At 61.8% G+C, this 115,343-nt stretch carries 97 protein-coding genes and 1 pseudogene (1 of these 98 running past the window's edge); 61 read left to right on the top strand and 37 right to left on the bottom strand.

The window, feature by feature from the left end; all coding sequences use genetic code 11:
• Window positions 1–343 carry the start of an omega-aminotransferase AptA gene (aptA, locus tag AC27VU_RS17150; RefSeq protein WP_003221395.1) on the bottom strand. The gene continues 1,007 nt to the left of window position 1, outside the view, so only the first 343 of its 1,350 coding nucleotides appear in the window; it begins with the start codon at window positions 341–343; its stop codon lies off the left edge, out of view.
• Between the two features lie 138 nt (window positions 344–481).
• On the opposite strand from aptA, the gene AC27VU_RS17145 reads away from it, so the two are divergent.
• From AC27VU_RS17145 to AC27VU_RS17115, 7 genes are all read left to right on the top strand, one after another.
• Window positions 482–1,402: a LysR family transcriptional regulator gene (locus AC27VU_RS17145; protein ID WP_007968115.1), complete on the top strand. Its 921-nt coding sequence runs from the start codon at window positions 482–484 to the stop codon at window positions 1,400–1,402.
• Window positions 1,403–1,532: 130 nt separating this feature from the next.
• Window positions 1,533–2,921, top strand: coding sequence for a uracil-xanthine permease family protein (locus AC27VU_RS17140; protein WP_488724515.1), 1,389 nt, complete (start codon window positions 1,533–1,535; stop codon window positions 2,919–2,921).
• Between the two features lie 87 nt (window positions 2,922–3,008).
• The gene (locus AC27VU_RS17135; protein ID WP_103484553.1) at window positions 3,009–3,659 is read left to right on the top strand and encodes a TetR/AcrR family transcriptional regulator; all 651 of its coding nucleotides are present in this window, start codon (window positions 3,009–3,011) and stop codon (window positions 3,657–3,659) included.
• Between the two features lie 7 nt (window positions 3,660–3,666).
• Window positions 3,667–4,248 (top strand): IMPACT family protein, encoded by a 582-nt coding sequence (locus AC27VU_RS17130; protein ID WP_488724514.1) that lies wholly within the window; start codon window positions 3,667–3,669, stop codon window positions 4,246–4,248.
• A gap of 604 nt (window positions 4,249–4,852) precedes the next feature.
• Complete coding sequence (locus tag AC27VU_RS17125) at window positions 4,853–6,400, top strand: ABC transporter ATP-binding protein (RefSeq protein ID WP_488724513.1); 1,548 nt, start codon at window positions 4,853–4,855, stop codon at window positions 6,398–6,400.
• Between the two features lie 15 nt (window positions 6,401–6,415).
• Window positions 6,416–7,522 (top strand): ABC transporter permease, encoded by a 1,107-nt coding sequence (locus AC27VU_RS17120; protein ID WP_103521878.1) that lies wholly within the window; start codon window positions 6,416–6,418, stop codon window positions 7,520–7,522.
• Window positions 7,522–8,448, top strand: coding sequence for an ABC transporter permease (locus tag AC27VU_RS17115; protein WP_473018740.1), 927 nt, complete (start codon window positions 7,522–7,524; stop codon window positions 8,446–8,448). Before AC27VU_RS17120 ends, AC27VU_RS17115 begins: the two co-directional genes overlap by 1 nt.
• A 78-nt stretch (window positions 8,449–8,526) precedes the next feature.
• Here the strand turns inward: AC27VU_RS17115 and AC27VU_RS17110 are convergent, their stop codons facing one another.
• A complete protein-coding gene (locus tag AC27VU_RS17110; protein WP_488724512.1) occupies window positions 8,527–8,952 on the bottom strand; it encodes a hypothetical protein in 426 nt (141 codons plus the stop codon).
• An 82-nt stretch (window positions 8,953–9,034) separates the two neighbouring features.
• Between AC27VU_RS17110 and AC27VU_RS17105 the strand changes: the two genes are divergently transcribed.
• The 3 genes from AC27VU_RS17105 to AC27VU_RS17095 all read left to right on the top strand — a co-directional run bounded on the left by AC27VU_RS17105 (window position 9,035) and on the right by AC27VU_RS17095 (window position 11,715).
• A complete protein-coding gene (locus AC27VU_RS17105) occupies window positions 9,035–9,385 on the top strand; it encodes a MerR family transcriptional regulator (RefSeq protein WP_103484559.1) in 351 nt (116 codons plus the stop codon).
• A 25-nt stretch (window positions 9,386–9,410) separates the two neighbouring features.
• Window positions 9,411–10,097: an SDR family oxidoreductase gene (locus tag AC27VU_RS17100; protein ID WP_003221379.1), complete on the top strand. Its 687-nt coding sequence runs from the start codon at window positions 9,411–9,413 to the stop codon at window positions 10,095–10,097.
• A 259-nt stretch (window positions 10,098–10,356) separates the two neighbouring features.
• Window positions 10,357–11,715 (top strand): 8-oxoguanine deaminase, encoded by a 1,359-nt coding sequence (locus AC27VU_RS17095; protein WP_488724511.1) that lies wholly within the window; start codon window positions 10,357–10,359, stop codon window positions 11,713–11,715.
• 123 nt (window positions 11,716–11,838) lie between these two features.
• On the opposite strand, the gene AC27VU_RS17090 is transcribed toward AC27VU_RS17095, so the two are convergent.
• Window positions 11,839–12,930, bottom strand: coding sequence for a calcium:cation antiporter (locus AC27VU_RS17090; protein WP_401065767.1), 1,092 nt, complete (start codon window positions 12,928–12,930; stop codon window positions 11,839–11,841).
• Between the two features lie 289 nt (window positions 12,931–13,219).
• Here AC27VU_RS17090 and AC27VU_RS17085 point away from each other — a divergent pair, with 289 nt between their 5' ends.
• From AC27VU_RS17085 to AC27VU_RS17075, 3 genes are all read left to right on the top strand, one after another.
• Window positions 13,220–14,293: a BMP family ABC transporter substrate-binding protein gene (locus AC27VU_RS17085; RefSeq protein WP_488724510.1), complete on the top strand. Its 1,074-nt coding sequence runs from the start codon at window positions 13,220–13,222 to the stop codon at window positions 14,291–14,293.
• A gap of 143 nt (window positions 14,294–14,436) precedes the next feature.
• The gene (locus tag AC27VU_RS17080; RefSeq protein ID WP_488724509.1) at window positions 14,437–15,402 is read left to right on the top strand and encodes a 2-oxoglutarate and iron-dependent oxygenase domain-containing protein; all 966 of its coding nucleotides are present in this window, start codon (window positions 14,437–14,439) and stop codon (window positions 15,400–15,402) included.
• Between the two features lie 82 nt (window positions 15,403–15,484).
• Window positions 15,485–16,438 (top strand): adenosine deaminase, encoded by a 954-nt coding sequence (locus AC27VU_RS17075; protein WP_488724508.1) that lies wholly within the window; start codon window positions 15,485–15,487, stop codon window positions 16,436–16,438.
• 119 nt (window positions 16,439–16,557) lie between these two features.
• Here AC27VU_RS17075 and AC27VU_RS17070 read toward each other — a convergent pair whose 3' ends face one another.
• The 3 genes from AC27VU_RS17070 to AC27VU_RS17060 form a co-directional block, all read right to left on the bottom strand.
• A complete protein-coding gene (locus AC27VU_RS17070) occupies window positions 16,558–17,940 on the bottom strand; it encodes an MFS transporter (protein WP_488724507.1) in 1,383 nt (460 codons plus the stop codon).
• Window positions 17,941–18,069: 129 nt separating this feature from the next.
• On the bottom strand, window positions 18,070–18,801 hold the full coding sequence (locus AC27VU_RS17065) for an ArsR/SmtB family transcription factor (RefSeq protein ID WP_003221367.1): 732 nt from the start codon (window positions 18,799–18,801) through the stop codon (window positions 18,070–18,072).
• Window positions 18,802–19,117: 316 nt separating this feature from the next.
• The gene (locus AC27VU_RS17060; protein ID WP_488724506.1) at window positions 19,118–20,047 is read right to left on the bottom strand and encodes a LysR family transcriptional regulator; all 930 of its coding nucleotides are present in this window, start codon (window positions 20,045–20,047) and stop codon (window positions 19,118–19,120) included.
• A 118-nt stretch (window positions 20,048–20,165) separates the two neighbouring features.
• Here AC27VU_RS17060 and AC27VU_RS17055 point away from each other — a divergent pair, with 118 nt between their 5' ends.
• From AC27VU_RS17055 to AC27VU_RS17045, 3 genes are all read left to right on the top strand, one after another.
• On the top strand, window positions 20,166–20,459 hold the full coding sequence (locus tag AC27VU_RS17055) for a putative quinol monooxygenase (RefSeq protein ID WP_103484567.1): 294 nt from the start codon (window positions 20,166–20,168) through the stop codon (window positions 20,457–20,459).
• A 32-nt stretch (window positions 20,460–20,491) separates the two neighbouring features.
• Window positions 20,492–21,505 (top strand): zinc-binding alcohol dehydrogenase family protein, encoded by a 1,014-nt coding sequence (locus AC27VU_RS17050; protein ID WP_226499963.1) that lies wholly within the window; start codon window positions 20,492–20,494, stop codon window positions 21,503–21,505.
• Window positions 21,506–21,658: 153 nt separating this feature from the next.
• Entirely contained in the window at window positions 21,659–21,832 is a 174-nt protein-coding gene (locus AC27VU_RS17045) for a hypothetical protein (RefSeq protein WP_003221361.1), read from the top strand.
• Window positions 21,833–21,836: 4 nt separating this feature from the next.
• Here the strand turns inward: AC27VU_RS17045 and AC27VU_RS17040 are convergent, their stop codons facing one another.
• Window positions 21,837–23,039: a multidrug effflux MFS transporter gene (locus AC27VU_RS17040; RefSeq protein ID WP_262142921.1), complete on the bottom strand. Its 1,203-nt coding sequence runs from the start codon at window positions 23,037–23,039 to the stop codon at window positions 21,837–21,839.
• Between the two features lie 205 nt (window positions 23,040–23,244).
• Window positions 23,245–23,445, bottom strand: coding sequence for a heavy-metal-associated domain-containing protein (locus tag AC27VU_RS17035; protein ID WP_262142922.1), 201 nt, complete (start codon window positions 23,443–23,445; stop codon window positions 23,245–23,247).
• Between the two features lie 148 nt (window positions 23,446–23,593).
• On the opposite strand from AC27VU_RS17035, the gene AC27VU_RS17030 reads away from it, so the two are divergent.
• The 3 genes from AC27VU_RS17030 (at window position 23,594) to cueR (ending at window position 26,975) form a co-directional block, all read left to right on the top strand.
• Complete coding sequence (locus AC27VU_RS17030) at window positions 23,594–23,977, top strand: hypothetical protein (protein ID WP_210556610.1); 384 nt, start codon at window positions 23,594–23,596, stop codon at window positions 23,975–23,977.
• Between the two features lie 194 nt (window positions 23,978–24,171).
• On the top strand, window positions 24,172–26,565 hold the full coding sequence (locus tag AC27VU_RS17025) for a heavy metal translocating P-type ATPase (protein WP_488724505.1): 2,394 nt from the start codon (window positions 24,172–24,174) through the stop codon (window positions 26,563–26,565).
• A complete protein-coding gene (cueR, locus tag AC27VU_RS17020; RefSeq protein WP_007962968.1) occupies window positions 26,562–26,975 on the top strand; it encodes a Cu(I)-responsive transcriptional regulator in 414 nt (137 codons plus the stop codon). The genes AC27VU_RS17025 and cueR overlap by 4 nt, the downstream gene beginning before the upstream one ends.
• Here cueR and AC27VU_RS17015 read toward each other — a convergent pair.
• The 3 genes from AC27VU_RS17015 to AC27VU_RS17005 form a co-directional block, all read right to left on the bottom strand.
• Window positions 26,929–28,131 (bottom strand): MFS transporter, encoded by a 1,203-nt coding sequence (locus AC27VU_RS17015; RefSeq protein ID WP_488724504.1) that lies wholly within the window; start codon window positions 28,129–28,131, stop codon window positions 26,929–26,931. The genes cueR and AC27VU_RS17015 overlap by 47 nt on opposite strands.
• A 231-nt stretch (window positions 28,132–28,362) precedes the next feature.
• The gene (locus tag AC27VU_RS17010) at window positions 28,363–29,259 is read right to left on the bottom strand and encodes a PA4780 family RIO1-like protein kinase (protein ID WP_003221347.1); all 897 of its coding nucleotides are present in this window, start codon (window positions 29,257–29,259) and stop codon (window positions 28,363–28,365) included.
• 323 nt (window positions 29,260–29,582) lie between these two features.
• Window positions 29,583–30,860: an acetyl-CoA C-acetyltransferase gene (locus AC27VU_RS17005; protein ID WP_045122277.1), complete on the bottom strand. Its 1,278-nt coding sequence runs from the start codon at window positions 30,858–30,860 to the stop codon at window positions 29,583–29,585.
• A 236-nt stretch (window positions 30,861–31,096) separates the two neighbouring features.
• Between AC27VU_RS17005 and AC27VU_RS17000 the strand changes: the two genes are divergently transcribed.
• From AC27VU_RS17000 to AC27VU_RS16985, 4 genes are all read left to right on the top strand, one after another.
• Window positions 31,097–32,449 carry a 3-oxoacyl-ACP reductase gene (locus AC27VU_RS17000; RefSeq protein ID WP_488724503.1) on the top strand — a complete coding sequence of 451 codons (1,353 nt, stop codon included), beginning with the start codon at window positions 31,097–31,099 and terminating at the stop codon, window positions 32,447–32,449.
• 2 nt (window positions 32,450–32,451) lie between these two features.
• Window positions 32,452–33,306 (top strand): MaoC family dehydratase, encoded by an 855-nt coding sequence (locus tag AC27VU_RS16995; RefSeq protein WP_488724502.1) that lies wholly within the window; start codon window positions 32,452–32,454, stop codon window positions 33,304–33,306.
• A gap of 331 nt (window positions 33,307–33,637) precedes the next feature.
• Complete coding sequence (locus AC27VU_RS16990; protein WP_488724501.1) at window positions 33,638–35,275, top strand: collagen-like triple helix repeat-containing protein; 1,638 nt, start codon at window positions 33,638–33,640, stop codon at window positions 35,273–35,275.
• A gap of 134 nt (window positions 35,276–35,409) precedes the next feature.
• Window positions 35,410–37,080, top strand: coding sequence for a ShlB/FhaC/HecB family hemolysin secretion/activation protein (locus tag AC27VU_RS16985; RefSeq protein WP_488724500.1), 1,671 nt, complete (start codon window positions 35,410–35,412; stop codon window positions 37,078–37,080).
• 168 nt (window positions 37,081–37,248) lie between these two features.
• Here the strand turns inward: AC27VU_RS16985 and AC27VU_RS16980 are convergent, their stop codons facing one another.
• The 4 genes from AC27VU_RS16980 to AC27VU_RS16965 form a co-directional block, all read right to left on the bottom strand.
• Entirely contained in the window at window positions 37,249–39,648 is a 2,400-nt protein-coding gene (locus tag AC27VU_RS16980; protein ID WP_488724499.1) for an autotransporter family protein, read from the bottom strand.
• 186 nt (window positions 39,649–39,834) lie between these two features.
• Window positions 39,835–40,242 carry a response regulator gene (locus tag AC27VU_RS16975; RefSeq protein ID WP_488724498.1) on the bottom strand — a complete coding sequence of 136 codons (408 nt, stop codon included), beginning with the start codon at window positions 40,240–40,242 and terminating at the stop codon, window positions 39,835–39,837.
• 71 nt (window positions 40,243–40,313) lie between these two features.
• Window positions 40,314–40,520: a Flp family type IVb pilin gene (locus tag AC27VU_RS16970; RefSeq protein ID WP_003221332.1), complete on the bottom strand. Its 207-nt coding sequence runs from the start codon at window positions 40,518–40,520 to the stop codon at window positions 40,314–40,316.
• Between the two features lie 30 nt (window positions 40,521–40,550).
• A complete protein-coding gene (locus tag AC27VU_RS16965; RefSeq protein ID WP_003221330.1) occupies window positions 40,551–40,766 on the bottom strand; it encodes a Flp family type IVb pilin in 216 nt (71 codons plus the stop codon).
• Window positions 40,767–41,097: 331 nt separating this feature from the next.
• Here AC27VU_RS16965 and cpaB point away from each other — a divergent pair, with 331 nt between their 5' ends.
• The 8 genes from cpaB to AC27VU_RS16925 are packed head-to-tail and all read left to right on the top strand — an operon-like array spanning window position 41,098 to window position 48,550.
• Window positions 41,098–42,036: a Flp pilus assembly protein CpaB gene (gene cpaB / locus AC27VU_RS16960; protein ID WP_488724497.1), complete on the top strand. Its 939-nt coding sequence runs from the start codon at window positions 41,098–41,100 to the stop codon at window positions 42,034–42,036.
• 20 nt (window positions 42,037–42,056) lie between these two features.
• A complete protein-coding gene (locus AC27VU_RS16955; protein ID WP_045122276.1) occupies window positions 42,057–43,280 on the top strand; it encodes a type II and III secretion system protein family protein in 1,224 nt (407 codons plus the stop codon).
• Complete coding sequence (locus AC27VU_RS16950) at window positions 43,277–44,467, top strand: CpaE/TadZ family protein (protein ID WP_488724496.1); 1,191 nt, start codon at window positions 43,277–43,279, stop codon at window positions 44,465–44,467. Before AC27VU_RS16955 ends, AC27VU_RS16950 begins: the two co-directional genes overlap by 4 nt.
• A complete protein-coding gene (locus AC27VU_RS16945; protein ID WP_488724495.1) occupies window positions 44,464–45,732 on the top strand; it encodes a TadA family conjugal transfer-associated ATPase in 1,269 nt (422 codons plus the stop codon). Before AC27VU_RS16950 ends, AC27VU_RS16945 begins: the two co-directional genes overlap by 4 nt.
• Before the next feature lie 18 nt (window positions 45,733–45,750).
• Window positions 45,751–46,635, top strand: coding sequence for a type II secretion system F family protein (locus AC27VU_RS16940; protein WP_262143627.1), 885 nt, complete (start codon window positions 45,751–45,753; stop codon window positions 46,633–46,635).
• A 1-nt stretch (window position 46,636) separates the two neighbouring features.
• Complete coding sequence (locus tag AC27VU_RS16935) at window positions 46,637–47,521, top strand: type II secretion system F family protein (protein WP_400508228.1); 885 nt, start codon at window positions 46,637–46,639, stop codon at window positions 47,519–47,521.
• A gap of 23 nt (window positions 47,522–47,544) precedes the next feature.
• Window positions 47,545–48,267, top strand: a complete 723-nt coding sequence (locus AC27VU_RS16930; protein ID WP_003221313.1) for a tetratricopeptide repeat protein — start codon at window positions 47,545–47,547, stop codon at window positions 48,265–48,267.
• Between the two features lie 10 nt (window positions 48,268–48,277).
• Window positions 48,278–48,550 carry a DUF3613 domain-containing protein gene (locus tag AC27VU_RS16925; protein ID WP_003221311.1) on the top strand — a complete coding sequence of 91 codons (273 nt, stop codon included), beginning with the start codon at window positions 48,278–48,280 and terminating at the stop codon, window positions 48,548–48,550.
• A gap of 805 nt (window positions 48,551–49,355) precedes the next feature.
• On the opposite strand, the gene AC27VU_RS16920 is transcribed toward AC27VU_RS16925, so the two are convergent.
• The gene (locus tag AC27VU_RS16920; RefSeq protein WP_045122702.1) at window positions 49,356–50,144 is read right to left on the bottom strand and encodes a response regulator transcription factor; all 789 of its coding nucleotides are present in this window, start codon (window positions 50,142–50,144) and stop codon (window positions 49,356–49,358) included.
• A 126-nt stretch (window positions 50,145–50,270) separates the two neighbouring features.
• Window positions 50,271–50,741 (bottom strand): A24 family peptidase, encoded by a 471-nt coding sequence (locus AC27VU_RS16915; RefSeq protein ID WP_488724494.1) that lies wholly within the window; start codon window positions 50,739–50,741, stop codon window positions 50,271–50,273.
• Window positions 50,742–50,816: 75 nt separating this feature from the next.
• Here AC27VU_RS16915 and AC27VU_RS16910 point away from each other — a divergent pair, with 75 nt between their 5' ends.
• Complete coding sequence (locus AC27VU_RS16910; protein ID WP_488724493.1) at window positions 50,817–51,278, top strand: TadE/TadG family type IV pilus assembly protein; 462 nt, start codon at window positions 50,817–50,819, stop codon at window positions 51,276–51,278.
• Window positions 51,275–54,028, top strand: coding sequence for a PAS domain-containing sensor histidine kinase (locus AC27VU_RS16905; protein ID WP_488724492.1), 2,754 nt, complete (start codon window positions 51,275–51,277; stop codon window positions 54,026–54,028). The genes AC27VU_RS16910 and AC27VU_RS16905 overlap by 4 nt, the downstream gene beginning before the upstream one ends.
• Here AC27VU_RS16905 and AC27VU_RS16900 read toward each other — a convergent pair.
• The 5 genes from AC27VU_RS16900 to AC27VU_RS16880 all read right to left on the bottom strand — a co-directional run bounded on the left by AC27VU_RS16900 (window position 54,025) and on the right by AC27VU_RS16880 (window position 58,434).
• Window positions 54,025–56,022 carry a pilus assembly protein TadG-related protein gene (locus tag AC27VU_RS16900; protein ID WP_488724491.1) on the bottom strand — a complete coding sequence of 666 codons (1,998 nt, stop codon included), beginning with the start codon at window positions 56,020–56,022 and terminating at the stop codon, window positions 54,025–54,027. The genes AC27VU_RS16905 and AC27VU_RS16900 overlap by 4 nt on opposite strands.
• A gap of 130 nt (window positions 56,023–56,152) precedes the next feature.
• Window positions 56,153–56,710, bottom strand: a complete 558-nt coding sequence (locus tag AC27VU_RS16895; RefSeq protein WP_003221298.1) for a DUF4136 domain-containing protein — start codon at window positions 56,708–56,710, stop codon at window positions 56,153–56,155.
• A 51-nt stretch (window positions 56,711–56,761) separates the two neighbouring features.
• A complete protein-coding gene (locus tag AC27VU_RS16890) occupies window positions 56,762–57,370 on the bottom strand; it encodes a DUF4136 domain-containing protein (protein WP_488724490.1) in 609 nt (202 codons plus the stop codon).
• A 12-nt stretch (window positions 57,371–57,382) separates the two neighbouring features.
• A complete protein-coding gene (locus AC27VU_RS16885; protein WP_338800703.1) occupies window positions 57,383–58,132 on the bottom strand; it encodes a methyltransferase in 750 nt (249 codons plus the stop codon).
• The gene (locus AC27VU_RS16880) at window positions 58,132–58,434 is read right to left on the bottom strand and encodes a MazG-like family protein (protein ID WP_007951009.1); all 303 of its coding nucleotides are present in this window, start codon (window positions 58,432–58,434) and stop codon (window positions 58,132–58,134) included. Before AC27VU_RS16880 ends, AC27VU_RS16885 begins: the two co-directional genes overlap by 1 nt.
• 159 nt (window positions 58,435–58,593) lie before the next feature.
• Here AC27VU_RS16880 and AC27VU_RS16875 point away from each other — a divergent pair, with 159 nt between their 5' ends.
• Both AC27VU_RS16875 and AC27VU_RS16870 read left to right on the top strand, forming a co-directional pair.
• Window positions 58,594–58,887: a hypothetical protein gene (locus tag AC27VU_RS16875; RefSeq protein WP_003221294.1), complete on the top strand. Its 294-nt coding sequence runs from the start codon at window positions 58,594–58,596 to the stop codon at window positions 58,885–58,887.
• Window positions 58,888–59,037: 150 nt separating this feature from the next.
• Window positions 59,038–60,387, top strand: a complete 1,350-nt coding sequence (locus AC27VU_RS16870) for an MATE family efflux transporter (RefSeq protein WP_488724489.1) — start codon at window positions 59,038–59,040, stop codon at window positions 60,385–60,387.
• Here AC27VU_RS16870 and AC27VU_RS16865 read toward each other — a convergent pair.
• The 7 genes from AC27VU_RS16865 to AC27VU_RS16835 form a co-directional block, all read right to left on the bottom strand.
• Window positions 60,381–61,256: an alpha/beta hydrolase gene (locus tag AC27VU_RS16865; protein ID WP_488724488.1), complete on the bottom strand. Its 876-nt coding sequence runs from the start codon at window positions 61,254–61,256 to the stop codon at window positions 60,381–60,383. The genes AC27VU_RS16870 and AC27VU_RS16865 overlap by 7 nt on opposite strands.
• Window positions 61,257–61,268: 12 nt before the next feature.
• Window positions 61,269–62,063 carry a DUF4123 domain-containing protein gene (locus AC27VU_RS16860; protein ID WP_003221291.1) on the bottom strand — a complete coding sequence of 265 codons (795 nt, stop codon included), beginning with the start codon at window positions 62,061–62,063 and terminating at the stop codon, window positions 61,269–61,271.
• A complete protein-coding gene (locus AC27VU_RS16855) occupies window positions 62,060–63,397 on the bottom strand; it encodes a type VI secretion system Vgr family protein (RefSeq protein ID WP_488724487.1) in 1,338 nt (445 codons plus the stop codon). The genes AC27VU_RS16860 and AC27VU_RS16855 overlap by 4 nt, the downstream gene beginning before the upstream one ends.
• 230 nt (window positions 63,398–63,627) lie before the next feature.
• Window positions 63,628–65,541 carry an arginine decarboxylase gene (gene speA, locus AC27VU_RS16850; protein WP_003221289.1) on the bottom strand — a complete coding sequence of 638 codons (1,914 nt, stop codon included), beginning with the start codon at window positions 65,539–65,541 and terminating at the stop codon, window positions 63,628–63,630.
• Window positions 65,542–65,758: 217 nt separating this feature from the next.
• Window positions 65,759–66,130, bottom strand: a complete 372-nt coding sequence (locus AC27VU_RS16845) for a translation initiation factor Sui1 (RefSeq protein WP_003221288.1) — start codon at window positions 66,128–66,130, stop codon at window positions 65,759–65,761.
• A 188-nt stretch (window positions 66,131–66,318) separates the two neighbouring features.
• Window positions 66,319–66,876: an NUDIX hydrolase gene (locus tag AC27VU_RS16840; protein WP_003221287.1), complete on the bottom strand. Its 558-nt coding sequence runs from the start codon at window positions 66,874–66,876 to the stop codon at window positions 66,319–66,321.
• 3 nt (window positions 66,877–66,879) lie between these two features.
• Window positions 66,880–67,947, bottom strand: a complete 1,068-nt coding sequence (locus tag AC27VU_RS16835) for a DUF2333 family protein (protein WP_003221286.1) — start codon at window positions 67,945–67,947, stop codon at window positions 66,880–66,882.
• Between the two features lie 435 nt (window positions 67,948–68,382).
• On the opposite strand from AC27VU_RS16835, the gene gcbA reads away from it, so the two are divergent.
• The 12 genes and pseudogenes from gcbA (at window position 68,383) to AC27VU_RS16775 (ending at window position 84,623) form a co-directional block, all read left to right on the top strand.
• Window positions 68,383–70,026 (top strand): diguanylate cyclase GcbA, encoded by a 1,644-nt coding sequence (gene gcbA, locus AC27VU_RS16830; protein ID WP_488724486.1) that lies wholly within the window; start codon window positions 68,383–68,385, stop codon window positions 70,024–70,026.
• 1,518 nt (window positions 70,027–71,544) lie between these two features.
• Window positions 71,545–72,051 (top strand): annotated as a pseudogene (locus AC27VU_RS16825) (methyl-accepting chemotaxis protein); the annotation flags it as partial.
• A 241-nt stretch (window positions 72,052–72,292) separates the two neighbouring features.
• Window positions 72,293–72,745 carry a type II 3-dehydroquinate dehydratase gene (aroQ, locus tag AC27VU_RS16820; protein ID WP_003221283.1) on the top strand — a complete coding sequence of 151 codons (453 nt, stop codon included), beginning with the start codon at window positions 72,293–72,295 and terminating at the stop codon, window positions 72,743–72,745.
• A 48-nt stretch (window positions 72,746–72,793) separates the two neighbouring features.
• Window positions 72,794–73,258: an acetyl-CoA carboxylase biotin carboxyl carrier protein gene (gene accB, locus AC27VU_RS16815; protein WP_024164417.1), complete on the top strand. Its 465-nt coding sequence runs from the start codon at window positions 72,794–72,796 to the stop codon at window positions 73,256–73,258.
• A 17-nt stretch (window positions 73,259–73,275) separates the two neighbouring features.
• Window positions 73,276–74,634: an acetyl-CoA carboxylase biotin carboxylase subunit gene (gene accC, locus AC27VU_RS16810; RefSeq protein ID WP_045122275.1), complete on the top strand. Its 1,359-nt coding sequence runs from the start codon at window positions 73,276–73,278 to the stop codon at window positions 74,632–74,634.
• A gap of 257 nt (window positions 74,635–74,891) precedes the next feature.
• Window positions 74,892–75,770, top strand: coding sequence for a 50S ribosomal protein L11 methyltransferase (gene prmA / locus AC27VU_RS16805; protein WP_027613592.1), 879 nt, complete (start codon window positions 74,892–74,894; stop codon window positions 75,768–75,770).
• Between the two features lie 30 nt (window positions 75,771–75,800).
• Window positions 75,801–77,093 (top strand): DUF3426 domain-containing protein, encoded by a 1,293-nt coding sequence (locus tag AC27VU_RS16800; protein ID WP_488724485.1) that lies wholly within the window; start codon window positions 75,801–75,803, stop codon window positions 77,091–77,093.
• A 185-nt stretch (window positions 77,094–77,278) separates the two neighbouring features.
• Window positions 77,279–78,289, top strand: coding sequence for a tRNA dihydrouridine synthase DusB (dusB, locus tag AC27VU_RS16795; protein WP_003221277.1), 1,011 nt, complete (start codon window positions 77,279–77,281; stop codon window positions 78,287–78,289).
• The gene (gene fis / locus AC27VU_RS16790; protein WP_003221275.1) at window positions 78,286–78,606 is read left to right on the top strand and encodes a DNA-binding transcriptional regulator Fis; all 321 of its coding nucleotides are present in this window, start codon (window positions 78,286–78,288) and stop codon (window positions 78,604–78,606) included. The genes dusB and fis overlap by 4 nt, the downstream gene beginning before the upstream one ends.
• An 82-nt stretch (window positions 78,607–78,688) precedes the next feature.
• On the top strand, window positions 78,689–80,296 hold the full coding sequence (purH, locus tag AC27VU_RS16785) for a bifunctional phosphoribosylaminoimidazolecarboxamide formyltransferase/IMP cyclohydrolase (RefSeq protein ID WP_103520952.1): 1,608 nt from the start codon (window positions 78,689–78,691) through the stop codon (window positions 80,294–80,296).
• A 157-nt stretch (window positions 80,297–80,453) separates the two neighbouring features.
• A complete protein-coding gene (gene purD / locus AC27VU_RS16780; protein WP_103485973.1) occupies window positions 80,454–81,749 on the top strand; it encodes a phosphoribosylamine--glycine ligase in 1,296 nt (431 codons plus the stop codon).
• A 99-nt stretch (window positions 81,750–81,848) separates the two neighbouring features.
• Complete coding sequence (locus AC27VU_RS16775; RefSeq protein ID WP_045122274.1) at window positions 81,849–84,623, top strand: hybrid sensor histidine kinase/response regulator; 2,775 nt, start codon at window positions 81,849–81,851, stop codon at window positions 84,621–84,623.
• Between the two features lie 21 nt (window positions 84,624–84,644).
• Here AC27VU_RS16775 and AC27VU_RS16770 read toward each other — a convergent pair whose 3' ends face one another.
• Together AC27VU_RS16770 and AC27VU_RS16765 are read right to left on the bottom strand one after the other, a co-directional pair.
• A complete protein-coding gene (locus tag AC27VU_RS16770) occupies window positions 84,645–85,370 on the bottom strand; it encodes a hypothetical protein (RefSeq protein WP_488724484.1) in 726 nt (241 codons plus the stop codon).
• 57 nt (window positions 85,371–85,427) lie between these two features.
• A complete protein-coding gene (locus AC27VU_RS16765) occupies window positions 85,428–86,219 on the bottom strand; it encodes a hypothetical protein (protein WP_488724483.1) in 792 nt (263 codons plus the stop codon).
• 256 nt (window positions 86,220–86,475) lie between these two features.
• Here AC27VU_RS16765 and AC27VU_RS16760 point away from each other — a divergent pair, with 256 nt between their 5' ends.
• Complete coding sequence (locus AC27VU_RS16760; RefSeq protein ID WP_488724482.1) at window positions 86,476–87,072, top strand: MarC family protein; 597 nt, start codon at window positions 86,476–86,478, stop codon at window positions 87,070–87,072.
• 59 nt (window positions 87,073–87,131) lie between these two features.
• Here AC27VU_RS16760 and AC27VU_RS16755 read toward each other — a convergent pair whose 3' ends face one another.
• The 6 genes from AC27VU_RS16755 to AC27VU_RS16730 form a co-directional block, all read right to left on the bottom strand.
• A complete protein-coding gene (locus AC27VU_RS16755; protein ID WP_488724481.1) occupies window positions 87,132–94,190 on the bottom strand; it encodes a TcdA/TcdB pore-forming domain-containing protein in 7,059 nt (2,352 codons plus the stop codon).
• Between the two features lie 406 nt (window positions 94,191–94,596).
• Window positions 94,597–96,297 (bottom strand): precorrin-3B C(17)-methyltransferase, encoded by a 1,701-nt coding sequence (cobJ, locus tag AC27VU_RS16750; RefSeq protein ID WP_488724480.1) that lies wholly within the window; start codon window positions 96,295–96,297, stop codon window positions 94,597–94,599.
• Complete coding sequence (locus AC27VU_RS16745; RefSeq protein WP_408980417.1) at window positions 96,297–97,031, bottom strand: precorrin-2 C(20)-methyltransferase; 735 nt, start codon at window positions 97,029–97,031, stop codon at window positions 96,297–96,299. The genes cobJ and AC27VU_RS16745 overlap by 1 nt, the downstream gene beginning before the upstream one ends.
• On the bottom strand, window positions 97,028–97,654 hold the full coding sequence (locus AC27VU_RS16740) for a precorrin-8X methylmutase (RefSeq protein WP_103520958.1): 627 nt from the start codon (window positions 97,652–97,654) through the stop codon (window positions 97,028–97,030). The genes AC27VU_RS16745 and AC27VU_RS16740 overlap by 4 nt, the downstream gene beginning before the upstream one ends.
• Complete coding sequence (cobG, locus tag AC27VU_RS16735) at window positions 97,647–98,945, bottom strand: precorrin-3B synthase (protein WP_488724479.1); 1,299 nt, start codon at window positions 98,943–98,945, stop codon at window positions 97,647–97,649. The genes AC27VU_RS16740 and cobG overlap by 8 nt, the downstream gene beginning before the upstream one ends.
• Before the next feature lie 147 nt (window positions 98,946–99,092).
• The gene (locus AC27VU_RS16730; protein ID WP_003221253.1) at window positions 99,093–99,749 is read right to left on the bottom strand and encodes a hypothetical protein; all 657 of its coding nucleotides are present in this window, start codon (window positions 99,747–99,749) and stop codon (window positions 99,093–99,095) included.
• A 234-nt stretch (window positions 99,750–99,983) separates the two neighbouring features.
• Here AC27VU_RS16730 and cbiE point away from each other — a divergent pair, with 234 nt between their 5' ends.
• The 13 genes from cbiE (at window position 99,984) to urtA (ending at window position 115,214) form a co-directional block, all read left to right on the top strand.
• The gene (gene cbiE / locus AC27VU_RS16725; protein ID WP_488724478.1) at window positions 99,984–101,195 is read left to right on the top strand and encodes a precorrin-6y C5,15-methyltransferase (decarboxylating) subunit CbiE; all 1,212 of its coding nucleotides are present in this window, start codon (window positions 99,984–99,986) and stop codon (window positions 101,193–101,195) included.
• Window positions 101,188–102,285, top strand: a complete 1,098-nt coding sequence (locus AC27VU_RS16720) for a cobalt-precorrin-5B (C(1))-methyltransferase (protein ID WP_488724477.1) — start codon at window positions 101,188–101,190, stop codon at window positions 102,283–102,285. Before cbiE ends, AC27VU_RS16720 begins: the two co-directional genes overlap by 8 nt.
• Window positions 102,282–103,010 carry a cobalt-precorrin-6A reductase gene (locus AC27VU_RS16715; RefSeq protein ID WP_488724476.1) on the top strand — a complete coding sequence of 243 codons (729 nt, stop codon included), beginning with the start codon at window positions 102,282–102,284 and terminating at the stop codon, window positions 103,008–103,010. The genes AC27VU_RS16720 and AC27VU_RS16715 overlap by 4 nt, the downstream gene beginning before the upstream one ends.
• A gap of 349 nt (window positions 103,011–103,359) precedes the next feature.
• The gene (locus tag AC27VU_RS16710) at window positions 103,360–103,758 is read left to right on the top strand and encodes a DUF2946 domain-containing protein (RefSeq protein WP_488724475.1); all 399 of its coding nucleotides are present in this window, start codon (window positions 103,360–103,362) and stop codon (window positions 103,756–103,758) included.
• A 47-nt stretch (window positions 103,759–103,805) separates the two neighbouring features.
• Window positions 103,806–104,285, top strand: a complete 480-nt coding sequence (locus AC27VU_RS16705) for a copper chaperone PCu(A)C (protein ID WP_103485965.1) — start codon at window positions 103,806–103,808, stop codon at window positions 104,283–104,285.
• Between the two features lie 21 nt (window positions 104,286–104,306).
• On the top strand, window positions 104,307–104,753 hold the full coding sequence (locus tag AC27VU_RS16700) for a DUF2946 domain-containing protein (protein WP_400496169.1): 447 nt from the start codon (window positions 104,307–104,309) through the stop codon (window positions 104,751–104,753).
• 85 nt (window positions 104,754–104,838) lie between these two features.
• Window positions 104,839–106,959 (top strand): TonB-dependent copper receptor, encoded by a 2,121-nt coding sequence (locus AC27VU_RS16695; RefSeq protein WP_488724474.1) that lies wholly within the window; start codon window positions 104,839–104,841, stop codon window positions 106,957–106,959.
• A gap of 153 nt (window positions 106,960–107,112) precedes the next feature.
• Complete coding sequence (locus AC27VU_RS16690) at window positions 107,113–108,492, top strand: PepSY-associated TM helix domain-containing protein (protein WP_488724473.1); 1,380 nt, start codon at window positions 107,113–107,115, stop codon at window positions 108,490–108,492.
• A 150-nt stretch (window positions 108,493–108,642) separates the two neighbouring features.
• Entirely contained in the window at window positions 108,643–110,766 is a 2,124-nt protein-coding gene (locus AC27VU_RS16685; protein WP_488724472.1) for a TonB-dependent receptor, read from the top strand.
• A 114-nt stretch (window positions 110,767–110,880) separates the two neighbouring features.
• Window positions 110,881–111,669, top strand: coding sequence for an ABC transporter ATP-binding protein (locus tag AC27VU_RS16680; protein ID WP_488724471.1), 789 nt, complete (start codon window positions 110,881–110,883; stop codon window positions 111,667–111,669).
• On the top strand, window positions 111,666–112,613 hold the full coding sequence (locus AC27VU_RS16675) for an ABC transporter substrate-binding protein (RefSeq protein WP_400496162.1): 948 nt from the start codon (window positions 111,666–111,668) through the stop codon (window positions 112,611–112,613). Before AC27VU_RS16680 ends, AC27VU_RS16675 begins: the two co-directional genes overlap by 4 nt.
• Complete coding sequence (locus tag AC27VU_RS16670; RefSeq protein WP_488724470.1) at window positions 112,610–113,620, top strand: FecCD family ABC transporter permease; 1,011 nt, start codon at window positions 112,610–112,612, stop codon at window positions 113,618–113,620. The genes AC27VU_RS16675 and AC27VU_RS16670 overlap by 4 nt, the downstream gene beginning before the upstream one ends.
• 328 nt (window positions 113,621–113,948) lie before the next feature.
• Window positions 113,949–115,214, top strand: coding sequence for an urea ABC transporter substrate-binding protein (gene urtA, locus AC27VU_RS16665; RefSeq protein WP_003221226.1), 1,266 nt, complete (start codon window positions 113,949–113,951; stop codon window positions 115,212–115,214).
• Window positions 115,215–115,343: the final 129 nt, after the last annotated feature.

Below are 115,343 nucleotides of genomic sequence, written 5' to 3'. Positions count from 1 at the left end.
ACACGTGGTTCAGGTTGCCCGGAGTCAGGTCAGTGATTTTCTCGGCCAACTGGAACGACAACGGGTGGCCGTACTGGAAGCCTGGCGAGTAATCGAGGGTGCCCAGTTGCTTGGATACCGCTTCCTGGATTTCCTTGCGGGTGTGCCCGGCGCCGCAGGTCCACAGACCGGACAGCGAATCGTAGATCTTGCGGCCCTTGTCATCGAACAGCCAGCTGCCCTCGGCACCGACGATCAGACGCGGATCGCGCTGGAAGTTGCGGTTGGCGGTGTACGGCATCCAGTGCGCGTCCAGCTTCAGTTGGCTGGCCAGTGGCGACGGCGCGTTTTCAGGCATGTTCATCGGGCAAAACCTCGCAGGGCATAAGCATCAGGGAGATAAAAAGCGTTGTTGCAGCTAAATTGCCACGCGGATAAAGTCGGTGAAATCCAACTTTTCTAACCTTCAGTTAGAAGCCTGCTAAACAATGAGAACAACAGCATGAGCAGTCGCCGCCCCGATCCACTGGCCCAGGTCAGTGATTTTGATATTCGCCTGCTGCGGATTTTCCGCAGTGTCGTGGAGTGCGGCGGCTTCTCGGCGGCGGAAACCGTGCTCGGCATCGGGCGCTCGGCGATCAGCCAGCAGATGAGCGATCTCGAACAGCGCCTTGGCCTGCGCTTGTGCCAGCGCGGCCGCGCCGGGTTTTCGCTGACTGAAGAGGGGCGTGAGGTTTACCAATCGGCGCTGCAACTATTGAGTGCGCTGGAAAGTTTCCGCACCGAGGTCAACGGTCTGCACCAGCACCTGCGCGGCGAACTGATCATCGGCCTGACCGACAACCTCGTCACCCTGCCCCACATGCGCATCACCCATGCCCTCGCCCAGCTGAAGGAGCGCGGGCCGGACGTGCAGATCCAGATCCGCATGATCGCGCCCAACGAAGTCGAACAAGGCGTACTCGACGGTCGCCTGCATGTCGGCGTGGTGCCACAGGCCAGCGCACTGTCGGGGCTGGAATATCAGCCGTTGTACAGCGAGCGCTCGCTGCTTTATTGCGCGGTCGGCCACCCGCTGTTCTATGTCGATGACAAGCAACTGGATGACGAACGTCTTAATAGTCAGGATGCGATTGCGCCGACGTTTCGTTTGCCGGCGGAGATTCAGGCGCATTATCAGGCGCTCAATTGCACCGCCAGTGCGTCCGACCGCGAGGGCATGGCGTTTTTGATTCTGACCGGGCGTTATATCGGTTACCTGCCGGATCACTACGCCAGCCTGTGGGTGCAGCAAGGTCGCTTGCGTGCGCTGAAATCGACAACGCGGTTTTATGATTTGAGTCTCGCATCGGTCACGCGCAAGGGACGGCGCCCTCATTTGGTGCTGGAGAGCTTTCTCGAAAGCCTCGCTGCGACGCGTTGAAAGCAAGATCAAAAGATCGCAGCCTTCGGCAGCTCCTACATTTGGCGATCGCAACCCCTGAAAGCTGAGCAATTGGACAGGTTTTTGCAGTGAAGGCTGAACTCGATCCCTGAACAAGAAGCCCTCAGCCATGCAGCCAGATTCTGAAACGTCCAGCGACCTGATCTACGGCCTCGACGATCGTCCCAAACCACCCGCCGCGATCCTCGCTGCTCTGCAACACGTGCTCGCCAGTTTCGTCGGCATCATCACCCCGCCGTTGGTAATCGGCTCGGCCCTCGGCCTGACCGCGCATCTGCCGTACCTGATCAGCATGGCGCTGATGGTTTCCGGGGTCGGCACCTTTATTCAGGCGCGGAGGCCGTTCGGCATCGGCGCCGGGATGATCTGCTTGCAAGGCACCAGTTTTGCCTTTCTCGGCGCGGTGCTGTCGGCCGGGTTTCTGGTCAAGCAGCGTGGCGGCAGCCCGGAAGACATTCTGGCGATGATCTTCGGCGTGTGTTTTTTCGGTGCCGTGGTGCAGATCATTCTCAGCCGTTTCATCGGTCAATTACGCCGGGTCGTTACGCCGCTGGTAACCGGGATTGTTATTACTCTGATCGGCGTCAGTCTGATCAAAGTCGGCATCACCGATCTGGGCGGTGGATTCAATGCGCCGGACTTCGGCGCGCCGGGCAATCTGGCGCTGGGTGTGTTCGTGTTACTGACGATCATCCTGCTCAACCGCTCGAACACGCCGTGGGTGCGGCTGTCGGCAATCATCATCGGATTGCTGCTCGGCAGTCTGGCCGCGTGGTTCAGTGGCAAACTGGTTCCGCAGGCGTTGCCTGACTTGCCCTTGGTCAGTCTTCCCACACCGTTCAAGTTCGGTTTCAGCTTCGACTGGACGGCTTTCCTGCCGGTCGCGCTGATTTATCTGATCAGCACCATCGAAACCGTCGGCGACCTCACGGCCAACTGCATGCTCGCCCGCCAGCCGATCAGCGGCCCCTCTTATATAAGCCGACTGCGCGGCGGCGTGCTCGGTGACGGCGTGAGCTGCATGATCGCCGCCACCTTCAGCGCTTTCCCCAACACCACGTTTGCGCAGAACAACGGCGTGATCCAGTTGACCGGCGTCGCCAGCCGCTATGTCGGGCTGTACATCGGCGCGATCCTGTTTTGTCTCGGCCTGTTCCCCATGATCGGCGCGGTGCTGCAGCAGATCCCGAAACCGGTGCTCGGCGGCGCCACCCTGGTGATGTTCGGCAGCGTGGCGGCAGCCGGGGTGCGGATTCTCGCGCAGTCGCCGCTGGACCGACGCAGCATGCTGATCATTGCCACCTCACTCGGCGTCGGCCTGGGTATTGCCGCGCAACCGAACCTGCTGCACCTGTTGCCGAAACTGGTGCAAAACCTGTTCGATTCGGCGATCACCAGCGGTGGCCTGACCGCGATCTTCCTGTGTCTGTTGCTGCCGGAGGCGAAAACCACCAGCGTCGAATCCGCCGCGCCGCTGAACAAGATCGAACAGGCATAACGGTTTTATTGGATCAGGACTTGTCGGATGCCTGTGGGTGCGTTATCAACGCAACTGGTTGCACCCACAGACAAACCGGAAGTGCCTATGACCTTTGAAGTCCCCGCTCATGGCGGCAAACCCGCCAGCCGCATTCGTCAGAAAAACGAAGAGACCATCCTCAAAGCCGCCGAAGACGAGTTCGCCCGTCACGGTTTCAAAGGCACCAGCATGAACACCATTGCGCAGAATGCCGGGTTGCCCAAGGCGAACCTGCATTACTACTTCACCAACAAGTTGGGGTTGTACGTGGCGGTGCTGAGCAACATCATCGAACTGTGGGACAGCACCTTCAACACCCTGACGGCCGAGGACGATCCGGCCGAAGCGCTGACCCGCTACATTCGCGCCAAGATGGAATTCTCCCGCCGCCAACCGCAAGCCTCGCGGATCTTCGCGATGGAAGTGATCAGTGGCGGCGAATGCCTGACCGAGTATTTCAACCAGGATTACCGCGCCTGGTTCCAGGGCCGCGCGGCCGTGTTCCAGGCGTGGATCGATGCGGGCAAGATGGACCCGGTGGATCCGGTACACCTGATCTTCCTGCTGTGGGGCAGCACCCAGCATTACGCCGACTTCGCCACGCAGATCTGTCGCGTCAGCGGTCGCAGCAAGCTGACCAAGCAGGACATGGAAGACGCCGGCAACAACCTGATCCGCATCATTCTCAAAGGCTGCGGCCTCACCCCGACTATTTAAGACGTTTATGCCTTTCACCCTCAGCGGTTTTTGCGAGTACCGCGAAGAGATTCGCAAGAGCCGCTTCATCACCTTCGCGGCGCCGATCGGCAGCCCCGCCGACGCGCAGGCGTTCTTCGAACAACACAGCGACTTGAACGCCTCGCATAACTGCTGGGCGTGGAAACTCGGTGCGCAATACCGCAGCAACGATGATGGCGAACCCGGCGGCACCGCCGGACGACCGATTCTGGCGGCCATCGAAGCGCAGGATTGCGATCAGGTCGCGGTGCTGGTGATCCGCTGGTATGGCGGCATCCAACTGGGCACCGGCGGTTTGGCCCGGGCCTATGGCGGCGGCGCGAACAAGTGCCTGCAAGCGGCGGCGAAAGTCGAGTTGATCAGCCGTGTGCCGCTCAGTTGCGCCTGCGGCTTTGCCGAATTGGCATTGTTGAAGCTGCGGGTGGCGGATCTGGGTGGGTTAATCGTCGAAGAAAACTTCACCGCCAATGGCGTGGAGTTGCAGTTGGCGCTGGGCGAGGCGCAGATCGAGTTGCTGCAAACGCAGTTGGCGGATTTGAGCCGTGGGCGGATTGTGCTGCAGCGTTAGAAGGGCAAAAGATCGCAGCGTGCCGCAGCTCCTACATTGGGAATGTGTTCTCCCTGTAGGAGCTGCCGAAGGCTGCGATCTTTTAGGGCATCGCCGGATTCCTTTATTCCAATAACTTGCCCACATCTGCTGTGCACCCGACTGTGGATAACCTGAGTACATTCCGCTGTAACCCTTCTGTCACGTGGCTTTGCGGGATTTGTTCACTTTTCGCGCAATTCACATGAAGAAAGTTTAATTACGCGTAAAAACAATCAGTTAGAGCTGTTTATCGCCATTGGGAGATAGCACTCCCGCGCTTATGCCAAGGTTTTCTGATTGCGCACAAATACTGTGGAGCAACCTGTGGATAACCCGTTCATGACTCGCGCAGTCGCAGGTTCTGCATAGCTCCCGACAGTTTGCTCGTTTTTTAACCAAATATCCGCGAGCAAAACTGGAGCCTGATCAACACCTTTGCTCCCAATTGGTGCCGAAGAATTCACCGACTTTCCGCCGAGGCCCTACTCCAGCCGTTCGCACTCAAGGGATGCGAAGGTTCCTGACTCAATGGCCAGGAAATTGCTTTATCCACAGGTACAACTCCAAGCCAGTCGAGCCTGTCATGCCAAGCCCAGATTCAACGCCCCGCCTGCAACTGCGCCAGATCAGCAAACGCTACCCCGGTTGCCTGGCCAATGACGCCATCGACCTGTGCATCGCGCCCGGGGAAATCCACGCGCTGCTCGGTGAGAACGGCGCGGGCAAAAGTACCTTGATGAAGATCATTTACGGCGTGACCCAGGCCGATGCGGGAGAGATGCTCTGGCAGGGGCAGCGCGTAAATATCCGCAACCCGGCGCAGGCCCGACAGTTGGGGATCGGCATGGTGTTCCAGCATTTCTCGCTGTTCGAAACCCTCAGCGTCGCGCAGAACATCGCTCTGGCCATGGGCGCCAAGGCCGGCACGCCGAAACAGCTTGAGCCGAAGATTCGCCAAGTGTCGCGCCGCTACGGCATGGCGCTGGAGCCGGAGCGACTTGTCCACAGCCTGTCGATTGGCGAGCGGCAACGGGTGGAGATCATTCGTTGCCTGATGCAGGACATTCGCCTGCTGATCCTCGACGAGCCGACCTCAGTGCTGACGCCGCAAGAGGCCGACGAACTGTTCATCACCCTGCGCCGCCTCGCCGCCGAGGGCTGCAGCATTCTGTTTATCAGCCACAAGCTCGCTGAAGTGCGCGCCCTGTGCCATAGCGCCACGGTTCTACGCGGCGGGCGCGTCGCCGGGCATTGTGTGCCGGCCGAATGCTCGGATCAGCAGTTGGCGCAGATGATGGTCGGCGCAGCGGCGGCGTTGATCGGCGAGTACCCGAAGGTCAGCGGCGGCGCGGACTTTCTACAGGTCAACGGTTTGCGCTGGCACAACCCCGATCCCTTCGGCTGCTCGTTGAGCGACATCAACCTGCAAGTACGCAGCGGGGAAATCGTCGGTATCGCCGGGGTCGCGGGAAATGGACAGGATGAGTTGCTGGCACTGCTCAGCGGTGAACAAACCCTGCCCCGCGACAGCGCGACAACGATTCGTTTCGCCGGGCAAGCGGTCGCCGATTTGCGCCCGGATGCGCGGCGCCAACTCGGTCTGACATTTGTCCCGGCAGAACGCCTGGGCCACGGCGCGGTGCCGGAATTGAGCCTTGCCGACAACGCCTTGCTCACGGCCTTTCAACAGGGACTGGTGCGCAACGGTTTGATCAAGCGCGGCAACGTCGAAGCCCTCGCACAGCAGATCATTCAGCGTTTCGGGGTGAAAACCCCGGGCACGCACGCTGCCGCACGCAGCCTGTCCGGCGGCAATCTGCAGAAATTCATTCTTGGCCGGGAAATCCTTCAGCAACCGAAACTGCTGATCGCCGCGCACCCGACCTGGGGCGTGGACGTCGGCGCAGCGGCGACCATTCACCGCGCACTGATTGCCCTGCGCGATGCCGGCGCGGCGATCCTGGTGATCTCCGAAGACCTCGACGAACTGTTCCAGATCAGCGACCGCCTCGGCGCCCTGTGCGCGGGGCGTCTGTCGCCGCTGCAGAACACCACCGACACCCTGCTGAGCGATGTCGGCGGCTGGATGGCCGGGCACATCAACCACGCGCATTCATCGGCCACGGCCTGACGGAGTTTTCCCAACATGCTGCTTTCCCTCGAACCCCGTGGCCAGCAATCGCGCCTGATGCTGTGGTGCTCGCCGCTGCTGGCGGCGCTGCTGACCCTCGGCTGCGGCTCGCTGCTGTTCATCGCCCTGGGGCATGACCCGCTGCAAACTTTGCACACGCTGTTGATCGCACCGGTCAGCGATCTGTATGGCGTCTCCGAACTGCTGGTCAAGGCGCTGCCGATTCTGCTCTGCGCACTCGGTCTGGCGGTGGCTTATCAAGCGCGGATCTGGAACATCGGCGCCGAAGGTCAATTGCTCCTCGGCGCACTCGCCGGCAGCGCCTTGGCGGTGAACATTATCGACCTGCAAAGCCGTTGGGCACTGGTGCTGATCCTGCTCACCGGCACTGTCGCCGGCGCCGCTTGGGCCGGGCTGACGGCATGGCTGCGCACGCGCTTCAACGCCAACGAAATCCTCACCAGCATCATGCTCAATTACATTGCGCTGAACCTGTTGCTGTTCTGCGTGCACGGGCCGCTGAAGGATCCGGCCGGCTACAACTTTCCCGAGTCGGCGATGTTCGGCGACGCCAGTCGCCTGCCGCTGCTGATGGAGGATGGCCGGGTGCATGCCGGGGTGTATTTCGCCCTGCTCGCGCTGGTTGCGGTGTGGGTGTTGTTGCAGAAAAGCTTTGTCGGTTTCCAGATCAAGGTGCTCGGTCTGGATAAACGCGCGGCGGGGTTTGTCGGTTTTCGCGAGAAACGTCTGATCTGGCTCGCGCTGTTGATCAGCGGCGGCTTGGCCGGGCTGGCCGGGGTCTGCGAAGTCACCGGGCCGATCGGGCAATTGGTGCCGCAAGTCTCGCCGGGGTACGGCTATGCGGCGATCACCGTAGCGTTTCTCGGCCGGCTGAATCCGATTGGCATTCTGTTCTCGAGCTTGCTGATGGCGCTGCTGTACATCGGCGGCGAGAGCGCGCAGATGACCCTGAATCTGCCGCAAGCGATCACCCAACTATTCCAGGGAATGATGCTGTTTTTCCTGCTGGCCTGCGACGTGCTGATTCTCTATCGGCCACGCCTGAAACTGCGCTGGGCACGGCGCGCGTCGACCACCGCCGTAACCGCCGGAGCGCTGTGATGGATATCGATCTGCTGAGCAATATTTTCTACGCCATGGTGCGCTGCGGCACGCCGCTGTTGTTGGTGGCGCTGGGTGAGTTGATCTGCGAGAAGAGCGGCGTGCTCAACCTCGGGCAGGAAGGGATGATGCTGTTTGGCGCGGTGATCGGTTTTATCGTCGCCCTCAACAGCGGCAACCTGTGGCTCGGCGTGTTGCTGGCGATGCTCGCGGGGATGCTCTTGTCATCGCTGTTTGCCCTGGTGGCGCTGGTGTTCAACGCCAATCAGGTGGCGACCGGTCTGGCGCTGACGATCTTCGGTGTGGGCCTGTCGACCTTTGTCGGCGCGGCGTGGGTCGGCAAGCCGCTGGCCGGATTCGAGCCGTTGGCGATTCCGTACTTGAGCGAAATTCCGCTGATCGGCCGGATGCTGTTTGCCCAGGATTTGCTGGTGTATCTGTCGTTCGCGCTGTTTGCGCTGGTGGCGTGGGTGATCATCAAGAGTCGTGTCGGCTTGATCATTCAGGCCGTTGGCGAGAACCCGGATGCGGCCAGTGCGATGGGCTTGCCGGTGCTGACCGTGCGCACACTGGCGGTACTGTTTGGCGGAGCGATGGCCGGGTTGGCGGGGGCGTATCTGTCGCTGGCGTACACGCCGATGTGGGCCGAAAACATGACCGCCGGGCGCGGCTGGATTGCGCTGGCGCTGGTGGTGTTTGCCAGTTGGCGGGTGTGGCGCTTGTTGCTCGGGGCGTACCTGTTCGGCCTCGCCAGCATCCTGCACCTGGTGGCGCAGGGGTTGGGTCTGGCGATTCCGTCGAGTCTGCTGGCGATGCTGCCGTATGTGGCGACGATTGTGGTGTTGGTGCTGTTGTCGCGGGATGCGGTGCGGACTCGGTTGTATGCGCCGGTTTCGCTAGGGCAGCCTTGGCAGACTGGGCATTAATGGTTGTTTGCAAGGGCCTCTTCGCGAGCAAGCCCGCTCCCACAGGTTCTGCGGCGATCACACATTTCGCGAACGACACTAACCCTGTGGGAGCGGGCTTGCTCGCGAAGGCGTCCGAACGGGCAATACCTGAGCCACGCCCCACGCCAGTTCAAAAACCAGAAAAATCACCAGCAGCGAACTCGCGCCATGGGCCAGGGCATACCCCTGCCAAGCCGCAAACAGCAACCGCGCCACCGCGTCATAGCGCCCATAAAGCGCCTGCGGATCACGAATCCGCAGCACCGCCCACACGCACACCACCGAACCCAACAGATTCGCCATCAGCATATGCGCCGGCGCGAACGCCGGCAGTTCACCGGGCAAATCCAGCGCCTGACTCAGCGCCGTCAACGCCCCATGCAAAGCGGCAAAACTCCACGGCGTGGCAAACGCGGCCGTGACGATCAGGTCATACCAGGCGCTGCCGCGCACCACGTTTCGATACTGGGTCGAAGTCCACATCGTCCTTGCTCCAAAATTTGAGGAGCAACCACGGTAAAGCCTGGAGTATGCTCCAGGGTCAAGACCTCTTTTGAGACCCCGCATGCGCATCGGTGAATTAGCCCAGGCCAGCGCCGTCAGCCGCGATACCTTGCGTTTCTACGAGCAGCGCGGGCTGATCGCGGCGCAACGCAGTGCCAACGGTTACCGCGACTACCCGCCGGAAATGCTGCAACTGGTGCTCTACATCAAAACCGCGCAGCGCCTGGGTTTTACCCTCGGCGAAATCGGCAACAGCGTCGCCGCGTTGTGGAACGCGCCCGACCCGGAAAACGCCGTGGCGCAACTGCTGCGCGACAAACTGCAATTGATCGAAACCCGCATGAGCGAACTCGATGTGTTGCGACGAGAGTTGCAACAACGGCTCGGTCAGGCGTGTCCATTGAATCCATGAACCGTAACTTTCAAGGAATCCCGTCATGTCCCAGGCAAAAAACGCACTGATCATCGGCGCCTCCCGTGGCTTGGGCCTCGGGCTGGTGAAAACCCTGCTGGCCGACGGCTGGCAAGTGACCGCCACCGTGCGCAATCCGCAAAAGGCAGAGGCGCTGCAAGCGCTGGGTAACGTGCGGATCGAGAAACTCGACATGGACGACCAGCAAGCAGTGATCGCCCTGAGCCAACAGCTCAAGGGCGAGACCTTCGACCTGCTGTTCGTCAATGCCGGGGTCAAAGGTCCGGAGGTGCAAACCCCAGGCGGCGCGACACTGGCCGAAGTTGGCCAGCTGTTTTTCACCAACGCCGTGGCGCCGATCAACCTCGCGCAGCGCTTCGTCGGGCAGATCCGCGACGGCAGCGGCGTGCTGGCATTCATGAGTTCCGGCCTGGGCAGCGTCACCGTACCGGACGCACCGGAGCTGGCGCTGTACAAGGCGAGCAAGGCCGCGCTGAATTCGATGACCAACAGTTTCGTCACCCAGTTGGGCGAGCAGAAGCTTACCGTGCTGTCGCTGCATCCGGGCTGGGTGAAGACGGACATGGGCGGCGAAGGGGCTGACCTGGATGTGGAGACCAGCACTCGCGGGCTGATTGATCAGGTGAATGCGTATACCGGCAAGGGCGGCCATCACTTCATCAACTACAAGGGTGAAACCATTCCCTGGTAAGCACCACAGATCTTCCCTGTAGGAGTGAGCCTGCTCGCGATCGCAGTGTGTCCGTCACCGATGATATTGAATGAAAGACCGCTATCGCGAGCAGGCTCACTCCTACAAGGGGATGGTGGTGTCCTGTCGGGTTGGGCTTGCCCGATCCGGCAATTTGTTTGAAACTCCGCACCTCGTCCTTCGCGGCGACCCTGGATCAGCAGACAGGGCAACACTGAGCTGGCAACCCTGAACCCAACTTTCAGAGGAGCCGGCCACAATGCCTGCGACCCGTACCTGGTTAAAAAATCCCCTCGCCATTTTCACGGCCAACGCGCTCGATGCCCGTGGCGGTCTGGTGCTGCAAGACGGCGTGATCGTCGAAGTGCTCGCTGCCGGTCAGCAACCGTCAGCGCCGTGCAATGAAGTGTTCGATGCCCGCGAGCATGTGATCCTGCCGGGCCTGATCAACACCCATCACCATTTCTATCAAACTCTGACTCGCGCCTGGGCGCCGGTGGTCAATCAGCCGTTGTTCCCGTGGCTGAAAACCCTGTACCCGGTGTGGGCGCGGCTGACCCCGGAAAAACTCGCCCTCGCGACGAAAGTGGCTTTGGCTGAATTGCTGCTGTCGGGTTGCACCACCGCCGCCGACCACCATTACCTGTTCCCGGACGGTCTGGAAAACGCCATCGACGTGCAAGTCGACACCGTGCGGGAACTGGGCATGCGCGCCATGCTCACCCGCGGTTCGATGAGCCTCGGCGAGAAGGACGGCGGTCTGCCGCCGCAACAGACGGTGCAGGAAGGTCAGGTGATTCTCGACGACAGTCAGCGCCTGATTCACGAGTACCACGAGCGCGGTGACGGTGCGCAAATCCAGATCGCCCTGGCACCGTGCTCGCCGTTTTCGGTGACCCCGGAAATCATGTCGGCCAGCGCCGAACTGGCGAACAGACTCGACGTGCGCCTGCACACCCATCTGGCCGAAACCCTCGACGAAGAAGATTTCTGCCTGCAGCGCTTCGGCCTGCGCACCGTGGATTATCTGGACAGCGTCGGCTGGCTCGGCCCACGCACCTGGCTGGCTCACGGCATCCACTTCAACCCGGACGAAATCGCTCGCCTCGGCCAGGCCGGCACCGGTATCTGCCATTGCCCGAGTTCGAACATGCGTCTGGCTTCCGGCATCTGCCCGAGCATCGACTTGACCGATGCCGGCGCGTTGTTCGGTCTGGGCGTGGACGGCTCGGCCTCCAACGACGCGTCGAACATGATCCTCGAAGCGCGGCAGGCGTTGTACATCCAGCGTCTGCGTTATGGCGCGGAAAAAATCACCCCGGAGCGCGTGCTCGGCTGGGCGACCAAGGGCTCGGCGAGCCTGTTGGGGCGTACCGACATTGGTGAGCTGGCGGTGGGCAAGCAGGCGGATATGGCGTTGTTCAAGCTGGATGAGCTGCGTTTCTCGGGCAGCCATGATCCGATTTCGGCGCTGCTGTTGTGCGGTGCGGATCGTGCGGATCGGGTGATGATTGGCGGCAAGTGGCGCGTCGTTGATGGCCAGGTTGAAGGGCTGGATCTGAAGGGCCTGATCGCCGATCACAGCCAGGCGGCTCGCCAGTTGATCGCCGGGACCTGATCCCAACACTAAACCCTGTGGGAGCGGGCTTGCTCGCGAAGGCGGTGTGTCATTCAGATTTAGCCTGCCTGACACACCGCCTTCGCGAGCAAGCCCGCTCCCACATTTGGATTTGTGTATGTCCTAAAGGCCGAGCAGGGAGAGCATGATAAACGTCGCAAACAGCACAAAGTGCGTCATGCCCTCGATCGCATTGGTCTCGCCGTCATTCAGGTTGATCGCACTGACAATCAGCGTGATGAAGATCATCACCGTCTGCACCGGGGTCATCGCCATTTGAAACGGCTGACCGGTGTAGAGCGCCATCGCTTCCATCACCGGCACGGTGAGGATCACCGTCGACAGTGACGCGCCCATCGCAATGTTCACCACCGATTGCATGCGGTTGGCCAACGCGGCACGCAACGCCGTCAGAATCTCCGGCGCTGCGGAAATCGCCGCCACCAGAATCGCCGTGATCACTGGCGGTGCGCCCGTGCCTTCCAGGCCCAGATCGAGGGTCTTGGACATCACTTCGGCCAGTGCGCCGATCACCACCACCCCGAACACCAGAATGCCGATCGACCAAGTCAGGCTCAGCGGTTTCGGCTCATCCTCTACCGGTGCTTTCTTGCGGCGCTTGTCCGGGTAGCTGTAGCTGAAAAAGTAACTGTGCGGCCCGACCTGCATGCGCAGGAACAACGCGTAAAGCACCACCATCGCACCAATGGTGAACGCTGAATAAATCTTCCAGTTGGCCGCCGGAATAAACTCCGGCACCACCATCGACACGCCCATCGCGGTGAGGATCATCACGCTGTAGCTGCGCGCCGAATCATCGTTGTACGACTGCTCGCCGTGCTTGAGCCCGCCCATCAGCGCGGCGAGGCCGAGGATGCCGTTGATGTCGAGCATCACCGCCGAATAGATCGTGTCACGCACCAGTGTGGCGGACGCCTCGTTGCTCATCATGATCGCCAGGATCACTACTTCCACCAGCACCGCCGCGAGGGTCAGGATCATCGTGCCGTAGGGGTCGCCGACTTTTTCCGCGAGCAGTTCGGCATGATGGGCAACGCGCATCGAGGCGGCGACGATGAAGGCGATCAGCACCAGGCCAGAAATCAGCGCGACGATCTGCCCGCTGTGCAGCATCCAGTGTTCCAGCGGATAGGCGATGCACGCGGCAATCACCGCCAGCAGCAGAAAGCTTTCTTGCTTGAGGATCGTGAGCATGGCGGGCCTTTTTTGCCGAGAGGTTCGAATGAGCTACTGACTGCGGCGCGGCGCTAACGTTTCGTTACACCTTAGCGCACCAGCCGATGGCAGCTGGTTTCAGCCATGCACTTTTATCGTTCCTGCCGGCCTCTTCGCGAGCAAGCACGCTCCCACATTTGGAATGCATTCCCCTGTGGGAGCGGGCTTGCTCGCGAAGGCCGCGCCTCGGTTTCGGATTGTTTGTTGTCCTGTTGGTCAGCAATTTGCATTGCCCCTGTCCACACACAACAAAATGGAGCTCCAATTCATGCAAATACGTCCGCTGCACAAACTGCTGTGCGCCGCCATCGGTCTGGGGATCAGTCTGAGCGCCAGCGCTGCCGATCCGCTGAAGGTCGGTTTCGTCTACATCGGCCCGATCGGCGACCACGGCTGGACGTATCAGCATGAGCAGGGGCGCAAGGCGCTGGCGGAGAAATTCGGCGCGCAGATCACCACCAATTACGTCGAGAACGTGGCCGAGGGCGCTGACGCCGAGCGGGTGATCCGCAACATGGCCAAGGACAACTACGACCTGATCTTCACCACCTCCTTCGGCTACATGAACCCGACGCTGAAAGTCGCCAAACAGTTCCCCAAGATCACCTTCGAACACGCCACCGGCTACAAGCAGGACAAGAACCTCGGCACCTATCTGGCGCGCACCTACGAGGGTCGTTACGTCGGCGGTTTTCTCGCGGCGAAGATGACCAAGAGCAAGAAGATCGGCTACGTCGCTTCGTTCCCGATTCCGGAAGTGATCCGCGACATCAATGCCATCCAACTGGCGCTGAACAAGTACAACCCTGGCACCGAGATCAAGGTGGTGTGGGTCAACTCGTGGTTCGACCCGGGCAAGGAAGCCGATGCCGCCAACGCACTGATCGATCAGGGTGTGGACGTGGTGTTCCAGCACACCGACAGCCCGGCGCCGATCCAGGCCGCCGAACGGCGTGGCGTGTACGCCGTGGGTTACGCCTCGGACATGGCGCACTTCGGCCCGAAAGCGGTGCTGACCTCGATCGTCAACGACTGGGCGCCGCACTACATTCAAGCCACGCAAAGCGTGATCGACCACAGCTGGAAATCCCAGGATTACTGGGGCGGGTTGAAGGAAGGCACGGTTGAACTGCCGATCAGCGACCTGGTTCCGGCGCCGGTGAAAGCCGAGGCCGAACAGATCATTGCCGACATCAAGAGCGGTGCGCTGCAACCGTTCACCGGGCCGATCAAGGATCAGGCCGGGGTCGAGAAAATCCCGGCCGGAGTGAGCGCGAGCAATGCGGAGCTGGCGTCGATGAACTATTACGTGGAAGGGATGAAGGCCGAGATGCCGAAGTAATCCCGGCCCCACCACCCTTCCCCTGTGGGAGCGGGCTTGCTCGCGAAAGCGGTGTGTCAGGCACCGATGATGCTGAATGACACACCGCTATCGCGAGCAGGCTCACTCCTACAATGGTTCTTCAGCGTTCTTTAGGATTGTGTATGAACAGTCTTCCGATCATCGACATCTCACCGCTTTACACCAACGACCAAAACGCCTGGCCCGCCGTCGCCGCGAAGATCGACCACGCCTGCCGCGAATGGGGCTTTTTCTACATCAAGGGCCACCCGATTTCCGCACAGCGCATCGACTCGCTGCTCGACCACGCCCAGCGTTTTTTTGCGCTACCGGCAGAAGAAAAACTCCGGATCGATATCACCCAGACCCGCCACCATCGCGGCTACGGTGCGATCGCCACCGAACAGCTCGACCCGGACAAACCCAGCGACCTCAAAGAAACCTTCGACATGGGCCTGCACCTGCCGGCGAACCATCCCGACGTGCTCGCCGACAAACCCTTGCGCGGGCCCAATCGTCATCCGCCAATCGCCGGTTGGGAAACGCTAATGGAGCAGCACTACCTCGACATGCAGGCGCTCGCGCAAACCCTGCTGCGGGCGATGACCATCGCGCTGGACATCGAACGCGACTTCTTCGACACCCGCTTCCATCAGCCGGTCAGTGTGCTGCGGATGATCCACTACCCGCCGCGCCACACCGCCAGCAGCGCCGAGCAGCAAGGCGCCGGCGCGCACACCGATTACGGCTGCATCACCCTGCTCTATCAGGACAGCGCTGGCGGCCTGCAGGTCAAGAACGTGCGAGGCGAATGGATCGACGCGCCGCCCATAGACGGCACCTTCGTGGTCAACCTCGGCGACATGATGGCGCGCTGGAGCAACGACCGTTATCGCTCGACGCCGCACCGGGTCATCAGTCCGCTGGGAGTGGATCGCTATTCGATGCCGTTCTTCGCCGAGCCGCACCCGGACACCCGTATCGAATGCCTGCCCGGTTGCCAGGACGCACAGCATCCGGCGAAATATCCGACCACCACCTGCGCCGAATTCCTGCTGTCGCGCTTCGCCGATACCTACGCCTATCGTCGCGAGCCGCAAGCAGTGTGATGGATCGCTTGGTCAGGTTTTGCCAATTGTTTCGGCGCGCATCTGTAGAATGGCCGCCATCTGCACCTGATGAGAAAAGAATATGTACGATTGGCTCAACGCCCTGCCCAAGGCCGAACTACACCTGCATCTGGAAGGCTCGCTGGAGCCTGAGTTGCTGTTCGCCCTGGCCGAACGCAACAAGATCGCCCTGCCGTGGAGCGATGTCGAAACCCTGCGCAAGGCCTACGCCTTCAACAACCTGCAGGAATTCCTCGACCTGTATTACCAGGGCGCCGATGTGCTGCGCACCTCGCAGGACTTCTACGACCTGACCTGGGCCTACCTGCTGCGCTGCAAAGCGCAGAACGTGATTCACACCGAACCGTTCTTCGACCCGCAGACCCACACCGACCGTGGCATCCCGTTCGAAGTGGTGCTCAACGGCATCGCCGCGGCACTCCAGGATGGCGAGCAGCAACTGGGCATCACCAGCGGTTTGATCCTGAGCTTCCTGCGCCACCTGAGCGAAGACGAAGCACAGAAAACCCTCGATCAGGCGCTGCCGTTCCGTGATGCGTTTGTCGCCGTCGGCCTCGACAGTTCCGAGATGGGTCACCCGCCAAGCAAGTTCCAGCGTGTGTTCGACCGCGCCCGTGACGAAGGCTTCCTGACCGTCGCCCATGCCGGTGAAGAAGGCCCGCCGGAGTACATCTGGGAGGCTATCGACCTGCTGAAAATCCAGCGCATCGACCATGGCGTACGCGCCATCGAAGACGAGCGCCTGATGCAGCGGATCATCGACGAGCAGATCCCGCTGACCGTGTGCCCACTGTCGAACACCAAGCTCTGCGTGTTCGATCACATGTCGCAGCACAACATCCTCGACATGCTCGAGCGTGGGGTGAAGGTCACCGTCAACTCGGATGACCCGGCGTACTTCGGCGGCTACGTCACCGAGAACTTCCATGCGCTGCATGAGCACCTGGGCATGACCCAGGATCAGGCCAAGCGCCTGGCGCAGAACAGCCTGGATGCGCGCCTGGTAAAACCATAAGCACTACGCAAATCCCCTGTGGGAGCGGGCTTGCTCGCGAAAGCGGTGTGTCAGTCGACATATTGGTTGAATGACACACCGCTTTCGCGAGCAAGCCCGCTCCCACATTGAGTCCGTGCTCAGCTGGCAGTTTCGGTCTCTGTCAGCTCTTCCAGCGTCCTGCCCCGCGTCTCCATCCCGAACAGCCACACCACCCCCGCCGCAATCGCAAAGCACAGCGCCCCCAGCGCAAACACCCCACCCTGCCCGGTAATCGGGAACACCAAGCCGGTCACAAACGGCCCGAGCAACGAGCCGACGCGACCAATCGCCGAGGCAAAACCCGAGCCGGTGGCGCGCGCCGAGGTCGGGTACAACTCCGGCGTGTAGGTGTAGAGCACCGCCCACATGCCAAACAGGAAAAACTGCATCAGTAGCCCGGAGCTGATCAGCAACGAGACGTTGCCGCCGAACACCGCGCTCTGTCCGTAGAGAAACGCCATCACCCCGCCGCCGAGCAACGTCACGATGCACACCGGCTTGCGCCCCCAGCGTTCCACCAGCCACGCCGCCATCAGGAACCCGGGAATCCCGCCCAGCGATATCAGCACGGTGTAATACACCGACTGGGTCACGGCAAAACCCGACTGTTGCAACAACGCACTGAGCCACGACGTCAGCCCGTAGAAACCGAGCAAGGCGAAAAACCACAGGCTCCAGATCATCGTGGTGCGCTGGCGGTATTGTGGCGACCAGATCTGCTTCAGCGCCGAGAAGAAGTTGCCCGGCGGCGTCACTGTCCTTGGCAGGCGCACCGGCTCCGGCAGCGTCGCGACACCGAGCGATGTACGCACGCGCGCCTCGATGGCGCCGAGGACCTTATCCGCGGCTTCGTGGCGTCCGGCCTGTTCCAGCCAGCGCGGTGATTCGGGAATGAAGAAACGGATCGCCAGCACGAATACCGCCGGCACCGCCAACACCAGAAAGATGTCGCGCCAGCCAATCAACGGCAGCAGGAAGTACGACAGCACCCCGGCAGCAACGAAACCCAGCGGCCAGAAACCATCCATCAATGCAATGTAGCGTCCGCGCCGTTGCGCCGGGATCAGCTCCGAAAGCATCGACTGCGCAATCGGAAACTCCATGCCCATGCCGATTCCGAGCAGGATGCGGAACAGCGTCAGGCTCTCCACCGTTTGCGCGGTCGAACACAGGTAACTGGCCACGCCCCACAGCACGATGCTCCACTGGAACACCGGTTTGCGCCCGAAGCGGTCGGCGAGCATGCCCGACAGCGACGCCCCCAGCACCATGCCGAAGAAACTCGAACTGGCGAGCAGGCCTGCTTGTGCACTGCTCAAGCCAAACTCGGTTTTGATCGAGCCGAGCAGGAACGTCATCATGGCCAGGTCCATGGAATCGAAAAAGAACGCCAGGGCGATGATGATGAAAATGACCCGGTGATAACCGCTGAGCGGTAGCCGTTCCAGGCGTTCTGCCGCGCTGAAGTTTCGCGTATCCATGTCCCATCCCCCCTCCACAATGTGTGCGGATCGAGTGTGCGGGATTACGCCTCAGCGCTTTTTCTGGATACGACCTGTTCGCAGTCACAGGCGACGCCAGCGTCGAAGTGTCGGCCGGCGAACGCTCTACTACGCCAATTCCAGCTCGGTTTCCTTGGCGAAACGGTGGATTTCACGTTGCCCGGCCGGGGTCACCTGCAACGCGCGGGAATCCTTGGGCAGCGCCAGCCAGCCGGACTGCATGAACAGTTGCAGCACCGCCGCGCCGAGTGAGCCGCCCAGGTGCGGGCGCCGTTCGCTCCAGTCTGGGCAGGCGCACGCCACCTGGGCCTTGCGATGGGCGAGGGCCTGAATGAACACCCCGCGGTTGGCCAGTTGCGTCGAGCCTTTGAGCGTCACCACGACCCGCTGCTCGATCTGTTCGAGCCAGCCGGCATCGAGCAGACGCTGATACAGATCGGCGGCCAGCGTGCCCCCCAAATGATCATCGCAAAAGCGCGCACGCAGCAGCGAAGACGGCGCGGTCTGGGGATTGGCGCTCGGCGTCGAGCGTTTGAATACGTGAGGAATGTCCCGCGGTGCGCTGGCGATCGTGGCGCTGGCCAGAGCTTCGATGGCCGCTGCGATTTCCGGGGCAGCCAGGCGGAAAAAGCGCTTGCGCCCGCGAACCTCGACCTTCAACAGGCCCCCGCCGGACAAACGCCCCAGATGCGCACTGGCCGAGGATGGCGACAACCCTGCCAGCAGCGCCAGCTCTTCGGTCTGGCGGGCCGAGCCATCCATCAACGCCCACATCATCGCACTGCGCTTGGGGTCGGCCAGCAGCGTGGCGATCTGGCTGATGCAAGGTGCATGTTCCATGTATTCACTCCCTGTTGAATCGTATCGTCTACTGCTCGAAGACATCTTGACCACTAATGTGTCGTCGGCCAAGACGGGTAAAACGCCATGAACCGGAGCACGCCAGGCCAGTGCTGCTGCCCCCGTCAATGGCGTGTCCGCGGCGTTTGTACAGCGCTCGCCCGGCCCTGCAAAAACCGGCCGGATTCTGTCCTGGCCGGTTATCGGTGCAGGTTTGAGGCGGTGGCTAGTATAAGCGGGATGCACGCCGCTTCCTGCGCCGTGGCTGACACGAATGGTGATAGTTCCTGAGAGAAATTTCGCTAATTGCCTGCGACTAATGATCAACTTTCGGGAAATGGGGAAATTGACTACTCAATTCGGCGCATCGGCTGGCGAGCATTTCCCTCAAAAGGTTCACCGGCTTACTCAATTGTGCGCGATGGGCGCACAACAGATTCAGCGGAGCACGCTCGCAGAGCAGTTCCGGCAGCAACACTTTGAGGCGTCCGGCGAGGACATCCGCGCCGACATCGAGCCACGACTTGTAGGCGATTCCTGCCCCCGCCACCGCCCACAACCGCACGACGTCGGCGTCATCGCTGAAGCGATCGCCACTGACCGTCAGCCCGACTTCACGTTTGCCGTCATGAAAACTCCAATGGTCGTGTACCCGGCTGCCGAGCATGTACAGCAGGCAATTGTGCTGCGCCAGTTGTTCGAGCGGACGCGGCTCACCGTGGCGCGCCAGGTACGCTGGAGATGCGCAAAGCACGCGGCGATTGTCCGGGGCGATGGGTAAGGCGACCAGACTCGAGTCCTCCGGCTCGCCATAGCGCAGGGCGATGTCCACCGGCTGGCGGAACAGGTCGGCGATGCGGTCACCGAGCAGCAGGCGCACGGTCAGCTTCGGATGCTCGCGCTGAAACTCGTCGAGCCATGGCAACAACAGGTTGCGGCCGAAATCCGAAGGCGCCGACAACTGCAGGATGCCGCTGACCTGATCCTGCGCGCTGGAGAGAAAACGCCGGCCTTCGTCCAGCGAACTCAACGCGGCCCGGGCATATTCGAGAAAGCCTTCGCCCTCGGCAGTCAGGCGCAGGCTGCGGGTCGAACGCGCCAGCAGACGCACACCCAGTTGCTGTTCGATACGTTTGAGTGCGGCGCTGGCCACAGCGGCAGACATGTCCATCACCCGCGCCGCCGCAGACAGGCTGCCGAGATCCGCCGCACGAACGAACAACTGCAAATCGTCGAAACGCAGCATTCTCAGCCTCGATTATCAAAAAAATATTGAAAGAGACTGCTCTTTTAGCCGGTTTTATCGCGCCGAGAAATAGCCAATGATCTGCTCAAGCGAATTTATCCCGCGACTGGAGCCAAACATGTCCCAAGCATTCACCGCCATCGCCACCCTGATCGCCAAACCCGGCCAGCAGGACACCCTCGAAAACGCCCTGCGCGCACTGGTTGAACCGAGCCGCGCCGAGGAGGGTTGCAGCCAGTACGACCTGCACCGCGACCTGGCCGATCCGCTGACTTTTTATGTGATCGAACATTGGGCCAGCGAGGAAATCCTCCAGGCGCACAACGCCAGCGCGCATTTTCAGAACTTCCAGGCCACCGCCGGCCACTGCATCGAACACTTCCAATTGAAACGTCTGGGCGCCATCGCCTGAGCCCTTCTTCTATTACCGTTACGGAGCAAGTCATGAAAGCCATCGCCTATTACGCCTCCCTGCCGATCAGCGACGAAAAATCCCTGCAAGACATCGAACTGCCGGAGCCGGTCGCCGGGCCGCGCGACCTGCTGGTGGAAGTCAAAGCCATCTCGGTCAACCCAGTCGACACCAAGGTGCGGCAGAACGTGGCGCCGGAAAACGGCGCAGCAAAAGTGCTGGGCTGGGACGTCGCCGGTGTGGTCAAGGCCGTCGGCAGTGAAGTGACGCTGTTCAAGGCCGGCGACAAAGTGTTTTACGCCGGCTCCATCGCCCGTGCCGGTGGCAACAGCGAGCTGCACGTGGTCGACGAGCGCATTGTTGGCCACATGCCGAAATCCCTCGGCTTCGCCGAAGCTGCTGCGCTGCCGCTGACCGCGATCACCGCGTGGGAGCTGCTGTTCGAACGCCTGCAGATCCGTGAGGGCAAGACCGATGAAGGTCAGAGCCTGCTGATCGTCGGCGCCGCTGGCGGCGTCGGTTCGATCCTCACCCAACTGGCCAGCCAGTTGACCGGCCTGAAGGTCATCGGCACCGCGTCCCGCGCACAGACTCGCGACTGGGTGACGGAGCTGGGCGCCGACCTGGTGATCGACCACAGCCAGCCGCTGAGCGAAGAACTGAAACGCGCCGGCATCGATCACGTGACCCATGTCGCCAGCCTGACCCAGACCGATCTGCACCTGGATCAACTGGTCGAGGCGCTGGCACCGCAAGGCAAACTGGCGTTGATCGACGATCCGAAGTCGCTGGACGTGAGCAAGCTCAAACGCAAGAGCCTGTCGCTGCACTGGGAGTTCATGTACACCCGCTCGCTGTTCGAAACCCCGGACATGATCGAACAACACAAACTGCTCAACCGCGTGGCCGATCTGATTGATGCGGGAACGTTGAAGACTACGGTGGGCGAGCATTTCGGCACGATCAACGCGGCGAACCTGCGCCGCGCGCACGAGTTGCTGGAAAGTGGCAAAGCCAAGGGGAAAATTGTTTTAGAAAGTTTCTAAGAATCCGAAGACCGCAATCAGCGCCAGACCATTCAAGGGCTGGCGCTGATTTTTGCCGTCAGTCAGATGCTTCTCCGTTGTCACAAATGCGATCGTATTCAGGTCTACACTCGAAGCCTCTGCGATACATCTTTTACGCAAGGGAGGTCAGCAATGAAGATCCTGATAAAAGAAGTGGCAAAGTCCCAATGGCAGGTTCGTCTGGACCAGCACGCCGTGACATTTCGCAGTGAAGCCGAGGCTCTCGCCTTCACCCGCACCCTTGAAGCGCGCCTGCACGCGCCGCATCAGATTCCCGACTCCGGACAGCAACGCGCTGCTGGCTGACGTATCAGGCTTCGGCCTGTGCTTGCGCCAACGCCCGAACATTCTGCAAATGCCGGGTGTACATCGCGACACTCACCACCAGTAATCCACACAGGCTGATGACCATGGCCATCGGTATGGCGCTGCCGTCGTGCAGAACGCCCACCAGCGAAGCCGCGCCGGAAGCCACGCTGAACTGCAGGCAACCCATCAGTGCCGAGGCACTGCCGGCGCGCGCGCCCTGACCGTTCATCGCACACGCCGCTGCGTTTGGCAGGATGCAGCCGAGGCTGGCAATACACACGAACAACGGAATCAACAGCGGCCACAAGGCTTCGGTGTGCAACGAGCTGACCGCGAGCAAAGAGACACCGGCCAACAGATACACCCACACCGCCCGCGACAGCAGGAAGGCCGGACCGCGCTTGGCCAACAGCCGCGCGTTGACCTGGGCCACCAGAATGAAACCCGCTGCGTTGGTGCCGAACAGCCAGCCGAAATGCTCGGCCGGTACGCCATAGAGTTTGATGAAGACGAACGGCGAACCGGCGATGTAGGAAAACATCCCGGCAACTGCGATGCCGCCGGTCAGGGCGTGGCCGAGAAACACCCGGTCGCCGAACAACCGGCCGTATTGGCGCAACGCACCGGACAACGGCTGGCGCGGCACGTAGTCCGGCAGACTTTCCGGCAGACCCAGTGCCACAGCGAGGCCGGCCAGTGCACTGAAGCCGGTCAGCACGAGGAAGATCGACTGCCAACCCGTGGTGTTGACCAGCAGACCGCCGAGCAGCGGCGCGAGGATCGGCGCCAGGCCCATCACCAGCATCAACTGCGAAAAGACTTTGGCCGAACCGACCGCATCGCACTTGTCGCTGACCACCGCTCGTGAAATTACCATCCCCGCGCAGCCGCCCAGCGCCTGAACGAAACGCGCGCCGATCAGCCATTCCAGATTCGGTGCATAGGCACAGGCCAGCGAGGCCAGGGTGAACAGCCCGACACCGACCAGCAGTGGCAGGCGCCGCCCAAAACGGTCGGCCACCGGGCCGTATAGCAATTGACCGATCGACAGGCCGGCGAAATACGCCGCCAAGGTCAGTTGCACATGCTTTTCATCAGTGCCAAAGGCCAGCGCCATCGACGGAAACGCCGGCAAATAGAAGTCGATCGCCAGCGGACCGAAGGCGCTCAAGGCACCGAGAATCAGAATGGTACGGAAGTTCATCAGGCATCCAGGTTGGATAGAAGTCGGCAGCCCGACAGTCTAGCCGCGCTGAGACACCTTGAACATTCCGATAGCTCGCTAACTATTAGAAAGTCAGACGAACTGCACTGCAAAGATCAAAAGATCGCAGCCTTCGGCAGCTCCTACAGGAGTCGCACCAATACCCTGTAGGAGCTGCCGCAGGCTGCGATCTTTTGGCTTTTGGTCACCCGGCCAATTTCACCGGATAACCCTCTTCGCTGATAACCTCGATCACCTGCTCCGCGCTGAGCGAACTCTCGACGCCGACTTCTTTGGCCGCCAGATCGACCCGCACGCTGGCCGCCGGATCTTTCGCCTGCACGGCGTGGGTGATGGCATTGACACAATGGCCGCAGGACATGCCTTGAACATTGAACACTTGCATGGATTGACTCCCTTGAGTGAGGTTGCCGGCAGTGTCGAGCTTGCCACCATGGCAAGGTCAAGTTCTGGAAAAAAATGCCGGGCTGGCAATCGGCGCTGCGCTCAGCCAAGCTGCGCACACCAATGACTCAAACTCAGGAGATTCAGCCATGCGCTGGTCAGCTTTCAGCCTGTTTGGCTTGCTCAGCCTCTTTGCCGCCCTGCCCCAGGCCAACGCGACCGGTGAGGACTACGCCGTTCTGATCATCTCGCGCGAGCGTCTGGAAGTGCCGACTCCCTGCGAGATTGGCGTGTACGTTAATGATCAACTCGCTGGGCGCCTGCTGCAGGAACAGACCACTTCGTTCAACCTGCCCCACGGCACGATTTCCATTCGTCTGAAACAGTTGCCTGGCCAGGTGCCGGGTTGCCAGGCAGGCATGCTGGCACCGCCGGCGCAGGAGATCTCGCTCAAGGCCGGCGATGTGCTCAAGTACCGGATCGCGGCAAATGCCAAAGGCTTGTACCTGCGACCTGCCGCCCTCGAATACTAAGCGAAACGCCAAATGTGGGAGCGGGCTTGCTCGCGAATGCGGTGTGTCATTCAGCGATGATGTTGACTGACACAGCGCTTTCGCGAGCAAGCCCGCTCCCACATTGGTTTTGTGCTGAGTCAAATATTGGCGCTTGACCTTGCCCGCGTGGCAAGGTTGATCCTTGTAGGCATCTTCTACAGGGAGTAAGACCGATGTCCGATTCCATCACCTTCGATCTGCCGATTGCCGGCATGACCTGCGCCAGTTGCGCCGGGCGTGTCGAGCGGGCGTTGCGCAAAGTCAGCGGCGCCAGTGGCGTCAGCGTCAATCTCGCCACCGAACAGGCTCGCGTCCAGGCACCGGGTGGCAGCTTGCCGGCGTTGATGGAGGCGGTGCAGCGCGCCGGTTACAGCGTGCCGCAGCAGACCATGGAATTGAGCATCGACGGCATGACCTGCGCCTCGTGCGTCGGTCGCGTCGAACGCGCCCTGAACAAAGTCCCCGGGGTGAAGAGCGTCAGCGTCAACCTCGCCAACGAACGCGCACACCTCGAATTGCTCGGTCAGGTCGACCCGCAATCGCTGCTCGACGCGGTGAGCAAGGCCGGCTACTCGGCCAGCGTCTGGCAAGCCGATCACCCCACTACCGATAACCAGCAACAGCGCCTGCAACATGAACGCTGGGCACTGATCTGCGCCATCGCCCTGGCCTTGCCGCTGGTGCTGCCGATGTTGCTACAACCGTTCGGCATCCACTGGATGCTCCCGGCCTGGGCGCAATTCGCCCTCGCCACCCCGGTGCAATTCATTTTCGGTGCGCGGTTTTACGTGGCCGCGTGGAAAGCCGTGCGCGCCGGGGCCGGTAACATGGACTTGCTGGTCGCCCTCGGCACCAGCGCCGGTTATGGCTTGAGCCTGTACGAATGGGCCACCGCCGCCGGGCGCATGCCGCATCTGTATTTCGAAGCCTCGGCGGTGGTGATCGCCCTGGTGCTCCTCGGCAAATACCTGGAAAGCCGCGCCAAACGCCAGACCGCCAGCGCCATCCGCGCCCTCGAAGCCTTGCGTCCGGAACGGGCGATTCAGGTCATTGACGGTCGCGAGCAAGACGTGGCGATCAGCGCTCTGCGCCTGAATGATCAGGTGCTGGTCAAACCCGGCGAACGTTTCCCGGTCGACGGCGAAGTGCTCGAAGGCCAGAGCCACGCGGACGAAGCGCTGATCAGCGGCGAAAGCCTGCCGGTGCCAAAACAGCCGGGCGACCAGGTCACCGGCGGTGCGATCAACGGTGAAGGTCGACTGCTGGTGCGCACCACCGCCCTCGGTGCGGAAAGTGTGCTGGCGCGGATCATCCGTCTGGTCGAGGACGCTCAAGCGGCGAAAGCGCCGATCCAGAAACTGGTGGATAAAGTCAGTCAGGTGTTCGTGCCCACCGTGTTGCTGATCGCTTTGGCGACACTGATCGGCTGGTGGCTGTACGGCGCGCCCATGGAAACCGCATTGATCAACGCGGTCGCTGTGCTGGTGATTGCCTGTCCGTGCGCCCTCGGCCTCGCCACCCCGACGGCGATCATGGCCGGCACGGGTGTGGCTGCGCGTCACGGCATTCTGATCAAGGACGCCGAAGCGCTGGAACGTGCCCATGAAGTCGACAACGTGGTCTTCGACAAGACCGGCACGCTGACTTCCGGCACCCCGCGCATCGCGCATTTCAGTGCGCTGGATGGCGATGAAAATAACCTGCTGACACTGGCTGGTGCCCTGCAACGCGGCAGTGAGCACCCGCTGGCCAAAGCCGTGCTGGACGCTGCCGCCGAGCGCGGCTTGCAGGTGCCGGATGTCAGCGACAGCCAGTCCCTGACCGGGCGCGGCATCGCCGGCACGCTTGCCGGTCGGCGCCTGGCGCTGGGCAATCGGCGCTTGCTGGAAGAAAGCGGCTTGAGCGCCGGCCACCTCGCCGAGTCCGCCAAGGCCTGGGAAAGCCAAGGCCGGACCTTGTCGTGGCTGATCGAGCAAAGCCCAGAAGCGCGGGTGCTTGGGTTGTTCGCCTTCGGTGACACGCTCAAGCCCGGCGCACTGCAAGCGGTACAGCAATTGGCCGCCCGAGGGATCCACAGTCATCTGCTGACTGGCGACAACAGTGGCAGCGCGCGCGTGGTGGCCGAGGCGCTGGGCATTGAAAATGTTCACGCCGAAGTGCTCCCCGCCGACAAAGCCGCGACCGTCGCCGAACTGAAGAAAACCGGGGTGGTGGCGATGGTCGGCGACGGCATCAACGACGCCCCTGCACTGGCGGCGGCCGACATCGGCATCGCCATGGGCGGCGGCACCGACGTGGCGATGCATGCCGCCGGCATCACCTTGATGCGCGGCGATCCACGGCTGGTGCCGGCGGCGCTGGAGATCAGCCGCAAGACCTACGCGAAGATCCGCCAGAACCTGTTCTGGGCCTTCGTCTACAACCTGATCGGCATTCCGCTGGCGGCGTTCGGCTTCCTCAACCCGGTGCTGGCCGGCGCGGCGATGGCATTGTCGAGCGTCAGCGTGGTGAGCAATGCGCTACTGTTGAAAACCTGGAAACCGAAGGATCTGGAGGAACAGCGATGAACATCGGCCAAGCGGCCCGGCACAGTGGCCTGAGCGCAAAGATGATCCGCTATTACGAGTCGATCGGCCTGCTCAAGGCTGCCCATCGCACCGACAGCGGCTACCGGGTCTACAGCGATGATGACCTGCACACGCTGGCGTTCATCAAGCGCTCGCGGGATCTGGGATTTTCTCTGGAGGAAGTCGGCAAGCTGCTGACCCTGTGGCAGGACCGGCAACGCGCCAGCGCCGATGTGAAGGCCCTGGCGCGTCAGCACATCGACGAGCTGAACCAGAAGATCCGCGAGCTCGGCGAGTTGCGCGACACCCTGCAGGACCTGGTCGAGCACTGCAATGGCGACCATCGCCCCGACTGCCCGATCCTCAAGGAACTGGCGTCGGGCTGCTGCGCGCAACCCGCCCGCGCCTGAGCGCCAGCAGCTTCACGGTCAACAGCGTACCCAGCGGGATGCCGTGGAACAGCATGACCACGGCACCCGGCGTCCACCAGCCGTAAAACGGCGCGGCAACCAGCATGCCGACGCCGAACCCGGTCATTTGCAGCAAGGTCAGAAAACTGAAAATCGGCAGGCGAAAATGCTCCGGTTCACGCTGCAGACGCGACATCAGGCTGACTTCGGAGAAACCGTCCCCCAGCCCCGCCGGCAGCGAAAACAGCAGCAGACCGTAAAGGCTGTGCTGCTGGAACATCAGGATAAAACCGCAGGACATCAACGCCACGCCAAAGAAATACCGTCGCTCCAAATCACGGCTATCCGTGCCTTTGAGGCGACTGGCAATCCGTGCGCCGAGCAGTTTTCCGCTGGCCCACACCGCCAGCATCAGGCCCAGCGTGGTGCTGGCCGAATCAGGGGTCAGCAGTTTGGAGATGATCGGGAATCCGACGTTGTGCGCGGCACTGCCCAAGGTGTCGGCCATGGTCACGGCAAGCATCGCGGCGATCACCGGAGCGCTGCGCAGGCCTTGTTTCAGAGCTGACCATTCGCCGCGTTCGCTGGTTGCTTGCTCGCTGACTTCTGCAGCGGCGAAGCGCAACGGCGCAATCAACAACGCCGCCAGCACATAGGTCAGTGCGTTGAGCGCAAACACCGTTGCGAAACCAAATGCCGCCACCAGCAAGCCGGAGACCAGACTGCCGCCGACCATCGCTGCGGATGACGCCGAGGTGATCCAGGCATTGGTTTTCAGTAGCTGCGCCGGGTCGATCAGCTTCGGCAACTGGCTGTTGAGGCCGATGGCGAACATCGAATTGCCAAAACCCAGGCCGAAGGCGATCACCGGCAACAGCAACGCCTGCTGGCTCAGCGGCAGGATCAACAGCAGGCCAAGCAGCGTCGCGCGCAGCAGATCGAAGGCGATCAGCGGCACCCGGCCACTCCAGCGCCGATAGAAGCGCGTACCGATCAGACTGGCAAAAATCCCCCCGCCAACCCGGCTGGCGAGAAAGATCCCGACGCTCATGGCGCTGTTGCTCAGCAGGTAGACATAGGTCGCCAGCGCGACCATGTTGAGAAAGGCGCCGAAGTCGGAGATCAGCCGGGCGGTGATGATGAGGCGAGCGTTCACATTCAATCCTTGAGTGTGCGAGGGGCGACAAGATTCCCACACACATTCCAGGAACACCACAAAACCCTGTAGGAGCGGGCTTGCTCGCGAAGGGGCCGTATCAGCTGCCATCCTTGTTGGCTGACAGACCGCCTTCGCGAGCAAGCCCGCTCCCACAGGGGATCAGCGGCGGATTTGGTAATGAAAGCAAACACAAAAAACCCGGCCGAAGCCGGGTTTCTGTTCAAGCGCTTATTGCATCCACGGTGGCGGCGGTGGTTCGTCGGACTTGCCCTTGGGCTCGTCATCCGCCGCACGGATCGCCTGCTTGCGCTCTTCGTCGAGACGCGCCGCTTCGATCTCGCGCAACACACCGCCAACGTCGGCCAGATCTTCCGGATCGTCGAACTCACCGGTCAGCACGCTGTTGGGGTGCAAGGTGCCGGCTTCGTACAACGCCCACATTTCCTTCGCGTAGCGGGTCTGCTTCAGCTCCGGGGCAAAGCGCCCGAAGTACGACGCCATGTTGCCCACATCCCGTTCGAGCATGCTGAACGCGTGGTTGTTACCGGCGGCATCCACCGCCTGCGGCAGGTCGATGATCACCGGGCCGGTCGGGGTCAGCAGCACGTTGAACTCCGAGAGGTCACCGTGCACCAGACCGGTACACAACATCAGCACGATCTGCGAGATCAGGAACGCGTGATACTCGCGGGCCTGATCCGGCTCCAGCACCACGTCGTTCAGACGCGGCGCGGCATCACCATACTCGTCGGCCACCAGTTCCATCAGCAGCACGCCATCAAGAAAGTCGTATGGCTTGGGCACTCGCACACCGGCACCGGCCAGACGGAACAGCGCCGCGACTTCGGCGTTCTGCCAGGCGTCTTCGGTCTCTTTGCGACCGAATTTCGAGCCCTTGGCCATCGCCCGGGCCTGCCGGCTGTTACGCACCTTGCGACCTTCCTGATACTCGGCTGCCTGGCGGAAACTGCGTTTGTTCGCCTCCTTGTAGACCTTCGCGCAACGTAACTGGTTACCGCAGCGCACCACATAAACAGCTGCTTCTTTACCACTCATGAGTGGGCGCAGCACTTCGTCGACCAGACCGTCTTCGATCAGGGGTTCAATGCGTTTTGGAGTCTTCATCAGCTTTTATTGTGGGTCCTTTATTACCAAACACGCGAATGTCACTCGTTATACGGCAATCCTCGCGCTACGGGGAGGGGGTGCCGACCTGTGAACCCTATGGATGCACACACTGTGCCGAAATAATCGAGCTTTGCCGATCATAGCTGAGCCGGTTTGAAATGTTGGTAATCGGCGTCGAGGGCATTTGCGACAGAATCTGACATTGGCATTCATTTCCCCTGTGGGAGCGGGCTTACTCGCGAAAGCGGTCTGTCAGACACAATGACGGCGCCTGACACGACCCCTTCGCGAGCAAGCCCGCTCCCACAGGGGGATTGCGCTCAGCGTTCGATAATTGCGGTGACGCCCTGGCCGCCAGCAGCACAGATCGAGACCAGCCCCCTGCCCTTGCCTGCTGCATCCAGCAGTTTCGCCAGGTTCGCGACAATTCGCCCGCCGGTCGCGGCAAATGGATGCCCCGCCGCCAGCGAGCTGCCTTTCACATTCAATCGACTGCGGTCGATCGAGCCCAGCGGCGCGTCCAGCCCCAGGCGCGTCTTGCAGTATTCGGGATCTTCCCAGGCCTTGAGCGTACACAGCACCTGCGCAGCGAATGCTTCATGAATTTCGTAGTAATCGAAATCCTGCAAGGTCAGCCCATTACGCGCCAGCAAGCGCGGCACTGCATACACCGGCGCCATCAACAGACCTTCGGCGCCGTTGACGAAATCCACCGCCGCCGCTTCGCCATCGCGCAGATACGCGAGGATCGGCAAACCACGTTCTTTCGCCCATTCCTCGCTGCCCAGCAGCACCACTGAGGCGCCGTCGGTGAGTGGCGTGGAGTTGCCTGCCGTCAGCGTGCCCTTGGCGCTTTTTTCGAAAGCGGGTTTGAGCGTGGCGAGTTTTTCCAGGGTCAGGTCCGGGCGCAGGTTGTTGTCACGGGTCAGGCCGAGAAACGGCGTCATCAGATCGTTGTGCCAGCCTTCGCTGTAGGACGCGGCGAGTTTGTGATGGCTTTCGAGGGCCAGTTGATCCTGTTCTTCACGGGGAATGTTCCAGGTCTGCGCCATCAGTTCGCAGTGCTGGCCCATCGACAGGCCGGTGCGTGGCTCGCCATTACGCGGAAATTCCGGGATCAGGTGCCGTGGTCGCAGTTGCAGAAAGGTTTTCAGCTTGTCGCCGGTGGTCTTGGCGCGGTTGGCCTGCAGGAGGATTTTGCGCAGGCCTTCGCTGACGCTGATCGGCGCGTCCGAGGTGGTGTCGACGCCACCGGCAATGCCGCAGTCAATCTGGCCGAGGGCGATTTTGTTGGCCACCAGCAGCGCAGCTTCCAGCCCGGTGCCGCAGGCTTGCTGGATGTCATAGGCCGGAGTGGCCGGTGACAGCCGCGAGCCGAGCACGCATTCGCGGGTCAGATTCATATCCCGTGACAATTTAAGCACCGCACCCGCCACCACTTCGCCAATCCGCAGGCCGTGCAGGTTATAGCGTTCGATCAGGCCTTCAAGCGCGGCGGTGAGCATCACCTGATTGCTGGCAGTGGCGTACGGCCCGTTGGAGCGGGCGAAAGGGATACGGTTACCACCGATGATGGCGACGCGGCGCAGCTGACTCATGAAAAGCTCCTTGTTGATCCGAATTCATGGAAATCCCTGTGGGAGCTGGCTTGCCAGCGATAGGGCCGGCACATCCAGCATTTCCAGTGGCTGACACTCCGCCATCGCTGGCAAGCCAGCTCCCACAGGGACGGTGGTCTACTCTGCTGTTCTAGCGTAGGCCTTATTGTGTGGATCGAACGATTGATTGCCGTTGGTAGTCCACACTTTGAACCCCAACTTTTGGAGAGCGTTCCATGTCTGACCGCTATATCGACTTCGCCAACTCATCCATCGGCCACCGTCTGGTCGGGGCTTTGGGCCTGCCGTCGCCGGTGCGGCTGGAACGCTGGCAGGCCGGACGCCTGCGGCCGGTGGACGGTGCGCTGCTGATCGGCGGCGGGCCGCTGGCCGAGCGGGTCAATGCGTTTGCCAACCGCCTGACCGATGCGATCTACAGCTATGGCACCGAACCGTCGCTGGCCACCGTGTGGATTCCCGGGCACGGGCCGAAACTCAAGGCCGTGGTATTCGACGCCAGCGATCTGCAGCACACCGACCAGCTCAAACAGCTGCGCGAGTTCTTCCAGCCGCTGATGAAAAATCTCGACAGCAGCGCACATCTGGTGATTCTCGGCCGCGCCCCGGAAACCCTGCGCGAGCCCTTCGCCTCCAGTGCGCAACGGGCGCTCGAAGGTTTTTCACGCTCGCTGGCCAAGGAGCTGCGCAGTGGCGGCACGCTGCAACTGATCTATGTCGGTGAGGGTGCCGAAGATCAACTGGAAGGCCCGCTGCGGTTTTTCCTTTCGCCGAAAAGTGCCTTTGTCTCCGGGCAGGTGATTCGCCTGAGCCCGTGTGCCACGCCGGTCACCGATTGGACCCGGCCATTGGCCGGACGCAGGGCACTGGTCACCGGCGCGGCACGCGGGATCGGCGCATCAATCGCCGAAACACTCGCCCGCGATGGCGCCGAGGTGATTCTGCTCGACGTCCCCCCCGCCAAGACTGATCTGGAAGCCCTCGCCGCACGTCTTGGCGGCCGGGCGATCACCCTTGATATCTGCGCCGAAGATGCCGCCGCGCAACTGATCGAACAACTGCCGGACGGCCTCGACATTCTGGTGCACAACGCCGGGATCACGCGCGACAAGACCTTGGCCAACATGACCCCGGAATTCTGGGACGCGGTGCTGGCGGTCAACCTCAATGCCCCGCAAGTGCTGACCAAGGCGCTGCTCGACAGCGGCACCCTGCACGACAATGCGCGGGTGATTCTGCTGGCCTCGATCAGCGGCATCGCCGGCAATCGCGGACAGACCAACTACGCCGCGAGCAAGGCCGGCCTCATCGGTCTGGCGCAGGCCTGGGCGCCAACGCTGCACGAACGCGGCATCAGCATCAACGCCGTGGCCCCGGGCTTCATCGAAACCCAGATGACCGCGCACATTCCGTTCGCCTTGCGCGAAGCCGGGCGGCGCATGAGTTCGCTGGGCCAGGGCGGTTTGCCGCAGGACGTCGCCGAAGCGGTCGCGTGGCTGGCGCAACCGGGCACCGGCGCGTTCACCGGGCAGGCGCTGCGGGTCTGTGGACAAAGTGTTCTGGGGGCCTAGGCATGAGCATCGAATGGCACACGCTGGATCGCGAACCGAGTCTGCCCGGCCTGTATGCGCGGGCCGCTACACGACGCAAGATCACCGGCACCACCCTGCCCGACAGCGGTTTACGCTGTTGGATCGACATCGACCGCAAGCGGCTGGCGGACTATCGCAAGGTCTGTGGATTTACCGATGACGGACTGCTGCCGCCGACTTATCCACACATCCTCGCGTTCGCCCTGCAGATGCAATTGCTCACGGCGAAGGAGTTTCCATTCCCGCTGCTGGGGCTGATTCACCTGAGCAACCGCATTCGCGTGCTGCGGCCGATGGGCGGGATCAGTCGCGCGCAAGTCAGTGTGCGGGTGCACAACCTGCAGCCGCATCCCAAAGGCGCGACCTTCGATGTGCTGACCACTCTCGATGATCAACTCGGGCCGCTGTGGGAGGCGGAAAGCCAGATGCTCTGTCGCGGCGTGAAACTCGACGGCGAACCCGTCGAGCAACGTTGGGAACCCACGCAGATCCTGACGCAGGTTGCGCAGTGGAAAGCACCGGCCGATATCGGTCGGCAATACGCCAAAGTCTCGGGCGACTACAACCCGATTCACCTGAGCGCCGCCAGTGCCAAGCTCTTCGGCTTCCCCACGGCTATCGCTCACGGTTTGTGGAACAAGGCCCGTACGCTCGCAGCGCTGAGTGATCACCTGCCCAAGGCCAACCTTGAGGTCAGCGTGTTTTTTCACAAACCGGTGCGTTTACCCAGTGAGGTGACTTTGCTGGCGAGTGCAGCAGGCTCCAGCGGTGAACTGCGTTTGATCGGTGCAGGCGACCTGGAGCACATGGTCGGTCAGTGGCAGCCGATTGCCTGATCGCTGAAGAGGGGGCTTTGTCTCCCTCTTCAAGGCCGGCCAAGCCTGTAAATTGTGTATATATCACTTAAGTTTTCACCCGCACGAGCCCTTTTCCGGCAACGCACCAAGCCTTGATTCTCAAGGCTTTTTTTTGCCCGTTTATACCTTGGGTATTAGTCCTTAGGTCCTGTACACCGCTATGTATATAAAGGCGTTAATACCAACTTGAGAATGGCGAGGATCCAGTCGCGCGATTGATATGAGCACAACGGACGGAGGCATTGCCGGCGCTAGAACCGGCGGGCCATCGAATACAACGAACGTTGTGACAGGTGCAAGGAACTCAATCATGAAAACTCAATTTGCGTGGTCCAAATCAGCAATCGCTTTGGCATTGATCTTCTCCCTCGGCCTCGCTGGTTGCAGCAGTGGCGGTGGCGGGCATCACAGCAGTTCCGGCAGTTCGTCTCCAGCCAGTGGTACGGCAGGAACGTCCGGGTCTTCGGGCAGCTCCGGTACAGATGGCACGAGCGGTACTGGCGGCACGGGCGGTACTTCCGGAACCGGCGGCACCGGTGGAACTGGCGGCACGACAGTGATTACCGGTCCGGTCGGGCCGACCGGGCCGACCGGACCTACAGGGCCAACTGGCCCGACAGGCCCCACCGGCCCCACGGGTCCAACTGGCCCGACTACCCCAACTACCCCGACCACCACTCCGGTAGTGACCAACTCGCTAGTGCAGGATGTCGGCAAAACCGTCGCCGGCGTCGGCGATGGCGTCGGCCAGATCGGCGACTCCCTGGGCACTGTTCCTGTCGTCGGTGGCGTCGTACAAAGCGCAGCCAACACCGCCGGCAACGTAGTCAGCACATTGGGTAATGGCTTGACCAACGGCATCGGCAAGCTGGGAACAGTCGACAATGGGCTCGGTGTGACCGCTTCCTCGGTCGGCGGCGTGGTCACCGATGTCGGCAACGGCGTCTCTGATCTGAGCGGGAAACTCGCCACGGCGACCAGCAGCGTTCCGGTGGTGGGTGGCGTGGTCACCAAAGTCGCACCGGTACTCAACGGCGTTGGCGAAAAAGTCACCATGCTCGGTGACACCCTCAGCACGGCAACAACGACCGGCCCACTCGGTTCAGTGACCAAGAGTGTCGGCAACGGACTGGTGCCGGTGATCGCCATGGTTGAAAGCACCACCGACAAAATCGGTGACACGACCGGGCTGGGCACACCGCTTAACGGTGTCCTGCAACAAGTCGGCGGCGCCGTAAACGGGCTGGGTACACAGGTCACCGGCACTGGCAATGGCAATCCCGTGACCAACACCCTCGGCGGCGCACTGAGCAACGTCGGCACCACGGTCAGCACGGCTGGCGGCCTGGTCAGCAGCGGCACAAGCACCGGTGGAAGCACGGGTGGCGGTCTTGGCGGGGGACTTGGCGGAGGCCTCGGCGGTACCGGCCTGCTGCAAACCGTTGGCGGTGCAGTGGTCAACGTCGGCACAGGCTTGAACGCAGGCAACAACAATGGTCTGGTGAGCGCAGGCGGCGTGGCCGGCGCATCGGCGGGCAACGTAATCGCCTCGCTCAATACCGTTCTGGGTGGTTCCGGTACACCGATAACCAGCACCACAGCGCCACTGGCAGCACTGGGCAGCAACGTCGGCGCCGCACTCAACCCGGTTACCACAGCAGTCTCCGGCCTGACCCAACAAGTCGGCGCCGCGACCGGCCTCGGCAGCCCGGTTGCCGGCCTGACCAATCAGGTAGGTGGCGCGGTCAGTGGTCTGGGCGGTGCAATCGCCGCAACGAATAATCCGGTAGGCACCGCAGTCGGCGGTCTCGTCAGTAACGTCGGCGCTACCGTTGGTGCGGTCGGCGGACTGGTCAGCGGCGGCACCACCACTGGAGGCACCGCAACCGGTGGCCTGGGTGGCGTACTCGGTGGCCTGACCGGCGCTCTTGGAGGCAACAAACGCTAAATTGCACCTGGCCGATTCGACGGCCTCACCTACAGCGCCTACGCTTGGTTGAGGGCGGAAGATTCCCACGAATCTTCCGCTTTTTTCTTAGGAAAAAAACAGCCCTGTGCTGCGACCTGACCACGGAGTGTCCTATGCGCGTAATGGCATCCCTGCTGTTCCTCAGCCTCAGTTCCGCCGCTTTCGCCGACACCCTGCCCAGCTTTCTCAACAGCAACGAAACCATTCGCAATCTGCCCGTGCCGAATCTGCCGGCCGATGCCTATCGCCCGGCCACCACCCCGGTGCAAGTGCCGGAACCCGGCGCGGCCAGTGCCCAGCCGCTGATGATGGAAACCAGAATCACCCTGAAGACGGTGCAGATTGAAGGCGGGACGATCTATCCACTCGGCGAACTGGCCGAAATCTACAAACCCCTGATCGGTCACCAGACCAGCCTTGCCGACCTGATCGAAGCCACCCGCAACATCACCCGCCGCTACCAACAGGACGGTTATCTGCTGTCCTACGCGTTCTTGCCTCAACAAAAGTTCGACGACGGGGTAGCGCGGGTGGTGTTGGTGGAAGGCTACGTCAGGGATATCCAGATGCAGGGCGACGTCGGCCGGGTCAAAGGCCTGCTCGATAAACTGGCGGCGAAGATCCAGGCCGAACGGCCGCTGACCCGCAAGACCTTCGAGCGCTATACCACACTGATGACCCGCATTCCCGGAGTGACGGTACAGGCCCAGGTGCCTCCGCCCGGCACCACCGACGGTGCCACGACCCTGGTCGCCCAGGCCAGTCGCAAACCGTTCACCAGCACCCTGAGCACCACCGAAGACAATCGTAACGGCACTCAGGCATTGCTCGGCGTGAGCAGCAACTCGCAAACGGCCATGGGCGAACAGCTGACCCTCAGCGGCCTGTTTCCGCCAGGGCACGACGCAGAGCATTACTATCGCCTGGACTACAACCAGTTCCTCAATGCAGAGGGCACACAACTGAGCCTGTTCGCTTCGCGCTACCGCGCCGACCCGGGCACCAACGTGCAACTGGATAACGGTCTGGAACTCAAGCCGCATCAGGAAGACGATCGCTACTCTATCGGTTTCAGTCACCCGATCATCGCTTCGCCCAACGAGTTGCTCAGCGCCGGCGCAAGGCTTTATGCGGTCGACGACACCACCCGCTATAACGTCGTCGGCTACCCCTTGAGTGTCGAAGAACGCACCAACATCCGCGCCGTCGCCATCGAAGGTGACTGGCGCAAGTCAGACGCCCGGCAACTGCGGATTCTCAGCGCGGGCCTGTACCAGGGCATCGACGGCATGGGCGCGCACACCAATAACCCGGATCTGGATATCAACTTTTTCCGGATGCGCCTGTCCGGCGTACAGAGCGACAAGTTCTTCGACAACTGGCAGGGCGTGCTGTCGGCGGCGCTGTACTGGAGCGATGACACGCTGCCCGACAGTGAGCGTGCGGTGTTCGGCGGGCAGAATTTCGGCCGTGGCTACCCGGACGATCAGGCGTCGGGGGACAAGGGCTGGGGGGCGGCTTACGAGGTCAACTACAGCTTCAACCGCGACGGCAACTGGGTGCGCATCCTGCAGCCGTACGTGGTGCTGGACCGTTCGAAAACCTGGTTCAACAAACTGGCGGTGCAGAGCAACGACCTGTCATCGGCGGCGGTCGGGCTGCGCTTTGGCGATGCCAAGTACTACAACATTGCGCTGGAAGCGGCCAAGCCGATGGCCGATGAAGCACTGGACACCTACAACCGCCGGATGAGGTACAGCATCAGCTTCAGTTATCAGCTGTAGGAAGTCAGATCAATCAAATGAGCGGACAGACCGCTTGCTCTCACATTGCAGCGCACATCCCTGTGGGAGCGGGCTTGCTCGCGAAAGCGGTGGATCAGCCAGCATTTTTGCCGACTGACACTACGCCTCGCGAGCAGGCTCGCTCCCACAGGTTTTACGCGATGTGGATCAGAACGCGTAACGCACCTTCGCAGTAAAGCTGTCGGAGTCGAAACCGCTCGAAGTCAGATAGTTGTAAGAACCGCCGACGCTCCACGCGCCCATCCGGTAGTTGGCGCCCAGGCCCAGTTCATAACTGTCACGCACCGGTGTGGTACCGCGGCTGACGGACGACTCACCACCTAGCACGAAGGCCGAAGTGGTGCTGACCTTGTCACCGATGAAGTCATGCCAGGCCATCAGCTTGGCTTCCGGTTCCAGGCTGCCGTTGCCGACATCGAATGCCGCCGCCAGACGTGCACCGACGCCCATCTCACCGACTTCGTAACGCTGGCTGCCGACGTTGAGCGCCGCCGAGCTGCCCTTCTCGCGATAGGCATCCATGCCCACATTGGCATAGCGTGCGCCGACCTGGGGTTCCAGCACCACATCAGGCATCAGCCGCAGGCTGTAACCGGCCAATGCACTCACGCCAAATACGTCACTGTCGTAATCAGCCTTGGCCTGAGTGCCAGCGATATAACGTTTGGATTCGTTGTCGTTCCAGCCGTACATCAGCGACGAGTCGACGAACCAGTTGTCATGCACCCAGTTGCTGTACAACGTCAGCGCATGTCCAGTGACCTTGGTCTTGTTGCCGAGATCGGATTTCACGTCAGTATCGAGGTAGCTGTAGGCCAGACCCAGCGTGGTATCGGCATTCAACTGGCCATCGGCACCGACCGCGATCCCGTGGCTGTCAGCGTCATAACCGGCGACACCGCGACGCTCATCCTGATTGGCATCGCTGCTCAGGGCTTGCAGCCACACGCCTTTTTCCGGGGTTCCGGTGGCTGAGCGCGCGCGACTGGAGCGATCACTGATCACGCCCGAGACCAGCGTCTGGCTGTTGGTGGCCGCGTGAAGTACACCGCGGCTGACATCCGGGTTGAGGGATTCACCCAGTCGCGCCAGCTCGACATCGGTGCCGGCATTGGCGAAGGCCTGGAATACCGGATCCTGCTCGTCGAGGCGCGCCAGCAGCGCCGACACATGCCCCACCTTCGTCGCCGCATTACCACTGCCACCGACCGCCAGGGTGTTCTCGGCCAGTTCCTCGCTCGACTTGGTCGTCACCACACTGGTGATGTCGTTGCCGACCACGCCAAAGCTCTTGACGTCCAGCAGCGCGGAGCTCGATGTCACGCTCAGGTTGTTGCCACCCACCAGATTCCCCGAGCTGATCAGGGTGTAACGCGTACCGCCGGGGGTTACGCGAAAATCACTGGAGCGAGCCAGCAGGCGCAATTGCGCGCCCGGGGCAATATCGGTGGTGCCGGTGACTTTCAGCACCGGCAGCGCCGGATTGGTGTCGTTGCCCAGGTACATCTCCAGCACCGAGTTCGACTCTTCCATGTCGAAATCGCCGATGAAGGTGGTGTGAGGCTTCATCAGGGTCAGCGTGCCCTCTTCGATGGTGACGTAGCCGGAGCGGATGGTTGAGCCGTCGAAAATGGCGTCGCCATCGACTTTCACCCCGGACAGCCCCAACAGATCGCCCCGCACGGTACCGCCATAGAAATTGAAGTAGCTATAACCATCATCGACCTGGATCGCCGCCTTGCCCCCCTCGATCAACCCGTTCATTTGATAGATGCCGAAAGGCAGGGCGCCACTGGCCTGGTCGCTGACATGCACACCGATATCCTCGCCGGAGATGGTTCCGCCGTTCCATAGTGCGGTGGCGTTGGCACCTACTGGACCGCTGAACTTGACCCCCTCGAATACCAATGCCTCGGCATTGGCACCGGTTGCACGGATAGTCCCCGTGTTGTTGACCGACAGGCTCAGCGTCGCGCCGTCGAGCAAAACGCCCAATGCGTCGGTACCGCTTGCGCTAATGGTGCCTCGGTTGCTGAGCCCGGTCATGCTGGTATGTACCAGCGACAGGCCGCTGGCAGTCTGGCCGCTGACGTCGATGCTGCCGCTATTGACCAATGAGTTGCCCAGCGTGCTGCCGAGATCGGAAATACCAGTGGAAGTGCCAGCGTCAGGCAACCCGTGAATCGCAATGGAGCCGTTGTTGATCAGTGCGCCGGCGATATGGCTCGCCACCGCACCGGCAGAGTTCAGGCTGATGCCCACGCCGAATTTGGCACCGTCAATCCGGATGTTGCCGTTGTTACGCAACTGGTCTGCATTCAGCCCCGCGAACTGCGCGCCGTAGGTCAGCGTCGCCGGTGAGCCGGGAGCGATCATCCCGTTGCCGCTCAAATCGACAAGACCCAGGTTCTGCAGATTGCTGTTCAGCGATCCGCCGCTCAAGTCGTAATTGAGGTTGGCGCCGGCCGCTGCTGCGAGGGAGACGTGCAACGTGGCGGCGGTGATGGAGAGCGCCAGCAGGGAGCGGCGCAGGCATGCGATATTCAAGTGAGAATCCCTTCCAGAACAAAACAGTTCAGCAGGGTTCACACATTCATGATGGCATCCCTACCGGCCAGCCAGAGAGAACCGGCGAGGCGCGGGGGAATTTACAGGAGCCATCATTTAGACACCATCAAAATGTCATAGGATTGGCGCCAATAATCAAAGAGCTGGTGAAAGGCGCAAGGCGCGTCAGCCGACATCTACCTTGGCAATGGGAAACAGATTGTTCAGCGTCTCAAGCAACCTGACGTGATAGATCGGCTTGCGAAACAGATCCAGCACCTGCAAGCGCAGCATGTCGCTGACATCTTCCATATCCGCATGCCCGGACGTCACGATGACCGGCAAATGCTGACGCGACGTGTGCTCGCGCAAACGCTTGATCAGCGACATGCCGGACTCCTCCGGCATGCGCAGATCCGTAATCACCAGCGCAATATCGGGATGCCGGGTCAGATGGTGCAACGCAAGCTTCACCGATGTCGCGGTAAGGCAGACAAACCCCTCGCCCTCCAGCAACTCCGCCAACTCGAGCAACGCGTCCTCTTCATCGTCAACCAGAAGCAACTGTTGGCGCGGGATCGAGGAAGCAGTCATGGGCAATACCTGAAAACCGAGGGTGGAACAGAGTGTAGTGCGACAGTCGCCAAGTGCGAGTTTTATCCCGCTCAGGGCGTGGGTGCCGTTACCGCCGTACCACCCAGTGCCACCAGCAGATTATTGAACATGATCAGCACTCTGGCACCGACGGGCGTGACAAAGACCACCACCACGACCGCTACCATCGCGACCACGATTGCATACTCGATAGCCGAGGCAGCTTCGGTACTGGAGAAAAAGCCCCGGGCACGCATCTTCAAGTACTCAAAGAACATCACCGTTCTCCTCAGGGATTGGCAGCGCGACTATGGTGTTGCACGGGTTTGCGCGGTGCCACCCAGTCCGACCAGAATATCGTTGAAGTACTGCAGGACGCGGTTGCCCAGTGGTGTCACAAACGCCACGACGACAACGGCAACCATGGCCACCACTATCGCGTACTCAATTGCCGACGCCGCTTCTTCGTTCTTCACGAACAGCCGGGTCCTGGCCACCATATAGTCGATGATCATCTGAAACATACGTCCACTCCTTTGCGCCTCTGGCGCCGCTAACGCTACAGCGGCAAAGCCTCCACCGTGCTATCTGAGCATTGTCAACAAACCCCCGGTCAACAACTGTAAGAACGGATTAATCACAAAGAATTAATCAGTTGGTCGTGACGCTTAGTTCAACTGTTAATTGGCGAATGCTCATACTTTAGTGAGTTATTTTCCGGCCAGTAATGGCGTTTTGGCTTGGATCAGCTAGCTTGGAAATAGCGAAATAGTTGCATGTTCATAGCTGCCTGAATGCGAAATTCCCTTGTCAGGAAATACGGGCTTGTAGTGCAGCAGGAAAGGGAGAGCCGTCATGAACAGTCGCATCACCATGGGCCTTGCAGCATTACTTCTGCTGGGAGCAATTTTTGTCGGCTATTGGGGACTGGTGCTCAGTCGTCAACCGGCGCCTGTTGCCGAAGCGCCCGCCGCCCCGGTCGCCACTGTTGAAAAAACCGTTGCCGTCGCCGAAGACCAGACCCGTCAACCCGTGGTGGTGCTGCTGCACGATGTGCCGCCGTTCACCCCACTCACTGCCGCCGACGTGACCGTGGAAAAGCTGCGCAACGCACCGACCGGCAGCCTTAAAAGTGTCGATCAGGTCGTTGGCCGCAAACCCTGGCGGCCGCTGTCTGCCGGCACCTGGCTGAACGACGAAAGCTTCGACGCCGGCGGTGCTCTGGCCCGCATGATCCACAGCGATGAACGCGCGCTGACCGTGGCAATCGATGAAGTGATCGGCGGCGCCGGGCAACTGATTCCCGGCGACTATGTCGATGTGCTGCTGTACCTGCGTCAGGACAGCAGCAACCTGCAACAGTCGGCGCAGGTTGTCGTGCCCGCCCTGCGCGTGCTCGGCGTCGGCGACCAATACGGCCTGACCAACGACGGCCAACCCGCCACACCGGCCCTGAGCAGCGACGACAAAATCAAACAGGATCAACGCCGGATCGCCGCGCGCACCGTGGTGCTGGCGGTGCCCGAGCAATTGCTGAGCCGGATGATGCTCGCCACCCAGGTCGGCACCTTGCGGCTGGCCGTGCGCAGCAGCGAAGAACAGCGCCTGGCCAAATACTGGGCCGGCGAAACGCAGTCGCCGGCGCACCTGGACAACGCCAACAGCCAACTCTTCCAGTTCACCCAACTGGCGCTGGGCAGCGGCCCGAAAGCGCCATCCAGCGCGGAACACGGCGCTGCGCGCAAAGCGATGGAAGTGATTCGCGGCAATCAGATTTCCCAACAAGCCCCATGACTGAGCAAGGATCCAAGTGCATGCAGAGTCGATTCAGGCCGATATTAAAACCTGTACTCCGGGCCTTGATACTGACGGGACTGTCGATGAACGCGGCCTTCGCGGCCACGGGCAATTGCTCGGCGCTTTCCCGCATGCCCCCGGTGATCGAGATCGGCGAAGGATTCCAACAGGACATCCAGTCGCCAGTGACGATCACCCGCGTGGCAATCGGCGACCCGAAAATCGCGGACGTGCACGACACCGGCCACTCATCTTTTCTGCTGACCGGGGTCGCCCCCGGCGCCACCAGTCTGATGGTCTGGACCTCGTGCTCCAGCGAACCCCGCCAGAGCATGGTGTTTGTTCAAGGCAGCGCCACCGCTGCCTTGACCAACGCCAGCCGGATGCCTTCCGATGATCCGACGCTGCCCTCGCAAGTGCAGACCGACATTCGCTTCGTCGAAGTCAGCCGCACCAAACTCAAAGAAGCCACCGCCTCGCTGATCGGCACCCGTGGCAATTTCCTGTTCGGCTCCCCGGGTACGCTGCCGCCCATCGACGGTGTACCGACCCCGAAACTGCCGGTGGACAACACCCTGTTCAACTTCTCGTGGATCGGCGGCAAGACCATGGCGATCATCAACGCCCTGGAAAGCAGTGGCTTCGCCTACACCCTCGCGCGGCCGAGCCTGGTGGCACTGAGCGGGCAGAGCGCAAGCTTTCTGGCCGGGGGTGAAATCCCGATTCCGGTGCCCAGTTCCGGCAGCGACAACGTGTCGATCGAATACAAGGAGTTCGGCATCCGCCTGACCCTCACCCCGACCGTCATCAGTCACGACCGCATCGCGCTGAAGGTCGCACCGGAAGTCAGCGAACTGGATTTGAGCAACGCCGTGCAAATCGCCGGCACCACCGTTCCGGCCCTGACCATTCGCCGGACCGACACCAGTGTCTCGCTGGCCGATGGCGAAAGCTTTGTGATCAGTGGCTTGATCAGCACCACCAACAGTTCGCAGGTGAACAAGTTTCCGGGGCTGGGCGATATCCCGGTGCTCGGTGCCTTTTTCAAAGGCTCGCAGATCAAGCGCGAAGAGCGTGAACTGCTGATGATCGTCACGCCGCATCTGGTACAGCCACTGGCGGCCGATGCGCAACTACCGTCGCTGCCGGGGGAAAAACTGCGCAACTACGACCCGAATTTCTACCGCATGTTCTTCCTCGAAAACGGCAACTTCGACAAACGCAGCGGGTTGTCGCAATGAGCCAGAGCCTGAGCCAGACCTTCCTTGCGATCACCCGCAACAGCACCGATCTGGAGTGGCTGCAAAGCGCCCTCGCCCCCCTCGGTCAAGTGGTGAGTGCCGGTGGCGGCAGCCTCGACGAACTGCTGGCACTGGTCGACGTGACCTTTGCCAGCCTGGTGTTCGTCGGCCTCGACCGCGAGCACGTGGTGGCGCAGAGCGCACTGATCGAAGGCGCGCTGGAAGCCAAGCCGATGCTGGCGATCGTCGCGCTGGGCGACGGCATGGACAATCAGCTGGTGCTCAATGCGATGCGTGCCGGTGCCCGGGACTTCGTCGCCTATGGCTCGCGCTCCAGCGAGGTTGCCGGACTGGTGCGCCGGTTGAGCAAACGCCTGCCACCCGTGGCACCCAACACGCAACTGGGCGGCCTGACCGTGATGTACGGCGTGCAGAGCAGTTCCGACGGCGCGTTGCTGGCCAATCACATGGCGCTGGTGGTGCAAAAGAGCGGGCAGCAAACCTTGCTGCTCGACCTCGGCCTGCCCCGCGGCGACAGCCTTGCCCTGTTGGGGCTGGAGAGTTCGTTTCACTTCGGTGATGCCTTGCGCCACTTGCGCAGACTCGACGCCACACTCATCGACAGCGCCTTCACCAGCGCCGAAGCGGGCCTGCGGATTCTCGCCTACGCCAGCAACGACGAGCCACTGGAAAACACCAGCGCCGCCGAGCTGTATATGTTGCTCAGCGCGCTGCGCCAGCACTTCCAGCACATCGTCGTGAACCTCACCGGGCAAGCCGACAGCGAAGCATTGCGCACCTTCGTCAGCCACTGCGACAAGCTGCTGTGGTACACCGATCAGAACGTGCTCAACTGCCGCCGCAACCTCGCCGTGCTCAACCAGTGGCGCGAAAAAGGCATGAAACTCGATCATGGACGCCTGCTGATCGACCGTTATCTGAGCAACGTGGCGCCGAGCTCGGAAACCCTCGGCAAGACCTTCAATCTGGAAGTCATTGCGGTACTGGCGTTCAACCCTGAAGTGCGGCTCAACGCGAAAAATCAGGGCGTGAGTCTGTTCGAACTGGCGCCCCGGGAAAAACTCACCCAGAGCCTGCGCGCCCTCGGTGAACGCCTGGCCAAACGCTCCGAGGGTCTGGCCAAACCGAAAGTCACCTGGTTCGACCGCTTGCGAGGTTCCTCATGAGCGCGGAAAAACTCTTCGGCGCACCGCAACGCGCAGGTATCGGCAACACCGATCACGAAGGCCTGAAACTGGTGCTGCACCGCTACATCATCGACGCCATCGAAGAGTCGGGGAGAAACCTGCTGGAAGGCTCACGTCAGCAGCTGGCGCAATTTGTCACTGACAAGGTCGCCGAATACATCGCCCGTTTGCACCTGGCGATTTCCCGCTATGAGATGGAGCGGCTGGCCGAAGAGATCGTCGACGAACTCACCGGTTTCGGCCCGCTGGAGGTGTTGCTGCGTGATCCGTCGGTGACCGAGATTCTGGTCAACGGCCCACACCGGGTGTTCATCGAACGCGACGGCGTGCTGCATCAAAGTGACTTGCGCTTCATCGACGCACACCACGTCGAACGGGTCATGCAGCGAATTCTCGCACCGCTGGGGCGACGCCTCGACGAGTCTTCACCGATGGTCGACGCACGCCTCCCGGACGGCAGCCGGGTCAACGCGATCATCCCGCCGATCGCTCTCGACGGCCCGTGTCTGTCGATCCGGAAGTTTCGCAAGGACATGCTCAAAAGCACCGACCTGATGGCCATGCAGACGATCGACATGGCGATCTTCGACTTCTTCCAGCATGCAGTGGGCAAGCGCTGCAACATCCTCATCAGCGGTGGGACCGGCACCGGGAAAACCACGTTGCTCAATATCCTCAGCCAGTTGATCAACCCTCATGAGCGTCTGGTGACCATCGAAGACGTCGCCGAATTGCAGCTCGGCCACCCGCACGTCGTGCGCCTCGAAACCCGTCCGCCGAATGCCGAGGGCCACGGCGAAGTGAAGGCCAGCGACCTGATCCGCAACGCCCTGCGGATGCGTCCCGACCGGATCATCCTCGGCGAGATTCGCGGCGTCGAAGTGGTCGACGTGCTGACCGCAATGAACACCGGCCACGACGGTTCGATGAGCACCGTGCACGCCAACAACGCGCAGGATGCCTTGCTGCGACTGGAGACGCTGGTGGGCCTTACCGGCCGCACGATCGCCGAACGCACCTTGCGCCAGATGATCTGCGCGGCGCTCGACGTGGTCATTCAGTTGACCCGCATGCCCGACGGCCGCCGCTGCGTCAGTGAAGTGGTGGAAGTGGTCGGTATCCGCGAGGACGTCTACGTCACCAACACCCTGTTCCGCCTCGACCGTCGCACCGGTTTCGGCTTCCTGCGCGAAGCCGTCAACCCGGCCGGCGACAAGTTGCGCAACGACGCCCATCCGGGCTGACGGCAAGGAGCACCGAGCATGCTTGGACCGGTCATTCTCATCATCATGTGTCTGATTCTGCTCGGGCTGTCGATCCGCCTGTTCCTGCATGGCATCCACAAGACCGCCAACGAAAAGGTACTCAATCGACTCGCCGCCGGCCAACCGCAGATCGCTGTGGAAAAAACCCGATGGGTGGGCCTTGAGCGAATGTTTCTGCGCGCCGGGCTGGGCCGCCCGACCGAGCGTTTCGGCCTGTGGCTGAGCCTGTGGGCCATCGCCATATTGCTCGGTTACCTGCTGGGCCACTGGCTCGGATTGCTGGTGGCGCTCCTCATGCCGCCGGTGATTTTGCGCCTGTACATTTCGTGGCTGTACCGCCGCCGGCTCAAACGCATGATCGAGCAACTGCCGCAGTTGCTTGATCACACCGTGCGCAGCCTCAAGTCCGGCCGCACCCTGAGCGACGCGGTCATGGGCGGAATCGAAGCCAGCGACGATCCGCTGAAAACTGCCATGGGCCGGGTACAACGCAACGTGCAACTGGGGGTCAATCTGCCGGACGCCGTCAGCGACTTCGCCGAGCTCTATGAGCAAGACGAACTGCGCATGTTTGCCCTGGGCCTGAAGGTCAACCACCGCTACGGCGGCAACGCCAGCGAGCTGCTGGAGAACCTGATCAAACTGATCCGCGAACGTGATCAGGGCGCTCGCCAATTGCGCGCGATGACCGGCGAAACCCGGATGACCGCGTGGGTGCTCGGCGCGCTGCCCGTGATACTGGTGAGTTACTTCATGCTGACCAATCCCGGCTACATGCTCGGCATGTGGCACGACTCCGGTGGCCAGACCATGCTGATTGCCGCACTGGTGCTGCAGGTGCTCGGCTGCCTTGCGCTGTGGCGCATGTTGCGGAGCGTCTGACATGATCTTTCTTGTCGCCCTCATGTTGTTGCTCGGTGCGTTTTTGCTGGTGGCCAACCACTTGCTGACCGAACGCCGCCGCGAGCGCCAGGTGACTCAACGCCTGCAAGGCAACCTGGTGCGCGAAAGCCGCCTGGGCAACTGGTTGCGCGCCTTGGGCAACAGCCGGTTTGGCCGACGCTCGGTGAGCATCGACAGCGAAACCCAGACCCTGCTCAGCCGCCTCGGCTGGCGCCGCGCCAGCGAGCGTTCGTTGTACGCGGCGTGTCAGATCGGCACTCCGCTGCTGGCGCTGGGTGTCGGACTGTTTTTGCGAGAAGTGTTCTTCCCCCACGCGCCGAACGGCTGGCTGGTGCCGATGCTCGCCACCGGCGCCGGTTACCTGCTGCCCAAACGGCTGCTGGCGTACGCCGCAGCGCGCCGGCAGAAGACCATCGCCGTAGAAATTTCAACATTCATTCCGCTGCTGCGCATCCTGTTCGAATCCGGCATGGCGGTCGAACAGGCGCTGCGTGTCCTCAGCACCGAAGGGCAAAAACTGCTGCCGGAACTGACCACCGAACTGCGCCTGATCCTCAGCCGCGTCGACTCGGGCCTGGAGCTCGGCCAGGAACTCAACAAGACCGCCGTGATGCTCGCAGTGGACGAATTCACCGACACCTGCGTGATCCTCCAACAACTGATTCAACAGGGCGGCGGCGCGATGAAATCGCTGTTGTCGCTCAAGCAATTGCTCGACGACCGACGCCTGACACGGCTGCAGGAGTACGTGTCGAAAATGTCGGCAAAGATGTCGGTGGTGATGATGCTGTTTCTATTTCCGGCCTTGCTGATCGTTCTGGCCGGTCCCGGTTTCACTGCCATTTCAAGGGCGTTTGCAAACTGACGTGGGCTCATGGAGAGCGTTTGATGAAAGTACTGATTGTCATGGCAAGTCTGTTGATGCTCGGCGGTTGCGCCACCGACGGCCAGGCGCCGTGGACGGCGATGCTGTCACCGTCCAGTTGCAGCAAATTGAGCTCTGAACAGGAGCTGTCCCTGAACCTGGCGGACGATCTGGCCAACGACGGCAAACTGCACGCCAGCCTCGCCAACCTGCAGAGCATGCCCGACAACTTGAGCGAAGTGCGCCTGCGCAAAGCCAAGGTCTACCGCCTGCTCGGCCGCAGCGAAGCCGAGCCGCTGTACCGCGGTTTGCTCGGCGGCTGCCTGACCGCCGAAGCCGAACACGGCCTGGGCCAGCTCTACGCCGCCCGCGGCGACAACGGCCAGGCCCAGGCCCACCTGCAACGCGCCGCACGCCTGGCCCCCACCGACGAAAAAATCCGCAACGACCTCGGCGTGGTCTACCTCAACCAACTGCGCCTCGAAGACGCCCGCTTCGAATTCCTCACCGCCATCGAACTCAAGCAGAACAATCAACTGGCAACGATGAACCTGGTGTCGTTGCTGCTGTACCAGAACAACTGGCAACAAGCCGCCGAAATCGTCAGCCGCGCCAAACTGACCCCGGCGCAATTCACCGAAGCCCAGGAACGCGCGGAAAAACTCAAAACGCCGATCCCGGCGAAACCGGCGACCAGCAATCAAGTGGCGGTAGCGGCTGATCCGCAACCGTCGACAATCAAATAAGGAGACAGCCATGAACGCACTCAAAGGCCTGTGCTACCTGAGCTTGTTGAGCTTGCCGCTGAGCGCCTTCGCCATCGACGCCGGCCCGGCCTCCGCGCAGCAACAGGAAACCGAAGGCTGGCTGCTGCTGCAAAGCCGCAACAAAGCCGCCTCGGAAAAAAACCAGACCGCCACCGCCGCTGAACGGGAACTGGCGATGCAGCGCTGGCTGAAAAAGTACAAATACGAAATTCCGGACTTCTACGACCCGGATGCGGGCGGCAAGATCGAGACCAACAAGTGATTTGATGCTGGCCGCCATCCCGCCATCGCGAGCAGGCTCGCTCCTACGATGGGATGGGGTGTGTCCTGTTGGAGGTTGGGCGGCTGTCATGCCGCCTTCGCGAGCAAGCCCGCTCCCACAATGGGATGGGGTGTGGTCTGTGGAGGCTGGGCGGCTGTCAGGCCGCCATCGCGAGCAAGCCCGCTCCTACAATGGGATGGGGTGTGGTCTGTTGGAGGTTGGGCGGCTGTCAGGCCGCCTTCGCGAGCAAGCCCGCTCCCACAATGGGATGGGGTGTGGTCTGTGAAGGCTGGTCGGCTGTCAGGCCGCCTTCGCGAGCAAGCCCGCTCCCACAATGGGATGGGGTGTGTCCTGTGGAGGCTGGGCGGCTGTCAGGCCGCCATCGCCAGCAGGCTGGCTCCTACAATTTAGCAAGCGCACACACCATGCGGCGAAGCCGCCCCACTCCAGGATGAGCGCAAGCTCGGCTGTCGCTCTTGATCTTGATCCACGGGCGACGTCGGAAGGCTGAGTGGAGGGATTGATCCGGGGGTGGGAGCGCAGCGACCGTTTGGCGCAGCCAAACACAGCGAGAGGAGGTGCAGCGAAGCAAACCGTAGGCGCTGCCCCCGGATCAATCCCGGAACGAAGGGACCCCGAGCCCCAGCGAGCGGGCCGAACGCAGGAGCAAGCCTTTTTGGTTACTTTTTCGGCGTCTGGAAAAAGTGACTCGCCGTCAGGGCGAAACCACCAGCCGCAACACCCGCAGCAACGGATCCCCCCCAAAAAACCCCCATGAACATGGCCGGCCCACAGGCCGCCAAGGTCAATGCGCCGTCACCCGCTGCCGCAAAGCCGACCCACCGGGAGACAACGCCAACGCCAACTGCGTCCGGTTATGCATATGCGTCAACCGCAAAACCTGCGACACATAAAGCTTCACTGTGTTCTCGGTAATCCCCAACTCACAGGCAATCTGATAATTGGTCTGCCCCTTGCCCACCAACCGCGCCACATCGAGTTGGCGTGGCGACAGTTGTTGAAAGATCTCCGGCATTTCCTGCTGCTCGCTGTCGGGCGCTTCCCCACCCATCACATCACGAACCACCGCCGCCGGACTGCGCCGAACCTTATCGAGATCCTGATAAAGGTCATCAATCGACTCGGACAAAAATTGCAGCTTCTGATTCAAATGCCCCAACTGCACATTTTTATGCCGTTCGTGCAAAGCCTGCTCCTGACGCTGCAAGCCCTCGAGCAATTCCGTCAAAACAATCGGCTTCTGATAGTAATCGGCAATTCCGGCACGCAACGCCTTGATCACGTCCTGCTTATCGGCGCGCCCGGTGAGCATGATCGCCTCGAACACCCGGTGCTTGCCGCAGATCCGCTGCAGCGCCTGCACCAACTCGATGCCATCCATGTCCGGCATGTGCAGGTCGCATAGCACCAGGCCGATATCGGCATCTTCACTGAAGCGCGCGATCGCCTGCTGACTGGATTCACAGGGTACGCAGCGGTAACCGCTGCTTTCGAGAAACTCGCACAACTCCTCCACGATCAAGGGCTGATCGTCAACCACGAGGACTTTTATCGCAGACGTAAGCTTGTTCACGTGCCACTCCATGCCGTAGGCCAAAGCTGACCATTCCTGTACTGCCAGACTTTGGCTGTATAACCTGCTCATTTGAAAGTAGACGCACTTTCCGACTATGTACATAGGACTAGTGGCATCTGGCGACTAATGGATCCAATGTATCGAAAGCAATACACCGATCAGCACAAACGGTGCAAATGGCAGCTTTTTTGACTTTTCCGGCTCCAGATAACGAAGATGTTCTCTAACTCGTTGACTCATATGCAGCCAGAGTCTTGGCGCTATCAGCAGCCAGATCAAACTCGCAAGGCCGGCGCCGATAAACGCGCCAAGAATGAACAGACCGTCCGTCGCAAGCCCCAGTGCTGTCATTAATTTCACATCGCCGGCCCCCATGCGGCCCATGAAATACCCCGGTAGCGTTAGCACCAGCGCAATCAGAAAAGCCCAACCACCCTGCCCCGCATCGGCGCCGAGCCAGGTGTTGCCGGTCCACAGCAAATACCCCAGCGCGAGCGCACCTGCACCGAGTGTCAGAACGTTGGGAATACGCCGCTGGCGGGCGTCGAAGGCGGCACACATGGCCAGCCAGACAAGAAGGGTGGAGCTGAGCATTCGGTAAAAACCGTCCGTTTTGGCTGAATGATTCTATGCTGATACTACGCAGTGACTGTCAGGGTAGACGCACTCATGAAAACCGGCTTTCGCAAGTCGCAAAAAGGCGCGGTGGCGATTGAGTTCGCCTTGGTATTCGTGATCTTTTTTGCGGTGTTTTACGGTCTGGTCAGCTACAGCCTGCCATTCGTGATGATGCAATCGTTCAACGAAGCCACATCCGAGGCGATCCGCCGCAGCGTACAGGTCGATCCGAACACTCCCAACTATTCAACGGTGGTGGTGAACACCGCGAACGCCGCGCTCACCCAGCAATTGTCCTGGGTGCCGTCGGCCTTCAATCTGGTAATCGGGGTCGATACCAATGCGGTCTATAACACCGGCAGTGCCTATGGGCCCAATGGCACGCTGACCGTCTCGGTGAAATACCCGGTCAGCAAGCTGAATCAGGTCATCCCCTTTCTGGTACTGCCGGGGATAGGCACGGTGCCGAACCTGCCGCCCAATCTGACCGCCATTTCGAGCCTGCAATTTTGACGGCCGGCGACAATCTCTTCGGGCGTTTGCTCAAGCGCGCACCGACCGCCGCCCTCGACCTGCCCGACCCGCTCGGGACGCCGCCGGTCGGCCTGCATGTGTATCTGGACGACGACGGCGGCGTGCTGCAAATGGCCGGCCCGCTGCGCCACCTGCTCGCGCATCAATCCCCGCATGAGCCGCCGTTACCGTTGCGTGCCTGCCTGCTGCCACACAGCACACTGGCGATCCACGGCCGCCCGGCAGATTGGCAGGGGCAAATGTTCGATCTGGACTTCCCCGGTCTCGGCGATCAGATTCTGCACCTGCGTGGCTGGGTGCAGCCGTCGGGCAACGGCTGGCTGATGCAACTGCTGGACATCGCCGACCTGTTGCTCGAACGCCAGCAGTCCCGTCATCGCGAAGCCAGCCAGTTGATCGGCGGACAAATCAGCGAGCAGGTGCGCATCTGCGGCCTGAGTCGCCTGCCGCAGGTCGTCAGCGAACAACTGCAACTGATCGCCCAGCGCTGGCATATCCCCTGCCTCGGTCTGGCGCTGCTCGACGAGCAGACACAAGGCTGGCAGATCTATCGTCAGTTCAGCGCCTACGATGCGCCCACACTCTGGGAGGACGGCCAGCGTCTGGGCACGTCACTGGACAGCCTGAGCGGCAGCGCGCCGCAGCGGATCGGTGCGCAGCATGGCCTTGACGAACATGCGCGGGTGCAAGCCGTGTTCGGCAATGGCGAAGGGTTGGCTGTGCCCTACAGTGATGAACGCGGCGTGGTGGCCTGGCTGCTGTGCGGTTTTTTTGCGGTGGATTCGGCCGCGCCGTACCTTAAAGACCGGGACTGGATGGCCTTGACCAGTGCCCTCGCCGGCCCGTTGCTCGGGCGTTTGCGTGAGCAGCAACATCACCTGCAACTGGAGCGCCTGGAATCCTTGCAGACGCTGCTCGGCACCGGCTGGTGGGAAATTCAGGCTGACGGCAGCGAGATCCAGTTGGCCCCCTCACTGACCAGCGCCCTGCAGTTGAGCAACTCGCGGCTGGCAGTCGAAGACTGGCTGGCGCAGCTTCATCCCGCCGACCGCGATGAGGTGCGCAGTCGTCTGCAGGCCTTGCAGCAACAGGGCGAGCCGCTGACGCTGTGTGTACGCCTCAACCGACCGGAGGCCGGGCAAAACTCGACGTGGTATCGCCTGCAGGGTCAGACCAGCGGCAACGGCGAACAACGCCGGCTGATCGGTTTCATGCTCGACATCAGCGACATCAAGAACCAGCAGCAACTCGCCGCCGCGGCCCACGCACGGCTGGACAACCTGATCGCCAGTTCTCCGGCGGTGATTTACGTGCAGCACTACCTCGAGGGGGCTTTGGTGCCGGCCTTTTTCAGCGCCAGCCTGCAACCGTTGCTGGGTTGGAGCCTGGCCGATTGCAGCGCCAGCGCACTGGTCGAAATGATTCACCCCGAAGATCGCGACGGGTATTTCCAGCGCACCCGCCAACTGCTGCGCGAGGGCTCGGTGAGTACGCGTTATCGGTTGCGCGACAGTCGCGGGGTTTATCACTGGCTACTCGATGAGGCCAGACTGCTGCGCAACGATCTCGGCCTGCCGGTCGAAGCCGTCGGCTTGTGGCTGGACGTCACCGAAGCGACGCAAGCCGCCGAACAAGTGAGACAAAGCGAAGAGCGCTATCGGATTCTGGTGGAAGACTCACCGGCAATGATCTGCCGGTATCGACCTGATCTGACCCTGACTTTCGGCAACCGGCCACTGGCGAATTATCTGGAATGCACCCCGCAGGATCTGCCGGGGGTCGATCTGGGCGGCTGGATGTCCGACGAGCAACGTAGCGCGTTCAAGCATCGCGTGTCCCTGTTGACCCCGGACCTGCCAGTGAGCACCGCGGAAATCAGCCTGCAACTGCCGGGGCGCGAACATGCATGGTGGGTGTGGTCGGATCGCGGTGTGTTCGACGAACACGGGCAGTTGATCGAGGTACAGGCAGTGGGCCGCGACAACACCGAAGTGCGCCGCTCGCAGCAGCAACTGACACAAAGCGCAAAAATGGCCACCCTCGGCGAAATGGCCACGGGACTGGCGCACGAAATCAATCAGCCGCTGAACGTGATGCGCATGGCCATCGTCAACGTGCTCAAGCGCCTGGGCAATGGCGATGTGCAAATTGATTACCTGACCGACAAGCTCAATCGTATCGATGCGCAGGTCGAGCGCGCGGCGAAAGTGGTGGATCACATGCGCGTGTTCGGCCGCCGTTCGGAGATCGAACAGCAACTGTTCAACCCGGCCTCGGCCATCGAAGGCACGTTGTCGTTGCTGGCCGAAGGCATGCGCGGCAAAGGCGTGGATCTGCGCATCAGCGAAACCGCGTTTGTGGTGCAGGTGCGCGGGTTTGTCGATCAACTGGAGCAGGTGTTGATCAATCTGATGGTCAATGCCCGCGATGCGTTGCTGAGCAAACGCGAGAAGGATTCGACGTTCAAGCCGTGGATCTCGATCTACGCCGAACGTGATGATCAGAAGGTACGGCTGTGGGTCGAGGACAACGGCGGTGGCATTGATCCACGGCTGCTGGAGCGGATTTTCGAACCGTTCTTCACCACCAAACCGGTGGGCGTCGGCACCGGGCTGGGTCTGTCGGTCAGCTACGGCATCATCGAGAACATGGGCGGCCATTTGAGCGTGCGCAACTCGGTGGAAGGCGCACGCTTCTGCATCGAGCTGCCACTGGCGCCGGACGCCTAGATCACCAGATAGGCTTTGCCGGTCTGGCCGCAGGTCATGTTGGCGCCCACATCGACGTCCATCAGATTGATGCCCAGGCTATTGAGCAGATTGTTCAGCAAGGGGTCGAGCAGCGGGCTGAGCAGGTTGGTAATCAATGGCTGAAGAATGGTAGTAACGCTGCTGATCAGACTGGCCACACCTGTAACGATGGCACCCAGGGGGTTGCTGCCCAAAGGTTGATAAACAATCAGATTGATCCCCGCCAGCGTGCTGGCCAGGCTGTTGACGATGTTGCTCGATGGCGCAGCGGAAATCACACTGGGCGGCAGCTTCAGGTTGGGCGGCGTCGCGAATGGGGTCGCGCTGGAAAACACCAGGTCCTGAGTATTCTGAGCCACGCTGGTGTTGACCATGATCGCAATCCCGCCGGCACCGTATTGCACATGCGTGCTCTCGTCGCAGCTGCCGATCCCGAGAATCTTGTGGCAGGTCACGGTGCCCAGATCCACAAGAGGCAGCGGCGTAACGGTGGGTTCCGCGGACGACGAAAAGGCATTGGTCGGGTCGATCTTGCCAACCTTCAGATCGGCAATCGAGGTGATGGTGTGCGCAGTCAGGCTCTTGGTGCCCGTGGTACCCGTCGGGCAGCTGTAATCGGTGACGTAGCTGATGGCACCACCGGCATCCAGGGCGATATCGATTTCCGGGGACGGCAATAGCAGCGGGTCGAGTTGTTGGCAGCCGGCACCTAGCAGACAGCCGACCGAATTGAGGGTCGCTACCAGGTTGAGGCTCAGCAGAGCATTCAGGGTCGGAGTCAAAGTTCCGACCAGCCCCAGTACCGCATTGACCAGACCGGTCACCCCGGACAGCACCGGCAGATTCACCGACAGCATCGTGCGAATCTGCGCCGTGCGCACATAAATCCGGTTCGGTCCCGTCGGGTTGGCCTTGGCCAGCGCCGGATCACCGATCGCGGAGAACTGCGGCGGCTCGATGACTTTGACTCGCACCGTGACGTTCGCCAGCCCCAGTACGCTGATCGGCACCGTGGCGGACACCGCGCTGTTGCTGTTGGCCAGTTGCACCACGGCCTGCACCAGTTGCAGCAATTGCAGGTTGGCATCCAGCCCCGCCGCAGTGGTACCGGTCTGCAGTTGCAGGATGTCGCCGAGCTTGACCGGCGCGGCATTGATCGCGGCGATTTGCAGCTGGCCCAGTGCGGTGATCACGTCGGCGGTCGCGCCGTTGAGTTGCACCACGGTGGCGGCGGCTTGAATCAGCTGCGTGACGGTAGCCTGGGTGTTGAGCAACTGAGTGTAATTGCCGGCGGCCACGTTGAGATTGATCGCCAGTTGATTGAGGTAACTGAGCAGGTTGACGTTGGTATTGAGCAAACCGTTCCAGCCCAGCGCGGTCAAGTTGACGTTACCGCCGAGCAGCGATGAAAACAGCGGATTGAGAATGTTCGACTGAGCCGTGTTGATGCTCGCCAGCGTGCTGCGAATGTTCAATTGCGCGACGGTCGGCTGTGGCTTCGCGGCGACGGCAGAGGCATTGAGCGTCGTATAGAGGCTCACCGGCGTCCCGCTGAACAACGCCTGCACGCCGCCGGCAATGCTGGTGATGACGGTGCGGCTGGCGGCGACTTTCACGGCGGCGGCTTGAGTGGCGTCTACCGTGAAGGTGCGCAAGCCTGTGGCGGCGGTGACCAGCGTGCCGCATGTGGTAACAAGGGTGTCGCTGGCATCGACTGTGTAGCCGTTACGCACGGCGCTTTGTCCGGCGTAGGTCGCGGCCGTCAGACCGGGCAGACAGGTGCCACCGCGACTGACCGCTTCCAGCGCGGCGTTATCCACCACCCGCTGCAACTTGCGTTGTTCCATGTACAACCGGCCGGTATCGACCACGAGCAACATCAATACCACTGCCAGGCTGAGGGTGACTGCCGCCATCAGCCCGATAGCCCCGCGTTGCCGCGCCGGGCTGTTGAATTGCGAACGGGGCGACATCGCGCACTCCTTTGCCGGCCCTGTGCCGGGCGCTGCCTCCATGGGTGCTGTTGAGTGTAGACGGCGCTAGTCGCAGCGCGCCATTTCGTGCGCCATAAAACCACTGTGGGAGCTGGTCAGTCTCGACGTCTTAGCGCGGTGGATAGTTGGCCAGGATACGACTGACCGTCTCGCGAATCGCTTTGCTGCGATCCTCGGGGTTCGGCGTGCTGCTGAGCATCTGCTCGTCGCTGCCGCGCCACACCAGTTTGCCGTCCTTGCCGTCGAGCAGGTCGATCTGGATCGTCGCCACTTTGTAGGTGATGTTGCGGGTTTCGTTGTACATCGGTGCGCCCCAGTATCCGTTCCACGGGCCGCCCCAACCGCCGCCGTAGTTGGTGGTGACTTGCTGCTGGCGATCCTCGACGATCAGATAGGCTTGCACGCTCAGGTCACCCTTGGTGCCCGCCGCCGCAGGACGCAAGCCACGCTGGTCGAGCTGATCACTGACGGCCTGGCGAATGCGTTGTTCGGTCAGGTCGCTCTTGATCCGTGGATCATCGGGACGGTATTGCAGCGCGGGTTCTTTCCAGTTCCAACTGCGATAGGCGGCAAAGTCGCGGCTGGCATCGAAGTCGTGATTGACCTGGTTGGCGGCGCAGGCGCTGAGCAGTGCGGCCATGGCCAGTAAAGCGAGACGGCGGAACATGGGTTTTCTCCGGTTGAAGGCATAAACCTGCGATGCGTTCTCACCTGAAGTCTAGCTCGGCGGATAGGCCGACAGGGCTTTTTCCAAAGCCTCGCGAATCGCATCGGTGCGAACCAGTTGACTACCCTGATTGGCGGTCTCGCCGCTGGCGCTCCACACCGGTTGACCGGTAACTGCGTCGAACAGATTGACCTGCACCACCACGACCTGCTCCTGATAAGTGCGAACAATCGGCACGCTGTTGTACATGCCGTAACCGCGCCCGTAGCGATCATAGCCACTGTATCCGCCGTAACCGTAATCGTCCTGGACCTGACGCAAGCGGGTTTCCAGACGCAGATTGGCGCTGACCAGCAGGTCGGCCGGACGGTTGTCGTGCAACGGCCGCAACCCGCGCTGATCCAGTGCATTGCTCACCGCTTCGGCCACTTGCGCCGAATCGGCCCAGGCCGTGCCCGGCGGCAACTGGCCGTTGAGCCAGGTCCAGCTGCGATAGCGACCGTAATCACGCGGTGGCGCCGGATAGGCGCTGCGATCAAAGGTGTTGGCGGCTTGAGGCGGCGCCGGTGGCAAGGGCCGTGATTGCGCTACATACGGGTTGCTGCCCTGGCAGGCAGCCAACCCCAGACAGATCAGCAATAACCCGGATTGAGCTTTCATGTGGTGCTCCGATCAGATCGGCCGGCAGATCCAGTGCAAATAACGCCCAAGCCCGGCGAAGCTTGGGTGGCGACGGTGAGCGAGCTCCATCTCCAGCAAATCCACCAGTTCGGCGCGAGCCTGGAATTCCACCGGCATGTAGTCATGGAAAACCCGGATCCCGCTCTGGCTTTCGACCTGCCACAACCCTTCGAGTTGCGTTGCCAATTCTCGTGGATCGAGCGGCTGTTGCGGGGTCAGACTCTGCTTTTCCCCGGCCAGGGTGTTCTTGCGCATTTTCTTGAAATGGCCTTTGAGCAGGTTGCGGTAGATCAGCGCATCGCGGTTATAGAACGCCAGCGACAACCAGCCACCGGGTTTGGTCAGTTGATGCAGCACCGGCAGGATCGCATGCGGTTCGGCCAGCCATTCGAGCACCGCGTGGCAGATCACCAGATCGTAGGGCTCGGTGAGCTGACCGAGCAGCTCCTGCCACGGCGCCTGAATGAACGTTGCGCTCTGCCCGGCTTCGGCGAAGCGCTGACGGGCGCCCTCAAGCATCGGCTCAGCCGGCTCGGTGAAGGTCACTTCATGGCCGCGCTCGGCCAGCCACAGCGACATGTGGCCCAGACCGCCGCCGATGTCCAGCACGCGCAACGGTCGATCCGGCAACGCTTCGGCAAGATCGGCCTGCAATACTGCGAGGCGAATCGCGCCTTTGGCACCGCCATAGATTTTTTCGGCGAAACGGGTCGCCAACTGATCGAAATGCCGGTCGCTCATCAGCTGAACCGCCGTTCGCTGTCGGCGAGCTTGCTGCGCACCACTTCATTCATGTCCAGCCCCAACTCGCTGCACAGCAGCAACAGATACAAGACGATGTCGCCGACTTCCTGCCCGGCATGCGCCAGTTTGTCCGCTGGCAACTGGCGCGACTGGTCTTCAGTCAGCCACTGGAAGATCTCCACCAGCTCGGACATTTCCACACTGGCAGCCATGGCGAGGTTTTTCGGGCTGTGAAATTGCCGCCAGTCATTGCGGTCGCGAATGGCGTGCAGGCGTTCGGTCAGTTCAACAAGGTTCATCGGGTTCTCCTGAAGGCGTATAGCTTCGGGGGGATGCCAAACGAAGGCAAGGGGCACGCGTCGCTCCCACACAGGATTGAGGCAAACCCTCTATAGTTGCAGGGAACTCGGCCACCTGCGTTGTGGCCCAAGGCTCAGCTCTTTCATCAGGATGCACACATGCAGGTAGAAAGCTTTTTCGAATGGCTCGGCCAGGCGCTCGGTTCGGTCATCCGCTTTATCGTTGATGGCCTCAGTGGCCTGTTCAATGTGCTGAGCCATGCCGGGGGCAACTTTGTCGACGGTCTGGCCAAGACGCTGGGCATGGACACCTCGATCATCAGCATCCTCGCGCTGATTGTCGGCTTGATGCTGCTGTGGTCGGCGATTCGCGCGTTCATGAATGCGTCGATCATTGCCGGGATCATCTGGTTGCTGCTGGGGTTGTGGTTGTTGAGCTGGATCATCCACTGACACCTCTCTTCCCCTGTGGGAGCGGGCTTGCTCGCGAAAGCGTCAGATCAGTAAAAGCTGTTTTGACTGACACACTGCCTTCGCGAGCAAGCCCGCTCCCACAATAGGTCGCATGAATCGCTACAATCCTCGCTCCCCCAAGGAGCCTCCATGTCCAACCTGATCGCCGACTGGCGCGACCGCCCGACTCACCGCAAGGTCTGGGCGCTCGCTGCGCCGATGATTCTTTCGAATATTTCCGTACCGCTGGTGGCGCTGGTCGACAGCACCGTCATCGGCCACCTGCCCCACGCCCATCAGTTGGGCGCGGTGGCAGTCGGTGCCAGCCTCTACACCTTTCTTGCCTGGGCCATGGGTTTTCTGCGCATGGGCACCACCGGGTTTGCCGCTCAGGCCGCCGGGCGCAGCGATGGCGCGGCGTTACGGCAGATTCTGTTGCAGGGTTTGCTGCTGGCGCTGGGACTGGCAATCGTGCTTGGCATTCTCGGCGTGCCGTTGAGCGGTGTGGCCCTGCATTTCATGCAGCCATCGGCAGAACTCGATCAACTGACCCGCGAGTTCTTCCACACCCGGCTATTCGGCTTGCCGGCAGCGCTGGCCAGTTACGCCCTGGTCGGCTGGTTTCTCGGCACCCAGAATGCACGGGCGCCACTGGCGATTCTGCTGACCACCAACCTGATCAACATCGCTCTCAACCTGTGGTTCGTGATAGGTCTGGAATGGGGGGTGGTCGGCTCGGCCCGGGCCTCGGTGATCGCCGAGTGGAGCGGCGCCCTGCTCGGCCTCTGGCTGACCCGTGGCGCATTGCGCGCCTATCCCGGGCACATCGCCTGGGCAACGCTGAAGGTGTGGCAGAGCTGGCGCCCGCTGCTGGTGGTCAACCGGGACATCTTCATCCGCAGCCTGGCGCTGCAATCGGTGTTTTTCCTGATCACCGTGCAAGGTGCGCGATTGGGCGATGCCACAGTTGCGGCGAATGCCTTGCTGCTCAATGGCCTGCTGTTGACCGCGCATGCGCTGGACGGCTTGGCCCATGCGGTCGAAGCCTTGTGCGGCCACGCCATCGGCGCCCGCGACCGGCTCGCCCTGCGCCGCTCACTGGTGGTGGCCGGCGGCTGGTCGCTGTTGGCCAGCCTCGGTTTCGCCGCGCTGTTTCTGTTGGGTGGGCACTTGTTCATCGAGATGCAGACCGACATCCAGAGCGTGCGCGACACCGCGTTCATCTACCTGCCGTATCTGGCGGTGTTGCCGCTGATTGCGGTCTGGAGCTACCTGCTCGACGGTCTGTTCATCGGCGCCACCCGTGCCCGGGAAATGCGCAACGGCATGCTGCTGACCATCGCCCTGCTGCTGCCATTCGCCTGGGCGCTGCAAGGGCTGGGCAATCATGGGCTGTGGATAACGTTCCTGCTGTTCATGGTCTTGCGCAGCCTGACCCTCGGCGCCTTCGCCCTGTGGCTGCGGCGCAACGACGGCTGGTTCAGCGGCGCCACTCACTGAGTCGGCGTGTGTTTGACGAACGCCACGACCTGCTCGAGTACCGGCGCCAGCCGCCGCAGCGGCCGCGACAGGGTCGCCACCAGCGTCACATGATTGGGGCGCGAGTAATACAGATCCTGCACCGGCACGCCGACCTCACGCAGTTTTTTCGCGAGGCCGGCGGTGTTGCGCGTCGGGTTGACCAGATTGTCCTTGGTCGCAGCAATCAGCAGCGCCGGAGGCTCGCCCGCCCTGACGTGGTTGATCGGCTGCGATTGCGGCGGTGAGTCCGGCCAGAAAAACACCGGGCGCACGTCGGTATTGTTGATCGGCAAAAAGTCATACGGCCCGGCCAGGCCGATCCAGCCGCTGAGGTCTTTCGACGACATGCCCACCGCCCCCAGCAGGCCGGGGTCCAACGCCAGCATCGCGGCGTTGTAGGCGCCGGAGCTGTGGCCCATCAGATACAGGCGTTGCGGGTTGCCGGCGAACTCGCGGATATGCGCCCGGGTCCAGGCCACCGCCCGCGCCGAGTCTTCAAGAAACAGCGGATAGCGCACTTGCGGGTACAGCCGATAATCCGCCAGCACCGCGACAATTCCCCGCGACGCCAGCGCCTCGCCGACAAACGCGTAATCGCCACGCTCACCGCTGTTCCAGCTGCCGCCATAGAAGAACACCACCACCGGCGCGTCCTCCAGCGGCTGGCGCGGCACGTAGACGTCGAGTTTCTGTCGCGGATCATCGCCATAGGCAATCCCGGCGGTTTTGTGGAACGTGTCGTCGGGGGTCAGCGCATTGAGCACCTTGACCGGGGAACATCCCGTCAGCACCAGCAGCAGAAACCCGCCGAGGACTGCGCCGAACCGCTGCCACAGAGGATTTGTCATGGATGTCGCACCTCAAGATTGATCGTTCTGCCACTGTCGCCGCACATGGTCGAGCCGTTCCTGCTGGGTCAGCCCGTCCGGCACGCCTGGCAATCCCGCTCGGGGATGCTGCAAGCGTAGCCACAACCAGCCATCCAGCACGGTTCGGTCACTGAAACCCAGGGTCAGCCCCTCCTGCACATGGGAGGCCATCCGGGTGTAGTCGGTTCCGAGTGATTGGCACCAGCGCCAGATGTGGTGTTCCAACAGGCAACTTTGCAAACGTTCGCGCTGACGATGGGTAAGGCTTTCGTCGATCCCCAACGGCTCGACCGCCCACTGCGGATTGCGCAGTTGCTGCCAGCCCTGACTGCCGATAGCGAGGTCGGCCCAGGTGCCACCGAACCAGCGCATCAGCCGGATCGGCCCGAGCCAGCGACTCAAGTCGGCGGCATCACAGGCATCGAAGAAGTAACTCGCTGTCTGCCGGTTGTAGTAACCGAGCAAGGCACGGTGGTTGAGCCCGAACGAAACGCTGAGCATCCGGCGCAAGTGGTTCAGAAGTGTCTGCTGCGAAGCATCGCTGGCCAGCAGCAGACCGCGCCAGGTCTGCGGATCGCGGTGACACAGCGCAGCCAGTGCCGGACTCTCGTGCAACTCGACCAGCAGCGGCCCGTACTCGCTCACCGCTTGAAACTCGGTGCCCTCGAGCAGCCGCGTGCAACGTACTCCGGCGAACCCCTGACGCAGTGTCGCCAACGCCTGCTGCGCGTCGGTGGCGTCGAGCAACAGCCACTGTGCCTGCTGGGCAAACCCGACGCCGCTCAAGTGGCGCCGCCCTGATCCAGCGACGCGACCAGTCGGCAACTGCAGATCGACGCCGTGCAGTGGTTGTAACTGCCGCCGCCGGGCAACAGGCACAACAGCAACAGCGGTTCGGCGGACTGGAGCCATTGCGCCAGACCCGCACTCGCCAGCACGTCCGGCAGCGCCAATGACTCGTCGACGTCTTCGATCACCGCCGGTTCCTGCAGCACACCACTGATCACCGGTTGATCCGGATCGCCCTCATGAAAACTCACCACCACTTCGACCCCTTCACGCAACGATGCCAGCGACGTGTCGCTCAACGCCGCCGCCAGCGGCAGCCAACAGTGGCTGGCGGCAGCGCCTTCGCCCTGGTAAAGCCAGTCAAACTGCACGGCCACTGGTCGCAGGTCGTCAGGTTGTGGTTCATCGACCGTCACCACCCAGGCACGTTGCAGGCTGTGCATCCGCGGTCGGGTACAAGTGCTCGCCAGCGGGGGGAGTGGCGCCTGGGCGGCGGCAACGATCCGATTGCTGTATGACGGCTCGCTGGCGGGGTCAGCACGATGCTCGATCCGGCTCAGCAACCAGCGGCGGTTGCACTCGGTAAACGGATGTTCGGTCAGCGCCAGCCACTGCGCGCTGCGCAAGGTCGGCAGATCGCTGTGGCCGTAAGCTTTGCCGATCCGGGCGGGATGCGCGCCCGCATCCGGCGCATTCATCTCTATCTGCCAGCGTCTTACCGTCGCCGCACTCGCGCCCGTGTCCACAGACGCCACACCCGCCACGGGCAGGCGCGCAGGATCATCGGCGAAAACCACACAGTGCCCGTCGGGCCGGTGCTCGAAGTAGTAATGAATCCCGGCCTGCGCGCACAGGCGTTGCACAAACTGCAGATCCGATTCGCAGTACTGGGTACAAAAAGTGCGCACCGGGTAATCGCAGTGCAAATCAAAGCGTCGTTGCCCACCGATGATCCCGTGCTCCTTGAGCACCTGAGCAAGGATCTGCGGCACGCACTGGTTGCTGAAAATCCGCTGGCTGAACCGTAGCGCCAGGCAACTCAGCTTCGGCCCCAGCGTCACCCGACACAAGCGGCAACCCTCAGCGTGCTCGTGCTGGACGAGACTCTGCAATTGTCCGTTCAAGCCATTGTGCAGGGGGCCGAACTGCAGGAACGCCGAGCGGAAAAGCAGACCGGCAAGGTCCAGTTGCGGATCATCGATCAACAGATCGATCGCAAAAACGAAGGGTTCGCTGATGCCCTCACTCCCGGTAAAGGCCAGCACCTCGAAGGGGTCGGGCAGCCCCGCTACATCGAGACGAAACGACGGCTCGTTGACTGATTCGAACATGGGCGGATCTCTACAGGAGGGACGGCCGGGGATTCTCGCCGAGAGCCATGGCCGAGTAGAGAGCTGAAGTACAACTTAGGAAATGACCTACGCGAAAAGCAGACCGGATGACTTCACGGGCGATGTCATGCAGTCTTTTCGCGGGGAATTTGGGAGATGTCCCACCGGGTCATCCGAATTTTCCGCAGTTTGCGGAAAAATTTCAGACAACCCGGTGCAACAGACCTGACTCAGGAAGACAGGTAGGAGGAGCGGGTCAGACCCAGACGCAAGGCATCGAGGAACTGCGTGCGCTCGCTGGCACTGATACGGGCACTGGCGCACTTGTCGCGGTAGTGGGTCATCAGTTCTTCCGGCGACAAGTGCACATAACGCAGCATGTCTTCGATGGTGTCGTGGGTCTCGATGCCGGCGTGGTACACGCTGCCATCGGCGTTCTGGTAGATGTTCACCGAGTCGGTGTCACCGAACAGGTTGTGCATGTCGCCGAGAATTTCCTGATAGGCGCCGACCAGGAACACGCCCAGCAGGTAGTCTTCACCTTCGTTCAGACCGTGCACTGGCAGGCTGGTCTCGATGCTCTGCTCGTCGACGTACTGGTTGATCTTGCCGTCGGAGTCGCAGGTCAGGTCTTGCAGCACGGCACGACGCAGCGGCTCTTCGTCCAGACGATGCAGCGGGATGATCGGCAGCACCTGGTCGATCGCCCAGGTGTCCGGCAGGCTCTGGAACACCGAGAAATTGCAGATGTACTTGTCGGCCAGCTTGTCGTTGAGTTCGTCGAGCACCTGACGGTGCGAACGCTGACGCGCCTTCAGCGAGTTGTGCAGGCGCCGGCACACAGCGAAGTAGCACTGCTCGGCCAGGGCTTTTTCCGCCAGGGTCAGTTTGCCGTCAGCGTACTGCGAAGCCACGTCGCTCATGTAGTGCGTGGCGCGCCAGTAAGTCTCGGTGACCATCTCGATGTCGGTCGGACCGAGCAGGTCCACCAGCCACTGCACGGTTTCCGGCAGGTTTTCCTTGTTTTCGATCAGCGGGATTTCGTCGTTGTGTTTCTCGACGTCGGTCACCTGCACCACCAGCATCGCGTGGTGGGCGGTCAGCGAGCGGCCGCTTTCGGAGAAGATGTGCGGGTGCGGCAGGCTCTGCGCGTCGCAGAATTCCTTGAGCATGCCCACAACGACACCGGCGTAATCGTCCATGTCGTAGTTGATCGAACTGGCGTTGCGTGAGTGAGTACCGTCGTAGTCGACACCCAGACCGCCGCCGACGTCGATGTGATCGACCGGCAGGCCAAGGTTGCGCAGTTCGCCGTAGTAACGGATCGCTTCCTTGAAGCCATGCTGATAGTCAGCCAGGTTGGCGATCTGCGAGCCCATGTGGAAGTGCAGCAGGCGAATGCCCTGATCGAGGCCGGCAGCGCGGAAGCGTTCGACCACCGACAGCAGTTGCGCCGCCGACAGGCCGAATTTGGATTTCTCGCCACCGGTGTCCGCCCACTTCGAGGACGCCAGCGACGACAGGCGCACGCGCAGACCGACCTGTGGCTTGACCTTCAGCGAGGCGGCTTCTTCGATCACCAGGCCGACTTCGGATTCTTTCTCGATCACGATGAACACGTTGTGGCCGAGCTTCTGGCCCATCAGCGCCAGACGGATGAACTCGCGATCCTTGTAACCGTTGCAGACGATGGTGCCGCCCTTCGGCGCCAGCGCCAGCACCGCCAGCAGCTCAGGCTTGGAGCCGGCTTCCAGACCGATGGAAACGTTCTGGGTGGCGATGATGTTCTCGATCACCGCTTCTTGCTGGTTGACCTTGATCGGGTAGAGCGCGGTGTACTTGCTCTGGTATTCCAGGCGCTCGATGTTCGAGTCGAAAGCACCGGTCAGCTGACGGACACGGTCTTGCAGGATGTCGGGGAAACGTACCAGCAACGGCAGGGACAAGCCGCTCTTGCGCAGTTGGTCGACTTGTTCGAACAGGTCGATAGGCGAACTGCTCGGGCCGTTCGGACGAACTTCGACGCGACCGGCGTCATTGATCGCGAAATACCCGGCCCCCCAATGGCGAATCCCGTAAACACTGCGGCTGTCCGCAACTGTCCATTGGCTGCCATCGTCTTTACGTGTGCGTCGTACGGACATCGAAGTCCCCTATAAAGAAGTCATAGTGCGCCGCCTGATCGCAGGCCGGCGCAGTCTAAAGAATGAAAATGACGATTCGTCAGCGCGGCGGTAGACCGCGCTGACCGCGTGTAGTTTAGAAACCGGTATGAACAGGCTCTGTGAAAACCATGGAGACGACGCCGGCGCTGAGCATTTCAGAGCCGGATCAAGCCGCAGGTGGTTTTCACAGAGGCTGCTAGCCGCCGGACTTCTTCGCCTTGAAACCGAGCTTGATCAGTTCAGCCAAGAGTAGCTCGACATGATCGCCCTGGATTTCGATGATCCCGTCCTTCAACGCCCCACCGGTGCCGCAACGTTTCTTCAACGTTGTCGCCAGCTCCTTGAGGGCGTCTTCGGCCAATGGCACGCCGGTAATGGTGGTCACCGTCTTGCCGCCACGGCCCTTGCTCTCGCGACGCACGCGGGCAATGCCGTCCCCGGCCGGGATCACGGTTTGTTTGCAGATACAGGCGTCCACCGGCTTACTGCATTCCGGGCAATGACGACCTGCGTCGGTGGAAAATACCAGGCCACCAAGGGCGGCGAAGGATGCGGCTTTTTTGGCCACCGGCAATCCTCTTGGGAGGACAAAGACTGATCGCAACCTTGGGCAAGGTCATCGACCGCGAAGCCCCACTCAGGCAGGGGCAGCGCTACTGCACCGTGCGCTTCAACAAAAGCAGGTCGGTGCAGCTTGAAAAGGTCGCGCAGTGTAACGGCAAAAAGCGCAATTGCTAAGAGCCAATCGGCGCCAATTTATGAGTTCTTTGCGACGTCGCTTTGCTGAGCCTTCAGATAGCGCTTCAACGCGGCCAGAGAGTCCGGACAGTAAGGCTTTTGCTCGATTTCGCGCATCACCTGTTCGACCGGAATAAAGCGTGCTTCCAGCACTTCTTCAGGCTGCAGTTTCAGCGGGCCGTCCCACACCGCGGAAAATGCCGAACACCACAGACGGTTGCCGGTGTCTTCGAAGAAGAAATGATCGTGGGCGGTCAATTCCACCCCGCTCACACCCAACTCCTCTTCCAGCTCCCGGGCTGCGGATTCGGCGTAGGTTTCATCGGCCTGCACCATACCGCCGGCCGCAACATCCCAGTAACCGGGATAGATCGCCTTGCTCAAGGTGCGCCGATGCACGCAAAGCTCACCAGCACTATTGAACAGCATGATGTAGGTGCCGCGACCGATCAGCCCGCGTTCACGCAAATCGGCCCGCACCAAGGCGCCGAGCAGGTTGTCCTGCTCGTCGACCCAGGCGATCTGTTCGGCATCGGAGGCGGCGCGGTGGGCCGCCTCTTTGGCGCTCTCGACCATGACTCAGCCCTGATTGAGCAGTTGACGCAAATCGATCACTGCTGCGTTGGCCCGGGAAATGTAGTTGGCCATCACCAGCGAGTGGTTGGCCAGAATCCCGAAACCGCTGCCATTGAGGATCATCGGACTCCAGACTGTCTGCTGCGAGGCCTCCAGTTCACGAATGATCTGACGCACGCTGACCGTGGCGTTCTTCTTGGCCAGCACATCGGCGAAGTCCACCTCGATGGCGCGCAACAGGTGCGACAGGGCCCAGGCCTGACCGCGAGCTTCGTAGAACACGTTGTCGATCTGCATCCAGGGAGTTTCCACAACTTCCTCATCGACCTGTGGCACCTGCCCCGGCGCCACGACTTCAGTCTTCAGCGCAGTGTTGAGCTTGACCCGACCGACACTGGCCGACAGTCGTTGCGACAACGAACCGAGACGTGTACCGACATCGCCCAGCCAGTTGTTCAGGTTGTCGGCGCGAGCATAGAACAGCGCGTTTTTCTGCGAAGGATCGGACAGGCGCGCCTGATAGCGGCTCAGGGAATTGATGCCTTCCTGATATTCCGACTCGCTCGACGGCAGGATCCAGCTCTTGTTGTCGAAGTTGAAACGCGGCTCGGCCTTGGCCAGATCGGCGTCTTCGGCCGACTGCGATTGCGAGCGGGCGAAGTCCTTGCGCAGGGCACGGGTCAAGTCACGTACCTGCACCAGCACGCCGTATTCCCAGCTCGGCATGTTGTCCATCCACAGGCCCGGCGGGAAACGGTCATTGGCGATGTAACCGCCCGGCTTGTTCAGCAAAGTACCGGCAACGGTTTTCAGGGTTTCGACCGTGGTGTAGCCGACGACCATCTGCTTGCCTTCTTTTTCGGCCGCAATCTGAGCGTTCTGCGCCACCGGGAACAGCGCCGGCTCCTCGCTCCAGTAAATGCCCAGGGCGATGGTCACCAACAGGTAAATGCCGACCAGTGTGGCCAGCGCACGGCTGAACAACAGGCCGCCGAAATAGCTGCGGGTGGCCGACTTGGGCTCGGCGGCACGTTCAGGCGCGCTGCCCGCGCGGTTCTTCCAGTCCAGCATGGCGATATCCTTTCAATCACTTGGGTTCAACGGTTCGACCACAACCATACAACAACGTGCCAAGGCCGGCACCCGCCCGTAAAGATAAGCAGCAAATCCGCGGCGCGGACGAAGCATCCGTCAGAGTCTAGGGGAATACCTGATACCGCACCGGCAAAAATCCTTCGCCGAACGGTTTTTCAAGCACGCAAAAACCATTCAAGAGCTTTATGTCAGCCGCAGCGAAAAGTCATGTGAATGATCCCGCCGGCCACCTCATACCCCCGGCATTCGGGGACTTGCCCGACGAGCAGGTCCGTTTTGAAACCCGCCAGTCAGAAACTGAATTGTGTCGCATCGCAGATTATTGACGCACGACACTGATGTAAGGGAAAAGAGGTGCTAGCATAGAGCCACCAGTCGATCTCAGCATGCACCCTAACTAGTAGTCAGGATATGACCGAGCCAGAAGACCCCAGCCGTGAGCGCCTCAAGCACCACTTTGCCCAGCGGGTAATTCATCAGGCACGTCAGATTCTTGAGATATGGCAGCGCCTGCAACGCAGTGAGTGGTCCACTGCCGACCTCGCCGAACTGAGCGAGGCCAATCTGCGCCTGCTGCGTTTTGCCGAGCGTTTCGAGCAGCCTGAGCACACGCAACTCGCGCGTCATATCGGCCAGTCGCTGGAAGCGGTGGACGCCAATCGCGGCCGCCTGAGCAGTGGCCTGATCACCGATCTCAATCGCTTGATGCAGCGCCTGTCGCGCACCGGTCTGCGCCATGGCGATCAACTCGACCAGACCTTCCTGCCGCCGTTGCGCAAACCGATCTACGTGATGTTGCAGGATTACGACCGCGCCGAGCGGCTGGCCAAGCAGCTGGAATTTTTCGGCCTCACCGCGCAGGCGCTGGACAGTGTCGCGGCGTTTCGCTCCTCGATGGTCGAGCGCTTGCCGGCTGCGATCGTCATGGACGTTGACTTCAGCGGGCCCGGCGTCGGCCTGCAACTGGCCGCCGAAGCCCAGGTCGGTCTGGAAGAACCGCTGCCGCTGCTGTTTTTCAGCCTGCACGAAACCGACACCCCGACCCGCCTCGCCGCCGTGCGTGCCGGTGGCCAGGAGTTCCTCACCGGTACTCTCGAAGCCTCGAGTCTGCTGGAGAAGATCGAAGTCCTGACCTGCGTCGCCCAGTACGAACCTTATAAAGTGCTGATCATCGACGACTCCCGCGCCCAGGCCTTGCACACCGAGCGCCTGCTCAACAGCGCCGGGATCGTCACTCGCACGCTGATCGAACCGATCCAGGCGATGGCCGAACTGGCGGATTTCCAGCCGGACCTGATCATCCTCGACATGTACATGCCGGCCTGCACCGGCACCGAACTGGCCAAGGTCATTCGCCACAACGACCGCTACGTCAGCGTGCCGATCATCTACTTGTCCGCCGAGGACGATCTGGATAAACAGCTCGACGCGATGAGCGAGGGCGGCGACGACTTCCTGACCAAACCGATCAAGCCGCGGCACCTGATTACCACCGTGCGCAACCGCGCTGCCCGTGCGCGCAACCTCAAGGCGCGAATGGTCCGGGACAGCCTCACCGGCCTGTACAACCACACGCACATCCTGCAATTACTCGAAGACTGCTCGTTCCGCGCGCGCCGCGAGAACAAGCCACTGAGCTTTGCCATGCTCGACATCGACCACTTCAAGCGAGTCAATGACAGCCACGGCCACCCGATGGGCGACCGGGTGATCAAGAGCCTGGCGCTGTTCCTCAAGCAACGGCTGCGCAAGACCGACTTTATCGGTCGTTACGGCGGCGAAGAGTTCGCCATCGTCATGCCCGACACCGACATAGAAGCGGCGCACAAAGTGCTCGACGAGATCCGCCAGCGCTTCGCCGAAATCCACTACCCGGCGCAACCGCAGGATTTGTGGTGCACCTTCAGCGCCGGCGTGGTGGAAATGCAAGAGGACTCCGACAGCCTGATGATGGCCAGCCAGGCCGACGAGGCGCTGTACCGCGCCAAAGGTGCCGGACGCAATCGGGTACAGACCGCGTACGGATCAAAGCAAAGTGCCACTTTTTCATCGTAATCCACCGATTCGGTCATAACCCTGTAACAGAACCGCAATAAATTCAGGCGCTTACCATTTCTGCCGTTGGTAGCCGTCATGCGCCTGAAGTTGCTCACCAATCTCAACACTCTGCTGCTGGTCGCCGTCTGCGTGGCCCTCGGCGCGACGCTGTGGTGGTCGCAAAAAGCCCTGGAGCGTCCGTACCTGTTGATGGAGCGCTACCTGGGCCTGTCGCAGCAATTTCAGAATGATGTGGCGCGCAATGTCGAGGATTACCTCGCCAGCGGCGACGCCCTGCGCCTGAGCAGCGCCAGCCAGGCCATCGACGGCTTGCAGAAGGAACTCGGCGAACTGCCACCGGCACTGGCCGAGACCCTGCGCCCAAGCCTGTCGAGCCTCGAAGAATTCAGCAAAACCGACCTGCTCGCAGCCGGCAAACTGGCCGGTGATCCGCAGGCACTGCTGTTGCAGGCCGAACGCGAACTGAGCGCCAGCCTCGATCAGCTCAGCACCTACGCCAATGGCAACGCGACGTACCTGACACCCCTGCTCACCGCCTCGCAGCATCTGGGCAAGCTGTCGCTGGCTCGCGACAAACTGGTCAGCAGCGGCCGCAGTGAACTGGCCGCCGACGTCGAGCGCGAGGTCAGCAACATCCGCGCCCAGGCGCAGGTGATCGATGCCCTGCCCCTGCTCGGCGTGGTCGCCAAGAACGAATCCGGCAGCGATGACTTTGCCGCCATGATGGGCATCGAAAGCAACGAAAAAGCCGCCGCCGAAGACGCTGGTGTCAGCCTCAAGCGTGAACTCAACAGCCTGCTCGGACGCTATCCGGCGGAGCTGGAACGCACCCGCGAGCAGATCCAGAAACGCACCGACCTGAGCACCGCCACCCACCTGAAGATCGCCGCCGTGCAACAGGCCATCGCCGGCCTCGAACCGGTGGTGCGCGCGCAGCACGGGCAGATCCAGGGCGAAGTGCGCCTGATGCAAGGCGTGATGATCGGCCTGATTCTGTTGATCGCCCTGCTGATCGACACCCTGCAGCGGCGCCTCGCCCGCACCCTGACCAACCTCGCCCCGGCACTGTCGACCTGGGCCGAGGGCGACTTCAGCAACGACATTCATTTGGGCAAGACCAACCGCGAGCTGCACGACATCGAAGCGTCGCTCAATCGCTTGCGCGCCTATCTGGTGGATCTGGTCGGCACGATTCGCGGCAATGCCGAACAAGTCGCCGGCAGCAGCCGTACCCTCGCCGAACTGAGCAACGAGCTGCACAGCGGCGCCGAACATCAGGCCGGCGATACCGCGTTGATCCGCGACTCCCTCGGCGAACTGGAGGCGACCATCCAGCAAGTGGCCGGTGATGCGCGCCAGGCCGCGGACGCCAGCCGCCATGCAGGGCTGGCGGTCGAACATGGACAGACCGTGATCGGCCAGAGCCTCACCGGGCTGCACGCACTGGTCGGCGAGGTGCAAGGCAACGCGCAGATGATCGAGCACCTGGCCGAAGAGTCGGCGACCATTGGTGGCGTGCTGACGGTGATCCGTTCGATTGCCGACCAGACCAACCTGCTGGCCCTGAACGCAGCGATCGAAGCGGCGCGGGCCGGGGAAATGGGTCGTGGTTTTGCGGTGGTGGCCGAAGAGGTGCGCTCACTGGCGCAACGCACGGCCGGCGCAACGGCGGAAATCCAGACGCTGATCGCCGGCCTGCAAACCGCCGCCCGACAATCGGTCGAAGGCATGCGCGCGCAGGTCGAACACGCCGAAGCCACGGCCAATCAGGCGCAGGCGGCGGACGGCGCGCTGGATAAAATCGTCGGTGCGATCCAGACCATTTCCGACACGGCGATCCGCATCGCCGATATCACCGCCCAGCAAAGCGGTGCGGTCAGCGAGATCCGTGACCACAGCGAGCGGATTCATCAATTGGGCGGGGATAACCTGCTGCGCATCGGCGAAGGTCGCGAACAGGGCGAGAACCTGCTGGTATTGGGCGGACAACTGCATACCGCCGTGCAAGCCTTCCGCGTCTGACAAATAGCCTTCGCGAGCAAGCCCGCTCCCACATTGGAATGCGTACCCCTGTGGGAGCGGGCTTGCTCGCGAAGGCGGTATTGCTGTCACCACAAATGACCGGATCAAATTACTCAGTCACAAATTTCGCGTAAACATCGGTCATCGTGCTGGCTATTGCAGAGAACTGGACAGTCACAAAGTCTTTGCGGCATAGTCGCCGGGTTCTGACGACTGCTCATTCATAACAAGGAACACGCAGATGGCAACGCTACTGGTGCTGCACGGCCCCAACCTGAACCTGCTCGGCACCCGCGAACCCGGCACCTACGGTTCAACGACCCTGGCGCAGATCAATCAGGATCTGGAGCGCCGCGCCCGTGAAGCCGGCCATCATCTGCTGCACCTGCAAAGCAACGCCGAGTACGAATTGATCGACCGCATCCATGCCGCTCGCGGCGAAGGTGTCGATTTCATTCTGATCAATCCAGCAGCTTTTACGCACACAAGCGTCGCATTACGTGACGCGCTGCTGGGAGTGAGCATCCCATTCATCGAAGTGCATTTGTCCAACGTGCACAAGCGCGAACCTTTCCGCCATCACTCTTACTTCTCCGATGTAGCGGTGGGAGTGATCTGCGGCCTTGGCGCCAGCGGTTACCGACTGGCCCTGGAGGCCGCACTAGAGCAGCTTGAAACACAGGCAACAGCTTGAACCACAAGCGTTAAACGCCCCTGACCGACCCTTGGGAGTTGATGATTCATGGATATCCGTAAAGTTAAGAAACTGATCGAATTGCTGGAAGAGTCCGGCATCGACGAGCTCGAGATCAAGGAAGGCGAAGAGTCCGTACGTATCAGCCGTCACAGCAAGACCCCGGCTCAGCAGTACTACGCTCCGGCGCCGATGCAGGCTCCGGCCGCCGCACCTGCCGCCGCTGCCGCTCCAGTGGCTGCTGCCGCTCCGGCTGCCGCTGCTGCTCCAGCACTGAACGGCACCGTGGCCCGCTCGCCAATGGTAGGCACCTTCTACCGTAAATCTTCGCCAACCTCGCCAGCCTTCGTTGAAGTCGGCCAGACCGTGAAGAAAGGCGACACCCTGTGCATCGTCGAAGCCATGAAGATGATGAACCACATCGAAGCTGAAACCAGCGGTGTGATCGAATCCATCCTCGTCGAAGACGGCCAGCCGGTTGAGTACGACCAACCGCTGTTCACCATCGTTTGAACTGCGGAGAGCCTTTGATGACTGCGAAGTTGGAAAAAGTTCTGATCGCTAACCGCGGTGAGATCGCCCTGCGGATTCTGCGTGCCTGCAAAGAGATGGGCATCAAGACCGTCGCCGTTTACTCCAAGGCCGACAAAGAGCTGATGCACCTGGGTCTGGCAGACGAATCCGTCTGCATCGGCCCGGCTTCTGCCGCTCAGTCCTACCTGCACATCCCGGCCATCATCGCTGCCGCTGAAGTGACTGGCGCTACCGCCATTCACCCGGGCTACGGTTTCCTCGCGGAAAACGCCGATTTCGCCGAGCAGGTCGAGAACTCCGGCTTCGCCTTCATCGGCCCGAAAGCCGACACCATTCGCCTGATGGGCGACAAGGTATCGGCCAAGCACGCGATGATCGAAGCCGGCGTGCCAACCGTTCCAGGTTCCGACGGCCCACTGCCGGAAGACGAAGAAACGGCGCTGCGCATCGGTCGTGAAGTCGGCTACCCGGTGATCATCAAGGCCGCTGGCGGCGGTGGTGGTCGCGGCATGCGCGTGGTGCACAAGGAAGAAGACCTGATCGCCTCGGCGAAACTGACCCGCTCCGAAGCTGGCGCGGCGTTCGGCAACCCGATGGTCTATCTGGAAAAATTCCTGACCAACCCGCGTCACGTCGAAGTTCAGGTGCTGTCCGACGGCCAGGGTCACGCCATCCATCTGGGCGACCGCGATTGCTCGCTGCAACGTCGTCACCAGAAGGTTCTCGAAGAAGCGCCGGCACCGGGCATCGACGAGCAGGCGCGCCAGGAAGTTCTGGCTCGCTGCGTCAAGGCGTGCATCGACATCGGTTACCGTGGCGCCGGCACGTTCGAGTTCCTGTACGAGAACGGTCGTTTCTACTTCATCGAAATGAACACCCGTGTTCAGGTGGAGCACCCGGTTTCGGAAATGGTCACCGGTATCGACATCGTCAAGGAGATGCTCAGCATCGCCGCTGGCAACAAGCTGTCGTTCACTCAGGATGACGTGGTTATCCGCGGTCACTCGCTGGAGTGCCGGATCAACGCTGAAGACCCGAAAACCTTCATGCCGAGCCCGGGCACGGTCAAGCATTTCCACGCCCCAGGCGGCAACGGCGTTCGCGTCGATTCGCACCTGTACAGCGGTTATGCGGTTCCGCCGAACTACGACTCGCTGATCGGCAAGCTGATCACTTACGGCGCCACCCGCGACGAAGCCATGGCCCGCATGCGCAATGCCCTGGACGAAATCGTGGTGGACGGGATCAAGACCAACATCCCGCTGCACCGTGATCTGACCCGCGACGAAGGCTTCTGCAAAGGGGGCGTGAACATTCACTACCTCGAGCACAAGCTGGCTGGCGAGAAGCACTAAGCTTCAGCCCGCACCTGACAAGGCCGCCTTCGGGCGGCTTTGTTGTTTCTGCAGGTTTCATAAAACCCTGTGGGGGCGGGCTTGCCCGCGAATGCGGTGTATCAGATACCTTTATTGTGTCTGGCACAGCGCTTTCGCGAGCAAGCCCGCTCCCACAGGGTCAAATGCAGCTCCCACAAAACCTGCGCGCTCGCGTAAACTTGCGCGCTTCTCGCTGGCCGCTAGGCTGCAATCATATTTTTTCAAAGGTGCCCGCCATGCCTTGGCTGCAAGTACGTCTCGCCATCAGCCCGGAACAAGCCGAAACCTACGAAGACGCTTTCCTTGAAGTCGGCGCCGTTTCGGTGACCTTCATGGACGCCGAAGATCAGCCGATCTTCGAGCCGGAACTCAACACCACCCCACTGTGGGCGCACACGCACCTGCTAGCCCTGTTCGAGGGCGGCACCGAGCCTGCGCCGGTGCTCGCGCATCTGGAACTGCTGACCGGCAGTCCGCTGCCCGAGCATCACAGCGAAGTCATCGAAGACCAGGACTGGGAACGCAGCTGGATGGACGGTTTCCAGCCAATGCGTTTCGGTCAGCGCCTGTGGATCGTGCCGAGCTGGCACGCCGCGCCCGAACCTGACGCGGTCAACCTGCTGCTGGACCCGGGCCTGGCGTTCGGTACCGGCACCCACCCGACCACCGCACTGTGCCTGGAATGGCTCGACGGCCAGGACCTGAAGGACTGCAACGTGCTGGACTTCGGCTGCGGCTCGGGGATTCTGGCGATTGCCGCCCTGCTGCTCGGCGCGAAAGAAGCCGTCGGCACCGACATCGACGTGCAGGCGCTGGAAGCCTCGCGCGACAACGCCGGGCGCAACAACATCGCCGATGAGCTGTTCCCGCTGTACCTGCCGGAAGATCTGCCGCAGGTCAAAGCCGACGTGCTGGTCGCCAATATTCTGGCCGGCCCGCTGGTTTCCCTGGCGCCGCAGCTGTCCGGCCTGGTGAAAACCGGCGGTCGTCTGGCGCTGTCGGGCATCCTCGCCGAACAAGGTGAAGAAGTCGCTGCAGCCTATGCGCAGGACTTCGATCTTGACCCAATCGCCAATCGCGATGGCTGGGTGCGTATCACCGGCCGCCGGCGCTAGAATGACCGACTGCATAATCCGGATCGCCGCATGACTGACAGCTTCGTCACCCAGTGCCCGCATTGCCAAACCAGCTTCCGCGTCAGCCATGCTCAATTGAGCGTGGCCCGCGGGGTGGTTCGCTGTGGCGCCTGCCTGCAAGTGTTCAATGCCGCCAAACAGCTGCTGGAACAACACGCCGGCAAGGACGCGGTCACCCCGGTGGCGCCGGCCATGGTCGAGCCAGTACCGTCTCAGCCGGTGGTCAGCGAGCCGCCGCCGGTGGTCGAAGCGCCCGTCAACGACGAACCACCCGCGCCGCGCGCCATCAGCCAGAAGCAATGGAGCGCCAACGAACTGGACCTGGACAGCCTCGATCTGGACGAAGAACTCGCCCGGCTCGAACAACGGGAAATCCAGCCGACCACCGAATTCGGTCGTCAGCGCGAAGAGTCCCTGAGCGCCCGCCGCGACAGCCACGAAAGCGATGAAACGGAGTGGCGCGACAGCCTGTTCAGCGCACGCGACGATGAGCGTCTGCCCGAGCCCGAAGCTGCAGTCGAGCCTGAGATCGTCGAAGCCGAACCACTGAAAACCACGCGCACCGAGCCTTCGTTGTCGCTGGAGCCGGTGGATCTGGACGACGAGCCGCCGATCCCGCAACTGCGCCTGCACGACCCGATCGACCCGAATGCCCGCCGCGAACGCCTGTCGGCCAACGTCGAACCGGACGATGACGACTTGCCATCGGTCGCACCGCTGCGCAAAAAACGTCAACGTGCCGAACCCGGCGTGCGCGCTGAAGTGCTGCAGGACCTGACCGACGACCCGCTGCAACTGGACTGGCAGAAACGCCGTTCGCCCTGGGGCCGACGCCTGCTCTGGGGCTTGCTGGTGCTGTTGGCCGCCGCCGGTCTGGCAGGTCAGTACATCGCCTATCATTTTGACGAACTGGCGCGGCAGGATCAGTACCGCCCATGGTTCCAGCAGTTCTGTCCGCAGATCGGCTGCTCGGTGCCGTCCAAGGTCGACATCGGCAAAATCAAAAGCAGCAATCTGGTGGTGCGCAGCCATCCGGAATTCAGCGGGGCGCTGGTGGTGGATGCGATCATCTACAACCGCGCGACGTTCTCCCAGCCGTTTCCGCTGCTGGAACTGCGTTTCGCCGACCTCAACGGTCATCTGATCGCCAGTCGTCGCTTCAAACCCGGCGAATACCTCAACGGCGACCTTGAGGGCATGGCGGAAATGCCGCCGCAAACGCCGATCCACATCGCGCTGGATATTCTCGATCCAGGCCCCAAAGCGGTGAATTACAGCCTGAGTTTCCACTCGCCCGAGTGAATCGCTTCATCGCTTCAGGTTTGACGGCAGTTTTCTGACTTCGTCCGCGGCAACCAAACCGCTGGCAATAACAGAATAACTGTTCAGATTTTGTTCAATTCAGCCTTTATCCAGTCATCGAGAGCGGGTATCATGCCAACCCTTTTTCGAACTCTCATGATCCGGCCCCACTTCAGGGAAGTCCTATGTCGGCGGTACGCATCGGCCCATATACATTGCAGAACGGTTTGATTCTCGCCCCGATGGCGGGCGTCACCGACCAGCCCTTTCGTCAGCTGTGCAAGCGTCTGGGCGCAGGGCTTGTAGTCTCGGAAATGGTCACCAGTGACATGAGCCTGTGGAACACCCGCAAGTCGCGCATGCGCATGATCCACGAAGGCGATCCCGAGCCACGCTCGGTGCAGATTGCCGGTGGCGATGCGCAGATGCTGGCGGATGCGGCACGGGCCAACGTCGAACTGGGCGCGCAGATTATTGATATCAACATGGGTTGCCCGGCAAAGAAGGTCTGCAACAAGGCCGCCGGCTCCGCGCTATTGAAAGACGAAGCACTGGTTACCGAGATCCTGCAGGCCGTGGTCGCTGCAGTGGATGTGCCGGTGACCCTGAAGATCCGCACCGGATGGGATCGCGACAACAAGAACGGCCTGACCGTGGCGAAGATCGCCGAGCAGGCCGGGATCACCGCGCTGGCAGTGCATGGCCGCACTCGCGCCGATCTGTACACCGGCGAAGCCGAGTACGACACGATTGCCGCGATCAAGCAGGCGGTGTCGATGCCGGTGTTTGCCAATGGCGATATCGATTCGCCGGAAAAGGCCCGCTACGTGCTTGACGCGACCGGTGCCGATGGCCTGCTGATAGGCCGGGCTGCCCAGGGGCGGCCATGGATTTTTCGCGAGATCGAACACTTCCTGCGTACCGGCGAGAAATTGCCGGCGCCGGAGCTGAGCGAAGTGGAACGCATCCTGCTGGAGCATCTGGCCGCACTTCACGCCTTCTATGGGGATGTGATGGGTGTCCGTATTGCCCGCAAGCATGTGGGCTGGTATCTCGCAACCTTGCCGGGCGCCAGGGAGTTTCGCGCCCACTTCAATCGTTTGGATGGTACGGAAACACAATGCGCCAACGTCCGGGAGTTTTTCGCCGAACGTTACAAGAGCCTGACAGGGGACGAAGAAGGGGTGGCCGCATGACGATGATGACCGAGACTTTAGTGAGTGGAACAGCACCCGTGAGCGACAACGTGAATTTGAAACAGCACCTCAATACCCCGAGCGAAGAAGGTCAGACCCTTCGCGGGAGTGTCGAGAAGGCGCTGCACAATTATTTCGCCCACCTTGAGGGCGCGTCCGTCACGGATGTGTACAACCTGGTGCTCTCCGAAGTCGAGGCTCCCCTGCTCGAAAGCGTGATGAACTACGTCAAGGGCAACCAGACCAAGGCCAGTGAGCTGCTGGGACTCAACCGCGGCACACTGCGCAAGAAACTCAAGCAGTACGATCTGCTGTAAGCATTCAATCAAACCAGAAAGGCGCCCGCGTAAAACCGGTCGCCTTTTTTGCTGACTTCCTTTGCTTTTGATGGAAATTGAGATGACCGACCAGACTACCCGCCTGCCGATCCGCCGCGCCTTGATCAGCGTTTCCGACAAGACCGGGATCCTCGAATTCGCCAAGGAGCTTGAAGCCCTCGGCGTCGAGATCCTCTCCACCGGCGGAACGTTCAAGCTGCTGCGCGACAACGGTGTTGCCGCAGTGGAAGTCGCGGATTACACCGGTTTCGCGGAAATGATGGACGGTCGGGTGAAAACCCTGCACCCGAAAATCCACGGCGGGATCCTCGGTCGTCGCGGTATCGACGACGCGATCATGAACGAGCACGGCATCAAGCCGATCGACCTGGTTGCAGTCAACCTGTACCCGTTCGAAGCCACCATCAACAAGCCAGGCTGCGACCTGCCGACCGCTATCGAGAACATCGACATCGGCGGCCCGACCATGGTCCGTTCGGCAGCGAAAAACCATAAAGACGTGGCGATCGTGGTGAATGCCAGCGATTACGCCAACGTTCTGCAAAACCTCAAGGCCGGCGGCCTGACCTACGCTCAGCGTTTCGACCTGATGCTCAAGGCCTTCGAACACACCGCCGCCTACGACGGCATGATCGCCAACTACATGGGTACCGTGAATCAGGCTGCCGACGTGCTGAGCACCGAAGGCCGCAGCGAATTCCCGCGCACCTTCAACAGCCAGTTCATCAAGGCTCAGGAAATGCGCTACGGCGAGAACCCGCACCAGAGCGCGGCGTTCTACGTGGAAGCCAAGCCTGCTGAAGTCGGCATCGCCACCGCGACCCAACTGCAAGGCAAAGAGCTGTCGTACAACAACGTGGCTGACACCGACGCCGCGCTGGAATGCGTGAAGAGCTTCGTCAAGCCAGCCTGCGTGATCGTCAAGCACGCCAACCCGTGCGGCGTGGCCGTGAGCCCGGACGCCGAGGGCGGCATCCGCCAGGCCTACGAACTGGCCTACGCCACCGACACCGAGTCGGCCTTCGGCGGCATCATCGCCTTCAACCGTGAACTGGATGCCGAGACCGCCAAGGCGATCGTCGAGCGTCAGTTCGTGGAAGTGATCATTGCCCCAAGCGTCAGCGCAGAAGCTCGCGCTGTTGTGGCAGCCAAAGCCAACGTGCGCCTGCTGGCCTGCGGCGAGTGGTCGGCGGATCGCGTTCCGGCCTGGGACTACAAGCGCGTCAACGGTGGCCTGCTGGTGCAGAGCCGCGACATCGGCATGATCGGCGCCGACGACCTGAAAGTGGTGACTCAGCGTGCACCGACCGAACAGGAAATCCACGACCTGATCTTTGCCTGGAAAGTGGCCAAGTTCGTCAAATCCAACGCCATCGTCTACGCCAAGAACCGTCAGACCATCGGTGTCGGCGCCGGCCAGATGAGCCGCGTAAACTCCGCACGTATCGCCGCGATCAAGGCTGAACACGCCGGTCTGCAGGTACAGGGCGCGGTGATGGCTTCGGACGCGTTCTTCCCGTTCCGCGACGGCATCGACAACGCAGCCAAGGTCGGCATCACTGCGGTGATCCAGCCAGGCGGCTCGATGCGTGATGCTGAAGTGATTGCCGCTGCTGATGAAGCGGGCATCGCGATGGTGTTCACCGGCATGCGCCACTTCCGTCACTGATAAACACGATCCAAATGTGGGAGCGGGCTTGCTCGCGAATGCAATCTGTCAGCGACAACTGTTTCGACTGACACACCGCTTTCGCGAGCAAGCCCGCTCCTACAGAAAAGCATCTCTGCGGTGCATCACAGAATTAGCGTCATCCGAGGTTTTTGAAATGAATGTTTTGATCATTGGCAGCGGTGGCCGTGAACACGCCCTGGCCTGGAAAGTGGCTCAGGATCCGCGCGTGCAGAAGGTTTTCGTCGCGCCGGGCAACGCCGGTACCGCGATTGAAGCCAAGTGCGAGAACGTCGCCATCGACGTGCTGGCCCTTGAGCAACTGGCCGACTTTGCCGAGAAAAACGTTTCCCTGACCATCGTCGGCCCGGAAGTGCCGCTGGTGGCTGGCGTGGTCGATCTGTTCCGCTCCCGTGGCCTGGACTGCTTCGGTCCGACCGCCGGTGCTGCGCAACTGGAAGGCTCGAAAGCCTTCACCAAGGATTTCCTCGCGCGCCACAAGATCCCGACCGCCGACTACCAGAACTTCACCGAGATCGAGCCGGCCCTGGCTTATCTGCGTGAAAAAGGCGCACCGATCGTGATCAAGGCCGATGGCCTGGCCGCCGGTAAAGGCGTGATCGTTGCCATGACCCTGGCCGAAGCCGAAGACGCCGTGCGTGACATGCTCGCCGGCAACGCCTTCGGCGACGCCGGTTCGCGCGTGGTGATCGAAGAATTCCTCGACGGCGAAGAAGCCTCGTTCATCGTCATGGTCGACGGCAAGAACGTCCTGCCGATGGCCACCAGCCAGGACCACAAACGTGTTGGCGACGGCGACAGCGGCCCGAACACCGGCGGCATGGGTGCCTACTCCCCTGCCCCGGTGGTCACCGCCGACGTGCACCAGCGCGTGATGGACCAGGTGATCTGGCCGACCGTGCGTGGCATGGCCGAAGAAGGCAACGTCTACACCGGTTTCCTGTACGCCGGTCTGATGATCGACAAGGCCGGTAACCCGAAAGTCATCGAATTCAACTGCCGCTTCGGTGACCCGGAGACCCAACCGGTGATGCTGCGTCTGCAGTCGAGCCTGGTTCTGCTGGTCGAAGCCGCTCTGGCGCAAGCGCTGGACAAGGTTGAAGCACAGTGGGATCCACGCCCGAGCGTCGGCATCGTGCTGGCCGCCGGCGGCTACCCGGGCGACTACGCCAAGGGTGCAGCGATCAACGGTCTGGACGCAGCCGCAGGCCTGGAAGGCAAAGTCTTCCACGCCGGGACTGCGCTCAAAGATGGCAACGTGGTGACGGCCGGTGGTCGCGTACTCTGTGCCACCGCCATGGGCGCCAGCGTCAGCGAAGCGCAGCAGCAAGCCTACAAGCTGGCCGCCGCCATCGACTGGGCAGGCTGCTTCTACCGCAAGGACATTGGCTACCGCGCCATTGCCCGTGAACGTGGCGAAACCCAGGAATAAGCTGTCCTTCAAGTCCGGCGCGGGATGCAGTCCCTCGCCGGGCTGTTCCGCCGCCGCGCATCGTTATATTCTGGCATCAACCTACGAAGGGATTTCGCCGTGCGCTGGCTCAGGATTGCCATAAGCTTCACCGTCACGCTGCTGACCTTGCTCTGCATGCTTCCGGCTCAGGCCGCGCAAGGCAGTGGCTGGTCGGTATTGCTTGACGATCAGGGCAATCTGCAACTGAGCGACATCCGCTCGGCTCGCTACACCAATCAATTCAGCCCTATCGAACTTGATCGCCTCACGGCGGCCGAGCCCGATGGCGCACTGTGGCTGCGCTTCAAACTGGCGCCGGGCAAGCACGAGCAAGTGCTGCGAATCTTCGCCCCCGACCTGTCCAACCTCAGCCTTTACGTGCTGGACGGCGACAAGCTGATCGAGCAACGCACCTCCGGCACCCATCAGCCACAGGTCGAACGGCCACTGCCGAGCAGCGATTTCCTGCTGCCGCTGCCGCAAAGCGACAAGTCCCTCGACGTCTATCTGCGGATGGTTTCCGACCATCAGCTACGCCCGCACATTGCCCTGCAATCGGCGGTGCTGAGTGCCGCCAACCAGAACCAGACGCTGATCTTCGGTCTGCTGTTCGGCTGCCTCGGCATGTTGCTGCTGCACAACCTCGTGCGCTACGCCTACTCCCGCTCGCGCAGCAGCCTGTGGCTGGCGGTCTGCGAAGGCCTGCTGGGCCTGAGTCTGTTGCTGTTGCTCAACCTCGCCGGCCCGTGGCTGCCGAACTGGCACGCGATCCAGACCCCCGGCGCGTATCTGGCCCTGCTGCTGACCGCCCCGGCCGGGCTGATGTTCGCCCTGCGCTTCTTCGCCCCGCTCGGCCCGCACCCGCTGAACAAACTGTTGCTGGGCGACATTCTGTTCATCGTGATCTGCAGCCTGCTGCTGTTGTTCGTCAACACCCTGCCGCTGAACATCATCACTTACGCGCTGGTGGCCCTGGCCGGTCTGAGCATGTTGCTGGTCGGCTTCTATCACTGGCAGAAGGGCTACCGTCCGGCGCGGCTGTTCGTTGCCGGGATGGTGGTGTTCAACATCGGCACGCTGATCATTCTGCCGGCGTTGCTGGGGTTGACCCTGGTGTCGCCGCAAGGCCTGATCATGACCCTGATGGCGTTTATCTGCATCAGTGGCCTGCTGATGAGCATCGCCTTGGGTGAACGTCAGCGCAGCATCACCGAAAGCCGTTTCAGCATCAGCCGCGACCTCGCCGCCAGCAACGCCGAGATCAACGCCAAGGCCGAATTCCTCGCCAAGATCAGCCACGAAATCCGCACCCCGATGAACGGCGTGCTGGGCATGACCGAGCTGTTGCTGGGCACGCCGCTGTCGGTCAAGCAACGCGACTACGTGCAAACCATCCACAGCGCCGGCAACGAACTGCTGACGTTGATCAACGAGATTCTCGACATCTCCAAACTCGAGTCCGGGCAGATCGAGCTGGACGATGTGCAGTTCGACCTCAACGCGCTGATCGACGATTGCCTGAGCATCTACCGGGCCAAGGCCGAACAGCAGAACGTCGAGCTGATCAGTTTCATCCAGCCGCAGGTGCCGCGGGTGATCAGCGGCGATCCGACCCGCTTGCGCCAGACGTTGCTGAGCCTGCTGGAAAACGCCCTGAAGAAAACCGACGAAGGCGAAGTGCTGATCGTCGTTGCCCTCGACGAGCGCAGCGTCAAACCGCGCCTGCGCATCGCCGTGCAGGACAGCGGCCAGCCGATGGAGCCGGAAGAGCGCGAGGCGCTGCTGCATGCCGAACTGCACAGCAAGCATTTCCTCTCCGCCAACCGTCTGGGCGGCAACCTCGGGCTGGTGATCGCGCGACAGCTGATTCGCCTGATGCACGGCGAGTTCGGCATCAAGAGCGGCGCCAATCAGGGCAGCACGCTGTGGCTGACTCTGCCGCTGGACCCGGATCGCCTCGAACACCCGACCTCCGACCTCGACGGTCCGCTGCAAGGTGCGCGGGTACTGGTGGTGGACGACAACGACACCTGCCGCAAGGTGCTGGTGCAGCAATGCAGCGCCTGGGGCCTGAACGTCAGCGCCGTGCCGTCGGGCAAGGAAGCGCTGGCGCTGCTGCGCACCAAGGCGCACCTGCGTGACTACTTCGATGTGGTGCTGCTGGACCAGAACATGCCCGGCATGACCGGCATGCAACTGGCGGCCAAGATCAAGGAAGACCCGAGCCTCAATCACGACATTCTGTTGATCATGCTCACCGGCATCAGCAATGCGCCGAGCAAGATCATCGCGCGCAACTCGGGGATCAAGCGCATCCTCGCCAAACCGGTGGCCGGCTACACGCTCAAGACCACGCTGGCCGACGAATTGAATCAGCGCAACAAGGGTCAGGTGGTGTTCCAGCCACAAGTGGTTACCCCCGCCACAGCGGCCAAGGTGCCGAGCGATTTCCGCATTCTGGTCGCCGAAGACAACACCATTTCCACCAAAGTGATTCGCGGCATGCTCGGCAAGCTCAACCTGCAACCGGACACTGCCAGCAACGGCGAAGAAGCCCTGCAAGCGATGAAGGCCCAGCGTTACGACCTGGTGTTGATGGACTGCGAAATGCCGATCCTCGATGGCTTCTCGGCAACCCAGCAACTGCGTGCGTGGGAAGTCAGCAATCAGCGCATCCGCACGCCAATCGTCGCGCTGACCGCGCACATCCTCGCCGAACACAAGGAACGCGCGCGTCAGGCCGGGATGGACGGGCACATGGCCAAACCGGTGGAGCTGTCGCAACTGCGCGAGCTGATCGAACATTGGGTCGCCCAGCGCGATCAGCAGAACCGCACGGCCTCGACCTTCTGAGCAGGCCTGCCCGGTTGCGCCTCAATCGGCTGCGCAAAGCTGTCTGACTGCCCCTTCATCGGGCAACGTCAACCGCACAACGTTGTCCTTCAACCTGTCCCTGATTTTCAGGGCAACGGCGGCGCGGGCCGGAGCATAGAGGGTCTCAGACAAGTAGGCACCGGCGTAACGCATGCACACGTCGCCGCGCACATCCTCGGCCTGAAACAGCTCGGCCAGGGGGTTGCCGCCAAGCACCCGATCAGTCGCAAGCTCAAGATAGACACTGGTCAAGGAGGTCGGCGTGTTCGCGACGACCACCAGCAGGCGCACAGCCGTGGCGGACGCAAGCCCATCTTCGGACTCGGACGCCAGGATGCTCTTCTGGATGTGCCTGCGCAGCAAACCCATGGCCGGCTCGGTGCCGGACAGGCCTGCCAGACGTCGCAGCGCTACAGATGCAGCGCCACTGTTATCCACAGCGTCGCTGAACATCGCGGTGAGGACCCAATCACCAAGCGACTCGACGTTATCCTTTCCGATGGACCATTGTCGTCGAGCTCTGGAGTGGCGCAGCCAATAGTTATCCAGCAACTGCACATACGCGCCATACCAGTCGATCTCCGCCGCCTTTTCGATTTTTTTATTGGCCGCCAATTGCGCCAGCAACAGGCACTCGATCAAATCGTCATAGTGCGCCAGCTCCTCCGTTACCGGAACCAGCACAACGGCGCCGCCAACAATCAATACTGAATATTCGTCATTCATATCATTGCTCCCGATAACAAAAAAGGCAGCCGAAACCGGCTGCCTTTTTTTGATCAATCAAATTTCAACATCGACAATCTTTTCACTGTGAACGATGAGTTTATTTTTAATAGTTTCACGAACCGAGTCCGCTTTTAATGTGTTTTTGACAAATACCGTTTCGCCTCGATACAGGTTTACATTACGCACGTCGACATCGACAAACAGCACTTTGGTAGAGGTATTCCTGCGCTGGAAACGCACGGTGCCGAGGGCCATGATCGATTCGCCATCGACTTCAACACATGCACCAGCGGAGATTCCGCCAACACCGTGTTGCAGCAGATTGCGCTCATAAGCCGTCAGTGCGGCAGTATCACGCTTCTGCAAGGCAGAGATCGCATCTCCCGCCACCTTGAGCATCAATGCACTGGCCGGGCCTGGCAGCGCAGCGCCGGCAACCACGGAACCGAGGATTTCCAGTACCAGTTTGTCCATACGCACGCTGGTGCCCTCGACATCCAGGTTGCTGTAATACTTTCTGACAGGTGTCCAGCCTGCCTGGGTCATCACCTCGCGAAAGCGCAGATACCACTCTTTACCCTGCTCTTCGGCCGGGTACTGTTTGTTTGCTGCGAGCGTCGCGAAGAGGAAAGCGTTTGCCGCATCACGTTGGTTTTGGAGACTCATCTTGCCCACAAAGCCCATCGTGCCCTCACCTACAACAGCCCCCTTGGACGGTGCTTCTACGTCGTCCCCTATACCCATCAGGGCGTGAGGACGAATAACCAACTGGTCGTCGATCTCACACTCTTCAATCGCTTTAACACAAGAAGCAATATAACTTTCGCGAACAGCTTGATTATGCACAATAAAATCCTTATTAATTATCAGACAAGTTCCTCTTGAACTTGCGACCAAACAATAACCAAACAAACATACAACCACAAACCCTAATCTGTAACATCATATCCAAACAACAAAAACAACTAACAAACAACAACGACACAACGTTCAAAATAAAATTCGGAAAGATGAACTGCCGTGCGCAGCATCTTCTGCGCACACAAGCAACTAAGCGACTGATAGACTCGCTGCCACCCCTCTCCGGATGCGAGCCGCCCTCATGCTCCACGTGTTATTCAGCGTTTACCTGAAGATGCTGGTGCTCTACAGCCCGTTCTTCGTGTTGTCCTGCTTCATCAGCCTGACCCGTGGCTACTCGCGCAAGGAACAGCGGCGCCTAGCCTGGAAAGTGGCGATTGCCACGCTGGTCTCCAGCGTCCTGCTGTATCTGTTCGGACGGGTGATTTTCGACGTGTTCGGGATCACTGCGGACGCGTTCCGCATCGGTGCCGGCAGCGTGCTGTTCATCTCGGCGCTGGGCATGGCCCAGGGCAAACCGGTGGTGCAAAGTGACAACGTGCAGCAGGACGTGACGATCGTCCCGCTGACCATTCCGTTGACGGTCGGCCCCGGCACCATCGGCGCCCTGCTGGTGATGGGCGTCAGCCAGCCGCACTGGGACGACAAACTGACCGCGATCATGAGTATTACCCTGGCCAGCTTCACCGTCGGGGTAGTGCTGTACCTGTCCAATCACATCGAACGCATCCTCGGCGATCAAGGCTTGCAGATCGTCAGCCGTCTGATGGGACTGTTCGTCTGCGCGCTGGCGGCGCAGATCATCTTCACCGGGGTAAAGGGTTACCTGGTTCCCTGAAGATCGGTAAAAAGGCCTGCGCAGTGAGCTGCGCAGGCCTTTTCAGTTACAGCGGTGCGTCACGCCGGCACGGCGTCGAGCAATCGTTCCAGCGTGACACTGCCGTCGGCGTCTGCGCGGTCACGCAGCCACTGCACCAGGCTCGACACCGGATAGGAGCGACCGCCCTCGAATCCGAGGAACACCTCGCCACGCATCGCCGGATCACTCGAACACACATCACGCAGGATCAGGCTGTGCTGGCGGTCCGGGTCGACGATGAGCAAATGCTCCCCGACCTGCGACAGTTGCAGTTGCTGCGGCGCATCCAGCTGCCAGATCAACTTGCCGGGAATCGCCGGCACCTCGCCCAGACGGTGGCGGCAATCGACGATCACCGAATCCAGACGCAACCAGCAGGCCTTCGACAGGTGAAAGGTCACATCACCCTGCCCCAAGCGCAGAACCAGGCAGCGCACGTCATCGGCAATCAGCGGCAACAGGTCCTCGACCTTGTTCTGCGCCTCGACCACCAGGACCTCGGCGTCACGCTGCACATACTCGAAAGGGCCGATACTCTGGTGGCCGGGGTAGACAACCACCCGCTGCGCCTGGCGCTCGTGCAACAACACATGGCGGTGGCGAGTGCCGAGCAATTCGCAATCCTGTGGCAGATTCTGGTCCGCCACGCGGATCAACCGCGCATTCGCCACGTCGTACCATTGCAGGCTGCCGGAGCCGGATTCCACGGCGATGAACGGCTCATGTTCGGCGGTCTCGAGCAAGGCCTGCAGTGCAGCCAGCCATTGTTCGCCGTGCTCGCGGACCCAGCGCTGTTCGACGCCAATGATTCGCTCCGCTTCCTCAGACCGCAACAGGAGTGACACGCCGTTGACCGTAGTCCCGCGCAGCCCGCCGCCATCACCGGTCACACGGCTGAATCGCCAGTCGTCCCACTCGGCCTGCGGCGCCGGCAGCAGGTCGGCCAACAACAGTTGTGCGCCGCTGCCGAAGGCCTGCTCAAGCAGCAGATGGTCAAAGAACGCCTGCCTGCAGATCGCGCCGCTGGCAACGTCGAACAGCCACGCTGCCTGATTGTCCGGGGTGATACCGAGCAGGCGCATCTCGCGCTCGTGGCCCGGATCGCACAACAGCAAGCGGTTATCCACAGCCCAGGCACACAAGTTGCGCTCACCGCCGGCATTGCGCACACCGAGAATGGCAAAACTGTTGATCGGATACTGCGTCGCCAGCGCTTGCAGTGCCTGCCACCACTGCGCCCGATCCTTGAGCCAACGCTCAGTAGTGCCCCCAAGCAACGCTTCACCCTGGGCGCTCAGGTTGAAAAACAGCCCGTCGTCGGTCAGCGCCAGGTACCCACCCTCAACCGCCACTACGTCCTTGAGCCCGGCGGGCTGCACCCACTGATGCGTCCACTGCGCCGGCCAGCGTTCGCTGCCGGCGGACGTGGTCCGTTGCACCCGGCATAACTTCTGCGCCAGCCGGTCGTAAATGCAAAACAGATCGTGTTCATCGCTGAGCGGCAGGAGCACCAGGTCGCCGAGCTGCCTGATCGAATCGGCCCAGCCCCGGGTGTGCGGATACGGGGCATAGGGATGAATGCACAAGCGGTCACGACTGCGGATCCACACCAGGTCACGCTTGTGCGCATCGAACAGCCAGCAGACGGACACGAAGTCCGCCGGTTGCCAGTCGACCGTGGTGACCCCGGCACGCTCGGGCACCGGCGATAGCACCCCATACTCGCCAAACACCACCGACCACTGCGCGAGGATCGGCTGGGCAAACACCTGGCGACCCAGCTCCCGGTCCAGCTCGTGGAGCACCGCCACCAGTTGCAACCGACCGTCATGGATCAGGTAATTGAACTGCGTGACTTTCCCGTCAGCGCCGACCCATTGCTGCTCGACATGGATCACGCCTTGGGCATCGGCATCAATGCGTCGCACGTGGCATTCACCGGCCAGCACCAGCAGGCGGTAACGGTATTTGAGCAATCCGCTGACTGCATCGACCTGCCAGATGTCGTAGTTCTGCGCTTCGTAGAAATAGGCAAAATCATTCACCACCACCGCCAGCAACGCTTCATCCGCGGCCAGCACCTCTGCGCTGCGGATGTACAGAAAACGATTCTCTGCAGCGTCGTACCAGGCCGTGGTGTAGCGCGGCTGGTCCTCGGGCTCAAACGGAATCGGGAAATGCTGAACCGGCGTGTAGGGCAACCCCAGCCGATGCTCCCGGGCCAGCCCCTGGTAATGCAGAAGCAGCGATTGCTCGTTCTCACCGGAAGGCGCGCTCTGCTCGAGAATATCCAGTCGCCCGCCAGCGCGATTGACCTTGAACCGTTGGCGCCCTGTCAGCTGAAGCATGACCTCGTGGCGCCCCCTGCCGGTGAACATCACCTTGACGCCGCCGACAGAAAGCCCCCCACCGACTTCGACCTGCACATCCGCCTCGGTCGCCCAGGTTGCCACCAGGCTCCACTGGCACAGCTGCAGGCTGGGCGCCTGTAACTCGATACTGACGCCGCGATTGAGGATCAGCGAGCACGCAGCGCCCGCCCCTTCAATCCGGTAAGTCAGGTGATCGTGCCAGGCTGTCGGGATCATCGGCACTGCCAGCGCACGCTCGCGGGCGTCCAGTTGCACCTCGATCACCGTTGGCCGATACGACGGTGCCAGGCGATTCACGATGTAGTGCGTGGGAAAGGAGTAGAACGAAAAGAGGAATTTCCACTGGCCGTCCTTATCCTTTTTTTCCAGCCTGCGAGCGGTATCGAAGCCCGTGTCGTGGCGCAGACTGGAGAACGGCAAGGCCTTGTATTCGTAGCCGTAGAACGTGATCGGCGTACACGGCAGGACGACCAGTTGCCCACTCGGCAGCTCGATATTGAGGTGACCGGGAAGCCCCAGTTCGCGGCGCAAATCGAGCGCCTGTTGCTCATCCGGATTGAAATCCGGCACCCCGAAATGGTCGCGCAACCGATACACCTTCGGGCTGCCGAGCCGCAGGCTGGCGCGGCTGAAATCGAGACGTTGCACGACCAGCGCAGGGTGCACGAGCCAGCCCCCCTGCGCAGCATCATGGCGATAGCCGACACCGCGATAGGCCCGCTCCAGATCGTCGAAAAACAGCCCGACGTCCTGCGCCTGTTGCGCAATTCTGGCAAAGCCCTGGGCCAGGGCCGCGACGCCCACGGCCAGTCCACCGAGGATCACCCCGGCGCCGCCGAGCACGGCAGCGGCCGTCGCCGCACCCGCAGTGGCCGCACCCAGACCACCAGCGGTCAATGCCAGACTGGCGGAGTCGAACGCCAGTTGCGTGCCAAACTGCGCCCGCTCGAGCTCGTTGTCCGCCGCCGTCAATTGATAGATGTCGAAGCCGACATTCGCCAGCCCCAGCACCGCTCCCACCCCTTCGTTGGCGACATGCCCCAGCGCCTCGCCAACCACCGGTGCGCAGGTGCGGGCGATGACCCTCTCTTCCTTGAGCGCGGTTCTGACCAGAGCGATCAGACCCGCGACATCCGCGACATTGCCGTGCGCCAGCTGCGCGTAATTGACGTACGCGTGCAGCCGCACGGCAGTGGTCAATGTGCGGCCGTCGCCCTCGCGACCGCGCAAGGCGTTCATCAATGCCTGGATCGTGAACCCACTATTGAGGGTGTGCACGGCGCCGGCCTCGATCAACTCCGGCGCGGGCCGGGTGCCAAGGGTCGCGAACTGCTCGGACAGATAACGCCTGATCCGCAGCAGACGATGATCGGTGCTGACCACCTGCACCACCTGCTCGCTCTGCACCGGGTCGATCAGGTTGATCCGGTATTTGCCATCCGCAGTTATCTCAAGGGTTTCGAACAGCGGCACCAGCGGTTTTGCCAAGCTGTGCAGCGCCTGCAAGGCGTCGGTCGTGTGGGCGATCTGCTGTCCCCACCAATGACTGTCCAGATCGCGCAGACTGCGCCCCAGAGGCGGATTGCTGACCAGCGACTGGCCGCGCGCACTGTTCAGGCGCTGGCGAATCCGTCCACCTGAATGCTCCGGCAGCACACTGTCGGACGCCAGCAATTGCCCGACGCGAAAGCCGGCGGTCAGCTGCAGAGCCGAGATTTTTTGCCCGTGCAACTCGATCAGATCAAACGTCGGGCGCGCCTCGTCACCATAGGCCGCATAGTATTTCGCCAGGCCTTGCTTCAGAAACAGGTCGGTCAGCGCCCTCCGGAACAAGGCCGGATCACTGAACTCGAACACGCCGAAGTTGGGATCGTAGAAGTGATAAGTGATGCGTTCGCCGTCGAAGGTTTTCGCCAGCAGCATGGCGTGATTGTCCGAGTTGAGCATCAGCGTGCGCGAGCTGCCGTAGGCTTCAAGGGTGCTGCCGAGCTGCTGCAGATCGACACGCCCCAGGGGCTGGCCGATGTCGTGCAATTGCACGCTTTGCAACTCCTCAAGCGCCTCCAGGAACACCTTCGAATCGCTCTGGTGCGGCTCGACAGTCGCCAGGAAAAAGCGCTCGCGCAAGCGCCGCGATGCGGCAACACCGTGCTCCAGCGCAGCACTCATGATCAGCGCAAGCGGGTAACAGCGGCCACCGGGATCACCCGGGCCCTTGAGCAACAGATCCTGAGGCACCAGCTTGATGTCGCTGGCCTCGATTTGCCCCAGCACCTGCCCCAATCGCAGGATCACCTGCTCACGATGCTCGCGAGTGGCCACTTCCTGGATATGTCCGACATGCCGCCCCCACTGCAACAGCGTGTGAGCCTGCGACAGCGCCGCGCGCTTCAGCGTCAGCGCGCTGTCCGACGACAGCATCGGCTGATCGACATGACTGGCCAGACCGGCCATGAACGCCGTCGCCCGCTGTTGATAAAGATGACGCTCGATGGCCGCGTAGCGCACCGACGCCCCCACTTCGGCAACACGGTTGGCCAGGTTGTCGAGTTCGGCAGCGACCGCCATGAAGCTTTGATTGTCCAGTGAGCGCGCGCCCAACAGTTGCCCCAACAGCACCCGCTGCAAGACACTGACCTGGAAAAACTGCAGCGAGCCTTCGGCGATACTGCTCAGCAATTCATCCAGCGCCAGCCCCTGAACCCGCTCGTCGCTCAGCGCCACCGGCGCTTGCAGCATTGCAGACTGCGCCTTGATGGCCTGGCGGTCGGCGAAATCGAGCCCCGGGCCCGCAGGAAAATCCAGCGCGCCGTTATGGCCTCGGCGCATTGCGGCCACGAACGGTTCACCGAGCCTGTCGATCATCCGTTGCAGAACATCCGTCAACAACACCGGTCGGCCTTCGATAACCGGCCATCCCTCTTCAAACAGCACGCTCTGCTGTTTCAGCAGGGCCGCCACATCACCGTTGTAGCGCGCGCTGTATTGCCCTTGCCGCCAGCGTTGCTGCTCGTCGACAACCCATTGTTCATCGTCGTTGGCGTTGTCTTTCCAGGAGTGATCCTGTTCTTCCTCGGTCTTGTCGTTGATTATCCAGAGCGGCTCGATGGCCGCCTCCAGGCGCAGGGTTTCCGCTTCTCGCGGGACAAAGTGCTGCCGTTCGTAATCGGCCATGCCATCGCGCATCGCCGCCGGTCCGGTCAGATAAATCGTCCCCTCGCTCTGCGGGCGGATGCCGTCACTGAAGTAGCCCGCGATGGCCAGCATCAGAAAGCTGGCCGCCACGTCCTCAGTCATCGACAGTTCGGCCAGAGGGCCAAAGGCCTGCTCGAGCACTTCGCGCGCCAGCCCGGTCATGCCGTCAAAATCGCTCAAGGCGACGCCGCGCTTGGCAGCAAGGCGGGCCGTTTCGTCGATCGACTCATAGTTGAACCGAAACCGCTGGATCACACTGTTGAGCATCGGCGCTTGCGCATGGGCCGTCAGGAATGAGTTGCTCAACGTGTTCTGTACGGCAACGGCTCGCAAGGCCTGTGGCCGCGCCAGCAGCTGCGCCGGGGCCTGGAACACTTCGTTCAGCGCGGGCTGTTGCCGGGCAAAGGCCTCAAGCGCGGGGCGATGCTCGGCGGGTATGCGGTCCAGGTAGTCGGTGTAGGTGTTACGCCGGGTCTGCCGTCCAGGCATCCAGTGCGGGTTGTGATCAAGCAACAGTTGCAGGACGCCCAGACGCGTATCGCCGCCGAACCCACTGATGTCGACGCCCCCCAGGCGCCGGGCCAGCGGCGGCAGATTGTCGACATCGGCATAGGCGCCGCCCTCGTTATACAAGGCCTCGACCCGCACCACATCAGAAGCGGCGGCCAGATTGCCGCGCAACCGGGTCTCGCGCTCGTAGATCGTCTGCAATTGCAGTGGCGTGTCGAGGTCATGCAGGTCGCGCAACTGCAGATCGCCGCCCGCGAGATCCAGCAGACTGCGACGGTTTTGTTCGATCCGCGTCTCCAGATCTGCGGCGTCCTGGCCGTAGGCCCGGGCCAACAGGTCGACCCGCGCTTCATCCGCTGACAGCCCCTGCTCCAGCGCGGCCTGGATGTGCATGAACATCTGTTGCTTGAGAACGATCACGCGTTCTTCGTACAACGTGCCCAGAGCCGCTGCGGAAATGCTGTGATTGCCACCCTGTTGCATGGCGTCAGCCTTGGCGGCCTCAACGATCAATCTGTCGGTTTGCCAGGCCAGCAACGCGTCACTGTCGTACCACAGATGCAGGCGATAGCCCTGCCCGCTCAAGACCTGTTTCCATACGTTGAGATAATCCCGTTGTATCGGGCCCAGCCCCCCGCCGAGCCAGACAAAGTGCAGATTTTTCGGTACCTCAGTGGCCACGCTCCTGGCATAGGACTGGCTGTTTTGCAGGCGGGTTTCGAAGGCCTCGATGCGGCTGTAGATCCGCGATAAGTCTTGGGGCCGTGCTGGCGCGTCGTCGGCATCGCGGCGCACGCGCGACAGGCCAAGCAACTGCCCCAGCGATTGTTTGAGCAATGCCAGGGGTTCGATCAATCGAGGCGAATCGAGCAGACCAATGCATGCAAAGTAATAACGCCAGACTGACTGCCAGGCGTCACTGTCGCGGTGCGCCAACAGGGCCTGTTCCAGATCCGCCTGTTTGAACAGGTTGATGAAATTCACATAACCACTGGCGTCTTGAAGTCTCTGATCCTGCATGAAAGTTTCTCCTTTGCCCTGAGCCGACATGAGTGCCTGCTGGCACTTTCCATGGTCGCCAAACTATCCACTGGCGAATCAGGGCTCAAACTGCAAAACATTCAATACATGTCAAAACAGACAACTAAAAAACAACTGGCAACACCTGTAACAGCAACAAGTTATTGCTGGTAACCCCGTTATGAATCAACGCAACTTACCAAGCCCCGTCATTACCTCGGTTTGAACTTTGGTACAGGTCTTAGAGGATTCAGGATAAGTCGGACAGAATGTAAGCAACAGGAAAGCTCTCACGCAGACGCGGAGCAAATCGTACAAGTCAGGTTGAAAAGTCAGACGCGGAGCATTTCGCAGAATCCACGCGGGACAGCGGCTATGGCGAGGGAGCACGCTCCCTCGCCAGCACTCACGACTGCGGCTTTTCGCCGTACCAACGCGGCGTGTAGACCCACTCGCCACCGTCCGCTTTGGCAAAGGTGCAAGTGGTCGAGGAACCGATCAGCACCATGGTGCGCATGTCCACCTGATCGGGGGTCAGTTGCCCCAGCGTGGTCACGCGCAGGGTTTGCCCCGGCCGGCCAATGTCGCGCCCCAACACCACTGGCGTCGCCGCGCTGCGATGCTGCGCGACGATTTCCAGGGCCCGGCCCAGTTGCCACGGACGCGCCCGGGAGATCGGGTTGTAGAAGGCCAGGGCCAGATCGGCTGCGGACGCCAGATCCAGACGCTTCTCGATGATCGACCACGGCTTGAGGTTGTCCGACAGCGACATCACGCAGAAGTCATGCCCCAGCGGCGCACCCGCTTGCGCAGCCGTGGCGAGCGAGGCGGACACACCCGGCAGGATTTCCAGTTCGACGCTGTGCCAGGCCGGATCGCTCGACTCGTGCAACGCTTCAAGCACCGCCGCGGCCATGGCAAATACGCCGGGGTCGCCGGACGAGACCACAATCACCGAACGGCCCTCGGCCGCCAGCCGGAACGCATGGCGGGCGCGCTGCATTTCCTCGCGATTGTCGGTGCAATGCTGCACCTGGTCGTCGCGAAACGGGCCGGCCATGCGCACGTAGGTTTCGTAGCCGAGCACATCGGTGGCCCGCGCCAGTTCCGCCTTGACCGCAGGCACCATCAATTCGGCAGCGCCGGGGCCGAGGCCGATCACCGCCAGGCGCCCACGCTGACGACCGATCTGCGCGACGTCCAGCGGCTGCTCGGCGAGGGCAATTGCCAGACCGTTGGCACTGCTGATCGTGGCCTGTGGCAGTGCCTGACGGGCGAGCTCGCCGAGGTCTTTTTGCGCGGCGACAAAGCGCAGCGGCACACCCAGTTCGAGGGCCGCTTCACGCAGTCTGGCCGAGGCCATTTCAGTGTCAGCCGCCAGCAGACAGGCCAGCGACTGCTGCGCAACCCTGGCCTGCTGCAACGCTGCACGCACGGCATTCGGCAGATCGTCTAGCTGCGCGCTCACGGCCACCGCCACGCTGCGCGGATAGATCAGCAACTCGTTGGCGCTGGCGACACGCTCGGCACTGCCGACATGAATCGAGCGCTGCGCCTGCGGGTCTTGCGGCAGCTGCGCCTGATCCAGCCACGGCGCCGCACCTTCGATACGCACGCTGTGCCCGGCCAGCAGATCGGAAACGAAACGCTTGCCCAGCTCCAGATCCGCCAGCGCATACCCGCTGGGTGGGTTGAGCAGGCAGGTGCCAAAACGCAATTCGCCACTGGTGGTGATCGCCGCTGCGACCTGCAATGCGGCGCCGATTTCCCGGGCCATGACATTCACCCCGCCGAGGCCGCCGAGCAGCGGCACCACGGCGCTGCCATCTTCGGCAACGGCGAGTACTGCCGGTTCAGCGCCCTTCTCCAGCAGCAACGGTGCCAGGGTGCGAATGACAATGCCGGCAGCGCACAAGGCAATGATCGGCGTGTCCTGCTGGTACAACTCACGCAGGGTCGCACCGAATTCCTGATAGCTGCAGTCGGCGCCGTCGACGCGCCCGGCGAGGCCGTGGATCTGCGCCGTCGGATACAACTGCTGGATCCGTCGCGCGGTGGCGAGTGCGCCCTGTCCAAGGATGACAATGGCCGGTGTGGATGGCGTCATCAACCTTGCCACCGTTCGCCCGGGACGATGATCAGCGAGAAGTACGGCGAGGACATCGGCTCGACCTGATCCAGCGGCACGATCTTCTGATTGGCCATGGTCGCGCGTTCGACGTACAGCGCCCGCTCGGCCAGACCGAGTTCTTCGAGTACCGCACGAACTTTGGGAAAGTTGCGCCCCAGCTTCATGATCACCGCCGCATCGGCGTCGGCCAGACGTCGCTTCAGATCCTCATGCGGCAACACGCCGGAGAGCACCGACAGGCTCTGGTTGCGATACACCAGCGGCGCGCCGAGCACCGAGGCGCCGCCGAGCATCGAGCACACGCCCGGCACCACTTCGGCGTCGTAGCGCGTGGACAACCGATCATGCAGATACATGTAGGAACCGTAGAAGAACGGGTCGCCTTCACAGATCACCGCGACGTCACGCCCGGCGTCCAGATGCGCCGCGACTTCTTCGGCGGCGTCATCGTAGAAGTCGCTGATGACTTGTTCATAAGACAGCGGCGCCGGCAGCACTTCGGTGGTCACCGGGTACACCAGCGGCAGCAGATTCTGCGCGTCCTGCAGGTGCGCTTCGATGATGCCGAACGCATTGCCCTTCTTGCCCTTGGCGACGAAGTACGCCACCACCGGCGATTCGCGCAGCAGGCGCAGGGCTTTGACGGTAATCAGTTCCGGATCACCGGGGCCCACACCGAGGCCGATCAGACGTCCTTTGGCCTGCATCATTCGATCTCCGTGGCGAGGGCGTTCACCGCTGCGGCGGCCATGGCGCTGCCGCCGAGTCGGCCCTGCATGATCACGAACGGTACGCCACGACTGTCCGCTGCCAGCGCCGCTTTCGATTCGGCGGCGCCGACGAAGCCCACCGGGAAGCCGAGGATCAGTGCCGGTTTCGGTGCGCCGGCATCGAGCATTTCCAGCAGATAGAACAGTGCGGTCGGCGCGTTGCCGATCACCACCACGCTGCCTTCCAGGTGCGGACGCCACAGCTCCAGCGCGGCCGCCGAACGGGTGTTGCCCAACTCGCGGGCCAGCTCCGGCACGCTGTCGTCGCGCAGGGTGCAGATCACTTGGTTGTTCGCCGGCAAACGCGCACGGGTCACGCCTTCGGACACCATCCGCGCATCACAGAGAATCGGCGCACCCGCCGCCAGCGCATCGCGTCCGGCCTTGCCGGCGCCCTCGGAGAACTGCAGACCATCGACCGCCTCGACCATGCCGCAGGCGTGGATCACCCGCACCGCGAGTTTTTCCAGATCGGCCGGGATGCGCGCCAGATTGGCCTCGCTGCGAATGATCGCGAAGGAGTTGCGATAGATCTCCTGACCGTCGCGGATGTAATCAAGCATCAAGGGGGCTCCGTGAGCGGGCGTCGAGCAGGATCGCGGCCGCTTCAATAGTAAGGTTGCGTGCGTGCAGCGTGCCGAAACCCGGCAGCGTTGCATCGCGAAAATAGAGGTCATAGTGACCGGGGCTGACCGCCAGCAAAGTTGCCGGTGTGCGATGGGCCGCAGCGCAAGAGCGCGGGCAACCGGACAGGTGCACGCTCTGCGCTTGTGGCAATAGCGTCGCCAGCCGCCGGGCGTCGTGTTTGGTATCGGCCAGGCCTTTGCCGCAGCCGCTGGAGCCGGTGCAGGCGATCAGCCGGGACAACGGCTCGCCAGCATCCGTCAGCCAGTGCAATTGCCTCAGGTGTTGCAGGACTTGCGCAGCGTCGGTGGACTTCACGTTCGGCAACAGCAGACTTTGCCAGGGGGTGAAACGCAGGCTGCCATCACCGAACTCGCGGGCCAGTCGGGCCGCACCACGCAGCATGTCTGGATCGAGACGACCGAGCGCCGGCACCGCACCGACATACACCCGGTCGTCAGCGTTTTGCGCGTGCACACCGATGTGCAGCGCATCCGCCAGCGGCGTGCGCTGTCGGGCAATGGCGGCTTTGATCGCCACGCGTTCGCGTAACTGTTCGAGAAAGGCCAGCATCGGCCATTCATCGAGCAAATGGCGCATGCGCGTCTGCTCCGGCCGAGCCAGTTCAAGGAACAATTCCAGCACCGCGACCACCAGCGCATGGCCGTTTTCCACGGTCACGGCGCCGACCGCACGATCCGTCGGGCAGCCAGCCAGACCGAACGCCAGGAGCATTTCACCGTCACGTTCGAACGCCGACAGCCACAGATCATGCGGATGTTCGAGCATCGCCAATGCCTCTCCGCCGTCCAGTTGCACGGCAAACTTGGCGCTCAACTCGTGAAAACGTGGGTGCGTTTGCAGGGTCGCCAGAATCTGCTCCGCCAGTGGCCGAGTGTCGAATTGCAGTTGCCGATCAATGCCGGCACTCGGGCTGAGCATCAGGTTGCGCACATCGTCGCCCGCAGCGGTTTGCGGCCCCAGGCCGGCGGTCAGCAAGCTGTCGATCAACGCTGCGGACTGCTCGCCAATGCCGCGAATCTGCAGATTGGCGCGGTTGGTCGCTTCGATCGCGCCACTGGCGAAACGCTCGGCGGCATCGGCCACCGCGTCAGCCTGATCGGCAGTGATCGAGCCGCCATTGAGTTTGATCCGGCAGATGCCGCCGTCCAGCGCCTGGACAATACGCAGCAACCCCGGGCAAGCCGAGGGGCGTAAAGCGGTGGACATAGGGCGTTCGTTCAAGGGATGACCGGCTGGCTGGCAGCGCTGTGGTGGGCGAAAGGTCGCCATTATGCCTGCTTTGCCCAAGCGCATGAAAATGCCTGCCGGTCGGAAACTGCAGCCAGGCTGCAAATCTCGCCGCCTGGCGCTGCCTCAGAGCTCGTATTCCTCAAATCTGGACGCACTCTTGCGAATGGCTTGCTCCACGCTTGCCCGTCTGGCATCCATCGCCCGGCGCGTGATCACCAGTTTTCTGGCGCGGATGTCCAGTTGCGACATCGGCTGATGAACCTGCCAGAACAGATAGTTGGTACTCAATACCAACTTGATAAAGCGAATATGGCTGAGCACCACGACCAGTTCGCCGCTGGCGTTCTGGCTGACCGGCAAAATATGCGAGGTGAAGGTTTTGCCACTCAGGGCGGTAAACCTTTGTAGCAGTGCTGCGTCTTTTTCCAGCGCTTTCAGCCCTGTTTCAACCTGCTCTAATTGAGAGCGCGCGAGCAAGGGGGCTGCCAACCGCCGCCATGCCTCCTGCACACTTCCCGAAAACTCCGTCCGGACCAGCACCGCCGGTTGCTCCTCAGGGACCCAGTCGTACGACCAGAGGACCCCGGCAAAATAATCGAACCACTGCGCCGGCTGAGTGTTGCTGTTATAAACACTGTCCGCCTTGATCTGCGCGAGATAAATGCAGTTCTTCACAAAGTTGTTATCGGCCTCGGCCCGACCTTCCAGGCCGGTGAATAACATATTGTTAACGGCCATTGCATTATTCTGATTTGAACGTGTACTGGAACTGATATCCATATCATCTCCTGCCAACTTGGCATTGATTTAAAGTTATAGGTTTTATGGCGCCAGACTTACTCATAAGTGCTGACTTGAACCAAACTAACAAAAACACTCGTTGAACAAAGTACTTTTGCTCAACATCAAGTTTCCGTGCCGCTGTCAACGCGCCGCGACGACAGACCCGCGTCAGATGCCGGCAGCCGCGTTATCATGCCGCCCTTGAAGATCTACCCTGAATTAAGGAACGGCATGACACCCTGGCTGACGGTTGTGGGAATCGGTGAAGACGGCTTCAAGGGCCTGGGCAAAAATGCCCGGCGCGCCCTTATGAGCGCCTCGCGGATCATCGGCGGCCAGCGGCAACTGGACTTGCTGCCGGTGTGCATACGCGGCGAACGCGCGTTGTGGCCGAGCCCGTTTTTCCTCGCGCCGGTACTGGAGCAGCGCGGCGAAGCCGTGTGCGTGCTGGCCAGCGGCGATCCGATGTTCTATGGCGTCGGCGCCAGCCTTGCGCGCCATGTGCCGAGTGATCAGATGCTGATCCTGCCGGCGCCATCCTCCTGTTCGCTGGCCGCCGCCCGGCTCGGCTGGCCGTTGCAGGATGTCGTGACACTGTCGCTGGTCGCACGGCCGCTGGCAGCACTCAATGCGCACCTGTTCAGCGGGGTGCGCCTGTTGTTGCTGAGCAATGACCGACAAAGTCCGGCGGCAGTCGCGGCGCTGCTGCGTGAGCGCGGTTTTGCCGGCAGCCGCATGAGTGTTTTGGAGCACTTGGGCGGCGACGCCGAGCGGCGCATCGACGGTACTGCCAATGACTGGAATGAACCAACGATTGCCGATCTGAATGTGATCGCCATCGAATGCCTGGCCGATGCGCAGGCACCGCGTCTGTCGCGTCTGGCCGGACTGCCCGACTCGGCATTCCAGCACGACGGCCAACTGACCAAACGCGATGTCCGCGCCATCACCCTCGCCCGCCTCGCGCCGATCCCCGGCGAACTGCTGTGGGATGTCGGCGGCGGTTGCGGCTCGATCGGCATCGAATGGATGCGCGCGCATCCAAGCTGTCGCGCCATCGCCATCGAGGCGGACGCAGGCCGACAGGCCTTGATCGAACACAACCGCGACGCGCTGGGCGTACCCGGTCTGCAATTGGTGCGTGGCCGTGCGCCGCAGGCACTTGCCGGGCTGGAGCGACCCGACGCGATCTTCATCGGCGGCGGCGTGACCCGTGAAGGCGTGTTTGAAACCTGCTGGGATCAACTCAAGCCCGGTGGCCGACTGGTGGCCAACGCCGTGACCCTGCAAAGCGAAGTCACCCTGATGAACTGGCGCGAACGCCACGGCGGCGAACTGACCCGTATCCATGTCGCCCAGGCGCAACCGCTGGGCGAATTCGACACCTGGCGTCAGGCGCTGCCGATCACCGTGCTGGACCTGGTCAAACCCCTCGATGCGTGACGAAACCGCCGAACAACCCGCGCCCCTGCGCAGCGGCCTGACCACCGGCAGCTGCGCCACCGCCACCAGCCTCGCTGCGGCACGCCTGCTGCTTGGCGGCATGTCGGCGGATGCAGTGCAGATCGTTTTGCCCAAAGGCAAGCAAGTGCAGATGCGCCTGGAGTTCTGCCGCTTGACCGCCGACGGCGCCGAGGCCGGAACGATCAAGGACGCTGGCGACGACCCGGACGTAACGCACGGTGCGCTGCTCTATTCGCAAGTGCGGCTGCTGGCCGAGCCGGGGATTCGCTTCATCGCGGGCGCAGGCGTCGGCACCGTGACCCGGCCGGGATTGGTGCTCGGCGTCGGTGAGCCGGCGATCAACCCGGTGCCGCGCAAGATGATCAGCGATCACCTGAGCCTGCTCGCCGCCGAAAGCGGTTATGGCGGCGGTTTCGAGATCACCGTCAATGTCGAGGGCGGCGAAGCGCTGGCGCTGAAAACCATGAATCCGCGCCTGGGCATTCTTGGCGGCCTGTCGATCCTCGGCACCAGCGGCATCGTCCGGCCGTTTTCCTGCGCAGCGTATATCGCCTCGATCCATCAGGGCATCGACGTGGCGAAAACCAACGGCTATCTGCACATCGCCGCGTGCACCGGCAACGCCAGCGAAGACACCATGCGCCGGGTCTACGACCTGCCGGAAATCGCCCTGATCGAAATGGGCGACTTTGTCGGCGCGGTGCTCAAGCATCTGCGCAAAGTGCCGGTGGATAAACTCAGCCTGTGCGGCGGCTTTGGCAAGATCAGCAAACTGGCGGCCGGGCACATGGATCTGCACTCGCGGCATTCGAGTATCGACCTGCCGCAACTGGCTGAATGGGCGGCGGCGATTGGCGCTGATCAGGCGTTGCAGCAGAGCATTCGTGAAGCGAACACCAGTCAGCAGGCCTTGGCGATGGCCAGCGCGGCGAGCATTGCCCTCGGCGATGAGGTCTGCCGTCACGCGTTGAATTTCGCCCGCAGTGTGGTCCCGGCGCAGGTGCAGGTCGAGGTGTTTGCGATTGATCGTCAGGGCGGCATCGTCGGCCATGCCGGAGGTTTTGCATGAAACGTATTCTGTTGCTCGGTGGCGTCACCGAAGCGCTGGCCATCGCCCGCACGCTGGGGCCAGAACACATTTACAGCCTGGCGGGCGTGGGCCGGGTGCCAACTGATCTGAGCTGCCAGGTGCGGGTCGGCGGCTACGGCGGCGCCGAAGGTCTGGCGCAGTTCATTGGCGCTGAAGGCATCGACCTGCTGCTCGACGCCACTCACCCCTACGCCGCACAAATCAGCCGCAACGCCGCCCGCGCCGCGCAACTGTCCGGCATCCCCTGCTGGGCCTTGCGCCGCCCCGCATGGCAGGCACAGGCCGGCGACGACTGGCGCGAGGTCAGCGACTGGGCCGAACTGAGCGAAGCCCTCAAACCGTTCCGCCGCCCGCTGTTCACCCTCGGCCGCGAACCGCTGCAACACCTCGACGAAATCCCCGCCAACCAGTTCTGGACCCTGCGCGCCCTCGACGTCTACCCCGGTAACGAACGCTGCGAAGTCATCGGCGCCCGTGGGCCATTTCTGCTTGAGGAGGAACGCGCGCTGTTCGAACGCCGGCAAATCGATGTGCTGATCAGCAAGAACAGCGGCAGCACCGCGACCGAGCCGAAACTGGAAGTGGCGCGGGAGTTGGGAGTGCCGGTGATGGTGCTGAAGCGGCCGGTGTTGCCGGGGGTTGATCGGGAGTTTGTGACGACGGCTGAAGTCCTCGCTGCCCTTGCCGCCTTCACCCGGCTTTAACCAAGCGCAGATCTCGAGTACGCCTTCGCGGGCAAGCCCGCTCCCACAGTGGTCGGCAGCGACTGCATAGTTTGTGTATGCCAGGGATCCTGTGGGAGCGGGCTTGCTCGCGAAGGCGTGCGACCTGACAGCTCGTATCCTGAACGTTAAAAAGCAGATCAAAAGATCGCAGCCTCGTTCCACTCGTCAGCTCCTACAGGAACGGCGGATGAGTCTGGCGTTGCGAATTTCCACCGCTACACTCTGTTTCAATTGATCTGCGACACCAAACCGCACGACGCCTTTTTACTTATCGGCCCTGATCAGGCTAAATAGCCGCGCCTGATCGCCCACCCAACGGATCTGTCCCATGAACCGACACCGGCTCGCATTTGCCTGGATCGCCTGCTTCGCAGTGCTGTTCAACATGCTCGCCATGCCGATGACCGGGGCGATGGCGCAGGCGGCCAATTCACCGGCCGAACAGTTGCTGTGGAGCAGTTTCTGCACCGGCAGCGGGACGAAGATGGTGGCGATCAACATCGGCACCACGGAGCAGATAGCCCCGTCCAACGACACCCATTCCAACATGCAGCATTGCTGGTGTTGCTCGGGTTCCGCGCCGCTGGTGGCGTTGCCGGGCCATACGCCGCAGCTGTATTTCGCCCGCTACGAAAGCAATCGCAGCGTGGCGCCGCCCTCGTTGCAAACACCGACACCGCGCCAGCAATGGCCGAGCCTCAATCCCCGCGCCTCGCCTCTGGTCTGATCTGTCTCGCAATTGACCTGCGTTTCACATCGTTCCGGAGAACTGCCATGTTGAACAAACTCATCGTCATCGCTGCGCTGTTGCTGCCGGCGTGCTTCGCCCATGCCCACGAATACAAGGCCGGCGAGCTGGAAATCGCTCATCCTTGGTCGCAGGAGCTGCCGCCCAACGCGCCGACCGTCGCGGCTTATTTCGTGATCAGCAATCCCGGCAAGACCGACGACCGCCTGCTCAGCGTCGACTCGCCGATCACCGCCGAAGCGCAACTGCACGAACATGTGATGCAGGGCGACCTGATGAAAATGCAGCAGGTGCCCGACGTGGTGATTCCTGCCGGCGGCACGGTGACGTTCGCACCGATGGCCTATCACGTGATGCTGCTCAACCCGAAAGACCGCAGTCTGCTCAGCGACGGCAAACGCTTTCCGCTGACCCTGCACTTCGAGAAGGCCGGTGACGTGACCGTCGAGGTCGCGGTGCAGAAGAAACCTCCGCAAGAAACCCAGGCACACGATCACGCCCAGTAACCGATCCGGCTGACTACGCCCGTGCGCCCGCAACGCGCCGGGGCGTCCCGCCTGCATCGCCAGAGCCAGACTCTGACCCGCGGTAGCTGGATCGCCCTGTTCGCCATGTTGATGATCTTCATCGGCCCGCTGATTTCTCAGTCGATGCCGATGGATCAGCACGCCTCGACTTCCATGGCGATGCCCATGGACATGTCGATGGCCATGCCGGGCATGGATCACGCCACGCACGGTGCACAACCGGCTGCCGAACACTGTCCGCCGCAATCCTCGCACCACGCCCTGTGGGAAAAATGCGGTTATTGCAGCCTGCTGTTCAACTGCCCGGCGCTGACCGGTGGCGGCACTTTCGCCACGTTCAGCATCGCCCACGCCAACACCTTCACTCCACCCTCTCCGCGTCTGGGGCATGCCCGGCAGACCTTCTTCCCCGGCGCCCGAACCCGCGCCCCACCCATCGCCGCGTAAACACCGCACCTTTGATTGCACACGGTTGAGAAGACAGCTGCAGGCTGCCGGCCGTGTCGTTTACGACTGTTTGATGGAAATTGTCATGTCCAGGTTTTCTGCTGTTCCACGTTTGAGCGCTGCTCGGGCGTCCTTTGCCTTGAACGAATCGCGCATTCGTTTTTCGCACGCCATCGCCGTCCTTTGCGGCGTCCTGCTGTCCCCGCTGGTGTTGGCCGATGACCACGCCGGGCACAACGAAGAACTGAGTCCGACGGTGATCACCGCGATCGCCCCGAGCTCGCCGCTGACCATCGTCACCAACCCCAAGGACCCGCGCCAACCGGTGCCGGCCAGTGACGGCGGCGATTACCTGAAGACCATTCCCGGCTTCGCCCTGGTGCGCAACGGCGGCACCAACGGTGATCCGGTGCTGCGCGGGATGTTCGGTTCGCGGCTGAACATTCTCACCAACGGCAGCATGTTGCTCGGCGCCTGCCCCGGCCGCATGGACGCGCCGACCTCCTACATCTCGCCGGAAACCTACGACAAGCTCACGGTGATCAAAGGCCCGCAAACAGTGCTCTGGGGGCCGGGTGCCTCGGCCGGCACGGTGCTGTTCGACCGTGAACCGGAAAGCTTCGGCGAGCTCGGCACGCGGGTGAATGCCAGCGTGCTGGCCGGCTCCAACGGACGCTTCGACAAGGTTGTCGACGCTGCTGCCGGCGGGCCTTTGGGCTATGTGCGAGTGATCGGCAACACCGCGCACTCCGACGACTATCGCGACGGCAACAACGCCACCGTGCCGTCGCGCTACGACAAGTGGAACGGTGACATCGCCGTCGGCTGGACCCCGGACGCCGACACCCTGATCGAACTGACTGCCGGCAAGGGCGACGGCGAAGCACGCTACGCCGGACGCGGCATGGACGGTTCGCAGTTCCTGCGCGAAAGCCTCGGCCTGCGCTTCGAAAAATCCAACATCACTGACGTGTTGGAAAAGCTCGAAGCACAGGTCTACTACAACTACGCCGACCACGTGATGGACAACTACACCCTGCGCACGCCGTCCGGCACCGGGATGATGGCCGGTCCCATGGCCTCCAACGTCGACCGTCGCACCCTCGGCGCGCGGGTCAAGGCGACCTGGCGCTGGGCCGACATCCAATTGATCACCGGCCTCGATGCGCAGACCAACGAGCACCGCCAGCGCAGCGGCATGGGCATCGACACCTACAAGGATCAGCCCTACACCAAGGACGCCGATTTCCATAACTATGGCGTGTTCAGCGAAATGACCTGGTACGCCGCCGACCGTGACCGGCTGATCACTGGCGCCCGGGTCGACCGCGCTTCGGCCAGGGATTACCGGCAGAGCATCGGTTCGGGAATGATGAGCAGCCCCAACCCGACCGCCGGCGAGACCCGCGCCGACACCCTGCCAAGCGGCTTCGTGCGTTACGAGCATGACCTGGCTGACAGCCCGGCCACGCTGTACGCCGGCCTCGGCCACGCGCAGCGCTTCCCGGATTACTGGGAGCTGTTTTCAGCGACGTCTGGCCCGGTCGGTTCGCTGAATGCGTTCGACTCGATCAAACCGGAAAAGACCACTCAGTTCGACTTCGGCGTGAACTACAAGACCGCCGAACTCGAAGCCTGGGCCTCGGGCTACATCGGTGTGGTGCGCGATTACATCCTGTTCGACTACACGCCAACGATGATGGGCATGAGCAGCTCCCGTGCCGAGAACATCGACGCGCGAATCATGGGTGGTGAACTTGGTGCTGCGTACAAGCTCACCGAGCACTGGAAAGCCGATGCGACCTTGGCCTACGCCTGGGGCAAGAACAGCAGCGACGGCAAGGCCCTGCCACAAATGCCGCCGCTGGATGCGCGCTTCGGCCTGACCTACAGCGAAGACAACTGGAGCGCCGGGGCACTGTGGCGCGTGGTCGCGGCGCAAAACCGCATCGACCAGAACAAGGGCAACGTAGTCGGCAAGGACTACGACAAGAGCGGCGGGTTTGGCGTGTTCTCGCTCAACGGCGCCTACCGGATCAACAAGAACTGGAAGGTCAGCACCGGCGTCGACAACCTGTTCGGCAAGGCTTACGCCGAACACCTGAACCTGGCCGGTAACGCCGGTTTCGGCTACCCGGCCAACGACCCGCAAGCGATCAATGAGCCGGGGCGCACGCTCTGGACCAAGGTCGATATGAGTTTCTAACAGTCAAATCCCACCCTGTGGGAGCGAGCTTGCTCGCGAAGGGGACGGCACATCCAACATAGATGCAGCCTGATACGACGCCTTCGCGAGCAAGCTCGCTCCCACAAGGGTCGCAGAACAACGAAAAGATCCAAGCCAAGCGGAGCAAACGTGATGCAAAAGCCCAAAGCGAATTTCTACAACCTGGCCTGGCGCTGGCATTTCTATGCCGGATTATTCGTCGCGCCCTTCATGGTGATGCTGGCCCTGACCGGCATCATCTACCTGTTCAAACCGCAACTCGACTCACTGATGTACAGCAGCCTGCTCAACGTCCCGGCCGGACATCACACGGTGCCGGCCGATGAGCTGCTGCAACGGGTCAAGAGCGCTTATCCACAGGGTCAGATCACCCAGTACCTGCCGCCGGCCAACGCCGAACGCAGCGCTCAGTTTGTCGTCAAGAATGAAGGCAATGAACTCAACGTATTCATCGATCCGTACCACGGCGACATCCTCGGCGAGCAGGATGCAAAGAAAAATCTGCAAGCCATCGCCCGCGCCATTCACGGCGAATTGATGATCGGCACGCTCGGTGATCGCCTGATCGAACTCGCCGCCGGTTGGGGTGTGGTGCTGGTGGTATCGGGGGTCTTTCTGTGGTGGCCGCGCGGTCAGGCGGCGGGGATTCTGTGGCCTCGCCTGAACAGTCGCGGTCGGGTGTTGTGGCGTGATCTGCACGCGGTCACCGGGTTCTGGGGCGCGGCATTGCTGCTGGTGATGCTGCTCAGCGGCATGACCTGGACCGGCTTCTGGGGCAAGCAGTACGCCCAGGTGTGGAACGTGTTCCCGGCAGCGATGTGGAACAACGTGCCGACCTCCGACGTCGAGGCCGGCAGCCTGAACAACGCCGCGCGTCAGACCGTGCCATGGGCGATGGAAAACACGCCGATGCCGATGTCCGGCGACCACGCCGAACACATGGCCCACGGTGGCATGCAACACGGTCCCGCCGCACCCGCGATCAGCCTGCAAGACGTGCAGAACATTGCCGTTGAACGCAAGGTCGAACCCGGCTACAGCATCACCCTGCCAACCACCGCGACCGGTGTGTTCACCATTGCCGTATTTGCCGACGACCCGCGTAACGACGCCACCCTGCACGTCGATCAGTACACCGGCAAGGTCCTCGCCGATGTGCGCTTCGAGCAGTACGGCGCGGTGGCGCGGGCCACGGAAATCGGCGTGATGCTCCACGAAGGCAAGATGTTCGGCACCTTCAACCAGATTGTCGTGCTGCTGATCTGCCTGATGATTCTGCTCAGCGCCGTCAGCGGTGTGGTGATCTGGTGGAAGCGTCGTCCGCAGGGCAAATTCGGCGTGCCGCCGCTGCGCCATGACCTGCCGAAGTGGAAAACCGGGGTGGCGATCATGCTGGTGCTGGCCGTGATCTTCCCGCTGGTGGGGGCTTCGCTGGTGCTGGTGTGGTTGCTGGATCGGCTACTGTTGTCGCGTTTGGGCCGCCAAGCTGAATCTGCCTCAACTTCATCATGAAGCAGGCGAGATGCGCGTTTTAGACAGATCTTTAAACTGCCGGGGCTTAAACTCCGGCATTTTTTAGTGTTACTGTGTAACACAAATAGGCCACTCTGCCCGCAACCACAAGTTGCGGGCTTTCTTTTGAAGAAGTGATTCACCGCCCCGATGAACAAGTACCTCTTGTCCAGTCTCTGCCTGCTTGCCCTGAACAACGCCAGCGCCGATGGCCAACCGTTGACGCTGCCCACCGGCACCATCAGCGCCCCGGCCATGGATGACGAAAACGTCAGCCTGACCACACCGACCACCGCTGGTTCGCGCCTGAACCTGACGGCCATGGAAACCCCGGCCAGTGTCGAAAGCCTCAGCGGCGAGCAGGTGCGCGCCCGTGGTGATCGCAGCGTGCAGGACGCCGTGTCGCGCAGCACCGGCATCAGCCGCACCGGCACCCCGGGCGATGGCGGCACCTCGTTGCAGGCACGCGGTTTTACCGGGCAGAGTTCGGTGATGCAGTTGTATGACGGCAACCGGATGTACACCGGCATGGGCACCGTGACATTTCCGGTCGACACCTGGGCGGTAGCGCGCGTCGACGTACTGCGCGGCCCGGCCTCGGTGCTGTACGGCGAAGGCGCGACCGGTGCGGTGGTCAACGTGATCCCGAAAAAACCGTTCGAGGGTGAAATCGAAAACCACCTGCGCGTCGGCTACGGTTCCTACGACAGCCAGCAACAGGCGTTCGACAGCGGCGGCTCGCTGAGCGACACCCTGAGCTATCGCCTCAATCTCAATCGTCTGCGCAGCAACGGCTGGATCGATCGCGGTGATTCTTCAAGCGACTTCATCAGCGCCGCCCTGCGCTGGCAAGCCACCGACGACCTGACCTTCACCCTCGCCCACGACTACGGCGACCAGCGTCCGCAGAACTACTTCGGCACGCCGTTGATCAACGGCCAATTGCAAGACAGCCTGCGCAACAAGAACTACAACGTGCGTGACGACCAGCAGCACTACAACGATCAGTGGACGCGTCTGACCAGCGACTGGCAGATCAACGACGCGGTCAGCGCCAGCAATGAGCTGTATTACCTCAAGGCCCAGCGCCGCTGGCAGAACGCCGAGAACTACAACTTCGACGCCGCCACGCAACAACTCAGCCGCAGCGGCTACTTCGGCATTGGCCACAAGCAGGAACAGGTCGGCGACCGCCAGACCTTCACCTTCAAACACTCGCTGTTCGGCCTCGACAGCCAGACCGTGAGCGGCGTCGATTACAACCGCATCCGTTTCCAGCTCAACAGCAACTCACCGTTCAACGATGTGCTGCCGAACGGTCAGGCGCTGGACCTGTATCACCCGCAACCGGGCTATTTCGAAAGCGCCAACCCGTACCGCGACCAGTTCGACAGCACCACCAGACAGATGTCAGTGTTCGCTGAAAACCGCACGCAACTGAGCGAGCGCTGGTCGCTGGTGACCGGCGTGCGCCGTGATTACGTGCATGTGGATCGCAACAACCTGGTCGACGGCAGCCAGAGCGACAAGACCCTGACCGGCAACAACTGGAAGGCCGGACTGGTGTTCGCGCTGACACCACAGACTTCTTTCTACGGTCAGGTCGCGACCAGCACCGACGGCATCGGTGGCTTGATTTCGCTGAGCCCGAGCCAGCAGCAATACGACCTGTCGACCGCGCGGCAGACAGAAATCGGCATGAAGCAGTTGTTCTGGGATCAGCGCGGTGAGTTCACCCTGGCGGCCTATCGCATCGTCAAAAAGAAACTGCTGACCGACGATCCGGGCAACCCGACGCTCAAGCAGCAAGTCGGCCAGCAATCGTCCAACGGCCTGGAAGCCAGTCTCGATCTGCAACTGCCGCACGCCTGGCAACTGCAGGCCAACGCGGCGATTGTGAAGGCCAAGTACGATGACTTCTCCGAAGTGGTCAACGGGCAAACCCTGTCGTACAACGGCAATCGCCCGGTGGATGTGCCGCGTCGAACGGCCAATCTGTGGCTGAACAAAAACCTCAGCGATGACCTGAAGGCCGGCGCCGGCGTGCGTTATGTCGATGCGCGTTACGCCGACATGGCCAATCGCAACGAGCTGCCGAGTTACACCGTGGTCGATGCGACGCTGTCGTGGAAAGCCTTGCGCAACACTACGCTGGGTCTGCAGGTGAACAATCTGTTTGACCGCCAGTACGCACAAAGCCAATACAATGAGGGCCAGCAGTGGATTCTCGGCGAACCGAGATCGTTCTTCGTCACGGCCGCTTACACCTTTTGATTCATGGCCCTCTTCGCGAGCAAGCCCGCTCCCACATTGAAACGCGATCAACTGTGGGAGCGGGCTTGCTCGCGAAGGCGTCATCAGCAACGCCAGATATTTCAGAGTAGAAGCATGACCTCGCTAAACCTCACCAACCTCGCCTGGACACCCCTGGGCCACGGCCACTGCCATCACCAGTTCCAGCTGCGTGACGCCTCGTTGCAGGTGGCTGCCGGTGAGTTCGTCGGGCTGATCGGCCCCAACGGCAGCGGCAAGACCAGCCTGCTGCGGTGCGCCTATCGCTTCAGTCAGCCGGAAAGCGGTGAGGTCAGACTCGATCACCACAACGTGTGGAAGCAGTCCTCACGCTGGTGTGCAAAACGCATCGCCGTGGTCCTCCAGGAATTCCCCGATGCCTTTGGCCTGACCGTCGAAGAAGTGGTCGCCATGGGCCGCACGCCGCACAAAGGCCTGTTCGATGGCGACACGCTGGAAGATCGCAATCTGGCGACGCAAGCGCTCACATCCGTCGGCCTCGACGGCTTCGAAGACCATGCTTTCGCCACGCTGTCCGGCGGTGAAAAACAGCGGGTGATCCTTGCCCGCGCCCTGACCCAGCAACCGCAACTGCTGATCCTCGACGAGCCGACCAACCATCTCGACCCGCGTTATCAGCTCGAACTGCTGCAACTGGTCAAACGCCTGCAGATCGGCACCCTCGCCAGCATCCACGACCTGAACCTCGCGGCCGCCTTCTGCGACCGACTGTACGTGATCAACCACGGACGGATCGTCGCCAGCGGCACGCCGCAGCAAGTGCTCACCACCGAGCTGCTGCGCGACGTGTTCGGCGTCGAAGCGTTGATCGACTCCCACCCCCTCCACGACTACCCGCGAATCACCTGGATAACCCGACCATGACTGTGCGTTCCCTGCTTTGCGTCGCTCTTTTGTTGTGCAGTGCCCAGGCCTTCGCCGAAGCCACGAAGTACCCGCTGACCATCCATAGCTGCAACCGCGAAGTGACCTTCAAGGAGGCGCCGAAACACGCGGTCAGTCACGACATCAACATGACCCAGATGATGCTCGCCCTCGGCCTCAAATCGCGCATGGCCGGGTACAGCGGTGTCAGTGGCTGGAAGTCGGTGACGCCCGCGATGCAGTCGCTGCTCGACGGTTTGCCGGAGCTGGCCGCGAAATATCCGTCGGTGGAAACCCTGCTCAACGCCAACGTCGATTTCTTCTTCGCCGGTTGGGATTACGGCATGCGCGTCGGCGGCGATCTCACCCCGCAGACCCTGCAACCGCTGGGCATCAACGTGTATGAGCTGACCGAGTCCTGCGCCTTCGTGATGAAACGCCCGGCGGCGACGCTGGACGACACCTATAACGACCTGCGCAACCTCGGGAAGATTTTCGACGTGCAGGATCGCGCCAACGCACTGATCGCCGACATGCAGCAACAGGTCGCCGAAATCCGCAAAGACCTGCCCGCCGACCAGCCGCGCGTGTTTCTCTACGACAGCGGCGAAGACCGCGCCATGACTTCCGGCCGCCTCGGCATGCCGCAGGCGCTGATCGATGCGGCGGGCGGGCGCAACATTCTCGACGACGTCGAAGCAAGCTGGACCCGGGTCAATTGGGAGACTGTGGTCGAACGCAATCCACAGGTGATCGTGATCGTCGATTACAGCGAAATCACCGCCGAGCAGAAGATCGAATTCCTGCTGAAGAACCCGGCGCTGCAATCGGTGGATGCGATCAAGAACCAGCGTTTCATCGTTATTCCCTACGTGCAGGCCACGCCGGGGATCGATAACGTGCTGGCGGTGGAAACCCTGGCCAAGGGGTTCCACGGCGAATGATTGACCGGCGCTACGCCCTGTTGTTGACCGCCCTCGGCGCCGTGTTGCTGGTGTCGTGCGTGGTGTCGCTGGGATTCGGCCCGGCGCGAGTGCCGGTGGACGTGGTGTGGCGGATTCTGCTGCACAAGGCCTTCGGTCTCGGCGAGGTGAGCTGGAGCGCCGGGCAGGAACACATCGTCTGGCTGATCCGCGTGCCGCGCATGTTGCTCGGGGCGTTGGTCGGCGCCGGGCTGGCGTTGATCGGCGCGGTGCTGCAAGCGGTGACGCGCAATCCACTGGCCGATCCGCACCTGCTTGGCGTCACCTCCGGCGCGACACTCGGCGCCGTGATCGTGGTGCTGCACATCGGTGAAGTCGTCGGCCTGCTGACCTTGCCGATTGCCGCATTCATCGGCGCCTTGCTGAGCATGCTTCTGGTGCTGGGCATTGCCAACCGTCAGGGCCGGCTCGACAGCGACCGGTTGCTGCTGTGCGGCGTGGCGGTGTCGTTCGTGATGATGGCAATCGCCAATCTGCTGCTGTTCATGGGCGACCATCGCGCCAGCTCGGCGGTGATGTTCTGGATGCTCGGCGGCCTCGGGCTGGCGCGTTGGGAGTTGCTGACGGTGCCGGCGCTGAGCGTGTTGCTCGGCCTCGGTCTGCTGCTGGGCATGGCTCGGCCATTGAACGCATTGATGGCCGGCGAACAGACCGCCGTCACCCTCGGCCTGAATGCCCGCGCGGTGCGCCTGCGGGTGTTTGTGATCGCCTCCTTGATGACCGGGGTGCTGGTGTCGATCAGCGGCTCGATCGGTTTTGTCGGGCTGATGGTGCCGCACATTGCCCGGCGTCTGGTCGGTGCTGAACACCGGCGACTGCTGCCGGCCTGCGTACTGCTTGGCAGCCTGTTCCTGGTGTGGGTCGATGTTGCCGCGCGCACCCTGATCGCGCCGGAAGACCTGCCCATCGGCGTTGCCACCGCGGCTATCGGCGGCCTGTTCTTCATCGGTCTGATGCGCCGCCGCTGACACAACAAACACAAAAACTGTGGGAGCGAGCCTGCTCGCGAAGAGGCCGTGCCAGCCAACTTCATTTTTGAATGACCCACCGCATTCGCGAGCAAGCCCGCTCCCACAGTGAACGGCATTGTTTGCGAAATCGGCGCCCTAATCTGGCGCATACGAATGCACCGTCACACGCGACTCGTCCCTTCATGGTGCACCCCGCCCGCGCGCAACCGCTCTAAACCGACATTTTCCTGCCCGATCCCGACCGGGCACAGCCCTTGCAAAACACACCTTCAGTCGTCCGCATCTGCCAACCATAAAAAACTTTAACGTTCATGGAGATCGCACAATGAAGCGTCGCAGTTTGATCAAGGCTTTCACACTCACGGCATCCATTGCCGCGATGGGCATGACCTGGACTGTCCAGGCCGCCGAGACCATCAAGGTGGGGATTCTGCATTCGTTGTCCGGGACCATGGCGATCTCCGAAACGTCGCTCAAAGACATGGCGCTGATGACCATCGACGAGATCAACGCCAAGGGCGGCGTGAACGGCAAGATGCTCGAACCGGTGGTGGTCGACCCGGCATCGAACTGGCCGCTGTTCGCCGAGAAGGGCCGGCAGTTGCTGACGCAGGACAAGGTCGCGGTGGTGTTCGGTTGCTGGACCTCGGTATCACGTAAATCGGTACTGCCGGTGTTCGAAGAACTCAACGGCCTGCTGTTCTACCCGGTGCAGTACGAAGGCGAAGAGATGTCGCCGAACGTGTTCTACACCGGCGCCGCGCCGAACCAACAGGCGATTCCGGCGGTGGAATACCTGATGAGCGAAGAAGGCGGCAGCGCCAAGCGCTTCTTCCTGCTCGGCACCGACTACGTCTACCCGCGCACCACCAACAAGATCCTGCGCTCGTTCCTGCATTCCAAAGGCGTGGCCGACAAGGACATCGAAGAGGTCTACACCCCATTCGGTCACAGCGACTATCAAACCATCGTCGCCAACATCAAGAAGTTCTCCGCCGGTGGCAAAACCGCTGTGATTTCCACGGTCAACGGCGACTCCAACGTGCCGTTCTACAAAGAGCTGGCCAACCAGGGCCTGAAGGCTACCGACGTACCGGTGGTGGCGTTCTCCGTGGGTGAAGAAGAGCTGCGCGGCATCGACACCAAACCGCTGGTGGGCAACCTCGCGGCGTGGAACTACTTCGAGTCCGTGGAGAACCCGGTGAACAAGAAGTTCGTCGCTGACTGGAAGGCCTACGCGAAGAAACACAACCTGCCGGGCGCCGACAAAGCCGTGACCAACGACCCGATGGAAGCCACCTACGTCGGCATCCACATGTGGGCGCAAGCCGTTGAAAAAGCCAAGTCCACCGACGTCGACAAAGTCCGCGAAGCACTGGCTGGCCAGACCTTTGCTGCGCCGTCCGGTTACACCCTGACCATGGACAAGACCAATCACCACCTGCACAAACCGGTGATGATCGGCGAGATCCAGGCTGACGGTCAGTTCAACGTGGTCTGGCAGACCGAAGGCCCGATCCGTGCCCAGCCGTGGAGCCCGTTTATCGATGGCAACGACAAGAAGCCGGATTATGCGGTGAAGAGCAACTGAACCATTGGGTGTCGGGCTGTTAAGACTTTCAGTCCGACACACTCCCCCTGTGGGAGCGGGGGTTGTTTTTGAGGTGGCTTCTTGCTCCGAAACTCCTGTGGTTTGTGGCACAAACCCTCGAACAAAACC

The organism is Pseudomonas sp. 14P5.3.2, from assembly GCF_057799175.1.
This window is presented reverse-complemented; position numbering and strand designations above follow the sequence as displayed.

What these genes read in the sequence shown, in the direction of transcription:
- AC27VU_RS17145 (WP_007968115.1), top strand. Translation starts at nt 482, where the DNA reads ATGAGCAGTCGCCGCCCCGATCCACTGGCCCAGGTCAGTGATTTTGAT.
- AC27VU_RS17140 (WP_488724515.1), top strand. Translation starts at nt 1,533, where the DNA reads ATGCAGCCAGATTCTGAAACGTCCAGCGACCTGATCTACGGCCTCGAC.
- AC27VU_RS17135 (WP_103484553.1), top strand. Translation starts at nt 3,009, where the DNA reads ATGACCTTTGAAGTCCCCGCTCATGGCGGCAAACCCGCCAGCCGCATT.
- AC27VU_RS17130 (WP_488724514.1), top strand. Translation starts at nt 3,667, where the DNA reads ATGCCTTTCACCCTCAGCGGTTTTTGCGAGTACCGCGAAGAGATTCGC.
- AC27VU_RS17125 (WP_488724513.1), top strand. Translation starts at nt 4,853, where the DNA reads ATGCCAAGCCCAGATTCAACGCCCCGCCTGCAACTGCGCCAGATCAGC.
- AC27VU_RS17120 (WP_103521878.1), top strand. Translation starts at nt 6,416, where the DNA reads ATGCTGCTTTCCCTCGAACCCCGTGGCCAGCAATCGCGCCTGATGCTG.
- AC27VU_RS17115 (WP_473018740.1), top strand. Translation starts at nt 7,522, where the DNA reads ATGGATATCGATCTGCTGAGCAATATTTTCTACGCCATGGTGCGCTGC.
- AC27VU_RS17110 (WP_488724512.1), bottom strand. Translation starts at nt 8,952, where the DNA reads ATGTGGACTTCGACCCAGTATCGAAACGTGGTGCGCGGCAGCGCCTGG.
- AC27VU_RS17105 (WP_103484559.1), top strand. Translation starts at nt 9,035, where the DNA reads ATGCGCATCGGTGAATTAGCCCAGGCCAGCGCCGTCAGCCGCGATACC.
- AC27VU_RS17100 (WP_003221379.1), top strand. Translation starts at nt 9,411, where the DNA reads ATGTCCCAGGCAAAAAACGCACTGATCATCGGCGCCTCCCGTGGCTTG.
- AC27VU_RS17095 (WP_488724511.1), top strand. Translation starts at nt 10,357, where the DNA reads ATGCCTGCGACCCGTACCTGGTTAAAAAATCCCCTCGCCATTTTCACG.
- AC27VU_RS17090 (WP_401065767.1), bottom strand. Translation starts at nt 12,930, where the DNA reads ATGCTCACGATCCTCAAGCAAGAAAGCTTTCTGCTGCTGGCGGTGATT.
- AC27VU_RS17085 (WP_488724510.1), top strand. Translation starts at nt 13,220, where the DNA reads ATGCAAATACGTCCGCTGCACAAACTGCTGTGCGCCGCCATCGGTCTG.
- AC27VU_RS17080 (WP_488724509.1), top strand. Translation starts at nt 14,437, where the DNA reads ATGAACAGTCTTCCGATCATCGACATCTCACCGCTTTACACCAACGAC.
- AC27VU_RS17075 (WP_488724508.1), top strand. Translation starts at nt 15,485, where the DNA reads ATGTACGATTGGCTCAACGCCCTGCCCAAGGCCGAACTACACCTGCAT.
- AC27VU_RS17070 (WP_488724507.1), bottom strand. Translation starts at nt 17,940, where the DNA reads ATGGATACGCGAAACTTCAGCGCGGCAGAACGCCTGGAACGGCTACCG.
- AC27VU_RS17065 (WP_003221367.1), bottom strand. Translation starts at nt 18,801, where the DNA reads ATGGAACATGCACCTTGCATCAGCCAGATCGCCACGCTGCTGGCCGAC.
- AC27VU_RS17060 (WP_488724506.1), bottom strand. Translation starts at nt 20,047, where the DNA reads ATGCTGCGTTTCGACGATTTGCAGTTGTTCGTTCGTGCGGCGGATCTC.
- AC27VU_RS17055 (WP_103484567.1), top strand. Translation starts at nt 20,166, where the DNA reads ATGTCCCAAGCATTCACCGCCATCGCCACCCTGATCGCCAAACCCGGC.
- AC27VU_RS17050 (WP_226499963.1), top strand. Translation starts at nt 20,492, where the DNA reads ATGAAAGCCATCGCCTATTACGCCTCCCTGCCGATCAGCGACGAAAAA.
- AC27VU_RS17045 (WP_003221361.1), top strand. Translation starts at nt 21,659, where the DNA reads ATGAAGATCCTGATAAAAGAAGTGGCAAAGTCCCAATGGCAGGTTCGT.
- AC27VU_RS17040 (WP_262142921.1), bottom strand. Translation starts at nt 23,039, where the DNA reads ATGAACTTCCGTACCATTCTGATTCTCGGTGCCTTGAGCGCCTTCGGT.
- AC27VU_RS17035 (WP_262142922.1), bottom strand. Translation starts at nt 23,445, where the DNA reads ATGCAAGTGTTCAATGTTCAAGGCATGTCCTGCGGCCATTGTGTCAAT.
- AC27VU_RS17030 (WP_210556610.1), top strand. Translation starts at nt 23,594, where the DNA reads ATGCGCTGGTCAGCTTTCAGCCTGTTTGGCTTGCTCAGCCTCTTTGCC.
- AC27VU_RS17025 (WP_488724505.1), top strand. Translation starts at nt 24,172, where the DNA reads ATGTCCGATTCCATCACCTTCGATCTGCCGATTGCCGGCATGACCTGC.
- cueR (WP_007962968.1), top strand. Translation starts at nt 26,562, where the DNA reads ATGAACATCGGCCAAGCGGCCCGGCACAGTGGCCTGAGCGCAAAGATG.
- AC27VU_RS17010 (WP_003221347.1), bottom strand. Translation starts at nt 29,259, where the DNA reads ATGAAGACTCCAAAACGCATTGAACCCCTGATCGAAGACGGTCTGGTC.
- AC27VU_RS17005 (WP_045122277.1), bottom strand. Translation starts at nt 30,860, where the DNA reads ATGAGTCAGCTGCGCCGCGTCGCCATCATCGGTGGTAACCGTATCCCT.
- AC27VU_RS17000 (WP_488724503.1), top strand. Translation starts at nt 31,097, where the DNA reads ATGTCTGACCGCTATATCGACTTCGCCAACTCATCCATCGGCCACCGT.
- AC27VU_RS16995 (WP_488724502.1), top strand. Translation starts at nt 32,452, where the DNA reads ATGAGCATCGAATGGCACACGCTGGATCGCGAACCGAGTCTGCCCGGC.
- AC27VU_RS16990 (WP_488724501.1), top strand. Translation starts at nt 33,638, where the DNA reads ATGAAAACTCAATTTGCGTGGTCCAAATCAGCAATCGCTTTGGCATTG.
- AC27VU_RS16985 (WP_488724500.1), top strand. Translation starts at nt 35,410, where the DNA reads ATGCGCGTAATGGCATCCCTGCTGTTCCTCAGCCTCAGTTCCGCCGCT.
- AC27VU_RS16975 (WP_488724498.1), bottom strand. Translation starts at nt 40,242, where the DNA reads ATGACTGCTTCCTCGATCCCGCGCCAACAGTTGCTTCTGGTTGACGAT.
- AC27VU_RS16970 (WP_003221332.1), bottom strand. Translation starts at nt 40,520, where the DNA reads ATGTTCTTTGAGTACTTGAAGATGCGTGCCCGGGGCTTTTTCTCCAGT.
- AC27VU_RS16965 (WP_003221330.1), bottom strand. Translation starts at nt 40,766, where the DNA reads ATGTTTCAGATGATCATCGACTATATGGTGGCCAGGACCCGGCTGTTC.
- cpaB (WP_488724497.1), top strand. Translation starts at nt 41,098, where the DNA reads ATGAACAGTCGCATCACCATGGGCCTTGCAGCATTACTTCTGCTGGGA.
- AC27VU_RS16955 (WP_045122276.1), top strand. Translation starts at nt 42,057, where the DNA reads ATGCAGAGTCGATTCAGGCCGATATTAAAACCTGTACTCCGGGCCTTG.
- AC27VU_RS16950 (WP_488724496.1), top strand. Translation starts at nt 43,277, where the DNA reads ATGAGCCAGAGCCTGAGCCAGACCTTCCTTGCGATCACCCGCAACAGC.
- AC27VU_RS16945 (WP_488724495.1), top strand. Translation starts at nt 44,464, where the DNA reads ATGAGCGCGGAAAAACTCTTCGGCGCACCGCAACGCGCAGGTATCGGC.
- AC27VU_RS16940 (WP_262143627.1), top strand. Translation starts at nt 45,751, where the DNA reads ATGCTTGGACCGGTCATTCTCATCATCATGTGTCTGATTCTGCTCGGG.
- AC27VU_RS16935 (WP_400508228.1), top strand. Translation starts at nt 46,637, where the DNA reads ATGATCTTTCTTGTCGCCCTCATGTTGTTGCTCGGTGCGTTTTTGCTG.
- AC27VU_RS16930 (WP_003221313.1), top strand. Translation starts at nt 47,545, where the DNA reads ATGAAAGTACTGATTGTCATGGCAAGTCTGTTGATGCTCGGCGGTTGC.
- AC27VU_RS16925 (WP_003221311.1), top strand. Translation starts at nt 48,278, where the DNA reads ATGAACGCACTCAAAGGCCTGTGCTACCTGAGCTTGTTGAGCTTGCCG.
- AC27VU_RS16915 (WP_488724494.1), bottom strand. Translation starts at nt 50,741, where the DNA reads ATGCTCAGCTCCACCCTTCTTGTCTGGCTGGCCATGTGTGCCGCCTTC.
- AC27VU_RS16910 (WP_488724493.1), top strand. Translation starts at nt 50,817, where the DNA reads ATGAAAACCGGCTTTCGCAAGTCGCAAAAAGGCGCGGTGGCGATTGAG.
- AC27VU_RS16900 (WP_488724491.1), bottom strand. Translation starts at nt 56,022, where the DNA reads ATGTCGCCCCGTTCGCAATTCAACAGCCCGGCGCGGCAACGCGGGGCT.
- AC27VU_RS16895 (WP_003221298.1), bottom strand. Translation starts at nt 56,710, where the DNA reads ATGTTCCGCCGTCTCGCTTTACTGGCCATGGCCGCACTGCTCAGCGCC.
- AC27VU_RS16890 (WP_488724490.1), bottom strand. Translation starts at nt 57,370, where the DNA reads ATGAAAGCTCAATCCGGGTTATTGCTGATCTGTCTGGGGTTGGCTGCC.
- AC27VU_RS16885 (WP_338800703.1), bottom strand. Translation starts at nt 58,132, where the DNA reads ATGAGCGACCGGCATTTCGATCAGTTGGCGACCCGTTTCGCCGAAAAA.
- AC27VU_RS16880 (WP_007951009.1), bottom strand. Translation starts at nt 58,434, where the DNA reads ATGAACCTTGTTGAACTGACCGAACGCCTGCACGCCATTCGCGACCGC.
- AC27VU_RS16875 (WP_003221294.1), top strand. Translation starts at nt 58,594, where the DNA reads ATGCAGGTAGAAAGCTTTTTCGAATGGCTCGGCCAGGCGCTCGGTTCG.
- AC27VU_RS16870 (WP_488724489.1), top strand. Translation starts at nt 59,038, where the DNA reads ATGTCCAACCTGATCGCCGACTGGCGCGACCGCCCGACTCACCGCAAG.
- AC27VU_RS16865 (WP_488724488.1), bottom strand. Translation starts at nt 61,256, where the DNA reads ATGACAAATCCTCTGTGGCAGCGGTTCGGCGCAGTCCTCGGCGGGTTT.
- AC27VU_RS16855 (WP_488724487.1), bottom strand. Translation starts at nt 63,397, where the DNA reads ATGTTCGAATCAGTCAACGAGCCGTCGTTTCGTCTCGATGTAGCGGGG.
- speA (WP_003221289.1), bottom strand. Translation starts at nt 65,541, where the DNA reads ATGTCCGTACGACGCACACGTAAAGACGATGGCAGCCAATGGACAGTT.
- AC27VU_RS16840 (WP_003221287.1), bottom strand. Translation starts at nt 66,876, where the DNA reads ATGGTCGAGAGCGCCAAAGAGGCGGCCCACCGCGCCGCCTCCGATGCC.
- AC27VU_RS16835 (WP_003221286.1), bottom strand. Translation starts at nt 67,947, where the DNA reads ATGCTGGACTGGAAGAACCGCGCGGGCAGCGCGCCTGAACGTGCCGCC.
- gcbA (WP_488724486.1), top strand. Translation starts at nt 68,383, where the DNA reads ATGACCGAGCCAGAAGACCCCAGCCGTGAGCGCCTCAAGCACCACTTT.
- aroQ (WP_003221283.1), top strand. Translation starts at nt 72,293, where the DNA reads ATGGCAACGCTACTGGTGCTGCACGGCCCCAACCTGAACCTGCTCGGC.
- accB (WP_024164417.1), top strand. Translation starts at nt 72,794, where the DNA reads ATGGATATCCGTAAAGTTAAGAAACTGATCGAATTGCTGGAAGAGTCC.
- accC (WP_045122275.1), top strand. Translation starts at nt 73,276, where the DNA reads ATGACTGCGAAGTTGGAAAAAGTTCTGATCGCTAACCGCGGTGAGATC.
- prmA (WP_027613592.1), top strand. Translation starts at nt 74,892, where the DNA reads ATGCCTTGGCTGCAAGTACGTCTCGCCATCAGCCCGGAACAAGCCGAA.
- AC27VU_RS16800 (WP_488724485.1), top strand. Translation starts at nt 75,801, where the DNA reads ATGACTGACAGCTTCGTCACCCAGTGCCCGCATTGCCAAACCAGCTTC.
- dusB (WP_003221277.1), top strand. Translation starts at nt 77,279, where the DNA reads ATGTCGGCGGTACGCATCGGCCCATATACATTGCAGAACGGTTTGATT.
- fis (WP_003221275.1), top strand. Translation starts at nt 78,286, where the DNA reads ATGACGATGATGACCGAGACTTTAGTGAGTGGAACAGCACCCGTGAGC.
- purH (WP_103520952.1), top strand. Translation starts at nt 78,689, where the DNA reads ATGACCGACCAGACTACCCGCCTGCCGATCCGCCGCGCCTTGATCAGC.
- purD (WP_103485973.1), top strand. Translation starts at nt 80,454, where the DNA reads ATGAATGTTTTGATCATTGGCAGCGGTGGCCGTGAACACGCCCTGGCC.
- AC27VU_RS16770 (WP_488724484.1), bottom strand. Translation starts at nt 85,370, where the DNA reads ATGAATGACGAATATTCAGTATTGATTGTTGGCGGCGCCGTTGTGCTG.
- AC27VU_RS16760 (WP_488724482.1), top strand. Translation starts at nt 86,476, where the DNA reads ATGCTCCACGTGTTATTCAGCGTTTACCTGAAGATGCTGGTGCTCTAC.
- AC27VU_RS16755 (WP_488724481.1), bottom strand. Translation starts at nt 94,190, where the DNA reads ATGCAGGATCAGAGACTTCAAGACGCCAGTGGTTATGTGAATTTCATC.
- cobJ (WP_488724480.1), bottom strand. Translation starts at nt 96,297, where the DNA reads ATGACGCCATCCACACCGGCCATTGTCATCCTTGGACAGGGCGCACTC.
- AC27VU_RS16745 (WP_408980417.1), bottom strand. Translation starts at nt 97,031, where the DNA reads ATGATGCAGGCCAAAGGACGTCTGATCGGCCTCGGTGTGGGCCCCGGT.
- AC27VU_RS16740 (WP_103520958.1), bottom strand. Translation starts at nt 97,654, where the DNA reads ATGCTTGATTACATCCGCGACGGTCAGGAGATCTATCGCAACTCCTTC.
- cobG (WP_488724479.1), bottom strand. Translation starts at nt 98,945, where the DNA reads ATGTCCACCGCTTTACGCCCCTCGGCTTGCCCGGGGTTGCTGCGTATT.
- AC27VU_RS16730 (WP_003221253.1), bottom strand. Translation starts at nt 99,749, where the DNA reads ATGGATATCAGTTCCAGTACACGTTCAAATCAGAATAATGCAATGGCC.
- cbiE (WP_488724478.1), top strand. Translation starts at nt 99,984, where the DNA reads ATGACACCCTGGCTGACGGTTGTGGGAATCGGTGAAGACGGCTTCAAG.
- AC27VU_RS16720 (WP_488724477.1), top strand. Translation starts at nt 101,188, where the DNA reads ATGCGTGACGAAACCGCCGAACAACCCGCGCCCCTGCGCAGCGGCCTG.
- AC27VU_RS16715 (WP_488724476.1), top strand. Translation starts at nt 102,282, where the DNA reads ATGAAACGTATTCTGTTGCTCGGTGGCGTCACCGAAGCGCTGGCCATC.
- AC27VU_RS16710 (WP_488724475.1), top strand. Translation starts at nt 103,360, where the DNA reads ATGAACCGACACCGGCTCGCATTTGCCTGGATCGCCTGCTTCGCAGTG.
- AC27VU_RS16705 (WP_103485965.1), top strand. Translation starts at nt 103,806, where the DNA reads ATGTTGAACAAACTCATCGTCATCGCTGCGCTGTTGCTGCCGGCGTGC.
- AC27VU_RS16695 (WP_488724474.1), top strand. Translation starts at nt 104,839, where the DNA reads ATGTCCAGGTTTTCTGCTGTTCCACGTTTGAGCGCTGCTCGGGCGTCC.
- AC27VU_RS16690 (WP_488724473.1), top strand. Translation starts at nt 107,113, where the DNA reads ATGCAAAAGCCCAAAGCGAATTTCTACAACCTGGCCTGGCGCTGGCAT.
- AC27VU_RS16685 (WP_488724472.1), top strand. Translation starts at nt 108,643, where the DNA reads ATGAACAAGTACCTCTTGTCCAGTCTCTGCCTGCTTGCCCTGAACAAC.
- AC27VU_RS16680 (WP_488724471.1), top strand. Translation starts at nt 110,881, where the DNA reads ATGACCTCGCTAAACCTCACCAACCTCGCCTGGACACCCCTGGGCCAC.
- AC27VU_RS16675 (WP_400496162.1), top strand. Translation starts at nt 111,666, where the DNA reads ATGACTGTGCGTTCCCTGCTTTGCGTCGCTCTTTTGTTGTGCAGTGCC.
- AC27VU_RS16670 (WP_488724470.1), top strand. Translation starts at nt 112,610, where the DNA reads ATGATTGACCGGCGCTACGCCCTGTTGTTGACCGCCCTCGGCGCCGTG.
- urtA (WP_003221226.1), top strand. Translation starts at nt 113,949, where the DNA reads ATGAAGCGTCGCAGTTTGATCAAGGCTTTCACACTCACGGCATCCATT.